Source organism: Polaromonas sp. P1_H6, from assembly GCF_056405195.1.
Genome location: NZ_JBFUCN010000002.1, coordinates 1 through 113,739, shown reverse-complemented (window position 1 = coordinate 113,739; position 113,739 = coordinate 1). Strand labels below are relative to the sequence as shown.

The 113,739-nt window shown below is 65.2% G+C and carries 96 protein-coding genes and 1 tRNA gene (1 of these 97 only partly in view); 53 read left to right on the top strand and 44 right to left on the bottom strand.

Translation table 11 applies throughout. The features are described 5' to 3' along the window. The 5 genes from AC1D1F_RS02850 to AC1D1F_RS02830 all read left to right on the top strand — a co-directional run. On the top strand, positions 1-3,656 hold the 3' portion of the coding sequence (locus tag AC1D1F_RS02850) for a translocation/assembly module TamB domain-containing protein (RefSeq protein ID WP_477695952.1). Its footprint begins 304 nt before the window's first position; only the last 3,656 of its 3,960 coding nucleotides appear in the window; its start codon lies off the left edge, out of view; the stop codon is at positions 3,654-3,656. 67 nt (positions 3,657-3,723) lie between these two features. After that, positions 3,724-3,798 (top strand) — tRNA-Arg (locus tag AC1D1F_RS02845). Between the two features lie 422 nt (positions 3,799-4,220). Then, positions 4,221-6,026, top strand: a complete 1,806-nt coding sequence (locus AC1D1F_RS02840) for a hypothetical protein (RefSeq protein ID WP_477677195.1) — start codon at positions 4,221-4,223, stop codon at positions 6,024-6,026. A 152-nt stretch (positions 6,027-6,178) separates the two neighbouring features. Further along, the gene (locus AC1D1F_RS02835) at positions 6,179-7,015 is read left to right on the top strand and encodes a hypothetical protein (protein ID WP_477677196.1); all 837 of its coding nucleotides are present in this window, start codon (positions 6,179-6,181) and stop codon (positions 7,013-7,015) included. A 257-nt stretch (positions 7,016-7,272) separates the two neighbouring features. Beyond that, a complete protein-coding gene (locus AC1D1F_RS02830; RefSeq protein WP_477677197.1) occupies positions 7,273-7,668 on the top strand; it encodes a hypothetical protein in 396 nt (131 codons plus the stop codon). Between the two features lie 936 nt (positions 7,669-8,604). Here the strand turns inward: AC1D1F_RS02830 and phnD are convergent. The 3 genes from phnD to AC1D1F_RS02815 form a co-directional block, all read right to left on the bottom strand. Further along, positions 8,605-9,642, bottom strand: a complete 1,038-nt coding sequence (gene phnD / locus AC1D1F_RS02825; protein ID WP_477695954.1) for a phosphate/phosphite/phosphonate ABC transporter substrate-binding protein — start codon at positions 9,640-9,642, stop codon at positions 8,605-8,607. 47 nt (positions 9,643-9,689) lie between these two features. Beyond that, complete coding sequence (locus tag AC1D1F_RS02820) at positions 9,690-10,766, bottom strand: HAD family hydrolase (RefSeq protein ID WP_477677199.1); 1,077 nt, start codon at positions 10,764-10,766, stop codon at positions 9,690-9,692. An 83-nt stretch (positions 10,767-10,849) separates the two neighbouring features. After that, positions 10,850-11,821, bottom strand: coding sequence for a choline ABC transporter substrate-binding protein (locus AC1D1F_RS02815; protein ID WP_477677200.1), 972 nt, complete (start codon positions 11,819-11,821; stop codon positions 10,850-10,852). A gap of 254 nt (positions 11,822-12,075) precedes the next feature. Between AC1D1F_RS02815 and AC1D1F_RS02810 the strand changes: the two genes are divergently transcribed. From AC1D1F_RS02810 to betA, 3 genes are all read left to right on the top strand, one after another. Next, the gene (locus tag AC1D1F_RS02810) at positions 12,076-13,110 is read left to right on the top strand and encodes a GlxA family transcriptional regulator (protein ID WP_477677201.1); all 1,035 of its coding nucleotides are present in this window, start codon (positions 12,076-12,078) and stop codon (positions 13,108-13,110) included. Positions 13,111-13,283: 173 nt separating this feature from the next. After that, entirely contained in the window at positions 13,284-14,747 is a 1,464-nt protein-coding gene (betB, locus tag AC1D1F_RS02805; protein ID WP_477695955.1) for a betaine-aldehyde dehydrogenase, read from the top strand. Between the two features lie 171 nt (positions 14,748-14,918). Next, positions 14,919-16,577 (top strand): choline dehydrogenase, encoded by a 1,659-nt coding sequence (gene betA / locus AC1D1F_RS02800; protein ID WP_477678217.1) that lies wholly within the window; start codon positions 14,919-14,921, stop codon positions 16,575-16,577. An 11-nt stretch (positions 16,578-16,588) separates the two neighbouring features. Here betA and AC1D1F_RS02795 read toward each other — a convergent pair whose 3' ends face one another. The 7 genes from AC1D1F_RS02795 to AC1D1F_RS02765 all read right to left on the bottom strand — a co-directional run bounded on the left by AC1D1F_RS02795 (position 16,589) and on the right by AC1D1F_RS02765 (position 22,257). Then, positions 16,589-17,308 (bottom strand): aspartate/glutamate racemase family protein, encoded by a 720-nt coding sequence (locus AC1D1F_RS02795; RefSeq protein WP_477695956.1) that lies wholly within the window; start codon positions 17,306-17,308, stop codon positions 16,589-16,591. Positions 17,309-17,357: 49 nt separating this feature from the next. Beyond that, complete coding sequence (locus AC1D1F_RS02790) at positions 17,358-18,635, bottom strand: NAD(P)/FAD-dependent oxidoreductase (protein WP_477695957.1); 1,278 nt, start codon at positions 18,633-18,635, stop codon at positions 17,358-17,360. A gap of 68 nt (positions 18,636-18,703) precedes the next feature. Next, entirely contained in the window at positions 18,704-19,429 is a 726-nt protein-coding gene (locus AC1D1F_RS02785) for an amino acid ABC transporter ATP-binding protein (protein ID WP_477695958.1), read from the bottom strand. Positions 19,430-19,445: 16 nt separating this feature from the next. Then, positions 19,446-20,096 carry an amino acid ABC transporter permease gene (locus AC1D1F_RS02780; RefSeq protein WP_477678213.1) on the bottom strand — a complete coding sequence of 217 codons (651 nt, stop codon included), beginning with the start codon at positions 20,094-20,096 and terminating at the stop codon, positions 19,446-19,448. A gap of 11 nt (positions 20,097-20,107) precedes the next feature. Continuing rightward, positions 20,108-20,776 (bottom strand): amino acid ABC transporter permease, encoded by a 669-nt coding sequence (locus AC1D1F_RS02775; protein WP_477678212.1) that lies wholly within the window; start codon positions 20,774-20,776, stop codon positions 20,108-20,110. Positions 20,777-20,869: 93 nt separating this feature from the next. Next, positions 20,870-21,670 (bottom strand): ABC transporter substrate-binding protein, encoded by an 801-nt coding sequence (locus AC1D1F_RS02770; RefSeq protein ID WP_477653108.1) that lies wholly within the window; start codon positions 21,668-21,670, stop codon positions 20,870-20,872. Positions 21,671-21,720: 50 nt separating this feature from the next. Beyond that, the gene (locus AC1D1F_RS02765) at positions 21,721-22,257 is read right to left on the bottom strand and encodes an Lrp/AsnC family transcriptional regulator (RefSeq protein ID WP_477678211.1); all 537 of its coding nucleotides are present in this window, start codon (positions 22,255-22,257) and stop codon (positions 21,721-21,723) included. A gap of 273 nt (positions 22,258-22,530) precedes the next feature. On the opposite strand from AC1D1F_RS02765, the gene AC1D1F_RS02760 reads away from it, so the two are divergent. After that, positions 22,531-22,872: a helix-turn-helix domain-containing protein gene (locus AC1D1F_RS02760; RefSeq protein WP_477700651.1), complete on the top strand. Its 342-nt coding sequence runs from the start codon at positions 22,531-22,533 to the stop codon at positions 22,870-22,872. A gap of 76 nt (positions 22,873-22,948) precedes the next feature. Further along, positions 22,949-24,268 carry a type II toxin-antitoxin system HipA family toxin gene (locus AC1D1F_RS02755; RefSeq protein ID WP_477700650.1) on the top strand — a complete coding sequence of 440 codons (1,320 nt, stop codon included), beginning with the start codon at positions 22,949-22,951 and terminating at the stop codon, positions 24,266-24,268. Between the two features lie 58 nt (positions 24,269-24,326). Here the strand turns inward: AC1D1F_RS02755 and AC1D1F_RS02750 are convergent, their stop codons facing one another. Together AC1D1F_RS02750 and AC1D1F_RS02745 are read right to left on the bottom strand one after the other, a co-directional pair. Further along, positions 24,327-28,469, bottom strand: coding sequence for an OmpA family protein (locus tag AC1D1F_RS02750; protein ID WP_477695961.1), 4,143 nt, complete (start codon positions 28,467-28,469; stop codon positions 24,327-24,329). Further along, positions 28,466-36,202 carry a DUF7933 domain-containing protein gene (locus tag AC1D1F_RS02745; RefSeq protein ID WP_477695962.1) on the bottom strand — a complete coding sequence of 2,579 codons (7,737 nt, stop codon included), beginning with the start codon at positions 36,200-36,202 and terminating at the stop codon, positions 28,466-28,468. Before AC1D1F_RS02745 ends, AC1D1F_RS02750 begins: the two co-directional genes overlap by 4 nt. Positions 36,203-36,419: 217 nt before the next feature. On the opposite strand from AC1D1F_RS02745, the gene AC1D1F_RS02740 reads away from it, so the two are divergent. The 3 genes from AC1D1F_RS02740 to AC1D1F_RS02730 all read left to right on the top strand — a co-directional run bounded on the left by AC1D1F_RS02740 (position 36,420) and on the right by AC1D1F_RS02730 (position 40,815). Further along, on the top strand, positions 36,420-37,127 hold the full coding sequence (locus AC1D1F_RS02740; protein ID WP_477695963.1) for a response regulator transcription factor: 708 nt from the start codon (positions 36,420-36,422) through the stop codon (positions 37,125-37,127). Positions 37,128-37,203: 76 nt separating this feature from the next. Continuing rightward, positions 37,204-38,871, top strand: coding sequence for a FecR family protein (locus AC1D1F_RS02735; RefSeq protein WP_477677391.1), 1,668 nt, complete (start codon positions 37,204-37,206; stop codon positions 38,869-38,871). A gap of 6 nt (positions 38,872-38,877) precedes the next feature. Next, entirely contained in the window at positions 38,878-40,815 is a 1,938-nt protein-coding gene (locus tag AC1D1F_RS02730) for a CHASE2 domain-containing protein (protein WP_477695964.1), read from the top strand. Positions 40,816-40,852: 37 nt separating this feature from the next. Here AC1D1F_RS02730 and AC1D1F_RS02725 read toward each other — a convergent pair whose 3' ends face one another. Together AC1D1F_RS02725 and AC1D1F_RS02720 are read right to left on the bottom strand one after the other, a co-directional pair. Next, positions 40,853-42,292, bottom strand: coding sequence for an N-acyl-D-amino-acid deacylase family protein (locus AC1D1F_RS02725; protein ID WP_477677393.1), 1,440 nt, complete (start codon positions 42,290-42,292; stop codon positions 40,853-40,855). Between the two features lie 7 nt (positions 42,293-42,299). Beyond that, complete coding sequence (locus tag AC1D1F_RS02720) at positions 42,300-43,226, bottom strand: Bug family tripartite tricarboxylate transporter substrate binding protein (protein WP_477695965.1); 927 nt, start codon at positions 43,224-43,226, stop codon at positions 42,300-42,302. Between the two features lie 198 nt (positions 43,227-43,424). Here AC1D1F_RS02720 and AC1D1F_RS02715 point away from each other — a divergent pair, with 198 nt between their 5' ends. Continuing rightward, positions 43,425-44,303, top strand: coding sequence for a LysR substrate-binding domain-containing protein (locus AC1D1F_RS02715; protein ID WP_477695966.1), 879 nt, complete (start codon positions 43,425-43,427; stop codon positions 44,301-44,303). 31 nt (positions 44,304-44,334) lie between these two features. Here the strand turns inward: AC1D1F_RS02715 and AC1D1F_RS02710 are convergent, their stop codons facing one another. The 3 genes from AC1D1F_RS02710 to AC1D1F_RS02700 form a co-directional block, all read right to left on the bottom strand. Next, entirely contained in the window at positions 44,335-45,282 is a 948-nt protein-coding gene (locus AC1D1F_RS02710; protein ID WP_477674856.1) for a M14 family metallopeptidase, read from the bottom strand. After that, positions 45,282-46,298: a Bug family tripartite tricarboxylate transporter substrate binding protein gene (locus AC1D1F_RS02705; protein WP_477674855.1), complete on the bottom strand. Its 1,017-nt coding sequence runs from the start codon at positions 46,296-46,298 to the stop codon at positions 45,282-45,284. Before AC1D1F_RS02705 ends, AC1D1F_RS02710 begins: the two co-directional genes overlap by 1 nt. A 91-nt stretch (positions 46,299-46,389) precedes the next feature. Next, positions 46,390-47,283, bottom strand: a complete 894-nt coding sequence (locus tag AC1D1F_RS02700) for a LysR family transcriptional regulator (RefSeq protein ID WP_477674854.1) — start codon at positions 47,281-47,283, stop codon at positions 46,390-46,392. 270 nt (positions 47,284-47,553) lie between these two features. Between AC1D1F_RS02700 and AC1D1F_RS02695 the strand changes: the two genes are divergently transcribed. From AC1D1F_RS02695 to AC1D1F_RS02600, 20 genes are all read left to right on the top strand, one after another. Further along, positions 47,554-48,327 (top strand): beta-ketoacyl synthase chain length factor, encoded by a 774-nt coding sequence (locus AC1D1F_RS02695; RefSeq protein WP_477674853.1) that lies wholly within the window; start codon positions 47,554-47,556, stop codon positions 48,325-48,327. Then, positions 48,320-49,111, top strand: a complete 792-nt coding sequence (locus tag AC1D1F_RS02690) for a lysophospholipid acyltransferase family protein (RefSeq protein ID WP_477674852.1) — start codon at positions 48,320-48,322, stop codon at positions 49,109-49,111. Before AC1D1F_RS02695 ends, AC1D1F_RS02690 begins: the two co-directional genes overlap by 8 nt. Next, positions 49,098-49,358, top strand: coding sequence for a phosphopantetheine-binding protein (locus AC1D1F_RS02685; RefSeq protein ID WP_477674859.1), 261 nt, complete (start codon positions 49,098-49,100; stop codon positions 49,356-49,358). Before AC1D1F_RS02690 ends, AC1D1F_RS02685 begins: the two co-directional genes overlap by 14 nt. Positions 49,359-49,384: 26 nt before the next feature. Continuing rightward, positions 49,385-49,648 carry an acyl carrier protein gene (locus tag AC1D1F_RS02680; protein WP_477674851.1) on the top strand — a complete coding sequence of 88 codons (264 nt, stop codon included), beginning with the start codon at positions 49,385-49,387 and terminating at the stop codon, positions 49,646-49,648. Next, the gene (locus AC1D1F_RS02675; RefSeq protein WP_477674850.1) at positions 49,641-50,213 is read left to right on the top strand and encodes a COG4648 family protein; all 573 of its coding nucleotides are present in this window, start codon (positions 49,641-49,643) and stop codon (positions 50,211-50,213) included. Before AC1D1F_RS02680 ends, AC1D1F_RS02675 begins: the two co-directional genes overlap by 8 nt. 67 nt (positions 50,214-50,280) lie before the next feature. Further along, on the top strand, positions 50,281-52,002 hold the full coding sequence (locus AC1D1F_RS02670; RefSeq protein WP_477700649.1) for an ApeI family dehydratase: 1,722 nt from the start codon (positions 50,281-50,283) through the stop codon (positions 52,000-52,002). Beyond that, a complete protein-coding gene (locus AC1D1F_RS02665) occupies positions 51,995-52,735 on the top strand; it encodes a glycosyltransferase family 2 protein (protein WP_477674848.1) in 741 nt (246 codons plus the stop codon). Before AC1D1F_RS02670 ends, AC1D1F_RS02665 begins: the two co-directional genes overlap by 8 nt. Next, complete coding sequence (locus AC1D1F_RS02660; protein WP_477674847.1) at positions 52,732-53,766, top strand: LpxL/LpxP family acyltransferase; 1,035 nt, start codon at positions 52,732-52,734, stop codon at positions 53,764-53,766. Before AC1D1F_RS02665 ends, AC1D1F_RS02660 begins: the two co-directional genes overlap by 4 nt. Then, on the top strand, positions 53,759-55,315 hold the full coding sequence (locus AC1D1F_RS02655; RefSeq protein ID WP_477695968.1) for an HAL/PAL/TAL family ammonia-lyase: 1,557 nt from the start codon (positions 53,759-53,761) through the stop codon (positions 55,313-55,315). Before AC1D1F_RS02660 ends, AC1D1F_RS02655 begins: the two co-directional genes overlap by 8 nt. Continuing rightward, complete coding sequence (locus tag AC1D1F_RS02650; RefSeq protein ID WP_477674845.1) at positions 55,308-55,778, top strand: acyl-CoA thioesterase; 471 nt, start codon at positions 55,308-55,310, stop codon at positions 55,776-55,778. Before AC1D1F_RS02655 ends, AC1D1F_RS02650 begins: the two co-directional genes overlap by 8 nt. After that, entirely contained in the window at positions 55,775-56,410 is a 636-nt protein-coding gene (locus AC1D1F_RS02645) for a LolA family protein (protein WP_477674844.1), read from the top strand. The genes AC1D1F_RS02650 and AC1D1F_RS02645 overlap by 4 nt, the downstream gene beginning before the upstream one ends. Next, a complete protein-coding gene (locus tag AC1D1F_RS02640; protein ID WP_477674843.1) occupies positions 56,407-58,773 on the top strand; it encodes an MMPL family transporter in 2,367 nt (788 codons plus the stop codon). The genes AC1D1F_RS02645 and AC1D1F_RS02640 overlap by 4 nt, the downstream gene beginning before the upstream one ends. Positions 58,774-58,834: 61 nt before the next feature. After that, positions 58,835-59,413, top strand: coding sequence for a DUF3261 domain-containing protein (locus AC1D1F_RS02635; RefSeq protein ID WP_477674842.1), 579 nt, complete (start codon positions 58,835-58,837; stop codon positions 59,411-59,413). Further along, on the top strand, positions 59,410-60,594 hold the full coding sequence (locus AC1D1F_RS02630; protein WP_477695970.1) for a beta-ketoacyl-ACP synthase: 1,185 nt from the start codon (positions 59,410-59,412) through the stop codon (positions 60,592-60,594). The genes AC1D1F_RS02635 and AC1D1F_RS02630 overlap by 4 nt, the downstream gene beginning before the upstream one ends. A gap of 10 nt (positions 60,595-60,604) precedes the next feature. Then, positions 60,605-61,069, top strand: coding sequence for a hotdog family protein (locus AC1D1F_RS02625; RefSeq protein WP_477674840.1), 465 nt, complete (start codon positions 60,605-60,607; stop codon positions 61,067-61,069). After that, the gene (gene fabG, locus AC1D1F_RS02620; RefSeq protein ID WP_477674839.1) at positions 61,066-61,794 is read left to right on the top strand and encodes a 3-oxoacyl-ACP reductase FabG; all 729 of its coding nucleotides are present in this window, start codon (positions 61,066-61,068) and stop codon (positions 61,792-61,794) included. The genes AC1D1F_RS02625 and fabG overlap by 4 nt, the downstream gene beginning before the upstream one ends. Then, a complete protein-coding gene (locus AC1D1F_RS02615; RefSeq protein WP_477674838.1) occupies positions 61,791-63,020 on the top strand; it encodes a beta-ketoacyl-ACP synthase in 1,230 nt (409 codons plus the stop codon). Before fabG ends, AC1D1F_RS02615 begins: the two co-directional genes overlap by 4 nt. 20 nt (positions 63,021-63,040) lie before the next feature. Further along, complete coding sequence (locus AC1D1F_RS02610) at positions 63,041-63,190, top strand: hypothetical protein (RefSeq protein ID WP_477695971.1); 150 nt, start codon at positions 63,041-63,043, stop codon at positions 63,188-63,190. A gap of 37 nt (positions 63,191-63,227) precedes the next feature. Further along, a complete protein-coding gene (locus AC1D1F_RS02605; protein ID WP_477674836.1) occupies positions 63,228-63,644 on the top strand; it encodes a hypothetical protein in 417 nt (138 codons plus the stop codon). 198 nt (positions 63,645-63,842) lie between these two features. Further along, entirely contained in the window at positions 63,843-64,466 is a 624-nt protein-coding gene (locus tag AC1D1F_RS02600; protein WP_477674835.1) for a 4'-phosphopantetheinyl transferase family protein, read from the top strand. A gap of 7 nt (positions 64,467-64,473) precedes the next feature. Here AC1D1F_RS02600 and AC1D1F_RS02595 read toward each other — a convergent pair whose 3' ends face one another. The 10 genes from AC1D1F_RS02595 to hutC all read right to left on the bottom strand — a co-directional run bounded on the left by AC1D1F_RS02595 (position 64,474) and on the right by hutC (position 73,494). After that, a complete protein-coding gene (locus AC1D1F_RS02595) occupies positions 64,474-65,181 on the bottom strand; it encodes a class I SAM-dependent methyltransferase (RefSeq protein ID WP_477674834.1) in 708 nt (235 codons plus the stop codon). A gap of 373 nt (positions 65,182-65,554) precedes the next feature. Beyond that, positions 65,555-66,943 (bottom strand): formimidoylglutamate deiminase, encoded by a 1,389-nt coding sequence (locus tag AC1D1F_RS02590; RefSeq protein WP_477674858.1) that lies wholly within the window; start codon positions 66,941-66,943, stop codon positions 65,555-65,557. 12 nt (positions 66,944-66,955) lie between these two features. Next, positions 66,956-67,777, bottom strand: a complete 822-nt coding sequence (gene hutG / locus AC1D1F_RS02585; protein ID WP_477674833.1) for an N-formylglutamate deformylase — start codon at positions 67,775-67,777, stop codon at positions 66,956-66,958. A gap of 46 nt (positions 67,778-67,823) precedes the next feature. Beyond that, entirely contained in the window at positions 67,824-68,618 is a 795-nt protein-coding gene (locus AC1D1F_RS02580; RefSeq protein ID WP_477674832.1) for an amino acid ABC transporter ATP-binding protein, read from the bottom strand. Beyond that, positions 68,615-69,283 (bottom strand): amino acid ABC transporter permease, encoded by a 669-nt coding sequence (locus AC1D1F_RS02575; RefSeq protein ID WP_477674831.1) that lies wholly within the window; start codon positions 69,281-69,283, stop codon positions 68,615-68,617. The genes AC1D1F_RS02580 and AC1D1F_RS02575 overlap by 4 nt, the downstream gene beginning before the upstream one ends. A gap of 21 nt (positions 69,284-69,304) precedes the next feature. Further along, positions 69,305-70,063: a transporter substrate-binding domain-containing protein gene (locus AC1D1F_RS02570; protein WP_477674830.1), complete on the bottom strand. Its 759-nt coding sequence runs from the start codon at positions 70,061-70,063 to the stop codon at positions 69,305-69,307. A gap of 27 nt (positions 70,064-70,090) precedes the next feature. Then, entirely contained in the window at positions 70,091-70,825 is a 735-nt protein-coding gene (locus AC1D1F_RS02565) for an IclR family transcriptional regulator (RefSeq protein ID WP_477695973.1), read from the bottom strand. Between the two features lie 190 nt (positions 70,826-71,015). Next, on the bottom strand, positions 71,016-72,230 hold the full coding sequence (hutI, locus tag AC1D1F_RS02560) for an imidazolonepropionase (RefSeq protein WP_477674828.1): 1,215 nt from the start codon (positions 72,228-72,230) through the stop codon (positions 71,016-71,018). Next, positions 72,227-72,787 (bottom strand): HutD/Ves family protein, encoded by a 561-nt coding sequence (locus AC1D1F_RS02555; RefSeq protein WP_477674827.1) that lies wholly within the window; start codon positions 72,785-72,787, stop codon positions 72,227-72,229. Before AC1D1F_RS02555 ends, hutI begins: the two co-directional genes overlap by 4 nt. Then, a complete protein-coding gene (hutC, locus tag AC1D1F_RS02550; RefSeq protein WP_477674826.1) occupies positions 72,784-73,494 on the bottom strand; it encodes a histidine utilization repressor in 711 nt (236 codons plus the stop codon). Before hutC ends, AC1D1F_RS02555 begins: the two co-directional genes overlap by 4 nt. Before the next feature lie 196 nt (positions 73,495-73,690). Here hutC and hutU point away from each other — a divergent pair, with 196 nt between their 5' ends. Genes hutU through AC1D1F_RS02510 form a run of 8 tightly spaced genes read left to right on the top strand, consistent with a single transcriptional unit; the run spans position 73,691 to position 82,392 of the window. Next, complete coding sequence (gene hutU, locus AC1D1F_RS02545; RefSeq protein ID WP_477674825.1) at positions 73,691-75,397, top strand: urocanate hydratase; 1,707 nt, start codon at positions 73,691-73,693, stop codon at positions 75,395-75,397. Between the two features lie 5 nt (positions 75,398-75,402). Continuing rightward, on the top strand, positions 75,403-76,416 hold the full coding sequence (locus AC1D1F_RS02540; RefSeq protein WP_477695975.1) for an ornithine cyclodeaminase family protein: 1,014 nt from the start codon (positions 75,403-75,405) through the stop codon (positions 76,414-76,416). A 21-nt stretch (positions 76,417-76,437) separates the two neighbouring features. Continuing rightward, positions 76,438-77,265, top strand: coding sequence for a phosphate/phosphite/phosphonate ABC transporter substrate-binding protein (locus AC1D1F_RS02535; RefSeq protein ID WP_477674823.1), 828 nt, complete (start codon positions 76,438-76,440; stop codon positions 77,263-77,265). After that, entirely contained in the window at positions 77,265-78,236 is a 972-nt protein-coding gene (locus AC1D1F_RS02530; RefSeq protein ID WP_477674822.1) for a Bug family tripartite tricarboxylate transporter substrate binding protein, read from the top strand. The genes AC1D1F_RS02535 and AC1D1F_RS02530 overlap by 1 nt, the downstream gene beginning before the upstream one ends. 7 nt (positions 78,237-78,243) lie before the next feature. Continuing rightward, positions 78,244-79,788 carry a histidine ammonia-lyase gene (gene hutH / locus AC1D1F_RS02525; RefSeq protein ID WP_477674821.1) on the top strand — a complete coding sequence of 515 codons (1,545 nt, stop codon included), beginning with the start codon at positions 78,244-78,246 and terminating at the stop codon, positions 79,786-79,788. 52 nt (positions 79,789-79,840) lie between these two features. Next, positions 79,841-80,797, top strand: coding sequence for an ABC transporter substrate-binding protein (locus AC1D1F_RS02520; protein WP_477674820.1), 957 nt, complete (start codon positions 79,841-79,843; stop codon positions 80,795-80,797). Positions 80,798-80,809: 12 nt separating this feature from the next. Beyond that, positions 80,810-81,589 carry an ABC transporter permease gene (locus AC1D1F_RS02515; protein WP_477674819.1) on the top strand — a complete coding sequence of 260 codons (780 nt, stop codon included), beginning with the start codon at positions 80,810-80,812 and terminating at the stop codon, positions 81,587-81,589. Continuing rightward, positions 81,586-82,392 carry an ABC transporter ATP-binding protein gene (locus AC1D1F_RS02510; RefSeq protein WP_477674818.1) on the top strand — a complete coding sequence of 269 codons (807 nt, stop codon included), beginning with the start codon at positions 81,586-81,588 and terminating at the stop codon, positions 82,390-82,392. The genes AC1D1F_RS02515 and AC1D1F_RS02510 overlap by 4 nt, the downstream gene beginning before the upstream one ends. Here AC1D1F_RS02510 and AC1D1F_RS02505 read toward each other — a convergent pair. Beyond that, entirely contained in the window at positions 82,389-83,351 is a 963-nt protein-coding gene (locus tag AC1D1F_RS02505) for a YeiH family protein (RefSeq protein WP_477653312.1), read from the bottom strand. The two genes, AC1D1F_RS02510 and AC1D1F_RS02505, sit on opposite strands and share 4 nt — an antisense overlap. A 345-nt stretch (positions 83,352-83,696) precedes the next feature. Here AC1D1F_RS02505 and AC1D1F_RS02500 point away from each other — a divergent pair, with 345 nt between their 5' ends. The 5 genes from AC1D1F_RS02500 to AC1D1F_RS02480 are packed head-to-tail and all read left to right on the top strand — an operon-like array spanning position 83,697 to position 88,374. Next, a complete protein-coding gene (locus tag AC1D1F_RS02500) occupies positions 83,697-84,578 on the top strand; it encodes a glycine betaine ABC transporter substrate-binding protein (protein ID WP_477695976.1) in 882 nt (293 codons plus the stop codon). Positions 84,579-84,628: 50 nt separating this feature from the next. Continuing rightward, positions 84,629-86,149, top strand: a complete 1,521-nt coding sequence (locus tag AC1D1F_RS02495; protein WP_477695977.1) for an HAL/PAL/TAL family ammonia-lyase — start codon at positions 84,629-84,631, stop codon at positions 86,147-86,149. Continuing rightward, positions 86,146-86,769 (top strand): ABC transporter permease, encoded by a 624-nt coding sequence (locus AC1D1F_RS02490; protein WP_477695978.1) that lies wholly within the window; start codon positions 86,146-86,148, stop codon positions 86,767-86,769. Before AC1D1F_RS02495 ends, AC1D1F_RS02490 begins: the two co-directional genes overlap by 4 nt. 16 nt (positions 86,770-86,785) lie before the next feature. Continuing rightward, complete coding sequence (locus AC1D1F_RS02485; protein ID WP_477674815.1) at positions 86,786-87,427, top strand: ABC transporter permease; 642 nt, start codon at positions 86,786-86,788, stop codon at positions 87,425-87,427. Further along, a complete protein-coding gene (locus tag AC1D1F_RS02480; RefSeq protein ID WP_477674814.1) occupies positions 87,424-88,374 on the top strand; it encodes an ABC transporter ATP-binding protein in 951 nt (316 codons plus the stop codon). The genes AC1D1F_RS02485 and AC1D1F_RS02480 overlap by 4 nt, the downstream gene beginning before the upstream one ends. Here AC1D1F_RS02480 and AC1D1F_RS02475 read toward each other — a convergent pair. The 3 genes from AC1D1F_RS02475 to AC1D1F_RS02465 form a co-directional block, all read right to left on the bottom strand. Beyond that, positions 88,371-89,762: an MFS transporter gene (locus tag AC1D1F_RS02475; protein WP_477674813.1), complete on the bottom strand. Its 1,392-nt coding sequence runs from the start codon at positions 89,760-89,762 to the stop codon at positions 88,371-88,373. The two genes, AC1D1F_RS02480 and AC1D1F_RS02475, sit on opposite strands and share 4 nt — an antisense overlap. Before the next feature lie 214 nt (positions 89,763-89,976). Next, the gene (locus tag AC1D1F_RS02470) at positions 89,977-90,549 is read right to left on the bottom strand and encodes a hypothetical protein (RefSeq protein WP_477674812.1); all 573 of its coding nucleotides are present in this window, start codon (positions 90,547-90,549) and stop codon (positions 89,977-89,979) included. A gap of 70 nt (positions 90,550-90,619) precedes the next feature. Then, positions 90,620-90,841, bottom strand: a complete 222-nt coding sequence (locus tag AC1D1F_RS02465; RefSeq protein WP_436156492.1) for a CsbD family protein — start codon at positions 90,839-90,841, stop codon at positions 90,620-90,622. A 209-nt stretch (positions 90,842-91,050) separates the two neighbouring features. Here AC1D1F_RS02465 and AC1D1F_RS02460 point away from each other — a divergent pair, with 209 nt between their 5' ends. Both AC1D1F_RS02460 and AC1D1F_RS02455 read left to right on the top strand, forming a co-directional pair. Then, a complete protein-coding gene (locus AC1D1F_RS02460) occupies positions 91,051-91,467 on the top strand; it encodes a MarR family winged helix-turn-helix transcriptional regulator (RefSeq protein ID WP_477674811.1) in 417 nt (138 codons plus the stop codon). 86 nt (positions 91,468-91,553) lie between these two features. Further along, positions 91,554-91,952 carry a tautomerase family protein gene (locus tag AC1D1F_RS02455; RefSeq protein ID WP_477674810.1) on the top strand — a complete coding sequence of 133 codons (399 nt, stop codon included), beginning with the start codon at positions 91,554-91,556 and terminating at the stop codon, positions 91,950-91,952. Positions 91,953-91,962: 10 nt separating this feature from the next. Here the strand turns inward: AC1D1F_RS02455 and AC1D1F_RS02450 are convergent, their stop codons facing one another. Further along, positions 91,963-93,582 carry an ABC transporter permease gene (locus AC1D1F_RS02450; RefSeq protein ID WP_477674809.1) on the bottom strand — a complete coding sequence of 540 codons (1,620 nt, stop codon included), beginning with the start codon at positions 93,580-93,582 and terminating at the stop codon, positions 91,963-91,965. Between the two features lie 118 nt (positions 93,583-93,700). Between AC1D1F_RS02450 and AC1D1F_RS02445 the strand changes: the two genes are divergently transcribed. Next, positions 93,701-94,774 (top strand): ABC transporter ATP-binding protein, encoded by a 1,074-nt coding sequence (locus AC1D1F_RS02445; protein ID WP_477674808.1) that lies wholly within the window; start codon positions 93,701-93,703, stop codon positions 94,772-94,774. Positions 94,775-94,780: 6 nt separating this feature from the next. Here AC1D1F_RS02445 and AC1D1F_RS02440 read toward each other — a convergent pair whose 3' ends face one another. From AC1D1F_RS02440 to AC1D1F_RS02415, 6 genes are all read right to left on the bottom strand, one after another. Beyond that, entirely contained in the window at positions 94,781-95,521 is a 741-nt protein-coding gene (locus tag AC1D1F_RS02440) for a lysophospholipid acyltransferase family protein (protein ID WP_477674807.1), read from the bottom strand. 15 nt (positions 95,522-95,536) lie between these two features. Then, positions 95,537-96,835, bottom strand: a complete 1,299-nt coding sequence (locus tag AC1D1F_RS02435; protein ID WP_477695979.1) for a dihydroorotase — start codon at positions 96,833-96,835, stop codon at positions 95,537-95,539. Beyond that, positions 96,832-97,794 (bottom strand): aspartate carbamoyltransferase catalytic subunit, encoded by a 963-nt coding sequence (locus tag AC1D1F_RS02430; protein WP_477695980.1) that lies wholly within the window; start codon positions 97,792-97,794, stop codon positions 96,832-96,834. Before AC1D1F_RS02430 ends, AC1D1F_RS02435 begins: the two co-directional genes overlap by 4 nt. Before the next feature lie 67 nt (positions 97,795-97,861). Further along, positions 97,862-98,374: a bifunctional pyr operon transcriptional regulator/uracil phosphoribosyltransferase PyrR gene (gene pyrR / locus AC1D1F_RS02425; protein ID WP_477674804.1), complete on the bottom strand. Its 513-nt coding sequence runs from the start codon at positions 98,372-98,374 to the stop codon at positions 97,862-97,864. Beyond that, positions 98,371-98,793: a Holliday junction resolvase RuvX gene (gene ruvX, locus AC1D1F_RS02420; protein WP_477674803.1), complete on the bottom strand. Its 423-nt coding sequence runs from the start codon at positions 98,791-98,793 to the stop codon at positions 98,371-98,373. The genes pyrR and ruvX overlap by 4 nt, the downstream gene beginning before the upstream one ends. After that, positions 98,790-99,377, bottom strand: a complete 588-nt coding sequence (locus AC1D1F_RS02415) for a YqgE/AlgH family protein (RefSeq protein ID WP_477674802.1) — start codon at positions 99,375-99,377, stop codon at positions 98,790-98,792. The genes ruvX and AC1D1F_RS02415 overlap by 4 nt, the downstream gene beginning before the upstream one ends. Before the next feature lie 66 nt (positions 99,378-99,443). Here AC1D1F_RS02415 and AC1D1F_RS02410 point away from each other — a divergent pair, with 66 nt between their 5' ends. Beyond that, on the top strand, positions 99,444-100,919 hold the full coding sequence (locus AC1D1F_RS02410; RefSeq protein ID WP_477674801.1) for a cryptochrome/photolyase family protein: 1,476 nt from the start codon (positions 99,444-99,446) through the stop codon (positions 100,917-100,919). Between the two features lie 48 nt (positions 100,920-100,967). On the opposite strand, the gene AC1D1F_RS02405 is transcribed toward AC1D1F_RS02410, so the two are convergent. From AC1D1F_RS02405 to AC1D1F_RS02380, 6 genes are all read right to left on the bottom strand, one after another. Beyond that, entirely contained in the window at positions 100,968-107,159 is a 6,192-nt protein-coding gene (locus AC1D1F_RS02405) for a hybrid sensor histidine kinase/response regulator (protein WP_477700648.1), read from the bottom strand. A 72-nt stretch (positions 107,160-107,231) separates the two neighbouring features. Continuing rightward, on the bottom strand, positions 107,232-109,523 hold the full coding sequence (locus AC1D1F_RS02400) for a methyl-accepting chemotaxis protein (RefSeq protein ID WP_477695982.1): 2,292 nt from the start codon (positions 109,521-109,523) through the stop codon (positions 107,232-107,234). 30 nt (positions 109,524-109,553) lie between these two features. Then, complete coding sequence (locus tag AC1D1F_RS02395) at positions 109,554-110,084, bottom strand: chemotaxis protein CheW (protein WP_436156479.1); 531 nt, start codon at positions 110,082-110,084, stop codon at positions 109,554-109,556. Positions 110,085-110,105: 21 nt separating this feature from the next. Continuing rightward, positions 110,106-110,471, bottom strand: coding sequence for a response regulator transcription factor (locus tag AC1D1F_RS02390; protein ID WP_007864987.1), 366 nt, complete (start codon positions 110,469-110,471; stop codon positions 110,106-110,108). Then, entirely contained in the window at positions 110,471-110,869 is a 399-nt protein-coding gene (locus tag AC1D1F_RS02385) for a response regulator (RefSeq protein ID WP_477695983.1), read from the bottom strand. The genes AC1D1F_RS02390 and AC1D1F_RS02385 overlap by 1 nt, the downstream gene beginning before the upstream one ends. Positions 110,870-110,943: 74 nt before the next feature. Beyond that, positions 110,944-111,117 carry a rubredoxin gene (locus AC1D1F_RS02380; protein ID WP_074576308.1) on the bottom strand — a complete coding sequence of 58 codons (174 nt, stop codon included), beginning with the start codon at positions 111,115-111,117 and terminating at the stop codon, positions 110,944-110,946. A gap of 82 nt (positions 111,118-111,199) precedes the next feature. On the opposite strand from AC1D1F_RS02380, the gene thiD reads away from it, so the two are divergent. After that, complete coding sequence (thiD, locus tag AC1D1F_RS02375; RefSeq protein WP_477700647.1) at positions 111,200-112,168, top strand: bifunctional hydroxymethylpyrimidine kinase/phosphomethylpyrimidine kinase; 969 nt, start codon at positions 111,200-111,202, stop codon at positions 112,166-112,168. Further along, positions 112,149-113,495 carry a glutamate-1-semialdehyde 2,1-aminomutase gene (hemL, locus tag AC1D1F_RS02370; protein WP_477695985.1) on the top strand — a complete coding sequence of 449 codons (1,347 nt, stop codon included), beginning with the start codon at positions 112,149-112,151 and terminating at the stop codon, positions 113,493-113,495. The genes thiD and hemL overlap by 20 nt, the downstream gene beginning before the upstream one ends. The last annotated feature ends 244 nt before the right edge of the window (positions 113,496-113,739 follow it).

The window sequence follows — 113,739 nt, the reverse complement described above, 5'->3', positions numbered from 1 at the left end:
ACCTCACCCTGGCCTGGCAACCGTGGTCGCTGCTGCACGGCACGCTCAAGGTCAATCGCCTGGCCGCCGCCAGCGTGCAGGTCGACGACCAGCGCCCGCCCTCTACCACGCCCTCGGTGCCGCCCTCCGCGCTGGGCCTGCCGCTGCCGGTGCTGCTCGAAGGCTTCTCCGTCGGCCGGCTGCAATGGACCGGCGGCGCGGCGTTTTCCGCGTCGAATATCAGCGGCCACTACGCCTTCAACGGCCTGTCGCACCAGCTTGAATTGCTCAGCGCACAGTTCGCGCAAGGCCGTTACAGCGGCAAGGCCTCGCTGTCTTCACGCGGCGCGCTGCAACTCGATGCGAGCCTCAACGGAGCGCTCGATGCGCCCATCCCCGGCGGAAAAACCTCCGTGCCGCTGGCCTTCAAGGCCACGGCCAAGGGCCCGCTCACCGAGCTGCTGCTCAAGGCCGATTTGCAGATGCAAACGCAGGCGCGCAAAGGCCAGCCGCAACCGCAGGCCAGCGCCACGGCCCGCGTCATGCCCTGGGCCCCACAGCCGTTGCCGCAAGCCGACGCGAACTTCCGCGACCTCGACGTCGCCGCCTTCTGGCCCGAAGGCCCGTTCACCCAGTTGACAGGCAGCGCCAGCGTGCGGCCGGCCGACAGCGCGCCGGTGTCATCCGCTTCCGCCTGGGGCTTGCAACTGCAACTCGCCAATGCCCAGCCCGGCCCTTGGGACCAGCACAAGCTCCCGCTGGAACGGCTCGAAGGCCAGGGCGAATGGCGCGGCGGCGCGGCCCTGGTGCGCACGCTCAAGGCCAGGCTGGGCGGCGGCGATCTGCTGGCCAGCGGCGAATGGGCCGATGCGCCCGCCGGGGCCACCACGTCCAAAACCCCCGCCTGGAAACTGCAAGCCACGCTGCAACAGGTCAACCCCGCCCTGCTGCACAGCCAGCTCGCGCCGCTGCCGCTGGACGGCAAGGCCCAGGCCCACAGCCAGGGCGCAGCGATTGCCTTTGAGGCGAATGTCCAGGCGGCGCGCAACGACGCCGCCAACACAAAGAACAATCCCCTGGGCGCGCTGCGCCTGCGCGACGCCAGCGCCACCGGCAGCTGGAACGCCGAACAGGCCGGCGGCACCTTGCTGCTCTCGGCCCTGCGCGTGCGCAGCGACGACGCTGAACTGAGCGGCCAGCTCGAAGCCCAGCCCGCCGCGCAAGGCGGCAAAGGCAAGCTCACGCTGACCGCCCCCGGGCTCGATGCGCAAGTACAGGGTGAGCTGCGCCCCGCCAGCGGCAAAGGCGACTTGAGCCTGCGCGGCCGCGACATGGCCCAAGCCCTGCGCTGGCTGCAAAAGCTGCCCGGCATGCCAGCCTCACTCAAATCCGCTTCGGCCACCGGCAGCGCCGAGCTGCAGGCCGGCTGGCAAGGCGGCTGGCAAGACCCGGCCCTGCAGGCGCGGCTGGAGTTGCCCTCGCTGGACTGGCGCATGGCCGCCGCCGCACCGGCCGCCGCGGGCGCGCCTTCCACGGCGGACGCAGAGCTCATCAAGATCCGCGCCTTCCAGGCCACACTCTCGGGCCGCCTGAGCCAGGCGCAACTCAACACCCAGGGCCGCGTCGAAGCCGGCGCGCGCCGCTACACGCTGCAGCTGGCGGCCGAAGGCGGGCGCGGCGCCGCATCGCGCAACACGCCGCTCGCCGACTCAGCCTGGCAAGGCCTGCTCCAGCAACTGAGCCTCAGCGTGCAGGACCCCGCACTCGGCACAGGCGCCTGGCAGCTCAAAACCCGCAACGCCGTCCCGCTCAAATGGACGCCCTCACGCAACGGCGGCGCATTTGAAAGCGGCGCCGGTGAGGCGCTGCTGGCCGCGCCTGCTTCCGGCGCTTCAGGCACGGCCGCACCTTCGCAAGCCACACTGGCCTGGCAGCCCGTACGCTGGCGGCCAGGCCGCGAGCTGATCACCGCCGGCAAGCTCAGCGGCCTGCCCCTGGCCTGGATAGAACTTTTCGCCGGCCCGCAAATGGCCGGCGCCGGCCTGGGCGGCACACTGCTGCTCGACGGCGACTGGGACGCCACGCTGGGCGACACGCTGCGCCTCAAGGCCAGCCTGGCGCGCAGCAGCGGCGACATCACCGTGCAGGCCGAAACCGCGCAAGGCACCTCGGCGCGCGTGGCGGCCGGCGTCAAGGAAGCGCGGCTCTCGCTGCAAAGCGAAGGCGAGGCCGTCACGGTCGCGCTGCGCTGGGACAGCGAACGCGCCGGCACCGCCGACGGCCAGCTGCGCACACGCCTGGCGCGCGCACCGGCCACGGCCGGCGGCGGCTGGCTCTGGCCCGCCGACGCGCCCCTGGCCGGCCAGTTGCGCGCGCAGCTGCCGCGCATAGGCGTGTGGTCGGTGCTCGCGCCCCCGGGCTGGCGGCTGCGCGGCTCGCTCGGCGCCGACGTCGCCATCAGCGGCACACGCGCCGCGCCGCAACTGGCCGGCGACCTGCAGGCCGACGACCTGGCCCTGCGCTCGGTGGTCGACGGCATCGAGTTCGGCAACGGCAAACTGCGCGCCAAGCTCGACGGCACCCGCATGCGCATCAACGAGTTCACGCTGCAGGGCGCCGGCGACAAAGGCACGGGCGGCATCCTCACGGCCCAGGGCGAGGCCGGCTGGGTCGAAGGCAAACCCCAGGTGCAGCTCAACGCCAAGCTCGAGCGCCTGCGCGCCAGCATACGCACCGACCGCCAGCTCACCGTCTCCGGCGAGGTGCAGGCCGGCCTCAAGGGCCAGCAAAGCGAGCTCACCGGCAAGCTGGTGGTCGACCAGGCCCGCATCATCCTGCCCGACGAAGGCACGCCGCAGCTGGGCGACGACGTGGTGGTGCGCAGCACCCGCGGCGCGGCAGCCGGCCAGAAGGCGCCGGCCCAGGCCGGCAGCGACACCGCCGACCGCGACGCGCGTCCCGTCAAGCTGGCCGTCGAGCTGGACCTGGGCCGCGACTTCCGCATCCAGGGCAAGGGCATAGACACCCGCGTGCGCGGCACATTAGCCTTGAGCGGCGACAGCCTGCGCGACCCCCATCTCAACGGCACCATCAACACCGCCGGCGGCCAGTACCGCGCCTACGGCCAGCGCCTGGACGTCGAGCAAGGCATGCTGCGTTTCACCGGAGCCATCGACAACCCCATGCTGGACATCCTGGCGATACGCCCCAACCTCACGCAGCGCGTCGGCGTGCAGATCACCGGCACCGCCCTGCTGCCCCGCGTGCGCCTCTACGCCCAGCCCGAGCTGCCCGACGCCGAAAAACTCTCCTGGCTGGTGGTGGGACGCTCCTCCGCCTCCGGCGGCGCCGAAGCCGCCCTGCTGCAGCAGGCCGCCCTGGCCCTGCTCGGCAGCAAAGGCGGCGGAGGCATGTCCGGCGGCCTGGCCGCCTCGCTGGGGCTGGACGAGCTGTCCTACCGCGGCGCCTCCAGCAACACCGACGGCAGCACCACCGAAAGCGCCCTGACCCTGGGCAAGCGCTTTTCACGCAACTTCTATGCGGCGTATGAGCGAACGATTTCCGGCGCGCTGGGCACGCTCTATGTGTTCTACGACCTCTCGCAGCGCTTCACGGTGCGCGCCCAGGCCGGCCAGCAAAGCGCGGTGGATTTGATCTTCACCGTGCCTTACGACTGAGGGTGTTTCCGGGTGCGAAAGACGGGCATCCGCCACCGAATACAATCACGGCTTCTCCAAGAGAAGTGCCGCCATAGTTCAATGGATAGAACGAGTGCCTCCTAAGCGCTAGATACAGGTTCGATTCCTGTTGGTGGTACCAGGTCAAAACCCAGCCTCGGGAAAAACCAAGTTCAACCGCCCGCCCTCCTTCGCGGTGCACCTTTTACATCGCCTAACCCTTGCCAACGCCCAAGAGCTTGCGCGGCTCGAACGTGCGGTGGATCGCCCTTTCCCACTTTCCGATTTGAGAAACTGATCACCCTGCGGAATTTCACGTTCGGCCGTCAACGTTATTAATCACATTGCCACCGCAACATAAAACGGTGACGGCGTCCGACGGGGTTGGCTACACTTAAAAATCGCAGGCAGTCAAAAGAGCGGGTATGGAGTGAGGGCTCTGCCGCATCAAACAAAAGTTCCGAACCGGCTTGCAGGGATTTCGGATTTGGAGGGAGGGTCGTCATGCGAAATGCTCTATCAATGCGTGGCACGAGGTTCGCCGCGATCATTGGATCCATCCTTGTGGCCACATCGGCCACCGTGCACGCGCAGTCGTGTGCCGACGGATCGGTCCTGCAGGACTACCGCAAGGCCGCACGCGCGCGGGTTGGTGCGTCCGTCGCGGGAATAATTTCGCCTGCCGGGAACGGCGCAGTCAGCATGGTGCCTGTTTCGCAACCAGCACCATCCGGCAACTCGCCGAAGTTCGCCGCATTCTTCCTACCCGCGACGATGTTTATCAATGCGTCTCAGCTCATCGACCTCGAGGCAAAGGCAGGCGACGCGACACAGGCCTTGCCTGCCGCCTGGGGCATGCTGCTGATGCCCACGGCCGCCAGCGATTGCCGCCTCTTCCTGGTAGCGCCGTCCGATTTCGACCACGTGCTGGCTGCGAACGATGTGCGGCGAAAGCTTATCGACGCCGGATCAGCCTCCTTGTTGCTGGACGCCCTGTATCGCGCACGCTTTCCCGAGCGGCCGGCAATGAAGAACATCGTCGACGAAGGCGCATCCGACCCCTCCGGTCGTGCACTGTTTGCGGAGGTCCTGCGCGAGCCGCTGGTGCTGACCGCGCAGGCCGAAGTACTGGGAGATCCCCTGCCGACGTCAGGACCGCCGATCCTTGCCGACCTCCCACTCCTGTTCGACTGGCAGCGCTCCATGTGGCAGTTCGCGTGGCCTGAGTCGTTGCGTGCCATGAGCCTGAAGACTGGCGTCTACGGTGCGCGCGTCGAGCCGATCCTGCAGCGCGGCCCGAAGACCTGGACGGAGTCCTCCATCCGCCAGGACCTGCAGGCGTTAGAAGACACCTTGCGCGCGCTCAAGCCCATCGGCGAACTGGCGCAGGCCGACTTGGCAAACCTGGTTAAGCTTGGGGCGAGGATGAGCGACCTCCAGGTCCGCGCGCTCTACGGGCAGCAGGTCGCGATGCTGGAGCGCGAATTCGGCAACCAGTACACATTGCTCATTACTCGGATCGAATCGCACCACTCCGCGCTTTACGCCGCCTCGATCGGTGCGACGCCAATGACGCCTGCGCGATCCTTCGATACCGCCGAGCTGATGGCGTACCGTCCAAAGGCGGCGACGAAGGATTGGGACTTTAAGACCCTCGTGGTCCAGGGCGCAACAGCACTTATCCCGTCCGGCGCGCCTGACGGCGAGCTGGGCGCGGGCATAGCCTCGGCAGCGGCGAAAGGCACAGCGTACCTGCTTTTTCGTGATGCGCGTGATCCGACCACTGGTCAGGCGCGCGTCCAGCCAGAGGTCGTGGTCGCGCTGCCGGTCGATGCCTTGCTGTCGCTGGTGAGCAGCGAGCTGGATAAGCGCATGCCCGCGAACAAATGCGAACTTCGGTACAGCCATGGAGACGTGCGTTGGGACGTCCTTGACGGACAACTCGTCGGCAGTGTGGACGTCCAGGCACAGGTTTGGGCCTGCGTGCGGCACAAATGGGTGTGCTTTCGGGGGTGGAAGCCGCACTGGTGTGAAAACGAGGTGAAGACGCGGTTGTTCAAGACGCACGGCGCCGTGTCTGTCACCGCCGCGGGCAGTGTGATTGGCCAAGGCCTCACGATACTGATCACTGCAAACATCCCCTACCAAGCCACAAAAACGGCTGCGATGAACAAGGTCCTGCGCCAACCCGAATCGCGTATGTTTACGATACCACCAGTAGAAATGCAGAGCACATTCTTTGCTCGGCGTAAGGGGGGCACCGATATCTTGTGGGTAGTCACCGGCCGCATGCCCGCGATGGAACCGGGTATTGCGGCTGCCACGGCCGAAGCCCTGAAGGCTTATCTTGCAGAGGAGCAAAAGAAGTGAAAATCCGATTCTTGGCAGCGCTCGTACTACCACTGCTCATAGGAGCGTGTGGTAACGACATCAACATCTGCTATCGCGGCCAGGGTATCTGCAAGTTGCGTACGCACCGAATACCGACGCATCCGCAACCGGAGCCGCCCAAGGTAGCGGTCGTGGAACTGGAAGGGTCCGCCAAGACGTGCCGTTGCGCGCAGGCGCAGCAGTTCGCCCTACGCAATTCGGGCAGCCCCGGCGACATCTCCTGGACCACCTTCAGTCGCGAACCAGCCGACAAGGAACCCCGCAGCGTGACGACCACCCGCCTGATCGGGAAGGATGACATCCCGCTGCCCTGTACGATCGATTTGACGGAGTCCACCCAGCAGTGCCAGCGCAGCACGGTGACGATGTACGAGGGAAAACCTTATGGTGGCGATGTCAATGCCATCCTGCGCGGCATCGTAGCGACTACCGCCAAGGCTGATCTGCAAAGCATGGGCGAGTTGCCCAAGTCTGACGGCAGTTGCCCGCAAAAATGCCGCGGCACCACGGACTGCCTGCAGATGAAGGCGGGCAAGAGTGTTGACGTCGGCCGCAAAATCGCATTGGCGCTCGCACGGCCCCAGCCGGTGATTGCCAATAGCGTCATCGTGGAACTCACGGCGGCAAAGGACAACGTCTGTCAGCGCAGCGACATCGTTTTCGAAGGTGGCAAGGCCTACAACGTCGGCCTGACCGAGGGCTGCGAAATCTCGAGCAACCTGCCTTCGACGATGGGAGACCTGATCATCAACGTGCCGCGCACCGTAAGCTTTCAACACACCCCAATGGTGGGCGACAACTTCGAGCTGCGGTTCGAGCACCGGCAGGCCTCGCCCGAGCTCTCATTCAGTAACGCCGCGCTGCAATCGACCTATGGTGGGCGGGTGCTTGCCGCGACCTACGACGCGGGCAATTTCGTTATCGAAATGGAGTCGCAGCACCGCTGCGTAGCGGTGCGTGTAAATTGAAGGTCTGTGATATCAAGAGGTCACGTCAGCCCGCTCGCACCTGCGCTTGCGGAAAAATTTTGGAAATGCTCCCAGGAACTCGCCGCCTCACCCTCGATATTCCATCAACACATCCAGAGCCTCAGTGGCGCGCAGTTTCACAGCTCTAGCCTGCAACCCATCAAATAGCCGAATGCAAATAATTAACCGTGGTGATGAAGTCAAACACCGGCAATCCTGACCGGCGCCGGCTCACTTCCGAATAAGGCGGCAGGTCTGTGCATTCCAAAGTCCCGGATGCCCGGATGCTTCTGAAGCGCACCAAGCGCCGTACCCAAAACTTCCTGCTCGATGACATTGAGGTCGATCTCGGTATCCGGTTCGGCGAACATCCGGTTCCATTCCGGGCATTGCTCCAGGCCCAGGATGTGCAGGCCGTCCATGCTCACAATGCCGGCATCCCTCAGGTGTCACGCAGCCTATGGACGCGACCGGAAACACACCCGATAGCAAAACCGCCAAAACAACAGCCTTTTGATGGCATCCATTTTTCGACGTTGAATACACCCGATGGGCGGATTGAGTCGATTTCGGCTGAATTCTCCTATCAGGAATGTGCAATAAACATCGACCTCGGATATCCCAGCCCCAAGCATACGGAGTTCGGTAAATGACGAGGTTGAGACCCTTTTGGCACTATTTTCCATCTCAAAACAATGCCCACAACGCATCCCGGAAATGCATCATCAAAAAATGAGTCGCTTCAGTTTCACCCATATGCACTTGCCTTTGTGGCGTGCGCATACGGGTGCACGTGACGCAAAACACTCGACACTACAAAATCGCGCTCACAAATGTTTAGGGGGATAAATGCGATGAAGCAATTACGCAGATTTACGGGAGTCTTGTTCGTTGTAGCTACAACATGTGGGTCATGCAACTCTTGGGCGCAAGTCAATGAACCTGGAAAGTCTTGGCACTATATGGAAAATCCTGTTCTGCCCGCACCGCCTATTCCTACGGAGGAGCAACTCAAGCGCGGAGAAGATCTCTTGAATACATTGCTCAAGATCGCCTCTAACGTCAGGTTGACGGATTCCGCGGCTGTGATGCGAGAGCTAGGAGTGGATGAGCTGAACATACAGCGAAATTCGGATCACCTTTGGATTACACCCAAGCACCCAACCGACGAAGAACTACGGAAGCGAGGCTTTGAAAGTATGAATTTAGTGCAACTGCACGACCCCTATCAGCGGGGGGGACGTTCGAGACTCAGCATCAGTTTGCATTCTCAGATTACATGTGTGACGCCACAGGCGATGGAACGAAAATTAGAGAACATACAGCGAAGTCTTTGGACGCGACCAGAAACACACCCTACGCCTAAGCCCCCAAAAAAACAGCCACTTGACGGTGTCCTTTTTTCCCCACTGGATACGCCTGACGGTCGGATTGGATCAATTTCAGCAGAATTCGCTTACCAGGAATGTGCGGAAAGCATCGACTTCGGGTATCCCAGTCTTAAGTCATGACCAGGGCTGCCCCAATCTGGATGCGGTGGACCAAGCACTGATCACGTTGGCAAGCAAAATGATCTGCTGCAGCACCGGCTACTGACTCTCAATGCGCGTGGAATTGAGCAGTGAGTCCAGCCGGGCGGCGCGCTTGGTCAGTTGCTGGAGCACGACGCTGAAATCGCCGCCATCCTGGGGGCTGCCCATCGCCTTGGTCAGCGCCTGGAACAATGCCAGGTCCGCTACGGGCCGCAGCTGGTAGTTCGACGAAGCCTTGAACGCCGACAGGTCGTACATATTCTTCAGCGTGGCCTTTTCGGCCTCGTCGCGGCCGTAGGCCAGGAAGAATTTTTTGATGCGTTGCTGCGTTGCCGCCGGCAGGTCCTTGCGGTACAGGATCGGGTCGTTGGGAATCAGCGGCGACTCCCAGATCACTTTCACGCGCGCCATCTTGTCCGGGAACTCCGCCTGGTAGCGCTGCATATCCGCGGTGTTGTTGGTCGCCAGGTCCACCTGGCCGCCGGCTACCGCGAGGAAGTTGTCGCGGTGGCTGGTGCGGTTGATCTTCTTGAAGTGCTTCTCAGGATCGATCTTGTTCTTGGCGAACACATAGTAGTTCGGCGCCAGGAAACCCGAGATGGACTCCTTGTTGCCGGCCCCCAGCGTGTAGCTGCCCGGATGGCCGATCACCTCCGCCAGGGTCTGGGGCGCGCCGTCCTTGCGGGCAAGCAACACCGAGCTATAGCCGCGCGTTCCATCCAGCCCGACCATCTGCGCAAACACCAGCGCCTGGTCGGTTTCAACCAGTTCGATCGCCAGCTTGTTGTTGATCCAGGCCACCTGCACTTGCCCATTCTTCAAGGCGCCGGAGACTTCGGCGAAGTCTTTCGAAGCAAGAACGCGCACCGGCCGCTGCATCTCTTTGGCCAGCGCGTCGGTGAAAGGCTTCCAGTTCTCCAGCATCTTCTCCACGGTATCGCCCGTGACAATGAGCCCCAGCGTTAAAGGCGCCGGGTTGTCGGCAGCGTGAACCGGGAACAGTCCCAGCCCAGCCACGAAGGTCGTGCACAAGGCCGCGCACAGGGCGCGCCGGGCCCGGGAGGGAATCCCGTGGCAGAGGCGATCAGGGTTCATTCAACACCTCCTGGCGATGGGCGGGCAAACGGATGAACGAGGCCGGCTTACTTGTTGCCGGCAGGGAGCGGATGAATATCTTCCGGCTTGACCACAATCCAGTTCTTGTCGGCCGTGACGGGCAAGCCCAGCTCCTTCTGGCGCGCCGCGTTTTTGGTCCACATATCGGTGATCTGTGTCATGTATTTGGCTTTGCGGTTGACCCAGACCCGTACGCCGCCGCGATCGATGTCCGTCCCATGGAACAGCATGTAGCCGTCGCTGGTCGGCGTATCGCCCGCCACCAGGATGGGTTTTTTCCACTGGTCGATATAGGTCAGGATCGCCGCATACTTGCCTGCCATCCAGGTGTTCGGTGTCCACAGGTAAGGGTGCATTTGCAGGTCCATATTTTTGGCGGGATCGTATTTGCCTTTCTGGATCTGCAGGCGGGACGAGGTCAGTTCCTGGGTCTTGCGATCTTTCAGCATGGTCGCCACGCCGATCACGTTTTGCGGCTTGACGTTGTAGCCGTACCGGGGGTCGGATGCCACCATGCGCACCAGTTCTTCATGCGCGGCGGTCATGATGTAGACCTCGATGCCGTTCTCCATCAAATGGTTCATCAGTTCGCGCTGGCCTTGATAGATGCGCGGCGGCTGGATGTCGATGGTCTTGACGGTGTCGCCTTCATAGTAGGTCGCCGGAATCGGTTTGCCGTAAGCCATCAATTCATCGACGAGCGCTTTCAACTCCTTGAGCGTGTAGCCCGAAAAAATTTGCGCCACCCAGGGGTAGCAAACCATGTCGTCGATTTCGCACAGCCGGTAGTAATAGCTGTTCAGGCTTTCCTTGTTGCCGTTGACATCCTTGAACGGGATCAGCTTGAGCGAAGGGTCCATGTTCTCGCGCGTCAGCAGGCCTTTCATTTCCATGTAAGGCAACAGGGACTCTTCCAGGTCGAAGTTGTAGCTCGTGTTATCCATATCGAACACGGCGTACTCCCCCTTGTTCGCATGCGTCTTGACCAGCGCATTGAGCTTGGCCGCGGCATCGGCGGGCCAGTGTTTCAATTCGACGGCTGAGCAGCCGAAAGCAACACTCGCCAGCAACAGGCCGGACAACAGTTTTTTAACCCTATTCATACGAATCTCCATCAAGTTTTTCGGATTGCCGAGTGGTGGCTGGCCAAACCCAGCTCCCCGTGAATTTTTCGGTGGCGGCGCGATCAAAGACCCAGGTGCTTGTTGACCGCCGCCAACCCGTCCTTGCCGTCAAAGGTGCTGACCTCGGCCAGCCACTTCTTGAGCACATCCGGGTTCTTCTTCAACCAGTCACGGGCCGCGTCGTTCGGCTTGACCTTGTTGGTGATGGGCGCCATCACCTGGTTCTCCAGGTCGGTATTGAATTGCAGATTGCCGATCAGCCTGGCCGCGTTCGGGCAGCGCGCCTGGTAATCGGTGCTGGTCGCGGTGTACACCTTGGCCTCGCCGAAGTTCGGGCCGAACACGGCGTCGCCGCCCTCCAGGTATTTCATCTTCAGCTGCACGTTCATCGGGTGCGGCTCCCAACCCAGGAAGACGACCCATTTTTTCAGGCGCGACGAGCGTTGTATTTCGGACAGCATGCCGGCTTCGCTCGACTCGACCAGCTTGAAATCCTTCAGGCCGAATTCATTCTTGTCGATCATGCGCTGGATCAGAAGATTGCCGTCGTTGCCGGCTTCGATGCCGTAGATTTTTCCATCGAGCTCTTTGCGAAATTTCGCGATGTCGGCAAAGGTCTTCAAGCCACCTTCAAAAGCGGGGCCGTTGGCGGCCAGCGTGTATTTGGCGCCGACCAGGTTGGGCTGGTCCAGCACCTTGATTTGGCCCGCCTTGACGAAGGGCTCAATCATGGGCGTCATGCTCGGGTTCCAGTAGCCAAGGAAAACATCGATCTGCTTGCTCTTGATGCCCGCGAAGGTAATCGGCACCGAAGCCAGCGTCGTCTTCGGGCTGTAACCCAGGCCCTCCAGGACCACCGATGCCAGCCCTGTGGTGGCGGCGATGTCGCTCCAGCCAACATCGCCAAAACGCACCGTGCGGCAGCTTTCCGCCTCTTTTGCGCCGCCCGGCAATTTGCTTTGTGCGCTTGCGGGGCCGGCGCAAAGCGTGAGGGCAAGAACCGCAGCCGGGCCGAGTATGTGCAGAGACCTCATGTCACGTTTTCCTTGTTGGATAGCGCATTTGCTGGGACTGGAACGGGCCTGCCCACCGCATGCTTTTTTCAGCCACTCCCGGTGCAAGGCGAGTGGTGCATGCCGGGAAGCAGTGCTCTTCCGTTGACGAACTATAGGTTTAGGAAAACGGTCAATATTGACGTATTGCGACTAACATATGTCGTATTCCAACAACCAGATAAGGGCTGCCCGAAATACCTTATAGGCTGTTTGTCAACGCACGGCGGGTCCATATGAGGGAAGAAAACAGGGAGCGCATTTCGCCAAAAGCCGCACCCGCGGCGCGCAAGGTTGGCTTGCTGCTGATCCCGCAGTTTTCCAATCTGGGTCTGGCCCTGGTGATGGAACCGCTGGTACTGGCCAATTGGCTGATGCAGCGCAAGCTGTTCGAATGGACCACCTTGTCGGTCGACGGCGACCCGGTGGTCGGGACGCACGGCATGCATGTGCCGGTCGATGCGGCGTTATCCGACGACATGGAGTTCTCCGCGGTTTTCGTCATCGCCAGCTTCGAGGCCAAGCGGTATGCAAAGAACCGCAAGATCAAAAACTGGCTGAGGCGGCAGGCGGCATTCGGCGCGGAACTCGCGGGCATCGAGACCGGCGCCGAAATCCTGGCCGCTGCCGGTTTGCTGGATGGCTATAGCGCGGCGATCCATTGGGACAACCTGGAGGGCTTCCAGGAGCTGTACCCGAACGTCAACGCGAAGGACCAGTTTTACACCATAGAAAGGCGCCGCCTGACTTGTGCGGGCGCCACGTCAACGCTGGACATGATGCTGCAATGGATAGGCGAGCGCGAAGGCGCCGACCTGGCGCACGAGGTTTCCCAGCACATGCAGTACACGCAGGTTCGCTACCCGACGGACTCCTTGCTGAGCAACGCAAACAAGCGCCCCGGCGAGGCCAGCAGGCATGTCCAGGCCGCGATAAACCTCATGCAGGAAACCGTGGGAGACCCCGTGTCCTGCGACGAGATCGCCACCAGGGTCGGGCTGTCGCGGCGCCAGCTGGAACGCCTGTTCCAGCACTACACATCGCTGGCTCCCCTGAAGTACTACATCAACCTGCGGCTGGCGCGCGCGCACAAGCTGCTGCAGCAAACCGACCTGAGCGTGGCGCAGGTGGCGGTCGGCGCCGGCTATTCGTCGCTTGAACATTTCTCGCGCGTGTACCGGGACAAGTTCGGCTGCCCGCCCAGGGCGGACCGGCTGCAGTCCGTGCAGGCGCCGGTGATGCGGCAGGCTGTTTCACCGGCACGCAAATGACTTGCCCACTGCCGCCCGCCGCTTGGGCGGGGCCCGGAAATTTGCGCCATCTCGCGGTCGTAATACATCAAGAGCACCGGCTACCCTGAACCTATAGTGAGCCGTCAAGGCAATCGACAGCAATCGACCGCGATCGGCGATTGCACGGCAAAACATCGGAACAAGGTGAGCTCGTGACAACCCAGACACTACGCAACTACATAGGCGGCGCTTACCATCCCGGCACCGCTTCGGAAACACTGGAAAACCTGAATCCGGCCACGGGCCAGGTTTTATGCCGCGTCGAATTGGCGCTGGCGCCGGAAGTCGAACGCGCGATCGAGGCGGCACAAGCCGGGCTGGCCACATGGTCGGCGATGACCGGTGCGGAGCGCGGCCGCATCCTGTACCGGGCGGCGCAACTGCTGCGCGCGCGCAACCGCGAACTGGCCGAACTGGAGGTGGCGGATTGCGGCAAGCCGATCCAGGAGGCCGAAGTGGTCGACGTCGCCAGTGGCGCCGATTGCATTGAGTACTTCGCCGGCCTGGCGCCGACGATTCACGGCCACCATTACGGGCTCAAAAACGCTTTTGCGTACACGCGGCGCGAGCCTCTCGGCATCTGCGTCGGAATCGGCGCCTGGAACTATCCCCTGCAGATCGCATGTTGGAAGTCGGCGCCGGCCCTGGCCTGCGGCAATGCCATGATTTTCAAGCCTTCCGAATTGACGCCGCGCAGCGCCGCCAGGCTCGCGGAAATCTACACCGAGGCCGGTGTGCCGGACGGCGTGTTTAACGTGCTGCAGGGCGATGGCCGCACCGGCCGGCTGCTGGTGACGCACCCGGCGGTGGCCAAGGTGTCGCTCACAGGTTCGGTCGGCACCGGCAAGGCCGTCATGGCGGAAGCCGCCAAAACCCTGAAGCGCGCAACCATGGAGCTGGGCGGCAAATCGGCGCTGCTGGTTTTCCCCGATGCCGACCTGAAGCAGGCGGTTTCCGCCGCGATGCTCGGCAATTTTTATACACAGGGCGAGGTCTGCACCAACTGCACACGGGTCTTTGTGCATGAGGACATCCACGATGCGTTTCTGGAACAGCTGCTGGCGCGTACCCGAAAGCTGCGCATCGGCGACCCGATGGATCCGGCGACGCAGGTCGGCGCGCTGATTTCACGCGCGCATATGAAGCGCGTGCTCGACTACATCGAAAAAGGCGTGGCTGAAGGCGCGCGGCTGGTCGCCGGGGGCAAGCAGCTCAAGACCAGCGGACTGGCCGAGGGGAATTTTGTCGAACCAACTATTTTTGCCGATTGCCGCGACGACATGAGCATCGTGCGTGAAGAGATCTTCGGGCCTGTGATGTCGGTGCTTAGCTTCAGTGATGAAGCGCAAGCGGTGGCGCGCGCCAACGACACGCGCTTCGGCCTGGCAGCCGGCGTGTTCACCGCCGACCTGGCGCGCGGGCACCGGGTGGCGGCGCAATTGCAGGCGGGCGTGTGCTGGATCAACAACTACAACATCACGCCCATCGAGATGCCGTTTGGCGGCATCCGGGAATCGGGGATCGGCCATGAAAACAGCATGGTGACGATTGACTATTACACGCAGTTGAAGAGCGTGTACGTCGAACTGGGCGAAGTGGCTTGTCCTTATGAATAGGCATGTCCGGCAGCCAAAGGCCGATTGCCGGCCCTGGCCTCACTAGCCCCTTATGCCATCCCCGCGGGCATAGCACGGTACGCGAATTTCCGGGGCAAGAATAATTCCACGGACACCCAAAGCGTTCACAGCCCGGCCTCACGGCAAGCTGACTCCCGATCAGGAATTCACATGAAACAAGAACAATACGATTACATCATTGTCGGCGCCGGTTCAGCCGGTTGCGTCCTCGCCAACCGCCTGGGCGAGGACGACGGCGCGCGCGTCCTGCTGCTGGAAGCCGGCCCGGCGGACCACAGCATCTTCATCCACATGCCGTCGGCCTTCGCCTATCCGCTGGCCAACGACAAGTACAACTGGTTCTACGACACCGAGCCGGAACCTTTCATGAACATGCGCCGGATGCACTGCCCGCGCGGCCGCGTGCTCGGCGGGTCGTCGTCGATCAACGGCATGGTCTATATCCGCGGACATGCGTTTGACTATGACGCCTGGGCCGGCATGCCTGGACTGGAGCAATGGTCCTACGCGCATTGCCTGCCGTACTTCAAGAAATCCGAAAACCGCCTGAAAGGCGGCGACGCCTATCGCGGCAATGACGGCCCCTTGTATGTCTCCACCGCCGCCTGCAAGAATCCGCTGTATCGCGCTTTCATCGAGGCAGGGCAACAAGCCGGCTACCCTTACACAGACGACATGAACGGCTACCAGCAGGAAGGCCTCGGGCCGATGGACATGACGGTCTATAAGGGCCGTCGCTGGAGCACGGCGCAGGCCTACCTGCGCCCGGCGGCCAGGCGCGGCAACCTGCGCGTGGTGACGCGCGCGCGGGTCACGCGGGTCTTGTTCGAGGGCGCGCGCGCGACCGGCGTCGAATATGCGCAAGGGTCGCGCCTGCACCAGGTCTATGCGGCGCGTGAGGTGATCCTGTCCGGCGGCGCGATCAATTCGCCGCAGCTTCTGATGCTGTCCGGGATCGGCAAGGCGGAGGAACTTCGCGCCTTGGGCATCCAGCCGCGGGTCGATCTTCCAGGGGTCGGCCAGAATCTGCAAGACCATCTCGAGGTCTACGTGCAGTACGCCAGCAAGCAGCCGATTACCCTGTACAGCGCGATGAACCCCCTGGCCAAACTAAAAATCGGCGTGCAATGGCTGTTCGCCGGAAAGGGCCTGGGCGCGACCAATCATTTCGAATCCGGCGGTTTTATCCGCAGTGCGGCGGGGGTGGCGCATCCGGATCTGCAATACCATTTTCTGCCGATGGCGGTCAGCTACGACGGCAGCGCGCCGGCCACACAGCACGGCTTTCAGGCGCACGTCGGGCCGATGCGCGCGACCAGCCGCGGCCACATCACACTGCGCTCGGCCGACCCCAAAGCGCATCCACGCATCTTGTTCAACTACATGCAGACCGAGCAGGACCGCAAGGAAATCCGCTCGGGTGTGCGCCTGACGCGCGAAATATTTTCCCAACCGGCATTCGAGCCTTTCCGCGGTGGCGAAATCTCGCCCGGCGCCAAGGTGCAGACCGACGCCGAAATCGACGCCTTCATCCGCGACAAGGCCGAAAGCGCTTTTCATCCTTCCTGCAGTTGCCGTATGGGGACCGATCCCATGGCGGTGGTGGACGGCGCCGGCCGCGTGCACGGAATCCAGAACCTGCGCGTGGTGGATGCCTCCATCATGCCCAATGTCGTCAGCGGCAACCTGAATGCGCCGACCATCATGATCGCGGAAAAAATCGCGGACCTGGTTCGAGGCAAATCACCGTTGCCGGTGCAGGCGGCGCCGGTTTATGTGGCTTCAAACTACGCGACCCACCAGCGTTGATAACGCCTCCCTCAAATAGCCGAATGCAAAAAATTGACCATGGTGATGAAGTCAAACACCGGCAAGCCTGACCGGCGCCGTATCGCTTCCGAATAAGGCGGCAGGTCGGTGCACTCCAGGACAAAAGCCCGGATGCCGGGATGCTTTTGAAGCGCACCAAGCGCCGTGCCCAAAACCTCCTGTTCAATGACAGCCAGGTCGATCTCGGCATCCGGTTCGGCAAACATCCTGTTCCATTCCGGGCACTGCTCCAGGCCCAGGATATGCAGGCCGTCCATGCTCGCTATGCCGGCGGCCCTCAGGTGGCGCGGGCCCAGGGCGCGCGCATTGGCGGTGATGATGCCAATCTCGCTCTGCGGGCCGTGCAGCAGCCTGACAAAGGGGACTTGCAACAGGCTGGAGGTCAGCACCGGAACGCCGGCCGCCTGGGCCAATTCGCGCTGGAAGATGGCGTTGAAGCCGCAGCTCGTGGTGATGGCCTTGATGCCTTTTTCGGCCACCATGGCCGCGGCGTCGGCCATCATGGTCTCCAGCACTCGTTGATCCGGGTTCTCCAGGATCGTATGGACGTTGGCGCCGCGCACGGGATGGAAGCTCACGGGATAGGCATAGGACGCGGGATTGGTGCTGTTGCCGACCAGGGTTTCAAGTTGCTGCAGCCCTCGGGGCACCTGCCCGGTCTCCCAGCACAGGACGCCGATTTTTGCCGCTTCTTCAGTTACTGCGGGCATGGGATGCTCGCGCGGGTGTGTCTGTTGGTGTTGTTCATGTTTCTTCGATTCAGAACCTGGCGATCCGGTAGGGCGACAGGTCAAAGGGTTCGGGATCACCATTGACCATGCCGGCGACCAGCTGGGCGGTGATCGCCGACAGGGTCAATCCGAGATGGCCGTGGCCAAAGGCGTAAAACACATTGGCGCAGCGCGGTGAGCGCGCGATCACGGGCAGGGAGTCCGGCGTCGAGGGGCGGTAGCCCATCCATTCGCGCTGTATTGGCTGGCCCATGATGGCCGGCAGCACGTTGCGGGCGAAAGGTACCAGGGCGCGTATGCGCCGGAAATCCGGCGGCGCAACAAGGCCCGCCAGCTCATCACCGCTGCTCAGGGAAATGCCGTCATGCATGGGCGAGAGCACGCACTGCTTTTCTGGGAAACACACGGGGCGGCCCAGCAGGGATTCACCGGTCGAGGCAAACGACAGGTGATAACCCCGCTCGGTGTCCAGGCTGACCTTGTCGCCGACCTGTGCGGCGAATTGTTTTGACCATGCGCCCGCCGCGACGACCACCGCGTCAAACTGCCGCGTGGCCTTGTCGGTCCGGATGGACACACCGCCGCCGTCGACGGGCCGCAGTTCCAGCACCGTCTCCTGCAGGTATTGCGCCTGCCGCTGCCGCGCGCACTCGAAGTAAGACTGCGCCAGCGCCCTGGGGTAGTTGACGAAGCCGCTGTCGGGCTGGAACAAACCGCGGGTGTAGGCATTTTTATTGAGCCGGGGTTCCAGCTCGGCAACCTCGGCGGGCTTGAGGACGGAAAAATGAACGCCATGGCGCGTCATCAATTCGCGCTCCAGCGCGCTGGCCGAAAACCCGGCGGCGGAGGTATAGAGTTTCAGCCAGCCGCCTGGCCGTATCAGGTCACGGGCGCCGCTCATGTCGGCCAGGGCCAGGTGGGCTTGCAGGGACTTGGACACGAGCGGGTGCAGGGCCGCCGCGATGCCCGCCACCCGCTTGGGCCGTCCTGCCGCCATAAAGCGGAGAAGCCACGGAAGGCCACGGAAAAAATGCGCCGGCCGCAGAACAGCCGCGCTTTTAGGATCGAGGATGTAAGAGGGAATCGAACGGATCACGCCCGGCGTTGCGGTCGGCGTGACGGCGCCCGTCACGATGGCGCCGGCATTGCCGGAACTGGTCCCGGCGCCGACTTCCCCGCGGTCGATCACGGTGACGGCGTGGCCCCGGGCCGCGAGCGCCAAGGCCGTCGCCGCGCCGACCACGCCGGCCCCCACGATGGCGATGGAGCGCCCGCCCTGTGTTTCATGCCTGCCCGTGTCAGTCATCCAATGTCTTTCTGAAGTGTGTGCCGCCGCGCGCGGCGGCCGTGATGACTGTTGATCACCGGCCCTGGCTAGTGATGAAGAATCTTTCCGAGGAATTCACGCGTGCGTTCACTCCGCGGCGCGGTGAAAAAGGCGTCGGGCTTGGCCACCTCGACCATCACGCCCTTGTCGATAAAGGCCACGCGGTCCGCCACTTTGCGGGCAAAACCCATCTCGTGCGTGACCACAATCATGGTCATGCCGTCTTTGGCCAGCGCCACCATCACGTCCAGCACTTCGTTGATCATTTCGGGATCGAGCGCGGAGGTCGGCTCGTCAAACAGCATGACCTTGGGCTGCATGCACAGGCTGCGGGCGATGGCGACGCGTTGCTGCTGCCCTCCCGACAATTGCTGCGGATAGGCGTCGCACTTGTCCGCCAGGCCGACCTTCTCGAGGAGCTCGCGGCCGCGTTCGACGGCTTCCTTGCTGGAGAGCTTGCGCACGTGAATCGGCGCCAGCGTGACGTTCTCGAGCGCGGTCTTGTGGGGATACAGGTTGAACTGCTGGAAGACAAAACCCAGCTCCATGCGGAGCTTGCGAAGATTGGCCTCGCTGGCGACCGGCATGCCGTCGACCGTCAGCGTGCCAGCCTGGAATTTTTCCAGGCCGTTGACGCAGCGGATCAGCGTGCTTTTACCGGAGCCGCTGGGCCCGCAGACCACCACCACTTCGCCTTTCGCGACATCAAGGTTGATGTTCTGCAGGACGTGGTGCGTGCCATACCATTTGTTGAGTTCGCTGAACTGGATCATCCTGGGTATTCCTTCATCAAGCCTTCTCCAGCCGCCGCGACAGGTAAAGCAGCGGATAGCAGATCAAAAAGTAGCCCACGCCCACCGCGCTAAAAACCAGCAGCCCGTTGGGAACGGACTGCACGATGACCCAGCCGGAGCGCGTCAGGTCAAGCAGCCCGATGGCGGAGACCACCGACGAATCCTTGACCAGCAACACGTATTGCCCGACCAGGGACGGGACGATCATGCGGATGGCCTGCGGCATCACCACCAGCCTCAGTTGCTGGAAGCGGCTCAGCCCCGAGGAGGCGGCCGCCTCCAGTTGCCCCGTGGGCACGGCCTTGATCCCGGCGGCCACGATTTCCGAGATGAAGCAGGCCGCGATGTTGGACAGGGCAATGGCGCCCGCCGTGAAGGAGTCGAGCTCTATGCCCGCCTCGGGCAAAACAAAAAAGACCACAAACACCTGGACCAGCACGGGTGTGCCGCGAAACAGGTCGGTGTAGGCACCGACGGTGAACGACAGCCACTTGCGCGGGCTGGCGCGGCCTATGCCCAGCACAAAGCCGAGCACCGTTCCCGCAAAAATGCCGATGAAGGACAGCGCCAGCGTCACGCCTATGCCTTTCAGCACGACCGGATAGTACTGGGCCATGCCGTACAGCTGCTCGAAGAATAGGGTCATGGTCGTGGCTTTCAGCAGCGCCCGGGCTGCTGCCCGATGCGGACCCACGCCGCGGCCGCGAGCTTGAGACCGAAATAGATGATCAGGTAGCCGACCGCGGTGCTTGCCAGGCCTTCGACCGGCATGAAGCGGTCATTGGCCAATGTCTGCCCCACGCGTGTAAGTTCCAGCACCGAGATCAGCGACAGCAGGGACGAGTCCTTGACCAGCACGATGGCCTGCCCGATCAGCGGCGACACCATGGGCCGCACAGCCTGCGGAAGAATGATGAGGCGCATCTGCTGCCAGTACGTCATTCCCGAACTGGCGCCCGCCTCCAGCTGGCCGCGCGGAATCGAATGGATGCCGGAGCGGATGATCTCGCTGACGTAGGCGCCGCTGTTGATGGACAGGGCAATGATGCCGATCATGATTTCCGGCATGATCACGCCGAAATTCGGCAGCCCGAAATACAAGAAATACAGCTGGGCCAGCAAGGGCGTTGCGCGGATCACATCCACATACACCACTGCCGGCGCCCGGACGATGCGCGAAGACTGGAGGCTCATCACGCAGGCCAGCATGCCGATAACGACGGCGCCCGCGAACGCGGCCAGCGAAATGGACAGGGTGGAGACAAAGCCCCCGAAGAAATCGGGGAGGGTCTCCCCGATCACCCGGAAGTTCAGGTTTAACAGCATGCGCCAGCCCCGGCCTGAAGGGCTTGCGGCACGGGAATCGACACCATGGTCATGAGGCCGGGCTCGCGCTCAGTTCCGAAAATATCCGGGATATCAGTGCTCTTCTTTCCACTTGGGCGTGTTGACCCAGTAGTCGAGGTTCTGCTGAAGGCGGCCGTCCAGTGTGGTCTGGTCGATGAAGAGGTTGATCCAGCTCAGAAGATCCATGGAGTCATAACGGGTCGCATAAGCCAGGGGTTCCTTGGCCAGCAGTTCCGGCATGACCTTGAAGGTGCCCTTGGGGTATCCGGCCGCCTGGCCTGCCACTGCGGAGCTGTCATTGAGCAGGCAGTCGGCCTGGCCGTTTTTCACGGCGTCCAGCAGCAAGGTGCCGCCGCCCTTGTAGCTCTTGATCTCGCCTTTGGGGAACACGGTTTTGGCGAGCTTCTCGCCGGTGCTGCCGAAAAGCACCGCGATCTTGGTGCCGGGCGCCTTGCAGGCATTCGTGGAAGTGAATTTGCTTCCTTCCTTGGACGCCACGACGGGCCCTATATACATAAAGGGCTTGGTGAAGGCGACTTTGGTCGCGCGGGCCAGCGTGGGCGTCATGTCCGCCGCAAGCAGGTCGGCCTTGCCGGAAATCAGGGCCGGCAACAGCCCGTCCCAGTCGAGGTCGAGGAACACCACCTTGACGCCCATTTCCTGGGCCATCAATTTGGCAAGCTCTACCGAGCTGCCGGTGCGCGCGCCGTTTTTGTCGATCATCGAAAACGGAGGGCCTTGTGTCTGCACGGCGATGCGCAGTTCGCCGCGTTTCTGGATGTCTTCAAGGGTGGCGGCATGGGCGGCGGCGCACACACCGAGGAAGCCCGCGCAGGCCAGCAGCCCCGTGGCCAGGGAATTCGAGATCTTCATTGCTTTCTCCTTTGACAATCTCCCCGGAGGAACATCCGCCGGGGACGAGCTCATTTCTCAGCCGCTGCGGGCTGAGGGGACGGCGGCTCAGCGCCACCGTCGGCGCCCTGCTCCCAGCAGCCGCGCGGCAGGTTGACCCATTTGTTGCGCGACTTCATGACCACAAAGGTCTCGCTGCGGCTGATGATCCCGGGCCCGGCGACGCGGGGAAGCAGTTCGCTGGTGAACCGGTAGAGGTCCTGGACATCCCCGGCCACCAGCACTTCGACGATCAGGTCGAAACGGCCGGTCACCACACTCACGGAGGTCACGAAGGGCAGCTCCGCGAGCTTTTGCGTGAGTTCGTCAAGATGTCCCTGCGCGTTGGCGCTGATGCCGACGATGGCGCCAATCAGTTCCGGCCGTTCCGACAGGTTCAGCAGGCCGACGATCTTCAGGGCGTTTTTTTCGATCAAGGCCTTCAGGCGCGTGCGGACCGTGGGCGGGCTCAGCTGCATTTTTTCGGCCAGCTGGTTCACGCCGTCCTGGGCGTCGTCGGACAGCAACCGGGTCAAACGGCGATCAGTGGAATCAAGGAGTTCACGCATAGAGTTATTTGGAAAATTAACGTCGTTTATTTTTCCAAATAGAAAATTAAACACTTGTTAATTACTTTATTAGTTAATTTACTGCGAAGTATTGGCGTTTATACCTACTGAGAGCTTACGGTCAGCCCAACTGACTACGGCATTTATGCTCGTTAAATCAATCAATTATTCCCTAAAGCTTGATTAATCGATCATCAATTGACCGCATAGCTATACCGTGGGAAAATAGTCGTGAAATCGATCTTTATCAACATAATGAATGATTTAACGAATATGAAAGTAGACCAATCCGCAATGCTTAGCCCGCAACTCACGCAGGAGATGGCCAATCTCGGGCATCTTCTCGCGCGCCTGCGCCAGGCGCGCAAGGTCAAGCAGGCCGATGCGGCGCTGCGCGCTGGCTTCTCGCGCAACACCGCCTACCGCCTGGAAAAGGGTGATCCCGGCCTGGCGATTGGGCAGGTGCTTCGCTACCTCGATGCCATCGCGCCAGGCGCCACGCTGGCAGACCTGTTGACGCAGGCCGACCCCGCGCTGGTGGCGCTTCAAGCACGCGAATCGACAAAACGCGTTCGCGACCTGACTGCCGCCGAGCTCGACGAGTTGAACTTCTGAATTCATGCCCGCACCAGCAGTGCCTTTCATCTTCATCTAACGCGGAATTTTTATGGCGGCCAAAGAACTGAAGCTGATGACCTTCGCGTACCTGAACGAAGCCTGGGCGCCCTGCGGGCAGCTCACGATGACCGAGCAGGGTCCCGAACTCCTGGCATCGCGCTTCGCCTACGGCACAAACTACGTGGCTCGCGCTGATGCCCTTGAGGTAGACCCGGTCAGCCTGGCGATTCGTGGGCCGGAGCCCGTCAAGGGCAAGCTGCTGCTGCCGGTCAACAATCTTGTGAGTTTCGGCGGCATCCGCGATGCCGCCCCAGACTCCTGGGGGCGCCGGGTCATTGAGGCCAAGCTCAGGGTGCCCGCAAACAGCTTGGCCGAATCGCAGTACCTGCTGCATGCGGGCAGCGAGAGGGTGGGCGCGCTGGACATCCGTTCCAGCATCTCTGACGGGCCCACGGGGGTCGCCGGCGGCGTTCATGCGCTCGCCTACCTGATGGAAGCGGCGGAGCGCATCGAGGCCGGAGAGGAAGTTCCCGCCAACCTTGAATACATCTTCGAGGGCGGCACGGCGCTGGGCGGCGCCCGGCCCAAAGCCTCTGTGCGCGACGAGAGCGGCGCCCTCTGGCTCGCGAAGTTTCCAAGCAAAAACGACGCCTTCGACATTCCCGCGATCGAATGCGCTTCGCTGGTGCTCGCGCGGGAGGCCGGCTTGAACGTGCCCCCTGTGGCCACGCGCCTTCTGGGCGACCGCCGCATCATGATGATCCGGCGTTTCGACCGCTACTGGCTGGCGCAAGGAGCGCAGCCCATCACGGCGACAGACTTGCTGCTGGCACCCGCCGGCGGCTTGACCGAGCGCCGCATGGGTTTCGTGAGCGGCCTGACCCTGGTCGGATGCGACGAGACGGAGTCACGGACAAAATCCTACGCCGACCTGGCCACCGCCGTGCGCCGGCACTGCCATCCGGATGTGATTCGCGCGGACAACGAAGAACTCTTCAAGCGAATGGTGTTCAACATCCTCGCCAGCAACGACGACGACCACCTGCGCAACCACGGATTCTTATGGGACCCGCGCTTGCCCGGCTGGCGGCTCAGTCCCTTGTACGACGTGCTGCCGCGGCCCAGCCTTGCAACCGAGCGCTTTCTTCACCTGGGAATCGGGCCCCAGGGCCGCCTCGCGACACTCGACAACGCGCTCGACGGGCATGCGGCGTTCTCGTTGAGCCGGGCCCGCGCCGGCGAATTGATCGATGAAGTCTGGCGAGTCGTCCGGGAATGGAAGGTGTCGTTCGAGCACTCGGGCGCCACGGCGGACGACATTGCCAGGATCGCACCCGCGTTCCGGCACCTGGACGACATCAGCACCGCGGGTACGCGCAAGCTCTTGCCTTGATACGCCGTGCCCGAACGCTTCCGGCCGCGGCAAACCCACCGGGCCCGCCGCCCCGCCCTCAATACGCCGCCAGCACATTGAAAAACCAGCCGCGGCTGCGATAAGAAAGATCGGTCAAATCATCCGAGTACTGCGTGAAGTTGTAGCCCACACCCACCTTCACACCTTTGCCGAGGTGGCGGTAGATGCCCAGCAGCGCGCCGGCTTTCGCATCCTGGGCTTCGGTGGCGCGCAGGTTTCGCAGCTCCACCAGTGCATCCCATTCCTTGACCAGGTGCAGGTCGGCGCGCAGGATCAGCAGGTCGGCGCGGCTGGAGAACCATTCGCCGCCGGCCACCGGCGACTTGAGTTCACCGATGCGGAAGGCGTACTTGGCGCCGACCGACAGCCATGGCTTCACGTCGTAAATCGTGTCGACCGAGAAGACCTGGCTGCGCTGCGCGTAGTCGGCTGCCTGGCCCGAAGGCGTGAGCTGGCCGGCGGTGGGCACGTTGTTCAAATTGGTGTACTTGAACAAGGTGTTCCAGCGGTCGTTGTCGACGGGGCGATAGGCGCTGCCGATGACAAACTCGTGGTAGTTGCCGTCGACAAACGCGCCCTGGCTGTTGCTGGAGCGTGAGACGTTGAGCTTGCCGAGCAGGCGCCACGCCGGGTCGACCTGCAGGCCGACGGTGTTGCGCATGAGCCAGGTGGTGCGTTCACCCGAGATATTGCCTTTGTCATGGCGCCACTCGATATTGCCGCCGTACTTGAGGCCGTCTTTTTTGTAGCCGATAGAGCCGCCCAGCGCGCGGCGCTTGAGGTCACCGGCCAAAGGATCGGACACGGTGCCGAACTCGACCTTGGCGCCAAAGTTCCAGCGGTCATTGGGCGACCAGTCGGTGCCGAAGGCCTGCGTCAGGCTTTGCGGGCCAGCGCCATTGACGGAGCGGCCTTCGCCGAAGACGCGCAGCTGGTCGGAGACGCGCGTGCTGGCGCCAGAGACCAGCGTGCCCTGGCGGCCGCGCCAGGCGACGTCGGGGCTTTCGGTTTCCACGGTGTAGGCCAGGTAGGCGTTGCTGCGGTCGGAGATGCGGTAGTCGGCGCCCAGCTTGCCGCCCACGCCCATGCTGCCGCTGGAGGTTTCGCCGCTGAGTTTCACGCGCTCGCTGACTTGCAGCGCGCCGCCCAGGCCGACGCGGTTGTTGGGGTCGCGCGTCTCGTCGCGCTCCAGCGTGCCCTGCACATAACCATAGGCTTCCCAGTCTTCTTTTTCGCCGGGCTTGCCGCCCTGGCGGTCAGGACGGTAGTCGGCGCGCAGCTGCGCATCGGTGCGTGAGCCGGTTTGCGACAGCAAGGGGCTGGCGTTCGGTACGATATTGGAGCGGTCGTCGGCGCGCACGCCGACGGCGACTTCCCATTCGCTGTTCAGCGTCTGGCGCACGGCGAGTTCGGCGTTCTGGCTGTCTTGCAAATCGCCATCGCGCCTGTCGGCCTTGAGCAGGATGCGCGTGCCCGGCATCACCTCCACGTCGGCGGAAGCACCGGCCTGCTTGACGGCCTCGCCGCCAATGCCTATCTGCCCGGGGGCCGAGTAGCCGCGGTCGCGGTTCTGCGCGTAAGCCGTGACCTTGCCCTTCATGCTGTCGGTCACTTCGGCCAGGTCGACCGAGGCTTCGAGGCGTTCGGCGCCGGCCGACTGGATGGCGCCGCTGCTCAGGGTGTTGAAGCCGAAGCCGCCGTCAATCGAAGTCTGCGCGCCGTTGCCCGGGCCCTTGGAGCGGGCCGCCTCGAACTTGAGCCAGGTGCCGGGCTTGTAGCGCAGCGTGCCGTCCACGCCTTTGAGCGTCTGGCTGGAGCCAGTTTCGCCCTGGTGGTAGGTGCTGGCACCCAGCTGGAAGTGGTCATTGATCCACTGGCTGGCGCGCAGGCCGGTCGACAGGTTGCTGACGGCGGTGACGCCGGGCGCGAACTCATAGGTCGTGACCAGGTAGACCGGCTGGCCGCCGACCGCCGAAGTCATGATCAGACCTGCGCCGCCGCCGGTGGCGGACAGCGGCGACTGCAGCAGGATGCGGCCCTGCAGGTAGTTGACCTCGTAGTCCTGCGTGGGCGCGAGCTCGCGGCGCTCTATCACCATGCCCGAATCCTTGTCGCGCACTTCGATCCAGACGCGCTCCGAACCCTGGGTGATGTCCAGGTGGCGCAGGTAATAGATGGAGCCGCCGGTGCCGCGGAACTCCTCGCGCGAGGCCAGGGTGCCCGGGTCGGCCGCGAAAGCGTCGATCTGCGTGCGCTTCTCGCCATAGGCCGTGGCTTCTTCGGATCGGTGGCGCAGCTGAGCGCCGTAGAGGCCGCGCGAATACTGCATCAACTCGGTGCCGCTCCAGGAGGTCTGGAAGTTGCCCCACATGATGTGCGAATCGCCTTTTTGCAGCTTGACGAAAAACTTGCCCTGCGTGGGCGCGTCGTCCACGGTGGTGCTGTCGTCGCCGTAGACCGGGTAGTACAGGTTGGGGTCTATGCTGCGCAGCAGGTACTTGGGGTCCTTGCTCGAGAAGTTGGAGAACAGGTCTTCGATGGGGCCTTCGCGCGTGTCGGCCGAAGCCGTCAGCAGCCACTCGCCCTTGATCTTGCCCTTGAGGTAAAAAGCGGCGCGGCCGTCGACGTAGACCTTGTCTTCGTAGTGGCTCAGGTCGCCGGTCACCAGCTTGGCGGGGCCTGAGACATTGTTCTTGCCGGCCGTCAAATCACCGAGTGCCAGGTAGAACCAGTCATCGGCCGCGATGTTGAGGTTGCGGCGGAAGGTGGTGGCCTTGCCATCCGTTTCCTTAAGTGTCACTTCCACCGATTGCGGGCCGGCCGGCATGATCTGCTTCATCGCAAACTTGCCTTGCGCGTCTATGGGCAGCTCCAGGCCCAGGGCCTCTATGCGCTGGCCGGGCTTCAAGTTTGTGCCGTTGACCGTGACCGTGCCGCCCGCCACCGGGATGTTGCGCAGGGCCAGGCTGTTCTCGCCATAACCGGTGAGGCGCTCGCGTTCCAGCTTGTCCTGGTCTTCGTTCGCCGGCATGGCGCGCGCCAGCAGGTTCAGCGCCTTGAGGCTGGTTTCGTCGAAGCGGCCCTGCGCGTCGTAGACACGCAGCAGGTAGAACACCTGGTCACCCGCGGTGTTGGCCGGCACCGTCCAACGGCTCGCGCCCGACCAGGCGATGGGCACGATTTCAAATGGCCGCTCCTGGGTTTTTTGCCCGGGGCGGAAGAGGCGCAGCTCGGCCTTTTTGATCCACGGAATGTAGTTGGACCAGGCGCGAAATTCCACGGCCTCGCCTTTGACGGCAGTGCCGGGTGTCGCCCAGGCATTCATCAGCGGCACGGCGGCCAGGCTGTCGTAGCGGACCTGGATGTCCGCCCGCTCGAGCGCGACGTCGGCGCAGCGCTGGCCGTCGGCCTCGTTCGGGATCTCGGCCGTGTTGATCGGCTCGCCGTCTATGGTGATGCGGAAGGGCACGGTCGACTGGCCGACCGATTGCGGCGTGCACGGCGGCAGCGCGGCCGCGGGAAGTGCTACGGGCGCCGCCACCGCGGCGGGCTGGAACCACACGCGCAATTCAACACGGCGGTTGCGGGCCATGCCTTCGGGTGTCGCGTTCGAGGCCAGCGGTTTGTTTTCGCCCTCGCCCTGGATCGAATACGTGATCGTGGGGTTGTTCAACAGTTGCTTGAGGTAGGCCGTCACGGCCAGCGCGCGCGCTTCGGAAAGGCCCTGGTTGTCCTTGAAGATGCGCTTGGTATCCGGCGCCAGGCGCTGGTTGTCGGTGTGGCCGACCACGGCAATGCGCATGCCTGCCGAGGCCGCGCCTTTGCCGCGGATTTCAGCGGCCAGCGATTCAATCGCGGCCCTGGCCGAAGGCGTGAGCTCGGCCTTGCCCGAGACAAACAGGCTGAGGCCGCCGGCTTCTTCGAGCGCCTTGTTGACGGAAGCCGGGCTGGGCGGCGTCTGCGCGGCGCGGGCGCGCATGCCGGCCGCTTCTTCGCGCGTCACGCCCGAGGGCATGGGGTAGGCGATGGCCGGCTGCACTTCTGCCGGCGGCGGCACGCTGAACAGGTCTATGCGCCCGTTGTCGATTCGTTTGCCGCTGACTTCAGTGGCGGCCCAGGTCGATGCGCCCGCGCAAAGCAGGCCGGCGGCGACGGCTATCGCATGTGTACGGAAATTCATTTCGCCGTCTCCAGCTCGGTTTCAATCATCAGGGGGTGCAGGGGTTCGCTTTCGGCGGCCTCATTCCCGTCTTTCCTCTTGCGCCTGGCCTCCCACAAGGCCTGTATTCGCTCGCTGACCGCGGCCACGCGTTTTTCGGCGAGGCCGGCCGGCTCGGCGCCGAGGCGGTAGGCGATGCGCAGCACCGACGGCCGGGCCGCGAGTTGCTCGGGAAGCTTTTGCAGGGTGGCGAGGTAGGCGGGCTGCAGCTCGGTGCTGTCGTTTGCGGGGGTGAAGGCGGCGCCCGAAAGCTCAAGCCGGACCACGCGGTGCACGGTGGCGCCGAAATTGAGCTTGACCATCTTGCCGCGCGTCACACGCACGTCACGCGGGTTTTCCGTGGTCAGGCGGTAGCCGGACGGCAGGGTCCGCTCGTCCACCTTCATCACGAAGTTGGAGCCGCGATCCGCGTTCGGGATCGCCGCGCAGGCGACGTGGAAGCGGCCGTCGTGGTCGCTGGTGACCAGCAGGCCGCGCGCCGTGGCGATGCGCACGTTGGCGATGCCGGGCTCGTCCTGGTCCTGGTAGCCGTTGGCGTTCTTGTCGTCGAAGACCTTGCCGATGATGTCGGAGCAGTCGAAGGTCGGATCGGGTACGACACGCACGGCGGCCGTGGCGGTGTTGGATATCTGCGCATTGACCAGGGCGTTTCGCGCCGCGACCTGGTTGGTGTAGGTCCCTTCAGACACGCCGGTGCCGACCACCAGCAGCATGCGCCAGGTCTTGCGTTCACCGCCTGCGAACACCTGGTTGGCCCATGTCAGGTTGCGGCCGCTGATGGTGGGCTCCAGCGCCACGCCATTGAGCGAGGCCGAGCCTGTGCGGTAACGGAAGCCCGCGGGAATCAGGTCGACCACACTGACGTTGCCGAGCACGGCGTTCAGCGTGTTGGTGGCGGTGATGGTGTAAGGCACCAGGTCGCCGCGCACCACGTTGACCAGCGGCGTGCTCTTGGTCATCACGATGGCGCCGCCCAGGATGGGGTCCAGCGGGATGTGGTTGTTCAGCACGTTGGCGGAGCCGGGAATCGCGGCAAAGGTGAACGTGAAGAAGTACTGCGTGGTGGCCGCGCCGCCCGCCAGGGCCAGCGTGTTGTTGGGGCAGGCCGCGGGGTTGTGCTGCGGCACGCCGGTGCCGGGCGCGAAGTTGCTGTTCTGCACCAGCGCCGGGTCCGGGCTGGGCGGCGCCAGGCCGACACCCAGGGTCGCCGTGCAGGCCGGGATCATGGCCGAGGGGCCCGGCAGGTAACCGGCCGGCGAGGTCACGGTGAGTGTGTACAGCGTGCCGCCGACGGGCGCACCGCCCAGCAGCAGGAACTGGTAGGCGCCGTCCGCGCCGGTGGTCTGGGTCAGGCTGCCGCCTATCACGTCGGCCGCGGTGAGGCCGGGTGCGGAGAGCGTCACCACGGCGCCCGGCACAGGCTGCCGCGTCACGGCGTCGTAAACCACGCCGCTCGGGTCCAGCGGCAGGCTTTGCGCCACCGTGGTGGTGCCGGCGGCCAGGGTCAGGCCCCGCAGGGTGCCGTCGGTGTTGTTGGCGCCGGCCGGATTGGCGTTGGGGTTGGGCGTGCCATTGGTATAGGGCAAGCCGGTTTCATTGGGCACCGGGCGGCCGTAGATGCGCCCGCTGGTCGGTTCGCGGAAACGGATCTGGTAGCCCGAGCCGGGCGCCACGCTGGGGAAGGCGTAGGCGCCGCTGGCGTCGGAGGTGGTGGTGCCGACCACCACGCCGCCCAGCGTCAGTTCGACGATCCAGCCGGGGACTAGCGGCTCGCCGGGGTCCTTGATGCGGTCGTGGTTGAGGTCGCGCCACACCGTGCCGCGCACCGCGGCCACGTCGGAGATCACCGTGGGGTCGGTGGCGGTGTTGTTGCCGTTGAAGCCTGCGGGCTCATTGCCGCCGGAGACCACGGCGGTGTTCACCAGCACCTGGCCGGAGAGGCCCGCGGCAACCGCCACGCGCACCGTGAAGACAGGGGCCGTGCCACCCGCGGCGATGACGCTGGCGGTGGTGCAGGTGACCGAGGTGACCGCGCTGCTGCAGGACCAGGTGGCGCCGCCGGCGACGGCGGCCACCGTCATGCCCGCGGGCAGGGTGTCGACCACCGTGATGGTGCCGGAGGTCGCCACCGTGCCGACGTTCGAGACGGTGATGGTGTAGAAGCCGGTGCTCGAGCCCTGCGCGAAACTGACCGGCGAATGGGTCTTGGCTATCGCGAGGTCGGGTGCCGCGCCGGGAATCTCTGCGAAGTTGTTGTCGGCCGACACGGCGTTGGCGGTGGCCAGCGGAATCGCCGAGATGGAAGACACAGGGTTGGCCGGCAGGGTTGCCACGCCGCCGGTGCTGCCTGCAATGGTCTGGCCGTTGCTCGTGCCCGCCGCCTGCGGCAGCGGCTGCGTGACGGTGTAGTTTCCTTGTGCCAGGCCGGTGAAGCTGTAGCGTCCGTCGGCCGTCGTGGTGGTGGTCCTGGAAACGGCCAGGCCGTTGATGTCGGTGCCGGTCAGGTTGAGGGTCTGCCCGCCTATGCCGTGGTCGCTGCCGTTGACCACGCCGTTGTTGTCGTAGTCGAGGAAGACCCGGCCGGAAATCGTTCCGCCGTTGGCCACTTCGGCGAAGTTGTTGCCGGACGAGACCGTGTTGGGCGGCAGCACGAGGGTGCTGATGCGGCTGGGCGTGACGGCTGGCGTGGTGGCCGTGCCGGGCGTGCCGCCGTTGGGGACCGCACCGGCCGTCGTGATGCCGTTGGAGGTTCCGGCGGGCTGCGTGGGTTCCACCACGGTGTAGGAACCGGGCAGCAGGTTGCCGAAGCTGTAGCCGCCCGCGGCGTCGGTGACCGTGGTCGCCAGCAAGGCGTTGGTGCCGGGGTCACGCAGTTCAATCGTCACGCCGGGCAGCGGGTCGTCGGCGCCGTCCTGCACGCCGTTGTTGTTGAGGTCCTTGAAGACCTTGCCGCTGATCGACGAAGGCGCGACTTCCGCGAAGTTGTTGTTGGCCGAGCCCGAGATTTCGCCGCCCGCGCCATTGCCGTTGAGCGTGATGTTGGTGACCTGGCTGCTGGTCGCGGTCGGGTTGGACGCGGTGCCGGCCGTGCCGGTGCTGCCGTTGATGCCGCTGATCGCGCCGGCCGTGGTGATGCCGTTGGTGGTGCCCGCGGGCTGTGCGGGCTGGCACACGGAGTAACTGCCGGCCGCCAGGCCAGCGAACAGGTAATTGCCCAGCGCGTCGGTCGTGCCTGTCGTCAGCAGCGCGCCGCTGCAGTTCGCGCCGCTGCGCAGTTCAATGCTCACGCCGGCGATCGGCGTGTCGGTGCCGTTCTGGAAGGTGCCGTTGGGCGTCGGGTTGTTGTCCTTGAAGACCTTGCCCGAGACATAGCCCAGGGTGCTGATGGTCAGCGGCGCATTGGCGGGCGCCTGGTTGTTGCCCAGGTTGGTCCGCAGCGCGCCGGCCGGAATGTTGTTGGTGTGCGTACCGGCGGTGAGGCCGGTCACATTGACGTCAATCGTGCAGCCGCCCGCGGGAATGGTGCCGCCGCTGTTCAGCCGCACGCTGGTGGCATTGGCCGCGGCGACCACGGTGCCGCCGCAGGTCGTCGCCATGCCGGGCGTGGCGGTCAGCTGGATCTGGCCGGGCGCGGTGGGCAGCACGTCGTCAAAGTCCGCGCTCAAGGTCATCGCGGTGGTGTTGGCATTGCCCAGCACGATGCTCAGGCGCGACGTGCCGCCGGGCGGAATCACGGCCGGCGAGAACTGCTTGCCGACGGTGGGCGGGGTGGAAACAATCAGCTGCGCGCTGGTGGGTTCCTCGTTGCTCACGCCTTCGTTGGTGGTGATGCTGGCGGTGGGAACCGTGTTGGTGTAGACGCCCGAGATGTTGCTCAGCACGTTGACCGTGACGGTGCACGAACCGGCGGCCGCGAGCGTCGCACCGGTCAGGCGCACGCTGGTCGCCGACGCTGCCGCGACAACGCTGCCGCCGGCGCAGGTGGTGGCGGCCGCAGGGGTGGGCGCGACCACCAGGCCCGCGGGCAAGGCGTCGGTCAGGGTCAGGCCGGTCAGGGCGGTGTTGTTCGGGTTGTCAAAGCGCAAGGTCAGCACGGCCGGCGCGCCAGGCGCCTTGCTGTCGGAACCGGTGGTGAAGCCGGCCGGGTTGCCCGCGTCCAGCGTGCGGGCGCTGAAGGCCTTGTGCACCACGACCGGTGATTTGGCGCGCAGCGTGTCGCTGGTGGGCTGGGTGTTGGACAGCGGGTTGCCGCCGGCGCTGGCGGTTAGCGCGTTGACGGGAATGGTGTTGACGTAATCGCCCTGGGCCGCGACGAGCACGTCGATTTCAGCCTGGCAGGTCGCCGGCACGTTGCCGGCCGCGGCGGGGATGGTGCCGCCGGAAACCTGCACGCTGTTGACCGTCGAAGTCACCGTCGCGCCCTGGCAGGTCGTTGTCGGGTTGGCGCCGCTGGGCACGGTCACGCCGGCCGGCAGGGTGTCGGTGACGGCAAGGTTGCTGACGGGCTGCGAGAGCGGGTTGTAGAAGGTGATGCGCAGGCGCGAGCGCGCGCCGGGCTTGACCACATTCGGCGTGAACTGCTTGACCAGGCCGATGTTGGTGCTGATGGCCAGGCTGGTGGTCGCCGGGTTGGCGTTGCTGAGGTTCTGGTCCGTCACGATGGCGCCGGCCGGAATGGTGTTGGTGTTGCCGCCGGTCACGGTAGAGGTCACGTTGACGCTGAGCTGGCAACTGGCGTTGGCCGCGAGTGCGACACCGTCCAGGCTGACCGAGCGTGCGTTGGCCACCGCGGTCACCACACCGCCGGGGCAGGTCGTGGTGGGAGCGGGATTGGGCGTCAGCACCCAGCCGTTGTTGGCCGCCGCCGCCGTGCCGCCTACCGTGAAGTAGTCGGTAAAGCGCAGGTTGGTGACCGCCTGCGTGCCGTTGGCGATGTTGATGGTCAGGCGGCTGGGCTCACCCGGAAAGGTCAGCGAGCTGATGGACGTGGCCTTGCTGATCGCGATGCCGGTGGGCGGGGTGAACAGCAGAGTGCCGCTGACCGGTGCGACGTTGCGCACGCCGCCGTCGGCCAGGATGGAATCGGGCGGGATGGTGTTGACCCAGTTGGCCGCGCCGGTGGCGACCACGTCGAACAGGAAGGCGCAATTGCCGCTGCCCGCGATGCTGGCGCCCGTCAAAGAAATGCTGCCGGCGCCGGCGGCGCCGGTGATGGCCGTGGGGCCGGCACAGGTGGTCTGCCCGTTCGGCGGATTGGCCAGCACCATGCCCGCGGGCAAGGGGTCGGTCACGCTCACGTTGGTCAGGGCCAGCGCGCTGGAGTTCAGCAGTTGCACCGTGACGGTGGACTTGCCGCCCGAGGACACGTTGGCCGGGTTGAAGCTCTTGGCCGCGCTCAGCGCCGAGGTGTAGGTCAGCGTCGCGGTATTGGTGGTCACGGGGACCAGCGCCTGCGTGCTGCCGTTGCCGAAGGTCTGCGTGCCACCCACGGTGGCGGTGTTCGGGTAGACGCCGGCCGGGCCGACGACGTCGACCTGCAGCACGCAGCTGCCGTCGGCGCCGAGGCCGTTGCCGGCGCGCGCGGGCACGGTGCCGCCGTTCAGGCCCACCGAGGTGGAACCGGCGACCGCGGTGATGGTGGGGCTGCCGCAGGTGCTGGCCGCATTCGCCGGGTTGGCGATGCGCAACTGCCCGCCCCCGCTGTTGGCCAGCTGCAGCGTATCGGAGATCGAGACGTTGGTCAGCGGGTTCGCCGACTTGTTCGTCAGCGTGATGGTCATGCGGACGATGGTGCCTTCGGCAAAGGTGCTGACGCCGGGGGAGGACTGCGCGAATGCCTTGCTGGCCGCCAGTACGGCGGCGTTGGTCACGACGCTGGTCGAGTTGGAAGCGCCGCCGTTGCAGGTGGCGCCGGCGTTGTAGCAGACGCCGCCGGGCGCAATGGTGTTGCCCGACGAAGCCACCGCCGTGCTGGAGGCCATGGCCCACATCGTGATGACGCAGGCGCCGGGCACGCTGGGGCTGGCGCGGGCCGGCACGGTGTCCACCGTGAACACCGCCGTGGCGCTGCCGAGGGCGCTCGCGGAATTGACGTTGCCGCAGCCGGCGCTCACGGTCGGCGTGTAGTTGATGCCGCCTATCGTGCCGGTCAGAAAGGTCTGGCCGTTGCTGAAGTTGTCGGTCACCGTCAGGTTGCTGATCGCGCCGGCGCCGTAGTTCTGCACCGTGAGCTGGTACTGGACCGGGTTGCCGGGCGCGACGGGGCTGGCCGGCAGCGCCGACTTGAGCACGCGCAGGTCGTCCGCCACCAGGATGGTGGCCGAGGCGCTCTGGCTCTTGATGGCCGCGTTGCCGACGTCGACCGCGCCTTGCGGGATGTTGTTGGTGTAAGTCACCGGAACGCCCGAGGCCTGGACAAAACCGGTGTAGTTGACGGTGACCGTGCAGCTGCTGTTCGAGGAAGGAATGGTGCCGCCGGTCAGCCTGACGCCCTTGTTGCTGTTGATGGCGGTGACCACGCCGCCGGCGCAAGTGGTGGACGCCGAGGTGACGTTCAGGCCGGTCGCCGGGTTGACGCCGCCCAGCCCGTCGATCGGGCTGTCGTCGAAGGTGGTGACGTTGAGCGGCGTGTTGCCGCTGTTGGTCAAGGTGATGGTGAGGCTGCCGGCGGAACCGCTGGACAGCGAGGTGCCAGAAAACGCCTTGGCCACGCTGAGCGGCGACCGGACGGTGATGTTGGCTTGCGCATTGGCCTGCGCGGGAATACCCAGCGCGTTGCTGAAGTCGCTGCTGCGGTTGATCAGGTTGCTCTGGGCGTTGGTGGTGTACTGGCCGTTGGTCTGCGACGCTTCCACCGCGACCACGAACGTGCAGCTGCCGTTGGCGGGAATGTCGCCCGTGCCCGTCACGCTGGTGGCGCCGGCCGCCGGCGCCGGGTTGAACGCGGGCGCGGGCCCACTGGTGCAGCTGGCGCTGGCGCCGGGCGCAGCCGCGACCTTGATGATGGCGCTGCCGCCGAGCTGCGGAAAGTTGTCGGTGATGCTGAAGCCTTCAATCGCCACCGGGTTCGGGTTGGTCAGCGTGATGGTCAGGTTGGTTGCCGCGCCTCCGAGCACCACGGTGGAACTGCCGAAGCCCTTGGAAATCTGCGGCTGCTGGAGCGCGCGCACGTTGAAGGTCTGCGAGACGTCCCCGCTGTTGCTGCCGGCGCTGCTGGTCACCGCGCCGTTGAGGATCTGGTAGGCATAGGAGGTGGCGTTGCCGGTCGAGGTCCCCGCGGTGACCGGGATGTCGATCACGCATTGCCCGTCGATTCCGCCGGCGGCGGCCGGAATGCTGCCGCCCGTCAAGTCCAGCGCCTGCGTTCCGAATGCCGCCGTGAACGCGCCGCCGCAACCGTTGGTGACCGCGCCGGCCACCTTGAGGCCGTTGGGCAAGAGGCCGGGCAGGCTGTTGCTGAAGGCCACGTTGGTCGCCGCAACCGGGTCGCTGTTCGACAGTGCGATGCGCAATATCGCGGTTTCACCCGGGTAAATACCCTGTGCCGGAATCACGGCCGTGACCGAGGCGGTCAGGGCAAAAGCGGCCGCCGGCAGCAGCCCCAAACCAAGCAAAACGGACCCCGGACGGATCCAGGAGGCCGGGGTCGGCAGCTTGCCCAGGTGTTTCGCGCAGCGTCGGAATAGTTCGAGCATAGTTGTGACAGGAGGTAAAAGGTACTAGCGCGGCGGATGATAGGAGGCCTGTCACAAACAGAGGGTAAATCCTTGTTTACACTTACTAATTACCAACACTCGAGGCGAATAGGGGTGGGCAGACAGTTGTCAGACCACTAAACTCGGTAAGTCCTTAGACCCCAAAATATGTAACTGAAAGTAATGATCCGGCTTAGTCCCCGGCACCTGAATTCGTATGCCTCACACTTCCGCGCCCCGAATCGCCTACCTGGAAGACGAGCCTGAAACCGCCGAAGCAATCTGTGGATGGATCAGGGAAGCAGGCTTGGCGGTGGACCTGTTCAGCCGCGGCGCCGACTGCGCGCGGGCCGTGGAAAGAGGGCAGTACGCGGCCTGCCTGCTGGACTGGCTGGTGCCGGACATGTCAGGGCCCGAGGTGCTGGCAAGGCTGCGCTTGCAACTCAAAGACGCCTGCCCACCGGTGATTTTTCTGACGGCGCGCGACAGCGAGGACGACGTGGTGCAGATGCTGTCGGCCGGCGCGGTCGACTACCTGGTCAAACCGGTTTCCCGGCCCATCCTGCTGGCGCGGCTCAACGTCGTGCTGCATCGCTCCGGCCTGAAACAGGAAACACGGCGCCGCGCCTGGGGGCAACTGGAAGTGGACTTCAGCACCCGGCAATGTTTTCTGGAAGGCCGGCGCGTGGAACTGACCGACCTGGAAACCGATTTCGCCCTGCACCTGCTGCAAAACGTGGGGCGCCTGCTGACGCGCTCCCACCTGCTGCTGACGGTCTGGGGGCACAACACCGACGTGGAGTCGCGCAAGGTCGACGTGCAGGCCAGCGCCCTGCGCAGAAAGCTCAAGCTGTCGCCCGAATCGGGCTGGCGCCTGGTGTCGGTCTACGGCCAGGGCTACCGTCTCGAGTGGCTGCATGACTGAGGTCCACTCGCCCTCCTCCCGCAAGTTCGAGCCAGGCCGCCGCCCTGCCGGGCCGGCATGTTCCGGAAGCCTTCCCATGTACAAAAAAATTGCCGCCGGCGGGCTTCTGTCGCTCGGCATCGCCGCCTTTGCGCCGGCCCAGCCTTTGCCCGCCGCCGGCGTGCCCGACAAGGCCTCCAGCGCGCCGGTCTGGCTTTACAGCGTGCGCCCCGGGGACACGCTGATCAGCCTGGGCCAGCGCCACCTGGTGGACCCGCAGCGCTGGGATGTGGTGCAGCGGCTCAACCGGATCGCCGACCCGCATCGCATTCCGCCCGGCACGGTGCTGCGCATTCCCGCCTCCATGCTGCGCAGCAGCCCCGGCCAGGCCACGTTAAAAACAGTGCACGGCAGCGTGCGCTGGCGCGAGCCCGAGGGGGCGTGGAAAGCCGCGTCCACGGGACAGGTCCTGCCGGTGGGCGCCGAGCTCCAGACCGAGGCCCTGGCCAGCGCCACGCTGGAGCTGGCCAACGGCACGCAGCTGCGCGTGCACCCAGGCTCGACGCTGGTGCTGGACACCCTCAGCCTGTATGCCAACGGCCTGATGGCCGACACGCGGGTCCGCCTGCTGCAAGGCCAGACGGAAATCACCGACAACCCAGGGAGGCGCACGCAGCAGAATTTGCGCGTGCTGACGCCCAGCGCCCAGGCGGTGGTGCGCGGCACGGTGTTCCGCGTCGGCGTGGAAGCCGGCCAGACGCGCGAGGAAACCCTGGAAGGGTCCGTCGGTGTGGACGCCACCGGGAAAACCGTGGTGGTGGGACCCGGCTTCGGCACGCTTGCGCGCCCGGGCGAAGCGCCCTTGCCGCCCCGCGCCCTGCCCCGCGCGCCCGACGTGTCGGCGCTGCCGCCGCGCCTGGAACAACTGCCCCTACGCTTTTCATTGCCTCCCGCGCGCGGCGAACAAGGCGCCGTCTTGTGGGGCCAGGTTTCCCAGGACAGCAGCTTTGACGCCATCCTCGCGGAAAGGACTTCACCCTCCGGCGTCCTGAGTTTTGCCGACCTGCCCAACGGCCGCTATATCCTGCGCGTGCGCGCCCTGGATGCGCTGGGCCTGCAAGGCCTGGAAGCGCGGCACACCTTCACCGTGGCCGCCCGCCCCTTCGCCCCCGCCCTGCAGGCGCCGGGCCGCGCCGCCACCATGCGCTCGCCGCGCCCGGTGCTGCGCTGGACCAGCGCGGTGGACGCCGCGCGCTACCGGGTGCAAGCCTCCAAGTCTGAAGATTTCGCGCAAGCCCTGCTGGACCAGCCCGTGGCACAGACCGAGTGGCTGCCCGCGGACGACCTCCCCGAGGGCAAGCTGCACTGGCGTGTGGCCAGCATCACGGCGCAGGGTGAACAAGGACCGTGGTCTCCCGCGTCGTCCTTCAGCTACAAACCCGCGCCGGGGATGCCCGACCTGGGCCAGGCCGCCCTGCGCTACGAGACCGACGCGCTGCTGCTGGACCTGCCCGCACCGCCGCCGGACCATCACTACCGGGTCTCGGTGTCGGCCACGCCCGGCATGGCGCCCGAAGACCAGCAACAGGACTCCTTCGACGGCACTGTCCGCCTGCCCCGCCCCTCGGGCGGTGCGCATTTCCTCGGCGTCCGCCTGGTCGACAACCAGGACGGCACCGCCGGGCCGCCCATGCTGCAGAAGATAGACGTGCCCTCGCGCCATCCCTATCTATGGATGCTGGGCTTGCCGCTGTTGCTGCTGTAGGCCGGCATGCGAGACACTCCGCCGCCCCGCAGCGCGCACAGCCTGCGCGAACTCCTGGGCATGGGCCTGGTGCTGGCCGCGCTGGCACTGGGGGTCAGCGCCAGCGGCTGGCTGGCGCGCATCGACCATTTTGTCTTTGACCTGTCGCAGCGGCTGGGCGCGCAGCCCGCCCCGACCGGCGTGGTGATCGTGGCGATCGACCAGGCCAGCCTGCAGGAACTGGGCCGCTGGCCCTGGCCGCGCCGTGTGCACGCCGAATTGCTGCAACAGATATGCCGGGCTTCGCCGAAAGCCGTGGCGATGGACATCGCCTTCAACGAGGTCGGCGACGACCCCGCCGGCAACCAGGCCCTGGCCAAGGCCATGCGCGCCTGCGGCAACGTGTCGCTGCCCGTCGTGATGGAAAGCGCCCGCCTGGACGGCCAGTTGCTGGAGTCGCCGCCCATCCCGCTGCTGGCCCGGTCCGCGGCCGGCCTGGGCCGCGTGAGCGTGCGCCTGGACGACGACGGCGTGGCGCGCGGCGTCGACCTGTGGGAAGGCGTGGGCACCGCCGGCTGGCCCCTGCTGGCACAGAGCGCGCTGCAAATCACCGGCTGGCAACCCCCGGACGCCACCCCTTACCTGCCGCCCGGGGACACGGCACGGCTCGTCACCGACCAGGCGCCCACGCTGGTGCGCCGCGAGCCCCGGCTGTTACGGTTTGCCGGCCCGCCGGGCACGATTCCCACCGTCTCGGCGGTGGAACTCATGCGCCCCGGCGCGCCCGCCGAGGCACTGCGCGGCAAGATCGTCTTCGTAGGCGCGACGGCGGCCGGCATGGGCGACATCCTCTCAACGCCGGTCACCACCAACGGCGCCGCCATGCCCGGCGTGGAAGTGCTGGCCAATGTGCTGCTGAATCTGCGCGACGACCGTTTTATCGTGCCGCTGGGAAGGGCCTGGACGCTGGCGCTGGGCGCCGCGCTGGCGCTGGTGCCGCTGCTGTGGGCGCTGCGCTTCATGCCGCTGCCGGGCCTGCTGGTCAACACGGCATGGTTTGCGGCGCTGGTGGCGCTCAGCGTGGCGCTGCCCCTGGTGTCCGGGCGCTGGTTTGCGCCCTCGGGCGCCCTGGTCGGCGCGATCGCGGCCTACCCTTTGTGGAGCTGGCGCCGCCTTGAAACGGCCAGGCGCTACCTGGACTGGCAGCTTCATCAATTGACCGGCGCGGCGGCGGACAGCCCGTTCCACCGGCTCAGGTTCGAGCAGCGCATCGACCACGTCAAGCAGGTGCAGCAGCGCTTTCACGACCTGCACAAGGAGCGCGAGGAGACCCTGGCCTTCCTGTCGCACGACATCCGCGTGCCCCTGGCCGCCGCCGTGCAGCAGCTGGGCGGCGGAACGCTGGACGAGACGCACCAGCACCGGCTTTTCCAGCAACTGCGCCGCGCGCACAAGCTGGCGCAATCCTTTCTGTCGATTGCCCGCGTGCAAAGCCTGGAGCAGAAGGACCTGCGCGAAATCGACCTCGGCAGCGTCGCGCACCAGGCCACCGACGCGGTCTACGAATCGGCCCAGGGCAAATCCGTGCGCCTGCTGCGCCACATCCCCGATGAACCGGTGTGGATACGCGGCGACTTCCACCTGCTCGAGCGCGCGCTCGACAACCTGCTGCACAACGCCCTGCGCTTCTCGCCCGCGGGCGGCAGCGTCACTTTGACGCTGGCCCTGCAAGACGGAAAAGCCGAACTGTCGGTGGCCGACCAGGGGCCCGGCGTCAGCGCGGAAATGCTGCCCCACCTGTTCGAACGCTTCAGCACGCAGAAAGCGGCGCAGCAGACGGCGCACGGCACCGGCCTGGGCCTCTACTTCGTGCACAGCGTGGCCGAGCGGCATGGCGGCCAGTCGGGTTATGAAGCCCTGGCGCCCACGGGTGCGCGTTTATGGATACGGCTTCCGCTGGTGTAGCGCTGCGGCGGTCATCCGGGCTCTCCTCCAGGCAAGCTCATGAAAACGCGCCCCGCCTGCGCAGCACCCGGCCGGCATCCACCCGGACGCTGAGGCCGTCCCGGCAGGCGAGCTGGCCGTTGACAAAAACCGCATCGATTCCCGAGCTGGCTTCGGTGGGCTGCTCGTAGCTGGCATTGGCGGCGACGCGGTGCTCATCAAAGATGACGATGTCCGCGTGGTTTCCGGCCGCCAGGATTCCCCGGCCGGCGAGGCCGAAGCGCCTTGCGCTGAGCCCCGTCATTTTGTAGATGGCGGTCTCGAGCGAAAACAGCTTTCTCTCGCGCACGTAATGCCCCAGCACGCGCGGGAAAGTTCCCCACAAACGCGGATGCGGACGTACGTCATGCGCCAGGCCGTCCGAGCCGACCATGGCCATGGGATGGCTCAGGATGCGGCTGACGTCCTCCTCGCTCATGGCGAAGTAGATGGCCCCTGCCGGCTGCAAGGCCCGCGCCACCTCTTCCTCGGTCTGGTTTCTCTCGCGCGCGAGTTCTTTCAGGGAACGGCCCGCAACGCCGGGCTCGGGCTGGGACCAGGTCACCAGCACGTCGCTCGACTGCTTCACGCGGGACGGCAGCAGCATGGTGGACGACGCGTTGTAGGGATAACAGTCAAAGCAGACCGATTGCCCTCGCGCCGCCTGCTCCAGCATCGCCAGGGTCTGCACCGAGCGGCCGTGGTTGGCCGTGCCGACCAGCTTGTGGTGGGAAATGACGGTGCCCACGCCCAGCTCGCGGCCTATGTGCAGGGCCTCGCGCAGCGCCTCGTCGATGGCATCGCCTTCATCGCGGATGTGCATCGCCACCATGCCGCCGGCGGCTTTGAGTTGCGCGCCCACGGCAATCACCTCTTCGGCCGTGGCCGCTTTCGCGGGCGGATAGTACAAACCCGTTGACAGGCCGATGGCGCCCGCGGCCAGCGCGCCTGCGAGTTCCGCCGCCATGCCCGCCGATTCCGCAAGGGTGGCGGGCCGGTCAAGGTCGACCATGTGCTTGACCCGCAGCGTGGAGTGGCCCACGAGGCAGGCAACGTTGACGGCCAGCGGAGACTCGTCAAGCGCATCCAGGTAGGCGGCGAAGCTCGGGTAAATCCAGCCGTCCGTTCCGAGGATGTCCAGCGGCGGCGGCGGATGGCGTGTCTGCAAGGGGGCCAGGCTGACGCCGCAGTTGCCCGACACCACGGTCGTCACGCCCTGCGACAACTTCGGGTGCGCGCCCGTGGTGGGCAAGAGCAGCAAGCGGTCGTCGTGGGTGTGCACGTCGATAAAACCCGGCGCGACAATCCGACCGTGCGCGCTGACCCGTTCGCGCGCCGGGGCGGCCGACAGGTCGCCGATCGCGAGAATTTTTCCCTGGGACATGCCGAGGTCGGCGCGCACCCGTGGGGCGCCCGTCCCGTCAATGAGTTCGCCGCCTTCAATGATGGAATCGAACATAAGGCGTTCAATCCACCTGGACGCCGGCGCGCTTGACGACCTCCGTCCACATCCGCGTCTCGCGCAGGGCGCGATCAAACAGCCGGTCGGGCGAGCCTATGGTTGTCTCAAAGGAAATGGCGGCATAGCGCTCATTGACCGCGGCGCTGCCCAGCACCTTGTTGATTTCCCCGTTGAGCCGCAGCACCACCTCGCGCGGCGTGCCGGCCGGCGCGACAATGCCGCCCCATGCCGTCGTTTCATAACCCTTGACGAACTCCCCTATGGTCGGCACCTCGGGAAACAGCGGGCTGCGCGCCCGGCCGGAAACACCGAGCGCCTTGATGCGCCCGTTCTTGATGTGCGGCGCGATGGACGACAGGTTGTCGAACATCAGGTCGACCTGGCCGCCCATCAGGTCCTGGATGGCCTGCGGGCTGCCACGGTAAGGCACGTGGGTCATGAAGGTGCCGGTCATGCTCTTGAACAGTTCGCCGCCCAGGTGGCCGGTGGTGCCGTTGCCCGGAGACGCCATGCTGAGTTTGCCGGGCCTGGATTTGGCCAGCGCGATCAGCTCGGCCACGTTCTTGACGCCCAGGTCATTCCTGACGACGAGCGCGTTCTGCACATAGCCGAGCAGCGCCACGGGAACCAGCTGTTTGTCCGGGTCGTAGGGCAGCTTGGAGAACAGCGATTTGTTGATCGCCAGCGTGCCCACATTGCCGTATCCCAGCGTGTACCCGTCCGGCGCAGCGCGCACGATCTCCTGCATGCCGATATTGCCGCTGGCGCCGGGCTTGTTGTCGATCACAAAAGGCTGGCCCAGGGCCTTCACCAACTCGCCGGTCAGGATGCGGCAGATGTTGTCGGGCGAACCGCCCGCGGCGGAGGGAACGATCAGGCGTACGGGCCGGTCGGGCCATGCGGCGCGTGCCAGCAGGGGCGAGGATGCCATCGCGGCGGCCCCCAGTTTGAGGAGTGTTCGCCGCGTTCTCCGGTAGTCGGTCATGGAGGTCACCTTGGGAATTTGGAAGGAGCCGTGAGGAATGAGGAAACCGAATGATGCGTGGACAAACCTTCAGCTACAAACGACAATTTCTGCGTCTTCCATGCTTTTTTCTCATGCACCATGATGCTGCGCGCACCCTCCACCATGTCCCTGGTCTGCCTCGAGGCCAGCGCGCGCCTGCGGTCTTTCACCGCGGCCGCGCAAGAGCTTCACCTGACGCAGGGCGCGGTCAGCCGCCAGATCATGGCGCTTGAAAGCCGCCTTGACGTCAAGCTTTTCGTGCGGCGGCGCGATGCGGTCGTGCTCACGGAAGCCGGCCGTTATTACCTGGACGAAGTCGGCCCCATTCTCCAGCGCCTCGAACGCGCGACGGCCAACGTGATGGCGCTCAAGGGGCGCGGGGGGTCGCTGGCGGTGTCGGTCGGCGCGTCGCTGGGCAGCTATTGGCTGATTCCGCGCCTGCCGGACTTCACGCGCGCGCACAGCGAGATCACCCTGAATTTCGCCACGCGCGTGGGGTCGGTTGATTTCAAGAGCATGGCGGTGGATGCCTCGCTCGAATTCGGCGACGGAAACCGCGCCGGCCTGCACAACGATTTTGTCTTGCCCCTGGCGATGGCGCCTTATGCCGCACCGGCATGGATCGCCAAAAACGGCAAATCGCTGAGCTCCCGCACCCCGATGTCGGCGCTGGTGCACCACACGACCGTGCTGGACGCATGGCGCAAATGGTTCGAGCACGCCGGCATCGAAATAGGCACCGGCCAGGAGGGGCCGCGCTACGAGCTGATGTCGATGGCGCTGAATGCCGCGATAGCGGGCCTGGGGGCGGTGCTGCTGCCCGATTTCATGGCCAGCGATGCACTGGCGACCGGCCGTTTACGCCGGCTGTCGAAGAAACAATGGATTTCCCCTCGCGGCTACTACCTGGTGTATCCCGAGGAATCATCGAAGCTTGAGGCCCTCGCGGTGTTCCGTGCGTGGTTGCTCGCGCAGGCAACGACGGGGCAGGCCGTACGCTGACCGTTCGGCCTCCTCTCGAAGAGGCTGCCGATCAGCCCCGCCGCCCCAGCCGAACCGTCGTCACCCCCGGTCGCAATTGCCGCAATGAGGGCATGACCAGCACGCAGTCGTCATACGGTGTGAGCACTTCGCGCCCCGCATCGATGGCGATCATGGTGCCCGCTTTGGCGATGGTTTCGCCGCCGGTGTAGGGCTCTTTGAAACTGAAATCCATGGACGTCGCCACCACGCGGTCGGTGACCACCACAGGCGCGGGCGGCTCACGGTCGGGCAGCAGCCAGCCGACCGGCACTTCGTTGCGGGCCAGCGCACCGGCCTGTACCAGGAAGCGCATCAAGGTGTCGCGCGCGGCGCTGACGGCGCGTGGCTCCCAGTGCTGGCCGGCTTCCAGCAGCAGCGCGATGCGCTCGCCTTGCGCATCCGAAAATTCGCCGTAGTCGCGCATGCGCACGCCGTCGGCATGGCCGGCGTCGACGACCACTTGCCCCGCGGTGCGCAGGCCCTGGGCAAAAGTGATGTTGCGCGCCAGGGTGCCGGTGACCAGCAAGGGCACGCAGGGTTCGTGCATGGAATGCAGGTCCAGCAGATGCGTGGCGCGGTCCACAAAAGGCCGCAGCCGGCGCGCGCGGTCCAGCTCGGCGCTGCGGCGCGGCCCGGCCAGCACGTCGGCGGCCCAGACGCGGTTGAAGTCTTCGTCGATAAAACGCGAGGCGTCGGGCTGTGCCGCGTCAAAGCGCTCGAAGGCGGCGACGTTGCAGAAGGCCAGTGTGACGCGGCCGCGCGCCGGTTGCCAGCCCGCGGCAAGCAGCTCGGCCAGCGCGATGGCGCCCGAAAATTCGTTGCCGTGCACCAGCGCCGTGACCAGGATCTCGGGGCCGGGCGCGGCGCCGCTTCGCTCGTGCACATGCGGCACGCCGGTGGGTGAATTCGCCCAGCCCGCCAGATTCGGCGGCAGGGTCAGGACCGGGTGGTGTTGCATCAGTTCGCAGCCCCAGTGCTGACGGCCTTGTTGACGACGGCGCGCACGCGCTGGGTTTCGGCGCGCACAAAAGCCGTGAGCGCCTGGGGTGTGCCGCCTTCATTCGAAATGCCGGCCTTCTGGAGTTTTTGCCAGACGGCTTCCTCGCGCAGGATGTCGTTGAGTTCGCGGTTGAGCCGTGCGACCATGGGCGCCGGCAGCTTGGCGGGCCCGAAAAGGCCGAACCAGACGTTCATGTCATACCCCTTGAGCCTGGGGTTCTCGGCCAGCGCGGGGATTTGCGGCGCGGCGCGCGAGCGTGTGGGCGTGGTGACGCCCAGCGGAACCATCCTGCCGGACTCGATGTGCGGCAGCGCGGAGGACAGCACCGACACGCTGAACTCGATGTTGCCGCCCAGCAGGTCCTGCAGCTGCTGGCCCGCGCCGCGGTAGGGCACGTGGCGGAAGCTGGTGCCGGCCATCAGGTTGATGAGTTCGCCCGACACGTGCAGCGGCGTGCCTATGCCGGAAGACGCAAAGCTCAGCTGGTTGCGTTCGCGTTTCGATTTGGCGATGGCTTCTTCGATGGTCTTGACGCCGGTCTGGGTGTTGGTCACAAACACCATGGGCGTGATGCCTATCAGCCCCACCGGCGCCAGGTCGGTTTCGCCGTTGTACTTGACGGCGGCATTAAACAGCTTGGCGATGGACACCTCGCTGCCCGAACCCAGCAGCAGGGTGTAGCCGTCGGGGTTGGCGCTGACGACTTTCTGCGCGCCTATGGTGCCGCCGGCGCCGCCGACGTTTTCAATCACGACCGGCGTGCCCAGGCGTTTGGACAGCGGCTCGGCGATGATGCGCGCGACCAGGTCGACGCTGCCGCCTGCCGGGTAGCCGACCACCAGCGAAATCGGCTTGGCCGCGGGCCAGCTCTGGGCCTGCGCTGTACCGAGGGCCAGCAAAGCCAGCAAGGCGGACGCGGCCCCGCGCAGGGCGCGGGCCAGGTGGGGGCGGGAAATGATGGGATGTGGGGGCATGACGACGGTCTCCTTATTTAGTGGAGCCAGTCTAGGAAGCCCTCCCCTGGGGCCGCATGCGCATCGCGCATGGGCGCATGCGCAAACTCGTTCAGGCCGTCGTGGCCGCCCAGATGCGCTGCACCAGCTCGTTGCGCGGGCTGCGGTTGCGGTACAACCGTATTTCGAAGCGCACGGCAAGCGCCTGCGGGTCGGCAGCGACCAACCGGCCGCTGCGCAGGTCGTCGCCGACCAGGCCGCGCGGCAGCCAGGCCAGGCCCACGCCCTGCAGGGCCTGCTCATGCAGGGACTCGGCGAAGTCGGATTCGGTCACCGTGTACAGGAAGAACTCGCGCGCATCGCGGCTCAGCCCGTCCTGCAGGACCTGGCTGAGCGCCAGCGTGGGCGCGTAACCGAGCACGCGCGCCGGTTCGCGCGCGCTGCCGGGCAGGGCATGCAGCGCCTGCCCGTCGGGGCGCGGCGCGCTCACGGCCACCAGCTCGTCGGTGCCCAGGGTCAGGCCCTCGAAAGCCTGGTCGTCCAGGCGCATGGGCAGGCGCGGGTGCGTGAAGGACAGCAGGAAGTCGGCCGCGCCCTGCTCCAGCGCGGTGGCGCCTTCGTGGATGGAGCCGGTGAGTATGCGCAGGCGGAACTCGCCGGCGCCGCGCTTCACGCGCGCCAGCCAGGCGGGCACGGCGGTGCGCGACAGCGTGCGGCCAGTCGCCAAGGTGACCCAGTCAAGGCCGCCCTGCGCATGGCGTATGCGGGCGCGCACATCGCCCAGGCCGTCCACGGCGCGGCGCGCCACGGGCAGCAGTTCTTCCCCGGCGGCCGTGAGCGCCAGCGGCACGACGGCGCGGTTGACCAGGTCGGCGCCGGCCCAAAGCTCCAGCGCGCGCACGCGGCGCGAGAACTGCGGCTGGGTCACGTGGCGCAGCTCGGCGGCCCGCGAAAAGCTGCGTTCGCGTGCCAGGGCGATGAAGTCTTCCAGCCATTTATGGTCCACGGCAGCACCTTGTTGGGAAAATGAAACGATGGTATCGCCTGAAAACGCGCCCGATTGGGTCGTTTTGCACCGTGTTCCCTCGATTCACCCCCCAATCGGAGGAGGCTGCGGCCCTCGTAACAGAGGGCTGGAACCGCTTTGGGGCATGTAAAATCGCCCAAAACATAAAAGGCCCCGAACAATCGGGGTCACCGGGGGGCCCCGCTGCACGATGAAATGGTTTGTGATCGGCCCGATCAGTCATTGAGGTCATCAACCAACGAGTTAGTTTTGCGATTCGAATTCATCATTCTTGAATGGTCGGCGTATGCCGACGGCCTGACCGGTCACGAAGACTGGCTCAGGTGGGCCCAGGGTTTTCCCGTGCTTCCACAACCGACGGTGCAAACCGTTCCCGCGCTCACGGAAATGCCCGCCATGACGCGCCGTCGGCTGGACCGGCTGGGGCGTATGGCCTGCCAGGTCGCTTACTGGTGCCAATCTTCCGCCAGCGATGCGCCGCTGGTGTTCGCGTCCAGGTACGGCGATACAGCCGGCTCTTTGTCTCTTCTGGATGACCTGGTCGGAGGTCAGCCTCTGTCCCCGGCCGGTTTCGGCCTGTCTGTGCACAATGCCGTGTCGGCGCTTTACTCCATCGCCCAGGGACACACTCACAACACGGTAGTGGTCGCCGCGGGACGCGCCACTGTCGCCGCCGCGCTCACCGAAGCGGCGGCCCTGCTGGCCGACGGGGCCAGCGAAGTGCTGGTGGTGTATTCGGAAGCGCCGCTGCCAACCGACTACACCGTTTTCGCCGATGAACCGGCCTGTGAATACGCGTGGGCCTGGCGAGTGGCGCGGCCCGCGCCGTCGCAACCGGGATTGACGGTAAGCCTCCAGGTCCACGCGGCCGAAGCCCCAGGCCCCGAGACTCCATCCTGGCCCGCGGGCCTGGATGTTTTGCGGCACGTGCTCCGGCATCATCTGAGCCCGGCTGCGGCCGAACCAGCGGTGATTCGCCACGACAGAAAACTGACCCAATGGTCGTGGAGTGTCCATGCGTGACCGGCTTAATTATCTGTGGCGGCTGTTCGCAACCGCTGTCAGCTTCACCTGTTTCGGACTGGGCGGCCTGCTTCTCTGGATCGTGGTGTTTCCGATCCTGTCCCTGTTTGTGCGGGACCGTGGGCGCCTTTCCGTCACCGCCCGCTGGATCATCAACCGGGCGTTTCAGGCATTCGTCGCCTTGATGCACACCTTGGGAATATTTACCTACGAAACCCACGGGCTGGACAAACTCAAGCGGCGCGGACTGCTGATCCTGTCCAACCACCCGTCCCTGATCGACGTGGTGTTCCTGATATCGTTCATCGATCACGCCGATTGCGTGGTCAAGGCGGCGCTGGCGGAAAACCCCTTCACGCGGGGCGCCGTGCTGTCAGCAGGGTTCATCTGCAACGATGCCGGTCCCGGCATGGTCGAGGATTGCATCGCATCGTTGCACGCAGGCAACAACCTGATCATTTTTCCTGAAGGCACTCGCACGCCGGTGGCGGGCTTCCCCGCCAAGCTCCAGCGTGGCGCCTCTCATCTGGCCGTGCGAGGCAAAGTAAATATCACCCCGGTGCTCATACGCTGCAGCCAATCCATGCTGGCCAAAGGGGTACCATGGTGGCGAATTCCGCCCCGTCGGCCTCATTTCCGCATCGATGTGCACGACGATATGCCGGTGGCCGCGCTGGTCGAGAGTTGTGCCAGCGACGCATTGGCCGCCCGCCATCTGACTGAACACCTGATCGACTATTTCTCTGTGGAGACTCGAAGTGACCCCCGACATGCAAGCGCTTGAGCTAGAGATCAAGGATCTGATCATCAGTTCGCTGGCCCTGGAAGATATCGTCGCCGGCGATATCAACCCCACCGAACCGCTGTTCGTCAAAGGCCTTGGCCTGGACTCCATCGACGCCCTAGAACTGGGCTTGGCTCTGCAACGCCGCTATGGAGTGACCGTTTCGGCGGACTCCGAGGAAACCCGCCGCCATTTCAGCTCGGTGCAGGCGCTGGCGGCGTTCGTCGGCGCAGGGCGTTCGCGCTGACTTCAATTTCCGAGAGGCTCCTACCCATGACAAAAAACGAAATACTTCAACGTATTGTGGGCATCCTGGTCAACACCTTCGATATCGAAGCCGAGCGCATCGTGCCGGAGGCCAGACTTCGTGATGACCTTGACATCGACAGCATCGACGCGGTGGACCTGATCGTCCAGCTCAAACCGCTGATGGGCCAGCGTTTGCAGCCCGAGGCTTTCAAAACGGTTCGCACGGTCGGTGACGTGGTCGATGCTCTGTACGCCCTCGTGGCCGGCAGCGAAACGGCTGATGCATAAAGGCCGTCTCGGCGCGGTGGTGCTGGCGGTGGTGACGCTGGCTTACCCGCTGATCGTCTATCTGGGGCTGGGCCATTTTGAGCCGCGCTGGCTGGCGCTGCTCCTGGTGCTGCTGGCGCTGATGCGCCTGGGCACCGGCCGCAGCACGGCGACCTGGGGCATGGCCGGGGCGGCGTGCGTCCTGGCGGCGTTCACCTGGTTTGGCAACGCATTGCTGCCCCTCAAACTCTACCCCGTGGGAGTCAATGCCTTGATGCTGGTGCTTTTTGGCGCCAGTCTGGTGTATCCCCCCAGTGCGGTTGAACGCTTTGCGCGCGTGCGCGAACCGGATCTCTCCCCGCATGCGGTTGCCTATACGCGGCGTGTCACCCAGGTGTGGTGCGTTTTTTTTGTTCTCAACGGCTCAGTGGCGCTGGCAACGGCCTTGTGGGCGAGCGACGCCACCTGGACGCTCTATAACGGCCTCATCGCCTATTGCCTGATCGGCGTGCTGGCGGCGGGAGAATGGCTGGTTCGCCGCCGGGTTCGGGATCGCATCGACGCAGCCAAGCCTGCGGTGGGATGACGAATCCATGGCTGATTGGTGGTCCCTGACCGACTTCGCATGTCGCGCGCCTGATCCATCCCGCATCATGGCGCGGCAGGACGACGGCCGCGAGCTGTCGCATGCCGACTTTTTAATACGACTGGGGCAGTGGCAGGCCGCCTTTTCCGGCCAGGCGCACACCCAGTGGGCCATCTACCTGAAAGATCCCCTTGATTTTGCGGCCGCCGTGCTGGCAGCCTGGCATGCCGGCAAAACGGTTGCCCTGCCGGGCGACGACCTGCCCGGCACGGTGCAGGCCCTGCTCGACTCGGATTGCGCTCTGGCTGGCGATCTGCCCGCCGCGCTTCAAGCGCCTGCCGGCATCCCCGGCGAAACCGGTCACCGCCACCCCATCGACCCGCGTGCTGCCAAATTAAAAGTCTATACCTCCGGATCGCAAGGCCTTCCGGAGGCAATCGACAAGCGGCTCGACCAGCTGCTGTCGGAAATTGAGGCGCTCGAAAGTTCGTTCGGACAGATGCTGGCCGGCGCTGGAGAACCCACGGTGTGGGCCACAGTCTCGCACCAGCATATTTACGGCCTGCTTTTCCTCGTGCTGTGGCCCATGGCTGCGGGACGCCCTTTCTCGCAACGGAGGCTGCTGTATCCGGGCGACCTGGCCGCCAGCCTGGGCTCCGCGCCCTCGGTGCTCATCGCCACGCCGGCGCACCTCAAGCGTCTGGGCGAACACGTTGACTGGCAAGCGGCGCGGCAAGAACTTCGCGCGGTATTTTCGTCGGCCGGGCCGCTCCCCTTTGAGGTGTCACAGGCCGCTGCGCAAGCTTTGGGACGCTCACCCATCGAGGTCTTTGGCAGTTCGGAAACCGGCGGCATCGCCTGGCGCCAGTCCGCCAGCGCGCAAGAGCCGTGGCGACCTTTTATGGACGTGCAATGGCGATTGGATGAGGGTTGCCTGGCGGTGTCCTCGCCAAGGCTGCCCGACGACCGGTGGTGGACGACCAGCGACCGCGCGGAAGCTGCCAGCGCCGGCAGCTTTCGCCTGCTGGGCCGGGCCGACCGTATCGTCAAGATCGAGGAAAAACGCGTGTCGCTCAGCGCGGTCGAACAGCAGGTGCTGAAGACGCCCTGGGTGCAGGAAGCGAAAGCGCTGGTGGTCGACACCGCCGTGGGCGCCCGCGTGGGCGTGGTGGCGGTGCTCACGCCGGCGGGACGCGCGCAGGAGGCCCAGGGCCGGCGCGGCCTGGTCAACTTGCTGCGCGAGGCCTTGTCCAGCGGCGTCGAGGCGCTCGCGATCCCGAGGCGCTGGCGTTTTGTGGAGGCCCTGCCGGTCAATGCGCAGGGCAAGCCGACAGAGGCCTTGCTGGCGGCGCTGTTCGCCGCCCAGCCGCCCGCGGTGCGCCCCGAAATGCCGGCCGTGCAATGGCTGGAGCGCGGCGACACCGATGCGCTGGCCACGCTGGACATCCATGCGGGCCTGACGGTGTTCGACGGCCACTTCGAGGTGGCGCCCATACTGCCGGGCGTCGCGCAACTCGATTGGGCGATATCGCTGGGCCGCGAATGTTTCGCCCTGCCGCAACACTTCGTACGACTGGAAGCGCTCAAATTCGTGCGCCCGGTCTCGCCCGGCACGGCCTTGCGCCTGGCGCTGCAATTCAAGCCCAGGCTGGCCGACCCCCGCTTGTGCAGCCTGAGCTTTCGCCTGTATTCGCAGGAGGGCGCGGACCCTTCCGATCCGTCCAGCCTGAACGAGCACGCCAACGGACGCGCCGTCTGGTCGTATGAAGCGGAAAGCGCCCATGCATAAACCGGTGGCCGTGATCCCCTGCTACAACCACCCGCAAACCATAGGCTTCATGGTCGACGCGGTGCGCGCAAGCGGCCTTGAAGTCATTGTGGTCGACGACGGCAGCGATGCGGCCTGCGCCGGTGTCCTGGCGAGCCTGGCAGCACGGCACGGGCCCGCGATGCGGCTGCTGCGCCTGCCTCGCAACCAGGGAAAAGGCGGCGCGATGATGGCGGGCCTGCGCCAGGCGCTCGCGCTGGGCCACACGCACGCATTGCAAATTGATGCCGACGGCCAGCACGACGTGGCCGACATTCCCAAGTTCCTGGCGCTCTCAAGCCTGTTGCCGCAAGCCGTGGTGTGCGGCGTGCCGATCTACGACGCTTCCGTGCCCAAATCGCGCCTCTATGGCCGGTACGCCACCCATGTCTGGGTGTGGATCAACACCCTGTCGCTGGACATTCGCGATTCCATGTGCGGTTTTCGCGTTTACCCGCTGGCCCCCGTCGTCAAACTGATCGACGAGGTCTACATGGGCCGGCGCATGGACTTCGACTCCGAACTGCTGGTGCGCCTTCACTGGCGCGGCATACCGCTGGCCAACTTGCCGACCAAGGTCAGCTATCCCATGGACGGCATCTCGCATTTCAAACTATGGCGGGACAACGTGCTGATCTCCTGCATGCATGCGCGCATGCTGGCCGGCATGCTGGTGCGCCTGCCGCTGCTGTTATGGCGAAAGGCGGCGCGATGACGAAACCAGCCGCCAGCCTTGGGCCGCAAACTCCGGACCCGGCCGTGCTGCACTGGGCCAGCCTGGGAGAACACACCTTTGTCCTGGGCATCAAGCTGCTGTTCTGGGTTTACCGCGTGCTGGGACGCCTGCCTTTCAGGCTCTGCCTGTACCCCGTGGTGGTTTACTACTGGGCCACGCGCTCGCAAGCCCGCCGCTCTTCACTGGAATACCTGCGACGAATCCAGGCTTCGCGCGGTGCACTGGGGCACGCCCCGGGCTGGCGTGACACCCTGCGGCATTTCCTGGCATTTGCCGACACCATCCTGGACAAGCTGCTAACCCTTAGCGGCGGCCTGGGGCAAAGTGCGCTGCGCGTTGAAGGCGAGGACGAGGAGGGCCTACGGGCCCTGATTGCGCAGAAGCGCGGAGCCATCATCGTGACGGGCCACATCGGCTGCATGGAGTTGTGCCGCGTCAGCGCCGAGCGCCATCGCGGGGTTCGGCTCAACGTCCTGGTGCACACCCGCCATGCCGAGCGCTTCAATCGCCTGATGCAGAGCTTGCAACCCGACAACGAGGTTCGCCTGATCCAGGTCACGGAAGTCAACCCGGCCACGGCCATGCTGCTGGCCGACAAGGTCGCGCAAGGAGAGTTCGTGGCCATCGCCGGAGACCGCGTCCCGGTGCGAACGGATGCAAGCCCGCGGCAACAAGGGTCCACCGCCGAAGCGGTCTTTCTGGGCCGGCCGGCGCAATGGCCCGTGGGGCCTTATGTACTGGCGGCGTTGCTCAAATGCCCGCTGTATGCCGTGGGATGCGTGCGTGAAACGGCCGCGCGAGGCCAGGCCGGCTACGTGCTGCGCGTGCACCGCCTCGCGGAACTGGTAGTGCTGCCCCGGGCCACACGCCAGCAAGCCCTGCAAGCTTGCGCGCAACAGTTTGCCGATTGGCTGGAAGTGCTGCTGGCTCGCGCTCCGATGGCCTGGTTCAATTTTTTCCCGTTCTGGCAGCAGGCAAGCGCTGCCTCCAATTCCAAGCAACATGACTAAACACAAGAGCGATGCCCTGCCGTCCCCGGTGATTTTTGACGGGCAACGCCTGACTGTCGATGACGTCGCCGCCCTGGCCGCGCGCGAGCGCCCGGCTGCGCTCAGCCAGGACCCGGCCTTCCACGATCGAATCGAACGCGGCGCGGCTTTCCTGGACCGCCTGTTACGTGAAGACGGCGTGGTCTATGGTGTCACGACCGGGTACGGCGACTCGTGCACAGTCAACATCCCGCCCGAATTGATCGCCGAGCTGCCGCACCACCTCTACACCTATCACGGCATAGGTGCGGGCCGCTTCCTGACGCCCGAAGAAACCCGTTCCGTACTGGCCGCGCGCCTGTCGTCTCTGTGCCAGGGCGTATCCGGCGTGAGCTGGGCTTTGCTGGTGCAGCTGGAACAACTGCTGGTGCACGACGTGTTGCCCCTGATCCCGGCGGAGGGTTCCGTGGGCGCCAGCGGCGACCTCACGCCTTTGTCCTATGTGGCGGCCGTGCTGTGCGGCGAGCGCGAGGTGTGGTTCGAGGGACGGCGCCAACCCGCGGCCGAGGCACTGCCCCGCATCGGCCTGAAGCCGCTGCGCCTGCGCCCCAAGGAAGCGCTGGCACTGATGAACGGCACGTCCGTCATGACCGGCCTGGCTTGCCTGGCCTGGCAGCGCGCCGACAGCCTGGCCCGCCTGGCCACCCGTTTGACCGCGTGCAACGTCTGGGCGAGCGACGGCAATGCGCACCATTTCGACGAGACCCTGTTCGCGTTGAAACCGCACGCCGGGCCGCAGCTAGTGGCGCAGCGCCTGCGCCAGGACTTGATGTCGGACCGGCCGGCCCGCAACGAGCAACGGCTGCAGGACCGCTATTCCCTGCGCTGCGCGCCGCACGTCATCGGCGTGCTCGAAGACGCATTGCCGTGGCTTCGCCAGCAAATTGAAAACGAACTCAACAGCGCCAATGACAATCCGCTGATCGATCCCGACGAAGAGCGCGTGCTGCACGGCGGGCATTTTTATGGCGGGCACATCGCGCTGGCCATGGACACGCTCAAGAACGTGGTGGCCAACGTGGCCGACCTGATGGACCGCCAGCTCGCCTTGCTGGTCGACGCCCGTTTCAACCACGGCTTGCCGGCCAACCTGTCGGCGGCGACCGGGCCGCGGGCTGCCATCAACCACGGCCTGAAAGCGCTGCAGATCAGTGTCTCGGCCTGGACGGCCGAGGCCTTGAAGCAAACCATGCCGGCCTCGGTGTTTTCACGCTCCACCGAATGCCACAACCAGGACAAGGTCAGCATGGGCACCATCGCCGCGCGCGACGCCTTGCGGGTGCTGGATCTGACCGAGCAGGTCGTGGCGGCCATGCTGATAGCCGCGCGGCAAGCCATGGCACTGCGCCAGCAGGTGAGCCCGCTGCCCCTGCCCGGCCCCTTGACCGATTTTCTGCGGCAACTGTCGCAGGCCATCCCGCTGGTGGTGGAAGACAGGGCCCTGGACGCCGATCTGCAGCGTTTGCTCGCAGGGATGCGCACGCATCAATGGGAAATCTATCTTGACTGAGCCGCTTGACCAGAAGCCAGGCTTGCCGGTTCGGGCAAGCGGCCTGGTGCTGAGCCACGAGATCGAACTCACGCCGGCCTTTCACGACCTGGACCCGATGGACATCGTGTGGCACGGCAACTACGTGAAATACCTTGAACTGGCACGCAACGCGCTCATGGCCAAATTCAACTACGACTACCCGCAGATGCGCGAGTCGGGCTACGCCTGGCCCATCGTCGATTTGCGCCTTAAATACGTGGGATCGGTGCACTACGGCCAGCGCATCCGGATCAGCGCGCGCATCGTTGAATGGGAAAGCCGCCTGAAAATCGACTACCTCATCCTGTGCGCCTCGACAGGTGCCCGGCTGAACAAAGCCAGCACCATCCAGGTCGCGCTGGACATGCGAACACGCGAAATGTGCTGGGTGTGCCCAGCCATTCTGTGGCAACGCCTGGGCGTTGAAAGGCCCGGAGCATGAGCCGCCGCCTCGCCCTCCAGGCCGCGCTCGCGCTGCTGGCCGGTTGGTCCGCGGCAGGCGTGCCGGCGCTCGCGCAACCGGCGAGCGGGCTGCTGGCCGAGGTCGGGAAGCGCCTGGGAAACGCCGCGGTGTTGCGCGGCGAATTTGAACAAACCAAGACGATCAGGGGATTCAAGCGGCCGCTGGTTTCGCGAGGCACATTTGTCATGGCACGCGGGCAAGGGGTGCAATGGATAACCACCCAGCCGTTTGCCTCCACCCTGGTCATCACGCGGGATCGCCTTCTGACGCTGGGCGACAACGGGGTAAGCCGGCAGACCGACGCCCGGGCGGAGTCCGGTTTGCGCGCCGTCAATGAAATGCTGCTGGCCTTGCTGGCCGGAGACGTCCAGGTGCTGGGCGCGCGGTTCCAGTCCGAAGGGGCGCTGCTCGGCACGCAAGGGTGGCGCCTGGTTTTAACGCCGCGCGACAGCGTCCTGGCCGGCTTCATCACCCGCATCGAGCTGCAAGGCGACCAATACGTCAACCTGGCGATACTGCATGAAGCCTCCGGCGATGAAAGCCGCATCCGCTTTTTCAACCACGCCACCTCAGCGCTGAGCCCGTCCGAAGCCGGACGCTTCGGGCCATGACACCACCCTGGCGCTGGAGCACGCCCCAGCGGCTGGCATTGGCCTGGCTGCTGGTGGTGGCCGGCATCGGCTGGCACCAGTGGCAGTTCTGGCACGCGCCCCGGTTTGACACCGACGTGTTCGCCTTGCTGCCGCAAGACGAGCAGGCGCCGGTCGCGCAGCGAGCCATGCGCCAGGTGAGCGAGCAGGGTGAGCGCAGGGTCGTGGTCATGCTTGGCGCGGCCGATTGGGGTGCGGTCCAGAAGGCGGCGCTGCGATTCGACCAGTCGCTGATCGCCGCCAACGCGGGCTTGCGCCGGGTGGCGGATGCGGGCCTGGCGGCCCAGGTGATGGATTTTTATCGGCCATGGCGCGACGCCCTGCTCACCGACGCCCAGCGGCAGGCATTGGGCGGCACAGACACGCAGTTGCTGACCGGGCAGGCGCTGGAGCGGCTTCACGGCCTCGGCGCCATCCAGCCCACCTCCTGGCTGGCAGACCCTTTGGGTTTGTGGCCCGCCTGGTGGTCCCAACGCGCGGGGCTGACGGCAGCCAGGCCGCGCGATGGCCTGCTGAGCGTGCCCGATCCCGACGGCAAGCGCGACTGGGCCGTCTTGCTCTATGAAACCGAAGGCTCGGCCTTTCGCCTGGACGGCGACCGCCGCTGGAGCGACGCGCTGGAGCAAGCCGGGCGCGCCGCACAGGCCGGCCTTGGCGCCGATGCGTCCGTTTCGCCGCTCAGCATCGTCAGCGCGGGCGTCCCCTTGCACGCCGAAGCCGGGGCGGCACAGGGCAACCAGGAGATGAACACCATCGGCTGGGGATCGCTGGCCGCGGTCATCGCGCTGGTCTGGTGGGCCTTTCGCGCGGGCCGCACGGTCGCCCTGATCGCGGCGTCGCTGCTGGTAGGGTGCGCCGCGGGCCTGTCGGCCACCGTCTGGGTGTTCGGCCAGATCCACGTGCTGACCCTGGTGTTCGGCGCCAGCCTGGTGGGCGTGGCGGAAGACTTCGGGATTCATTACTTTGCCTCACGCCTGGCCTCGCCAAATACCCCGCGCTGGCCGTTGATGAGGCATTTGCTGCCCGGCTTGTCGCTAGCCCTGGCCACCAGCGTGCTGGGCTACCTGGTGCTGGCCGTGGTGCCCTTCCCGGGCTTGCGCCAGATGGCCCTGTTTTCGGCGGTCGGCCTGGTCGCGGCGTTTCTTACCGCCGTGTGCTGGTTTCCCGCGCTGGACCGCGGCGCCCTGCCGGGCAGCCGCATGGCCGGCGCCGTGGCCGGCAGCCTGGCCCGCTGGCCACGGCTGAAAGGGCGTTGGCTGTGGACCTCCATGGCGCTCTTTTTTGGCATTTGCGCCTGGGGCATCCACCGCCTGGAGGCCAACGACGACCTGCGCCAGTTGCAGTCATCGCCGGCCGCGCTCGTCAAGGCCCAGGTCGAGGTGGCACGACTGCTGCAAACGCCCAGCCCGGCCCAGTTCTTCCTGGTACAGGGGCCGACAGTGCAAGCCGTGTTGCAGCGTGAAGAAGCGCTGAAAGCCGCCCTGGTGCCCCGCTTCGGCCAGTTCGCGCAGAACGGCGAACAACTGGGCCTGAGCACACTCTCCGACTGGGTGCCCTCCGCCGCGCGCCAGGCGGAGAACCGCCAGATCACTGCCCGCGTTGAACAGCAACTCCTGGCCCGCATCGGCGAATCGCTGGGTGAAGATTTGCGCCGCCCCGAGTTCAAGACCACCGCTCTGGAGTTGCAGCCCTGGCTGGACAGCCCGGCATCCGGCGTCGCGCGCGCGCAGTGGCTGGGCCCGGTAGGCGATGGTTATGCCAGCGTCGTGCTGATTCGCGGGCTGACACAGCGCACGCAGGGCGAAGCCTTGAAGGCGCTGGGCGAACAAGTCGAAGGTGTGCAGTGGGTGGACCGCGCCGGCGACATGTCCCGGCTGCTGGGGCGCTTTCGCGCGGCCATGGGCTGGCTGTTGCTGGCGGGGCATGTGCTCGTGTGGGCCGCCCTGGCCGCGCGCTTTGGCCGCTCCGCCTGGCGCGCCTGGCTGCCGACCGCCCTGGCCTCCCTGGGCTGCCTGGCGGTGCTTGGCGCGCTGGGCGAGCCCCTTCAGTTGTTCAACCTGCTCGCCTTGATGCTTTTGCTGGGCATGGGCGTGGACTACGGTATCTTCCTGCTGGAGCACCAGGGTGAAGAGCAGGGCTACGCATGGCTGGCCGTGCTGCTCGGAGCCGTCAGCACCGGCTTGTCCTTCGGCTTGCTGGCACTGTCCGCCACGCCCGCCCTGCATACCTTTGGGCTTACCCTGCTGGTGGGATTGACCCTGGTGTGCATACTGGCTCCCAGTATGCGCCTCAACCATTTGGAAACCCGCAGAGAAAACGCATGACGCGAATTCTGAAAAACGCCCCGATCATGGGGCAATGCACAATGAACGCCATGGAGCAAGCGTGACCTCACTGATGCGTCGCTTGCTCGCGGGCATGAGCCTGGCCTGGATGCTGGCAGCCAGCGCCGGGCTGACGGGCTGCGCCGTGCCGCTTCAGGGGGGCACCGCACCCATGCTGCGTTTGACACCATCGTCGCTGGGTCGCGAAATCACCGTCGTGCAGCGACTGGACGTGCAGGCCGCGGGCCGGACGCACTCCATGGAGGTGGCGCTTGAAGCCGATGAAACGTCGGTCCGCATGGCCGTCATGCAGCTGGGGCAGACCGTGGCCCGCCTTGAGTGGGACGGCCGGCAACTCAGCCAGAGCCTGGCGCCCGGCTGGCCCGCCGCGGTCAGCGCCGAGCGCGTGCTGAGCGACCTGCAACTGGTCTGGTGGCCGGCGACGGCGGTGAGCGCCGCGCTGCCGCCCGGCTGGCGCCTGGAGGAGACTGCACACGGACGCGTGCTGCGCCATGAAGAACACATCGTCACGGTCGTGCGCGAGGTCACCGCCGGCCAGATTGAACTGACTCAACGCGCCGAAGGCTACACCGTGCAGGTGTACAGCCAGGGCGCCTCACCTGTTTTTGCCACCCCATGAGTACCATTTACCTCCAAGATCTTGGCCTTGTTTGCGCCTTGGGCCATGGAGCCCACAGGGTGCGCCAAGCGCTGTTCGACGCGTCAGGCCCGGGCGGCCTGACCCGGACGGACCGCTATTCGCCCGGCCGCGTGCTGTCGGTCGGCGAAGTACACGCCAAGCTACCCAGCCTCGCGCATGCGGCGCCGGAGTTCCATACCCGTAACAACGCGCTGTCCCTGCTGGCGCTGCAAGAGATGCGGCCGTCGGTCGATGCCGCCATCGCCCGCTTCGGCGGTGCCCGCGTGGCCGTCGTGCTGGGAATCAGCGCCCCGGGCCTGCCGGAGCGCGAGGCCGCCCGCGCGCACTGGAAACGTACCGGGTCCTGGCCCGCGGAATTCCGCTACGCCCAGCAAGAGCCGGGAAATCTCGCCGACTTCATCGCCGCGGAGCTTGGCGTCACCGGCGCCGCGCATGTCATTTCCACCGCTTGTTCATCAGGAGCCAAAGCCCTGGCCAGCGGCGCGCGCCTGCTCAAAGCAGGCATGGCCGACGCCGTCGTGGCCGGTGGCTGCGATGTGCTCGGCAAGTTCACCGTGGCGGGGTTTTCCGCGCTCGAATCGATTTCAGCCACCCGCAGCAACCCGCTTTCCTTGAACCGGCAGGGCATCAACCTCGGTGAAGGCGCGGCGCTGTTCCTGATGACGCGAGACCCCGGCCCGGTCCGGCTCGCCGGATGGGGAGAAAGCTCCGACGCGCACCATATGTCGGCGCCCGATCCCACCGGCCGCGGGGCCGCGACAGCCATGCAACTGGCCTTGCAGCGCGCCGGCGTGCAAGCAGCGGAGGTGGACTACCTCAATCTTCACGGTACCGCGACCCCCCACAATGACGCGATGGAAAGCCTGGCGGTGTCGCAGCTTCTGGGCGCCGACATACCGGTCAGCTCGACCAAGCCCCTGACCGGCCACACCCTGGCCGCCGCCGGGGCCATTGAGGCCGCCTTCGGATGGCTGAGCCTGGTGGACAACCCCCGGGGCTTGCTGCCGCCCCATTGGTGGGACGGCCAGCCGGACCCCGCGCTGCCCCCCCTGCGCGTCGTGACCCCGGGCGAAAGCCTAGGCCGCACGCCGCGCTATGTGCTGAGCAATTCATTCGCTTTCGGCGGCAGCAATGCCTCCATCCTGCTGGGGAGTGCCTGAAATGAGCCCAATGGATGAAGCTCGTCGCGTAGCCGACCTGGTTCCCCATCGCCGCACCATGAGCTGGCTGGACCGCATCGTCAGCGTGGATACCGAACGCGTGGTGGCCGAGGCCGCCATCCGCGAGGACAGCCTGTTCCTGCGCGGCGGGCAACTGGACGCCTGGATAGGCATCGAATACATGGCCCAGGCCGTCGCGGCCTGGGCCGGCCATCGGGCGCACCGCGAGGGGCGCAGCATCACGCTGGGTTTCCTGGTGGGCACCCGCCGCTATGACGCGCATCGCCAGTCGTTCAGGGTGGGCGAGTGCCTGCGCATCGAGGCGGACTGCGAACTGATGGGGAACAACGGCCTGGGCATGTTCACCTGCCGGATACTGGTGGGCGGCGAACTGGCGGCGGCGGCCAGCCTGTCGGTATTTGAGCCCCCCGAAGGCGGGGCATTTCTGGATATCAAAAAGAGAGAGACATCATGAATCGCTGCGTGCTGGTCACGGGATCGAGCAGGGGCATAGGGCGGGCCATCGCCCTGCGCCTGGCCAAAGACGGCTACGACGTGGTTGTGCATTGCCGCCAGCAGCGCGAGCAGGCCGAAGAAGTGGCCAACGCCATCCTGGAGATGGGCCGCGAAGCGCGCGTGCTCTGCTTCGACGTGACGGACCGCGCCCAGGCCGCCGGCATGCTGCTGGCCGACATCGAGGCGCACGGGGCCTATTACGGCGTCGTCTGCAATGCCGGCATCGCGCGTGACAACGCTTTTCCCGCCATGAGCGGCGAAGATTGGGACGCGGTCATCCACACCAACCTCGACGCCTTCTACAACGTGCTCAACCCCGTGGTCATGCCCATGGTGCGCAGGCGCGCGCCCGGGCGCATCGTGACGCTGTCCTCGGTGTCCGGCCTGATGGGCAACCGCGGCCAAACCAATTACAGTGCGGCCAAGGCCGGCATCATTGGCGCCACAAAAGCGCTGGCGGTGGAACTGGCCAAACGAGAAATCACCGTCAACTGCGTAGCCCCGGGCCTGATAGACACCGACATGATTGAACCCCAAGTGCTTGAAGAAGCCCTCCACATGATTCCCGCCCGCCGCATGGGCCGCCCCGAGGAAGTCGCGGCCGCCGTGTCCTTCCTGCTTTCGCCCGACGCCGCCTACATCACGCGGCAGGTCATTTCCGTGAACGGGGGGATGGTCGGATGAAGCGCGTTGTCATCACCGGCGTGGGAGCGCTGAGCCCACTTGGCCACGACTGGCCCACCGTGCGCGCGGCCTTGCGTGAAGAACGCAACGTGGTGAGCTACATCAAGGAGTGGGACGACTACGAAGGCCTCAACACGCGGCTGGGCGTGCGCGCCGCACCGTTTGAGCTACCCGCGCACTACAACCGCAAAGTCACCCGCAGCATGGGCCGCGTCGCCATCATGGCCACCCTGGCCAGCGAGATGGCTTTGGCGGATGCGGGCCTCACCGGTAGCGCGCTGGTCACCGATGGCGGTATGGGCATTTCCTACGGTTCCTCTGTCGGTTCACCGCCGGCGATGGGCGACTTCGGGAACATGGTGGCCCGCAAGAACACTGAAGGCATCAACGCCAACACCTACCTGCGGATGATGTCGCATACAGCGGCCGTCAATATCGGCGTCTTCCTGGGAGTGACGGGGCGCATCATCCCGACTTCCAGCGCCTGCACCGCCGGCAGCCAGGGCGTGGGCTACGCCTTCGAGGCCATCCAGAGCGGGCGGCAGGTCGCCATGCTGGCGGGCGGCGCGGAAGAGCTGGACGCCGTGGACGCCGCTGTTTTCGACACCTTGTTCGCCACCTGCGTCAGCAATGACGCCCCACACCTGAGCCCGCGCCCCTTTGACGTCACCCGGGATGGGCTGGTGCTGGGCGAAGGCGCCTGCACGCTGGTGCTGGAAGAGCTGGAGCACGCGCGGGCACGCGGCGCCCGTATCCTGGCCGAGATCGTCGGTTTTGGCACCAACAGCGACGGCACGCACGTGACCCGACCCAACGCCCGAACCATGGCACAGGCCATGCGACTGGCCCTCGGCAACGCCGGGTTGCCGCCGGAGGCCATCGGGTACATCAATGCGCACGGCACCGCCACCGACCACGGCGACGTGGCCGAAACCCACGGTACCCATGAAATTTTCGGCGCCAAGGTGCCCATCAGTTCACTCAAGAGCTATATGGGCCATACCCTGGGCGCCTGTGGCGCACTGGAAGCCTGGATGAGCGTGGAGATGATGCGCGACGGATGGTTTGCCCCCACGGTCAACCTGCGCGACATCGATCCCCAGTGCGGCCAGCTGGATTACGTGCTTGCGGGCGGACGCGACCTGCAGACAGACTACGTGATGAGCAACAACTTTGCTTTCGGCGGCATCAATACGTCGCTGGTATTCAAGCGCTGGATGGACTGATTTTCAATCGAGGAGACCGAGTGACAAAAAAAGAAGCAAAAGAACCCAAAATTTACCGGCCAGGTGCGCAACACCATGAAAATTGCGATCGCAATGACTGGTCGGTCATCATCACGAAGGCACTTGAGGACCCGTCCTTGCGCCTGAATGAAAAGCTGCAGGCCCAATAAGCCGGCGATCAACATCAAACCCTGAGGGAACTGAACCATGAAATCGAAAATTTTTGCCTATCTTCTTCTCGCACTGGCATTCGCCGCAGGCCCGGCCAGCGCACGCTACCCGCTACCCATCGTCAACCACCCCGACGTTGCCGTTGTCACCAGCAGCGGCACCGCGCCTTCCGGTGAGCGGGTCAAGCAGGCCATCCTGGCCGGCGCCGCCGCAAAAGGCTGGACGATTGCCCAACAGGCGGACGGCAAAATCCAGGCAACCCTCGTGGTCCGCAACAAGCACACCGTCGTGGTGCTGATCTCCTATACGCCCCAAAAGTATTCGCTGACCTACAAGGACAGCATCAACATGAACTATGGTGAACGAAATGGCGAGCCGGTCATTCATCCGTTCTACAACACCTGGGTGCAAGACCTCAAGGACGCGATTCGCACCGACCTTCTCAAGGCCTGATAGCCACCGCAAGCCGCTGAGCAAGGCATGACCGGCACGGCCTGCATAGAACGGCAAAACGCAGACATGACGCTGCCTGGGACTCCGGCTGGCATTCCCACCAGCGTCACCCTTGAAAGCATCGAAGCTGTTCATGCCCGCCTCCCCGCAGGCGGAACAGGCTGGCTGAGCCTTCCCGAACAAGCCAGGCTTTCGGGCATGACGTCTCCAGGGCGCCGCAGGCAGTTCATTGCCGGGCGCTGGCTCGCGCGCCAATGCCTGGCGGCCCATGCAGGCGGCCACTGGCAAGACTACGCCTTGTCCACACCCGATGATGCTGCTCCCGAAATTCTGGCGCCACCGCCCGGCGCCTCTCCCATCGGACTTCATTTTTCGCTGAGCCATAGCGGCGACTGGGTTGCCTGCGCCGTTTCAGCGCGCCCTGTGGGCGTGGACGTGGAGTGCAATGACCGTCCACGTGACTTTCAGGCGCTCAACAACTGGGTTCATGAAGCTGGCGCGCTCCAGGGCTGGGCCGCGAAGACCCCGCAGCAACAGCAGGATTGGTTCTACGCCCAATGGACGCTGAAAGAAGCCTGGCTCAAACAGTTTGCCTCGGCCTCAGGCCGGCCTTCCATGAAGTCAGTGCGATTTGAATCCTGCACCCATGACGGGAATCCAGCGGCCATGACGGGCCGAAACGCCTTGCTGACCCTGGCGATATATCCCACCACGGCCATGAGCCCGCAACTGCGCGGAGAGGCCCTGCGGCAGCTCGAATGGACTTACTGGAGCAAGGTGGAGCCAGGCAGCAGCCTGACCGCCCCCGGCAGCCCCGCGTAGCCGCCCTTCAGGGTTTGATGGCTACCGCATTGATCAGCGTTTCTTCCCTCTGTTTGGGCACGGGCACGCCGATCCACTCCAGGAAGCCGATGTCCCTGCGGCTCCACCACAGGTAGGGAAATGAAATTCGTTCCGGCGGCAAATCAAAGCCGGCCGACTGGATCATCGCGATATATTCGGGCGCCGTGCGCTGCACTTCCATCGGATGCTTGAACAACAGGCGGATCTGCAAGGAGTGGATGTATTCACGCGTCGATTCAGCGAACAGCAGCACGCCTCCCGGTTTGAGCACCCTGAAAAATTCGGCCATAGCCTCTTCTTGCGCGACGATGTGGTGGAAAGTCTGGTGGCAGAAAACCATGTCGAAATGGTTGTCCGGCCAGTCCATGCGCGACGCATTGCCGGCATGCAGCTCCACGGGACTGCCGCAAGCACGAGCTTGGGGACCCGCCCGTTCATGCAGGGACGGGTCGGCATCCATGCCCACAATAAGCTGAGGAGCAAAACAAGCGGAAAGTTCGGCAAAGGAGTGCCCAAAGCCGCAACCCACATCCAGAATGCGGTCGTACCGCCTCTGGGAAGGCAGCAAGGCCTGAAGATCCTTCAGCGCCCGGCGCAGTACCTGCACTTTCCAGGTGACAGAGCGCAGGAACCAGTTGCCAAAGCCTGTTTCCTTCACAAATGCGTCGACAGCCGACGTGGCATTCATGGTCATTCAAACTCCCTTTTGTGTCGATTTTTGGGTGCGGCAGCGACTGCCCGGCAGGATAGTTCAGGGTCATGCTGTATGCCCGGCCAGACGGGCCACCCTGCCCTCCATGTACCGATTGTCCGGCAAGCCGGGCGGGTCCATGACGCATCCGGCTAAAAAAGTACTTTTGAGGGCTATGAGCAGAGACCGGCGGTCAAGCGCCGGCCTGGGCCAAAAGCAAGCCTCCATTGGGAGCCGATCAGTTGCCGCACGGCATTGCCGGGAAATCAAGGCAGCCACCGGCCGAAAATTTTGCAAAAAAAACATTCTGCACGGCCAAGTCACCATCAACAGGACCCGGCTTGGAGTCCCGATGCAGCCAGCCCCGGGGGCGAAATCAGTCCGCCCACAACTCCCGCATGGCTCGAACAAAGGCCTGCGCACGCTCAGGTGAAGGCGCGGCGGTGCGTTCGCCCGCCACAAACATCTCGCCAAACGTAGCGTCCGGACTGGAAAACACCAGCGCGTCCAGCAGGTGGCCGGCCGGCACGCCCAGCAGCGCGGGGGACTCCAGGTCCAGCGTCACAAAATCGGCACGGTGGCCGGGCGCCAGGCCGCCTTGCATCCGGCCGGTGGCAGGGAAGCCGCCGGCCAAAGCGGCCTCGAACAGGCCGGCCGCGCTGCTTTCGTTCCCGAGGACACGCGCGGCGATGTTGCGCTGGCGCAGCGTGAGGCGCTGCGAGTATTCGAGCAGGCGCAGCTCTTCAGCCCAGCTGCGCGTGACGTGGCTGTCGGAGCCAATCGACCAGCGGCCGCCCGCCGCCGCGTAGGCCGGCAGCTCGAACACACCGTCGCCGAGGTTGGCTTCGGTCGCGGGGCAGATCACGATGGCCGCGCCGGTGCCCTGCACACCCAGCAGTTCGGCCGGCGTGGCATGGGTGGCGTGCACCAGGTTCCAGCGGGCGTCGATGTCGGCGTTGTTCAGCAGCCATTCGATCGGGCGCTGGCCTGTGTGTTCCAGGCAGTCCTCAACTTCCTGCGTCTGTTCGGCGATATGGATGTGCATCGGCAGGCCGGCCTCTTTGGCGGCGGTGCCGAGTTCATGCAGGGCGGCCGGGCCAGCGGCGCGCAGCGAGTGCACGGCGACGCCGACGTTGATGCGCGCATCGCCTTGTGTTTGCCGCTGGATTTGCTCGACCACACGCATCACGCTCTCGGGTGTCGAGGCAAAGCGGCGCTGGTCTTCGCGCAGGCCCGCGGCCTTGAAGCCGGAGCGCATGTACAGCGTTGGCAATAACGTGAGGCCGATGCCGGTGCGCTGCGCGGCACGCACCAGGGCCAGCGACATCTCGGCCGGGTCGGCATAGGCCTTGCCGTTCACGTCGTTGTGCAGGTAATGGAAATCGCAGACCTGGGTGTAACCGCCGGCCAGCAGCTCGGCGTAGAGCTGGGTCGCAATCGCCTCGAGCTGCTCCGGTGTGATGCGGTTGGCCGCGCTGTACATGCGGTCGCGCCAGCTCCAGAAATCGTCAGACGCATGCGCGCCGGCGCTGCGGCGCTCCGTGAGGCCCGCCATGGCGCGCTGGAAGGCATGGCTGTGTGCATTGACCAAGCCGGGCAGCACCGGGCCGGGCAAGAGTGTCGCGCCTTGCTGTTGCTGCGCCGTAGCACCGGGCAACACGCTTTGCCAGCTGCCGTTGGCGGCCACCGTCAACAGGACGTCTTTGGCCCACGCGCCCTGCACCCAGGCCTGGGGCGCGAAAAATGTCTTGATGCCGCTGCTCATCATCATGGTGTCTCAGGCGTAAAGGTGGTTGGCGGCCTGCAGCGCGCCGGCCACCATATTCCTCAGCAGGGGCTGCACCTGCCAGGCCAGGGCCTCGTCATAGGCGTAGGGCGCCACTTCCTGCATGTAAAGGCTCTGGCACATCTCGAGCTGCACGGCATGCACGTCTTGCGCGGACTGGCCGTAGTGGCGCGTGATGTAGCCGCCCTTGAAGCGGCCGTTGACGGCGATGCTGATGTGGGGCGCGGCCTCGCAGGCCTGCACCACCGCGGCGGTGATGGATTCATGCGCGCTGGCGCCGCTGGCGGTGCCGATGTTGAGGTCGGGCAGCTTGCCTTCGAACAACCAGGGAATTTGCGAACGTATGCTGTGCGCGTCCCACAGCAGGGCAAAGCCGTGCTGCGCTTTCAGGCGCGCGAGTTCGGCGGCCAGGGCTGAATGGTAGGGCTGCCAGTAGGCTTCGCGCCGCCTCATGCGCTCTTCGGGGCCAGGCTCACGGCCGGCCTGGTACAGCGGCGCGCCGCTGAAAAAACGCGTGGGGCACAGCTCGGTGTTGGAGGCGCCCGGGTACATGGGCGCGTCGTCGGGCGGGCGGTTCAAATCGATCACATAGCGCGAATAGCGCGGCCGCAGCACGCTGGCGCCCAGCAGGGGCAGGAAGTTGTAGAGCCGATGCAAATGCCAGTCGGTGTCTTCGACCTTGAGCGCTTCGGCCGTGTAGCCGCCCTGCAGTTCGGCGGGGATTTCCGTGCCTATGTGCGGCATGCTGACCAGCAAAGGCACGTGCCCCTGATGCAAGCTAAAAACTCCGCTGTCGTCGCTGAAGTCATTCATGGGATGGATTCCTGAAAAAATTGAGCGCCCGGAAGGCGGCCCGCGATCAGTTCCGTGACAGCACGGCCTGGAGGAAATCCCGGGTTCGCGCCTGCGCCGGGTTGGTAAAGATGATATCGGGCGGCCCGGCCTCGATCAACACGCCGCCATCCATCACCACCACCACATCGGCCACTTCGCGCGCGAAGTCCATTTCATGGGTCACGACCATCATGGTCATGCCCTCGCCCGCCAGCAGCTTCATGACCTGCAAGACCTCACCCACCAGCTCGGGGTCCAGCGCCGAGGTGGGCTCGTCAAACAGCATCAGCTGGGGTTGCATGGCCAGCGCGCGGGCAATCGCGACCCGCTGCTTCTGCCCGCCCGACAGGCTGGCCGGCATGGCATGGGCTTTTTGCACCAGGCCCACCTTGTCGAGCAGCGCCAGGGCTTCGGCTTCCGTTTGCTGCCTGGACAAGCCGCGCACCTTGCGCGGGCCGACGGTGATGTTGTCGATCACCGACAGGTGCGGAAACAGGTTGAAGGACTGGAACACCATACCGACGTCTTCACGCAAATGGTTCAGCGCCTGGTCGTCCAGCATGCGGCCGGCATCGGCCAGCACGCGGCCGCAGATTTCAACCCGGCCGCTGTCGGGCGTTTCCAGCCCGTTGCAGCAGCGCAGGAAGGTACTTTTGCCAGAGCCGCTGGGCCCGATGACAACGACCACCTGCGAGGGCTGGACTTCAAAATCAATGCCGTGGAGCACGACGTGCTCGCCAAAAGATTTTCGCAATCCCCGGATGTTGACGATGGGGGCGCCGGCGGCGGGTGTAGGGAAGGTGGGTTGCGGCGTGTTCATTGCACCATGCCTCCGGCGCGCAGCCGCTGCTCGATACGGCGCAGCGCCAGCGTCGTCAGCCCGGTCAGCACAAAATACATGACGGCAATCACGAGGTAGACCTCCAGTGAACGATAGGACACGCTGATGATTTTTTGCCCCTCGTGCATCAGCTCATGGATGGTCAGCAGCGACACCAGCGCGGAGTTCTTGATCAGCGCGATGAATTCGTTGCCCAGCGGCGGGATCATGCGCACCAGCGCCTGCGGCAGGATGATGTTGCGCATGGCCGTTCCGTAGGACATGCCGACCGAACGCGCAGCCTCCATCTGGCCCTTGTCAATCGACTGGATGGCGCCGCGCACGATCTCCGACACGTAGGCGCCGGAATAAATGCCCAGGCCTATCACGCCGCACAAAAACGCCGGCAGCATGATGCCGAACTGCGGCAAACCGAAAAACAGTATGAACAGCTGCACCAGCAGCGGCGTTCCGCGTATGGCCGCCACGTAGCTGGTGCACAGCGCATAGACCACGCGTCTGGCCGGATTGAGGCGCCCGATCCCCACCAGCAAGCCCATGATGCAGCCAAGCACCAGAGCCACCGCCGTGATTTCCACGGTCACCAGCGCACCCGACAGCAGGTTGCGCCACCCCGCGAAAGCGGGGGAGAAATCGAGTTCCATCCGATGCGCTCCCGGGTTTTCTTATTTGGCGGCGGCTGGAGCCGTGGTGTTGCTAAACCACTTCTTCACGATCTGCGCGTAAGTGCCGTCGGCCTTGAGTTTGGCCAGGGCGCCGTTAACGGCCTTGGTCAGCTCGGGCGTGTCCTTGCGCAGCGCCATGCCGTACTCCTCAGTGGTCAATTGCTGCTCGAGCACGCGCTGGCCGCCGCGGGTGCGCACGTACTGGAAGGCCGCCGGCTTGCCGGTTACGGCCGCGTCGGCGCGGCCGATGTCGACCAGGTTGAACATTTCCTGGTTCTTCTCGACTTCCACCAGCTGCACCTGCGGGTAGTTGGCGGCCAGGTAGCTCACGGACTTGGTGCCCACCTGCACGGTCACTTTTTTGCCATTCAGGTCGGCCAGTGTCTTGATGGCGGTATTGCCTTCCTTCACCATGGCCACCAGGCCGCCCGCATAGTAGGAATCGGTGAAGTCCACGACTTTCTTGCGCTCGTCGGTGATGTAGATGGCCGATACCGCCATGTCAAAGCGCTTGGAGACCAGCCCGGGGACCAGGCCCTTGAAGTCGATGTCTATCCACTCGATGCGCTTGTTCAGGGTCTTGGCGATGGCTTCCACCAGCTCGATATCGAAGCCGGTGCGTTTGCCGGCTTCAACATATTCCATGGGCGGAAAGGTGGCGTCGGTCCCGACACGAAGCACGTCCTGCGCATGTGCGCTGAAAGCGGCCAGGCCGAGGACGGCAACACAGGAAGCAAGGAATTGGCGGCGAAAGTTCATGGGGTCTCTCCAGGGGGTTAAATAAATTCAGCGGCTCAAACTTCGGGAAATACGGGCGGCGGTGACCACTGCCATCTGGATCAGGGGCGGGTGTTTGCCCTGAACACGCACGCTGGGCGCCATCAATGTCAGGGCGCCGACGGCTTGTTTTCCCATGGCGAACAGGGGCACGCTGACGCCCCAGACACCGGCATCCACTTCGCTGTCACTGACGGCGAAGCCGGCCTTGCGGATTTCGGCCAGTTCGGCCAGCAACTCGGGGGGCCGGCGATCAGGGGCTGGCGTGGCGCTCAATGCAGCGACCGACATATGGGCCAGCAGGCATTTGGCCGAGGCACCCTTTTCAAGGGGAACACTGCGGCCTTTTTCAAAAGAGCAGCGCAGGGATTGGCAGCTTTCGACCATGTCGATGCAAATGGCCTGGCCGTTGACCGCGACGATCAGGCCGACACTTTCCTGTGATTGTTGCGCCAGCATCAGCATTTCCTGGCGCGCCTGCTGCGCCAGATGGGACGCCACGTCGTAACCCAGGGCCAGCTGCAGGCTCAAAGGCCCGGGCGCATAACGGCCGTCCGTTTCAAGCACAAAACCCCAGCGCTTGAGCGAGAGCAACTGGCGGTAAAGCGTGCTCTGGCTCAAGCCCGTCTTGCCCAGCAGCTCCACGGCCGTCAGGGGGCGCCCATGCTGCGCCAGCGTGGCCAGCACCACCAGCGCGCGATCAACGGCGGAAGCGGTAGAAGGGGCGGGGGCATCGGGCAACATCGCGTCAGTATCCGGTGCTTGCCTGTACGCGCAAAGCACTATTTCTCATTGGCTGGGAATGGCTGTTTCTTTTTTGGCGTCCGGCGGCACGCAGGCTTTGCGCCGTCGGCGGCAACTCAGGCGCGACAGCTCACGCTCAGCTGCATGGCTAGTCCACACGCCGGCGCAGCGCACCGGCGTTGAGCAACATTCATACCAAGCGGCCTTTGAAGACAGTCTTCAGGCGCGGGTTCGCGCCAAGGGCATAACTCAATTCAGCCGGCCGCTGCACGCCCCACAGCACGAAGTCGGCCCGTTTGCCCTCCGCCAGTACACCGCGGTCGCGCAGGCCCAGGGCGGCCGCCGCATGGCGCGTGACGCCGGCCAGCGCTTCTTCGGGCGTCAGGCGAAACAGCGTGCAGGCCATGTTGAGCATCAGCAGAAGCGAGGTGCAGGGCGAACTGCCCGGGTTGCAATCGGTGGAGATCGCCATGGGCACGTGCTGCTCGCGCAGCAGGGCCACGGGCGGCAATCTGGTTTCGCGCAGGAAATAAAACGCGCCGGGCAGCAACACCGCGACGCTGCCGGCCGCCGCCATGGCCTGCGCGCCTTCAGGCGACAGCCATTCGAGGTGGTCGCAGCTGAGCGCGCCATACCGCGCCGCGAGCTGCGCACCGCCGCTGTCGCTGAGCTGCTCGGCATGCAGCTTGACCGGAATACCCAGGGCTTTGGCCGCGGCGAAGACACGTTCAGTCTGCGCGGTGCTGAAGGCGATGCGCTCGCAAAAGGCATCGACCGCGTCGACCAGGCCCTCGGCGTGCAATACCGGCAGCATCTCGAGCACGGCATCGACGTAGGCATCGGTGCGGCCGGCGAATTCGGCCGGTACGGCGTGCGCACCCAGAAAGGTCGTGCGTATGTCCACCGCATGAGCCTGCCCCAGCGCGCGCGCGACCGACAGCGCTTTGCGTTCGTGCTCGAGCGCCAAGCCGTAGCCGGACTTGATCTCGAGCGTGGTCACGCCTTCGGCGATTAATTCTTTGAGCCTGGGTGCGCTTTTCGCCTGCAGCTCCTGCGCGCTCGCGGCGCGGGTGGCCTTGACGGTGGAGGCAATGCCGCCGCCCGCGCGGGCGATGTCTTCGTAGCTTGCGCCGTTTAGGCGCAGTTCGAATTCATGGGCGCGGTCGCCGCCGTAGACCAGGTGGGTGTGGCAATCAATCAAACCAGGCGTGATGAGCGCACCGCCCGCGTCATGCTGCGTGCTGCAGCGCGCCAGCAATTCGGCCGGCAGTTCCGCGCGCCGACCGACCCAGGCGATGGACTCGCCCTCCACCACCAGCGCGGCATCTTCCATCAGTCCGTAGGGCTGGGCGGCATCGGCCTGCAGCGTGGCGATGTTGCAGTGGGTCCAGAGTTGCAGGCTCATGCGGGAATCTCCATCCAGAGGGCTTGCTGCGCGGCGACTCGCACCGCGGCGCTGCCCGTGACCGTGCGCCAGGCCAGACTGGCGGGGGCCAACTGCAGTACCTCCTCGTCCAGCAACACAGTGGCGGCTGAAGCGTGCGCGTACACGGCGATGGTGGTCCCGGCGTGCAGGGTTTCGGCAAAACGGCCTTCGATGCGGAGCATGCGCGAAGGCTGGGCGCCCCTGCGCACCATCAGGTTGAAGTCGCGCGTCTTGCCATCTATCAGTTCGCAATCCGTGGCGGCCGCACCGTCAAAGAACAAGGGCGCGTCGGCGGCCGTCACACGGTGCTGCTCACCCGCCACCTCCAGTTGCACGCCTGCGCCTTCGAGCACCGCGAACCAGCGCTCTATGCCTTCGAATTTCGAGAAAGGGCCGCTTTGGTCGACGTCGGCCACCGACATGCGCCAGGCCCAGTCGCCCGCATCAGGCCACATGGCCAGCTCGCGCGTAACGCCACCGCCATTGCGCCAAGGCGTGGCGGGAATGTCGGCCAGGTTCACGACATTCCAGCTCATGCCTGGAACTTCCCGGCAAAGCTGTAGCGCGAACCCGGGTACACCAGGCGTGCCACGCTGGCGATGTTGCTGCCGCTCACGGTGCGCCGCATCATGGCCAGGCAAGGCTCGCCCAGCTTGATCTCCAGGTGTTTGGCCTCGAGCGCTGAAGGCAGGCAGGCTTCGATCGAATAACTGGCTTCGGTCAAGGGCGCCTCGGCCAGCAGGTGGTGCGTGGGCGTGGTCTCGCTGAAATCGGTTTCCAGGTAGTGCGGCGCCGCCGCCGGGTTGACGTAGCGGTCTTCATACTGGATGGGCACGCCGTTCTCCAGATGGATCAGGATGGTGTGGAACACCCGGCCGCCCGACCGCAAGCCCAGGGTGCGCGCCAGGTCGGCGCTGGCTTTTTCGGATTCGGCCAGCAGCACGCGCGAGGTGTGCACATGGCCGCGTTCCACCACTTCCTCGTGAATGTCACGAATGGTAAGCGTGGACGAAATGCGGTGCAGTTCCGCAACGAAGGTGCCGGAGCCCTGGATGCGGGTGACCAGGCCCTCGCCCATCAGCTCGCGCAGTGCGCGGTTCACCGTCATGCGGCTCACGCCGAACTGCTCCATCAGCACGGATTCGCTGGGCACCGGGTCGCCCGGCTTCCAGGTGCCGGCGCTGATGCGTTTCTTGATGAATGCCTTGACTTGGCCGTAGGCGGGCAGTGGTGTGGTGGCCATGGTTCAGCGGGTGTGTAAGAAAAAAACATTGTCACCGCAAAAGGCCGGGATCGATCCCTTTGCAGCCCTTGCGCGCACAAACCGTAGATTACGCCAGTTGACACAAGTTGTATAGACAACTACGATTTATACCAGTCGCCGCGCATTCTTTTCTTGAATGTCCGAGAAGTTTTTGTTTTTATTTCCGGAGCAGCCCATGTCCGACCTTTCCCAAACCCCTTTCCTTGACAGCAAGGCCCGCCCGGTGCGTGCCCCCCGCGGCAGCACGCTGAGCTGCGCCAACTGGCAGATCGAGGCGGCCTACCGCATGATCCAGAACAACCTGGACCCGGAAGTCGCCGAAAACCCCGATGAGCTCGTGGTTTACGGCGGCATCGGCAAGGCCGCCCGCAACTGGCCAGCCTTCGACGCCATCCTCGACTCCCTGCGCAAGCTCAAGGCCGACGAAACCCTGCTGGTGCAGTCGGGCAAACCGGTGGGCGTGTTCCGCACCCACCCGGGCGCGCCGCGCGTGCTGATCGCCAATTCCAACCTGGTACCCAAGTGGGCGACCTGGGAGCATTTCAACGAGCTGGACCGCGCCGGCCTGATGATGTACGGCCAGATGACGGCCGGCAGCTGGATTTACATCGGCACCCAGGGCATCGTGCAGGGCACCTATGAAACCTTTGTGGAAGCGGGCCGCCAGCATTTCAACGGCGACCTGGCGGGCCGCTGGGTGCTGACCGCCGGCCTGGGCGGCATGGGCGGCGCGCAGCCGCTGGCCGCCACCTTTGCCGGCGCCTGCTCGCTCAACATCGAGTGCCAGCAGTCCAGCATCGATTTCCGCCTGCGCACCCGTTACGTCGACAAGCAGGCCAAGGATCTTGACGAAGCGCTGGAGATGATCAAGCACCACACCTCGCGCAAGGAGGCCGTCTCCATCGCGCTGTGCGGCAATGCGGCCGAGATCGTGCCCGAGCTGGCCAAACGCGCCAAGGCCGGCGGCCTGCGCCCCGACATCGTGACCGACCAGACCTCGGCCCACGACATCATCAACGGCTACCTGCCGATGGGCTGGACAGTTGCGCAATGGAAAGCCGCACAGAAAGACCCGGCCCAGCATGCCGCGTTGACCAAAGCCGCGGGCGAGTCCTGCGTGGTCCACGTCAAGGCCATGCTGGCCTTCCACGAAATGGGCATCCCCACGGTGGACTACGGCAACAACCTGCGCCAGGTTGCGAAAGACTTCGGCGTGGACAACGCTTTCGACTACCCCGGTTTTGTGCCGGCCTATATCCGCCCGCTGTTCTGCCGCGGTGTCGGCCCCTTCCGCTGGGTGGCGCTCTCGGGCGATCCGGAAGACATCAAAAAGACCGACGCGAAAATGAAAGAGCTGTTTCCGGAGAACAAGCACCTGCATCGCTGGCTGGACATGGCCGAGGAGCGCATCGCCTTCCAGGGCCTGCCGGCGCGCATCTGCTGGATAGGCCTGGGCGAGCGCCACCGCGCGGGCCTGGCCTTCAACGAGATGGTGAAAAGCGGCGAACTCAAGGGCCCCATCGTCATCGGCCGCGACCACCTGGACAGCGGCTCCGTCGCTTCGCCGAATCGCGAAACCGAAGCCATGAAGGATGGCAGCGACGCCGTGAGCGACTGGCCGCTGCTCAACGCCCTGCTCAACACCGCGAGCGGCGCGACCTGGGTCAGCCTGCACCACGGCGGCGGCGTGGGCATGGGCTACTCGCAGCACTCGGGCGTCGTCATCGTCTGCGACGGCACGGCCGACGCGTCGGAAAAACTCGCCCGCGTGCTGTTCAACGACCCGGCCACCGGCGTGATGCGCCATGCGGATGCGGGCTATGACATCGCCAAACAAAGCGCCAAAGACAACGGGCTGAACCTGCCCATGATAGGAAGCTGAAACACATGTCCGATAGCACCGCCGAGATCCATCTCACCTACCTGAACCATCCCGACGTCCAGGCCCTGGCCCTGACCGACGCGGAGATCATCGCCGCCGTCGAGCAGGCCCTGCACGCGCAGGGCAACAAGCAGACGACGATCGAACCGCGCATGCACCTGGTGCCGGAAAAAGACTACCCCGGCCACTTCAATGTGCTGCGCGGCTACATACGCCCGCTGGGCCTGGCCGGCGTGAAGGTGGTGGGCGACTTCTACAAGAACTATGAGCAGGGCCTGCCTTCGGAGCTGGCGATTCTCAACCTGTTCGACCCCAAGAACGGCTCGCCCATCGCCATCATCGACGCCTCGGACATCACCGACATGCGCACCGGCGCCATCACCGCGCTGGGCGCCAAGCACCTGGCGCGCAAGAACTCGAAAATCCTGGGCCACATCGGCGCGCGCGGCACCTCCTACTGGAACGTGCGCCTGCTCGACTCGATCTACAACTTCGACGAAATCCGCGTGCACTCGCGCCGGCCCGAAAGCCGCAATGCCTTTGCCGCCAAACTTGAAAAAGACCTGGGCAAAAAGATCACCGTGACCGAGGACTGGGAGTCCTGCGTTCGCGGCGCCGACATCGTGGTCGAGGCTTCGCGCCTGGAAAAACCCACGCCCATGCTGAAGACCGAGTGGATCAAAAAAGGCGCCTGCGTGATTCCCTACGGCACCATGAGTGCGGTGGAGCTCTCGCTGACCGACATCATGGACAAGATGGTGATGGACGACTGGGGCCAGGCCAAGGCCGGACCGCTGGGCGCGCTGCGCGCCCATGTGGACGCCGGCAAGCTGTCGGAAACCACGCTGCACGCCGAACTCGGCCAGATCGTCGCGGGCCTCAAGCCCGGGCGCGAGAGCGATGACGAGACCAACCTGTTCTGGCACCGCGGCCTGTCGCTGTCGGACATCGCGCTGGGCGCCTTCATGCTCGAAAAAGCCAAGCGCATGGGCCTGGGGCAAAAGCTGCGTTTCCGCTGAACGGCCAGCAGGGTGCACGCCGTGAATTCACCACAAGCCGGGGAAGCGCTGGTCGCCAATGCCCGCATGTACTCGGCCACGCCGGCGGCCAAGGCCGACTGGAAGGCCTTGCTGGCCTGGGTGCTGGACCGCGCGGGCCTGCCCTGGGACTTGATGGACTACGACGCGCCCGCGCCGCTGTCGCTGCTGTGGGCGCGCGATGACCTGGGCCTGGCGATGATGTGCGGCCTGCCCTTCGCGCAGCGCGGCGCACAGCCTACGCTGGTGGCCGCACCCATTCCGTCGCCGGCGCGCTACGGCGGCAAACCGGTGTACTTCACCGACATCGTGGTACGCGCCGACGCGCCCTACCGCAGCCTGGAAGACACGTTTGGCGGCGTGATCGGCTACACCCTGGCCGACTCCATGTCGGGTGGCGTGGCCTTGCGCCATCATCTGGCGCCTTATCGCCAAGCGAAAGGCTCGCGCCTGTACCGCAAGGCCGTGGGCGAACTGATCAATGCGCGCGGCGTGATCACCGCCCTGGCCGAAGGCCGCATAGACGCCGGCCCGCTGGACAGCTACTACCACGATCTGCTCAAGGCCTACGACCCGGCCTTCGCCGCGCAGGTGCGCACGCTCACCAGCACGGCAGCGCTGCCGATTCCGCCGCTGGTGGCCACCGCCGCCTTGCCGCCCGAGACCTTGTCAAGCCTGCGCGAGGCGCTGCTGGCAACGGCCACGGCGGCTGAGACTGCACCGCTGATGCGGCGCCTGCTGCTCGCGGGTTTTGCCTTTCCCGACGCGAACGACTACCGGCCCCTGGCCGCCATGGACGGCGGGCCGGCGCCCACACTGGATGACATTTGATGAAGCTGCTGCCCACGCGATCCACGTTCCTGGCCTTGCTGCTCGCCGCTGCCTCCTTCGGCGCCGCGGCCCAGGCTTACCCCTCCAAACCGCTGCACGTCATCGCGCCCTTTCCGCCCGGTGGTCCCGTCGACGTGCTGGGCCGCGTGCTGGCGCAGGGCCTCTCGGAATCCATGGGCCAGCCAGCCGTGGTCGACAACAAGGTGGGCGCGGCCGGCAACATCGGCATTGACCAGGCCGCGAAAGCCGCACCCGACGGCTACACCCTGGCCATCGTCCCTTTGGGCAATATCGCGGTCAACCCGGCCCTCTATCCCAACCTGTCCTACAAGGCCACCGACCTCGCGCCCGTCACCATGCTGGCCACGGTGGAGAACGTGCTGGTGGTCAACAGCGCCGTGCCGGCCCGATCCGTCAAGGAATTGCTGGCGCTGGCCGCGCAGAAGCCGGGCGGTATCAGCTTTGCCTCGCCGGGCGCCGGCAGCCAGGCGCACCTGGCCGGCGAGCTGCTGGCCCTCAACAGCGGCGTGCAGCTGCTGCATGTTCCCTACAAGGGCATAGGCCCGGCGCTCAATGATTTGCTGGGCGGCCAGGTCAGCATGATGTTCGCGCAGATGTCTTCGGTGCTGCCCCACATCAAGAGCGGCAAGCTGCGCGCACTCGGCGTGGCCAGCCTCAAGCGCTCGGCCGTGATGCCCGAAACACCGACGATTGCCGAGCAAGGCCTGCCGCGCTTCGAGGCGGTGTCCTGGTATGCGCTGATGGTGCCGGCCGGCACGCCGCGCGCCGTGGTCGACAAACTCAATGCGGAGACCGTCAAGCTCTTCGCACGGCCAGAGCTCAAGGAAAAGCTGGCCGCGCTGGGCATGGAGGCCGCGGCCGGAAAACCTTCCGACCTGGCGGTCGCCATCCAGGCTGACACCCAGCGCTGGACCGACGTGATCCGGCAAAAAAACATCAAACCCGAATAACACAACCATGACCCTCACTCTCCAACCCGGCCGGCTCACCCTGGCGCAATTGCGCGACATCCACACCAGCAATAAGACGCTGTCCATCGATCCTTCGGCCACAGCGGGCATTCGCGCAAGCGCCGCGCTGGTGCAGAAAGCCGCGCAGGGCGGGGATGCCGTCTACGGCGTGAACACCGGCTTCGGCAAGCTGGCCAACCAGCGCATCGCGCAGGCCGACCTCGAAACCCTGCAGCTCAACCTGCTGCGCTCGCATGCCGTCGGTGTGGGCGAACCCATGCCTGAACGCGTCGTGCGCCTGGTGCTGCTGCTCAAGGCCGCAAGCCTGGCGCGCGGCTACTCGGGCGTGCGGGAAGTGGTCATCGACACATTGATGGCGCTCTACAACAAGGGCCTCACGCCGGTGATCCCTTGCCAGGGGTCGGTGGGCGCTTCGGGCGACCTTGCACCGCTGGCCCATTTATGCCTGCCGCTGATTGGCGAGGGCGAAGTTTTCTACAAGGGCAAGCGGATCGCCGCCGCCGATGCGCTCAAGCAAGCCGCCATCACGCCGGTCAAGTTGTCGGCCAAGGAAGGCCTGGCGCTGATCAACGGCACGCAGGTCTCGACCGCGCTGGCGCTGGACGCATTGCTCGCCACCGACCGCCTGTTCGAAGCCGCCGTGATTTCGGGCGCCGTGACGCTGGATGCCGCGCGCGGCAGCGACGGCCCCTTCGACCCGCGCATCCACGCGGTGCGCGGCCAGCCCGGCCAGATCGCCTGCGCCGCCGCCTACCGCGCCATCATGGTGGGCAGCGAGATCCGCCGCTCCCACCTCGAAGGCGACGACCGCGTACAGGACCCGTATTGCCTGCGCTGCCAGCCGCAAGTGATGGGCGCCTGCCTGGACCAGATGCGCTACGCCACGGAGGTGCTGATGCGCGAAGCCAATGCGGTGACCGACAACCCGCTGGTGTTCGCCGAGGACGAGACGCTGCTGTCCGGCGGTAATTTCCACGCGGAACCGGTTGCGCTGGCCTGCGATGCGCTGGCCGTCGCCATCGCCGAAATCGGCGCCATCACCGAGCGCCGCATCGCCATGCTGGTCGATACCGTGGCTTCGCGCCTGCCGGCCTTCCTGACGCCCGAGCCGGGCCTGAATTCCGGCTTCATGATCGTGCATGTGACGGCCGCTGCGCTGGCCTCCGAAAACAAATCGCTGGCCCACCCGGCCAGCGTGGACAGCCTGCCCACCTCGGCCAACCAGGAGGACCATGTGAGCATGGCGACCTTCGCGGCGCGCCGCCTGCAGCCCATGCTGCGCAATACCGAGTACATCGTCGCCATCGAACTGCTGGCCGCCGCGCAGGGCATTGAATTTTTGCGCCCGCTCAAGAGCTCGGCCGTGCTTGAAGGCGTGCTGCAACTGGTGCGCCAGGCCTCGCCGGCCATGATGCATGACCGCAGCCTGGCGCCCGACATGGAAAGGGTGCACCAATTGGTGGCGGGCGGGCGCATAGGCCTGGCCGGAGAGGCCCAAATCACCGAGTTAACCGCCTTGCGGCTGGCATGAAGCCTGCATACATTAGCGATACCGTTACCTCTACCTACACAGGAGCCTCTTCATGAAACAGCAACTCGTAATCTCCCTGCTGGCCGCAGCATCCGCCCTGGCCGTGGGCGCCGCCCACGCGCAGGAGACCAAGGTCGCCATCGGCATTTCGGGCTGGACGGGTTTTGCCCCGCTGACCCTGGCCAAGGAAGCCGGCATCTTCAAGAAGAACGGACTCGACGTCTCGATCAAAAAGATTCCGCAAAAAGACCGCCACCTCGCGATCGCCTCGGGTGACGTGCAGTGCGCCGCCACCACGGTGGAAACCTGGGTGGTGTGGAACGCCAACGGCGTGGCGACCACGCAGATCTTCCAGCTCGACAAAAGCTACGGCGCCGACGGCATGGTGGTGAAACCCGCGATCACCAAGATCAGCGACCTCAAGGGCAAGACCGTGGCCGCCAGCGCGCCCGGCACCTCGCCCTACTTCGCCCTGGCCTGGATGCTGAAGAAAAACGGCATGAGCACCAAGGACGTGAAGGTCGTCAACCTCGAGCCGCAGGCCGCGGCCAACGCCATGATCGCCGGCACCGACGGCGTCGATGCCGCGATGACCTACGAGCCCTACCTGGGCGCGGTGCGCGCCAAACCCGAAGCCGGCAAGATCCTCGCCACCACGCTGGACTACCCCATGGTGATGGACACCTTCGGCTGCACGCCCAAATTCCTGAGCGAAAACCCCAAGGCCGCCAAGGCCCTGGCCGACAGCTATTTCGATGCCGTCGAGATGATCCAGAAAGAGCCCAAGAAAAGCTTCGAGATCATGGGCGCCGACGTGAAGCAGAGCGGTGAGGCCTTTGAGGCCTCGTCTAAATACCTGCGCTGGCAGGACCGCGCGGCCAACCAGAAATTCTTTGCCGGTGAGCATGCCGCCTTCAGCAAGGAAGCCGCCGAGCTGCTGATGGAAGCGGGCATCATCAAGTCGCTACCCGACATGGGCAAGCTGGCTGATACGCGTTTTCTCAAGTAAGCACGCGAGCGCATGCGGCCACTCCAACCCGTAACGCCCGGCGCGCGCATCGCGCTGGGCATCAGTTTTTTTGTTCTGTTCTTTGCCGTGTGGGCTTTCTTCACGCTGGGCGGATATGTCTCCAAGACCTTCCTGGCCGACCCGATCACCATGGTGAGGTCGGGCTACGACCTGCTGGCCAACCAGGGCTTCATCAAGGACATCGGCATGACGGTCTGGCGGGTGCTGGGCGGCTTCGCCGTGGCGGCCCTGCTGGCGGTGCCGCTGGGCGTGATGATGGGCGCCTACAAACCGGTTGAAGCCTTCTTCGAACCCTTTGTGAGCTTTGCGCGCTACCTGCCGGCGTCAGCCTTCATTCCCCTGCTGATCCTGTGGGCCGGCATTGGCGAGACGCAAAAGCTCTCGGTGATTTTTATCGGCTCCTTCTTCCAGCTGGTGCTGATGATTGCCGTGAGCGTGGGCAACACGCGGCGCGACCTGGTGGAAGCGGCCTACACCCTGGGCGCGGCCGACCGCGGCATCGTGGTGCGCGTGCTGCTGCCCAGCGCCGCACCCGAGATCGCCGAAACCCTGCGCATGGTGCTGGGCTGGGCCTGGACCTATGTGATCGTCGCGGAGCTGATTGGCGCGTCCAGTGGCATAGGCCACATGATCACCGACAGCCAGGCGCTGCTGGCCACCGACCAGATCATCTTCGGCATCATCGTGATCGGCGTGTTTGGCCTGGTCACCGACCTGGCCTTCAAAGCACTGAACCGCAAACTTTTCCCGTGGGCACAGTTAGGCCGATGACTTCTTCCTCCCCCATCCTGACCGTTACCCAGCTGTCGAAAACCTTCGCCGCCAACAAAGGCCCAGGCACGGTGGCGCTACAAGCCACAGACCTGAGCGTCGCCGAAAACGACTTCATCACCATCCTGGGCCCTTCGGGCTGCGGCAAGTCCACTCTGCTGCGCATGGTGGCCGGGCTGGACACGCCGAGCAGCGGCAGTATCGTGCTGGACGGCAAACCCATCGCCGGCCCGGGCGCCGACCGCGGTATGGTGTTCCAGAGCTACACGCTGTTTCCCTGGCTCAGCATCCTGCAAAACGTCTGCTTCGGCCTGCGTGAAAAAGGTTTGGCGCTGGACGCGCAACTCGACATCGCGCACCAGTTCATCAAGAAGGTGGGCCTGCAGGGTTTTGAGAACCATTTCCCCAAGCAGCTGTCGGGCGGCATGCAGCAGCGCACCGCGCTGGCGCGGGCCCTGGCCAACAACCCGCGCATCCTGCTGATGGACGAGCCTTTCGGCGCGCTGGACCACCAGACGCGCGAGCTGATGCAGGAGCTCTTGCAGGGCATCTGGGAGGCCGAGCAGAAAACCGTGCTCTTCGTGACGCACGACATCGACGAGGCCATCTTCATGGGCAACCGCGTGGTGGTGATGAGCGCGCGTCCCGGCCGCATCAAGTGCGACATCGCCGTGCCGCTGGCGCACCCGCGCCACTACTCGGTCAAGACGACGCCGGTGTTCACCGAACTCAAGGCGCGGCTGACCGAGGAGATTCGCGTCGAAGTGCACCGCGCGGCGGGGCTGCAAGCCCCAGCGGCTTAAAGACCCAATCGCAGCACGATCACTGCGCCCAGCACCAGCGCGGCGATCAAAATCGTCTCACCGACCAGCATGGCGACGGGCTGCCAGCCCAGTTTCATGAGGTCTTCAAAACTGGTCTTGATGCCGGCCGCCGCGATGGCCGTCACCAGCAGCCAGCGCGAGGTGTCGCTGGCGGCCTGGGTCATGGCCGGCGTGAAAGCGCCTATGGTGGCCAGCAGCACGAGCACGATGAAGGCCAGCAGGAAGCCGGGCACCAGGGGTACCTCCTCATCCACCGCCTTGGCGTCGGGATGCTTGCGGTAGCTGATGGCGATCAACAGCACGATGGGCATCAGCAGCATCACGCGGAACAGCTTGACCACGGTGGCGGTGTCACCGACCTCGGGGCCCAGCATCATGCCGGCCGCCACCACCTGCGCCACGTCATGGATGGTGCCGCCCAGGAAGATGCCGCCCTGCGCGGGCGCCAGGCCTATCAGCTTCAGGGCAAAGGGATAAAGAATCATGCTCAGGGTGGAGAGCACCGTGACGCCGACCACGGCCAGCAGGGTGAAACGCTCGTTCTCTTTCGTCTGCGGCAGCACCGAAGAAATCGCCAGCGCGGCGGACGCGCCGCAGATGGCAACCGCACCGCCTGAAAGCACACCCTCCTCGCGCGGGCGCTTCAGCCATTTCGCGAGCAGCAGGCCGAACCCGATGGTGAGCGCCACCGCGACGACGATGACCAGCGCGGTCTCGACGCCGAGCTTGGCGACCTGTGTCAGCGTGATGCGCGCGCCCAGCAGGGCGACACCGACACGCAGCAGGGTGCGGCCACAAAAATCAACGCCGGTCTTGACCTTGGGGTTGCTGTTGAGGAAGTGAAAGGCCAGGCCTATCAGCAGCGCATACAGCAGCTGGGGCCCGCCGTAATGCTCGGACAGAAAGGTCGCGGCCAGGGCGATGACCACACACACCATGGCGCCGGGAACGCTGGCTTTCAGGAGGGAGACGGAAGGAAGAAAGGACACTGGAGAGGGGACCGGCGATAAGACCGGGGTAAAACGGAAAAAGGGCGGGAAAAGGGCGAAAAAAGCACCGGCGGCGAGGCTTCCGGCTGTGGTCTGGTTTATGCGGAAAACAGCTATCACCGGGTGATTTTCCGTCTTGCACACGCTATTTCCATATGCTACTATTATTAGGTTGTATATACAAGTTGAGGCGCTGGAAGCACCAGGATGGCGCGGTTTCCAGGCACGGGATGTGCATGCAACGGGCCAGAAGATTCCTTGTTTCAGTTCGCCGCAACCTATTCGGAGATCACCATGAAGATCAGCAAACTTTTGGCCCTGTCCGCTTTCGCGCTGGCCGCCTTCGCGCCGCTCGCCTCGCACGCCCAGCAAGCCGTGCGCGTCGGCTCCAAAAACTTCACCGAGCAGTTCGTGCTGGCCGAAATCTACGCGCAGGCGCTTGAGGCCGCCGGCATCAAGACCGAAAAGAAGCTCAACCTGGGCGGCACGCTGATCGCCCAGAAGGCGATGGAAGAAAAGCAGATCGACTTCTACCCCGAGTACACCGGCACCATGCTGCTGGCCGTGCTCAAGCAGGAGCCCATGACGGACGCCAAGGCGGTGTACGACAAGGTCAAGGACGCCTATGCCAAGATGGGCTTTGTGGTGCTGAACCAGTCCAACCTGAACAACGGCTACGTGATGGTGGTGCGTGCCGACACCGCCCAGAAGCTCAAGCTCGAAACCCTGTCCGACCTGGCCAGGGCGGCCAAGGACCTGAAGGTCGGCGCCGGCCCCGAGTTCCGTGACCGCAAGGACGGCCTGCCCGGCCTCAAGGCCAAGTACGACATGGTCTTCGGCGAAGACCTGCAGATGGCCATCGGCCTGCGCTACCAGGCACTGAAGAACGACCAGATCCAGGTCGTCAACGGTTATTCCACCGACGGCATGATCAGCGCGCTCAAGCTCAAGCGCCTGCGCGACGACAAGAGCCTGTGGCCGCCTTACTTCGTGGTGCCCGTGATCCGCAAGGAAGCACTCGATGCCAACCCCAAGATCGGTGAAGTGCTGAACCGCGTGAGCGCCCTGCTCGACGAAACCTCCATGGCCCAGATGAACTTCCAGGTCGACGGCGAAAAGCTCGAACCCAAGGACGTGGCCCGCGACTTCCTGAAGGCCAAGGGACTGGTCAAGTAATACGCGTCTTCCGGCGCTCCCCGCACGATCACCGTGAAAGCTTGCACGCCATGACACTCGCGGTCGGGGAACAATGGCTGCGCATCCATGACCTGGTGCGCGTGGCGCGCGGCGGTGAGCCGGTTTCACTGGCACCGCAAGCGCGTGAACACGTAGTCGCGGCGCGTGAGCTGGTCATGCGGCTGGCCACTTCGGGCCAGGCCATCTACGGACTCAATTCGGCACTGGGCGCCAACACCGGCGCGGTGCTGGCCGAAGGCGACCTTGAAGACTACCAGCGACGCGCCGTGCGTGCCCGGGCCGTGGCCGTGGGCCCGGCCTATGACAAGGCCTCGGTGCGCGCCATGCAGTTCGCCCGCATCGCCGGCCTGTCGCGCGGCGGCTCGGGCGTCTCGCCCGCGGTGCTGGACGCCTGCATCGCGATGCTGAACGCCCAGGTACATCCGGTGGTGCCGCGCTTCGGCTCCATCGGCGTGGCCGACCTTCCCCAGCTCTCGCACCTGGCCTTGCCGCTGTTCGGCGAAGGCCAGGCCGAGGTCCGCGGTGAAATTTTGAGCGGTGCCGCCGCGCTCGAACGCGCAGGCCTTAAGCCTGTGACCCTGGGCGCCAAAGACGGCCTCGCCTTGATCAGTTCCAACGCGGCCACCACGGCGCGCGCCGCGCTGGTGCTGCATGACGCCCACGTGGCGCTGGACGCCTGGCTGGCCGCCGTGGCGCTCGGTTATGAAGGCTTCAGGGCCAACCTGTCGCCGCTGCACCCTGGTGCGGTGGCAGCCCGGCCGGCGGCCGGCCAGGTCGAAGTGGCACGCCAGTTGCGCGAACTGCTCAAGGGCAGCGCCCTGCTGGAGCCGGGCGCCGCGCGCCGAGTGCAGGACCCGGTGTCCATGCGTGTGGTGCCGCAGGTGCACGGCGCCGCGCGCGACATGGTGGACGCGGCCTGCGCGCAGGTCGAGATTGAACTCAACAGCGCGGCCGACAGCCCGCTGGTGCTGGCCGAAGAGGGCGTGATGCTCTCCAACGGCAACTTCCACGTGCCGGGCCTGGCATTGGCGCTGGACGCCTCGGCGATTGCGCTGGCGCAGGCGGCCAGCATGTCGGTGTCGCGCAGCCAGCGTTTCATGTCGCCGGCGCTCACCGGCCTGCCGCTGCAACTCACGCGCCACGGCCCGGCCCATTCGGGCTTCGCCACAGTGCAGAAAACCCTGACTGCGCTCTGGGCCGAAGTGCGGCTGCGCGCCAACCCGGGATCGCTCGACTACCTGCCGGTCTCCGAAGCGCTGGAAGACCATGCCTGCATGGCGCTGGGTGTGGCGGAAAAACTGGGCGAACTCGTGGAGCGCGTGCGCTACCTGATCGCCATCGAATTGCTGGTGGCCGCCCAGGCGGTGGACCTGCGCGAACTGGATCCTGCGCAGATGGGCGAAGGCGCGCGGCGCACCTTTGCGCAAGTACGCAAGCTGGTTCCTGTGCTGGACGAAGACCGCCCGCTCGGCCCCGACATAGACCGCATCCAGGCCGCCGTCGCCGCGGGCGTGTTCGGCCCTGAAACCGCTCGCCAGGGCGTGGCATGAGCTGGTTTCTGCGCAATTGGCCCGACGTGCTGTATTCACTGTGGGAGCACGTCGCGATTTCGCTGACGGCGCTTGTCATTGCTTTCGCGTTGTCGCTGGTCATCGGCGTCGTGGCCGCGCGCCGTGAAAGACTCTACGGCGCGGTCATGACCATCTCGGGTTTTCTGTACACCATCCCGACGCTGGCCTTCCTGGCCTTTTTGATTCCCGTGGTGGGCCTGGGCCGCACCAACGCCATCATCACCATGGTGGCGTTCTCCCTGATGATCTTGATCCGCAGCGTCGCCACCGGCATACGCGAGGTGCCGGCCGACATCATCGACGCGGCGCGCGGCATGGGCATGAACAAGGCGCAGATCATGCGGCGCATCGAGCTGCCGCTGGCCCTGCCCCTGATCGTGGCGGGCCTGCGCGTCTCGGCCGTCACTGTGATCAGCGTGACGGTGGTGGCCGCCTACGTCAATGCGGGCGGCCTGGGCACGCTGATCTTCAACGGCATCGCGAGCGACCACCCGGCCAAGATCTGGACCGGCGCGCTGACGGTCTGCGCGCTGTCCGTCGTCGTCGACCTGGCGCTCGCCCTGCTCGAGCGGCGCCTGAAAAACCGGCGCGCAGCCTGAAACCCAAGAGGCCCTGATGCTTGCCGACGCCTGGAACTATGTCCTTGCCCACCCCGCGCAGTTTTACCGCGCGCTGGGCGTGCACGTCGCGCTTTCGGCATCGGCGCTGCTCATCGCCGCGCTGATCTGCGTTCCGGCCGGCATTGCCGTCGCGCGCAGAAGTGGCCTTTCACTGGCCGTCGTCAATGTCGCCAATGTCGGGCGCACCCTGCCCTCGCTGGCCGTGCTGGCGCTGGTGATGCCGATTTTGGGCACCGGTTTTACCCCCGCCCTCTTTGCTCTCACGCTGATCGCGCTACCGCCCATCGTGACGCACACCATCGTCGGCATGCGTGGAGTGGATGCCGACGCGGTGGATGCCGCCATCGGCATGGGCATGACGCGCGCCGCGCTGCTGTGGCAGGTGGAATTGCCCATGGCCATGCCGGTCATCTTCGCGGGCCTGCGCACCGCCGCGGTGCAGATCATTTCGGGCGCCGTGCTGGCCGCCTTTATTGGCGGCGGCGGGCTGGGCGACTTCATCACCGCGGGTATCGCGATGATGGCCGTGCCCCAACTGCTGGTGGGCGCCATCCCGGTGGCGCTGCTGGCGCTGGGCACCGACTTTCTTTTTGGCGCGCTGCAGCGCCGCATGACTCCCCAAGGGCTTCGCGCATGATCACACTCGACCGCCTCACCAAGTCCTTCGGCGGCAGTGCCCAGTCGGCCGTCGACGGCTTGTCGCTGACCGTCAACACGGGCGAGATCTGCGTGCTGATCGGCCCCTCGGGTTGCGGCAAGACCACCACCATGCGCATGATCAACCGCATGGTCGAGCCTGATTCGGGGCGCATCGAAGTGGGTGGGCGCGACGTCACCAAGATGGATGCGGTCGAATTGCGCCGCTCCATCGGCTACGTGATCCAGCAGGTGGGCCTGTTTCCGCACATGACCCTGGCCGAGAACGTGGCCACCGTGCCCAAAATGCTGGGCTGGGATTCGGCGCGCATCGCCAAACGTGTGGATGAACTGCTGGCGCTGGTCCACATGGACCCGTCGATCTACCGCAACCGCTTTCCGCGCGAACTCTCGGGCGGGCAGAAGCAGCGCGTGGGCGTGGCGCGCGCGCTGGCGGCGGACCCGCCGGTGATGCTGATGGACGAACCTTTCGGCGCCATAGACCCGATCACACGGGCTCGCCTGCAGGACGAATTCCTGCGCATCCTGCGCGAGCTCGGCAAGACCATTGTGTTCGTCACCCACGACATCGACGAGGCGATTCGTATGGGCTCGCGCATCGCAATCCTGCGCAATGGCAAGGTGGTGCAGTACGACACGCCCGAACGCATACTTGCGCACCCGGCGGATGCCTTCGTCGAAGCCTTTGTGGGTGGCGACCGTTCGCTCAAACGGCTGGCCCTGCTGACGGCAGGGCCCTATGTGGAAAGCGGCACGCCCGCCGCCAATGCGCCGCGCCTGCCGGCTGCGACGCCGCTGCGCGACGCGCTGTCGGCCATGCTGGACGCCGGCGCGAATGAGGCCGCAATTGTGGATGCGGAGGGCAAGCCGCTGGGCCGTGTCACCTTGCAAAGCATTCAGCAAGCCGCGGCTGTCGCCCGCGCCTAGGACTGGCGCATCCGCAGTACGCTGCAGACACCCGCCAGCGCCGCAAAGCCGGCCGCCAGCCACAGCGCGACAAAAGAACCATGCCCGCCCTGCGGGTCGAACATCGCAAAGATCATCGCGAGCAAGACCGCGCCCAGAGTCTGGCCGGTCAGCCGCGCCGTGCCCAGCATGCCGCTGGCGCCGCCGCTGCGGTGCGGTGGCGCCGAGGTGATGATGGTGTGGTTGTTGGGTGACTGGAACAGGCCGTAGCCTATGCCGCACAACGCCATGCGCCAGACGATGTCGAGCTGGGACGGATGCGGCGGCAGCAACGCCAGCAAAGCCAGGCCCAGACAGAGCAGCGCCATGCCGATACCGCCCAGCACACCACCGGAATAACGCCCTATCAGCCGTCCCACCATGGGCGAAGTCACCACAATGGCCAGCGGCCAGGCCGTCAGCAGCAAACCGGCCTGCAGGTGGGTGAAGCCGTAGTTGCCCAGCAGCAGGAAAGGCAGGCTCACATAGGCCAGGGTCTGCGCGCAGAAAGCGCCTATGGACGTACCCATGGACAGCGCGAAGACGGGGATGCGCAGCAAGTCCAGCGGGAACAGCGGCAGCGGCTGGGCCAGCTGGCGCCGCACATACACCACGCCGACGGCGATGCCCGCCGCGAGTTCCGCCAGCGGCAGCCAAAGCGAGCCGGCAGCCTGGCCGCCGGGCACGGTTTCAATGCGCACGCCCAGGCCGTCGACGCCCAGGAACACCAGGCCGAACATCAGCGCGTTAAGCGTCACGTCGATCGCTGACAGCCGGCCCGGGGCCTTGGCGTGGTTGTCGGGCAAGGCCTTCCGGCCCAGCCATACCGACAGCAGGCCGAAAGGCACGTTGAGCGCGAACAGCCAGGGCCAGGAGGCCACGGAGAGGATGGCTGCCGCGATCGACGGCCCGGCCACCGAGGCCGTGGCCACCACCAGCGAGTTGATGGCAATGCCGCGGCCCAGCAGGTGCTTGGGGTAGATGAGGCGCACCAGCGCCGTATTGACGCTCATCAGGCCGGCCGCGCCCAGGCCCTGCAGCACACGGGCCAGCGCCAGCGTGGTCAGCGAATCGGCCATCGCGCAGGTCGCAGAAGCCAGTGTGAAGACCGACAGGCCGACCAGGTAGACGCGGCGGTAGCCGACGATATCGCCCAGCGAGGCCAGCGGCAGCAACAGCGCCAGCGTGGCGACCTGGTAGGCGTTGATGACCCAGATGGACTGCGCGGCGGTGGCATTGAGTTCGCGCGTGATGTCGGGCAGCGCGAGGTTGACGATGGTGCCGTCGAGCACCGCCATGACGATGCCCAGAATGATGACCAGCAACGCACGCGTGCGCTCGCGCGCGGGCAAACCATCCTGAACAAGCATGCGGACCTTTGTTATTAAGCGGGCGGTCAGTACGGCTGCCGCGCAGTGCCTATTTTAGGAGCGCCTCCGGAAGAGCCGCCGGGGCCGGCTGCCTTGCCCCAGTGCCGTCCTTGGGAAAGACGGTGCCGGATGTGAGAAATCCCGGCATGCAGGTGCATGGCCGGGATTTCGAGAGGTCCGTGACCCCGTTGAGTGCCGCTGGCGTGGCCTTACATTACTTCATGCCGTATTTGGCCTTGGCGTCGTTCTGGCAGCCGTCTTTGGCGGCACCGGTCAGCGCATCGCAACGCTCCTTGGCGGCCTTGTAATCGGCTTCACGTTTTTCCGAGCTGGCGTCTTTTTTGGCTTCGGCGACCTTGTCGGTCTTGTCCTTGCTGGTATCGGCGGCGGTCTTGGTGACCTTGGCGTCTTCCTTGGCCTTGACATGGGCGGCCTTGGCCTCCTTCACACAGACATCCTTGGCGTTGCCCTTCTGGTCATCGCACTTTTCCTTGGCGGTGTCGTAGGCAGCGTCGGCTTTGGCAAAAGCCACTTTCTCGGTGTTGCGCGGGCCGGGTTTGTACTGGGCTTCGAGTTCGGCCTTGGCGACTTTTTCAACGCCCTTGGCTTCCGAGACGCAGATGTCCTTGGCGTTGTCCTTCAGGGTGCCGCATTTGTCGCGGCTGGCCTTGTAGTCGGCCGAGATGCGGTCTTCCTGGGTCTTGTACTCTTCCTTGGTCATTGCCATGGCGTTGCCGGCAAAAGCGCAGGACATCACGGCGGTCAGCATCAGCAATTTGGTTTTCATGGATAACTCCTTTGGGATGGTGTGAATTTATTTGTGCTCGTCAGAGTCGTTGCGGTGAAGGGGAGGCGGTTCAATACCGTTCGAAGAAGTCCGTCGGGTTGCGGTCTTTCCACACGGCAACCTGCTTTTCTGCCTCTTCCTTGCTGATGCCGTGGCGCTCCTGGATCTTGCCGAGCAGCTGTTCGCGCTTGCCGGCGATCACGTCAAGGTCGTCGTCGGTGAGCTTGCCCCACTGCTCCTTGACCTTGCCCTTGAACTGGCGCCAATTGCCTTCCATGCGGTCGTGGTTCATGGTGTTCTCCTCAAAAAAAAAGGTAATCCGCCCAGTGGCCGCAAGCAAGATGCTCACGGACAATGGACATGAATTCACCATACGGCGGAAGCCATCCGCGCGCCGTAGGCCCGCGTATTCGATGGGCGTAGGCTCATGCTTACAGCCCGTTGGCAATGAGGTTTTTCCAACTAGTTGCATAGCTAATTAATTTCTGCTACAGTGCATCCATGTTTGACCACTGCCTTTATTTCAATACCACCGCGCTGGCCCGCCTGGTCGACAAGGAGTGGACGCTGGCGTTCAAGCCCTTCGGCGTCACGCCCTCGCAGGGCTTCATGCTGCGGCTGGTGCTCAAGCAGCCCGGCATGCCGCAGCACGAGATCGCCGACGAGCTGACGATCTCGCGCCCCACCGCCACGCGGCTGCTCGACGGCCTGCAAGCACTGGGACTGGTTGAACGCAGGAGCCTGGAATCCGACGGCCGCCACTGGGCCGTGTTTCCCACCGCCGAGGCCGAGGCCCTGCATGCCGGCATCAACAAAGCCAGCGGCGACGTGACACGCCGCATCCAGCAACAGATCGGAAAGGAGAACTTCGATGAAACCGTAGCCCGTGTCAGGAGCGTGTCTTCCGCGCTGAAATGAAGCGCGCGAAACGCTTTTTCATGTCCTTTTTTTTACCCATATAGTTGCATAGCTAACTATTAATTTCAACCCACCGGAGAAATCACATGCCCATCCTCAATGTCAAAGTCAGCCAGCCCGCCAGCCCCCAACTGACGAACGCCATCGCCGAAACCCTGCTGGAGCTGACCACGCGCATCCTGCGCAAAAAACGCGAACTGACCGCCATCGCGATCGACTTCGTGCCGCCCGAACACTGGATCGTGGGCGGCAGCACGCTGGCCAGCCAGGGCAAGAACAGTTTTTATTTCGACATCAAGGTGGTGGACGGCACCAACACCAAGGACGAGAAAGCGCGGTACGTGGCCGAGGCCTTTGCCGCTTTCAGCAAGTTGCTGGGCAATGTGCACGATGAAAGCTACATCTACGTGCACGACGTGCGCGCTGAGGCTTACGGCTTCGGCGGGCTGACGCAGGAATACCGCTACATCAAGGCAAAGGCCTGAGGACTGCGCGTTACCTGGAGCGCAGGGTGCGGCTCAGCAAAGCCACCGGCAGCAGGCCGACCAGCACCAGGGCCAACGCCGGCAGGGCGGCCTCGCCGAGGCGTTCGTCGCGCGCCAGCTGGTAGGTGACGACCGCCAGAGTGTCGCTGTTGAAGGGCCGCAGCACCAGCGTGGCGGGCAGCTCTTTCATGACGTCGACAAACACCAGCAGGCCGGCCGCCGCGACGGATCGCTTGAGCAGCGGCCAGTGCACGCGCGCGAGTATGCCCAGGCCGGGCGTGCCCAGCATGCGCGCACTGTCGTCAAAGCTGGCGGGGATGCGGGAATAGCCGCTTTGCAGGCTTTGCAGGGCCACGGCGCTGAAGCGCACCAGGTAGGCCCAGACAATGCCCAGCACCGTCGCCGTGACCCAGTAACCCGCGCCGGTTTGCGGCGCGGCCGCCTGCAGCCAGCCCACGGGCAGCAGCAGGCCGACCACGATGACTGCGCCCGGCACCGCATAACCCAGGCTGGCCAGCTGCACCGCAGCCCGGGTCAGCAGCCGGGGCTTGCGGCGCACCGCGAAGGCCAGGCCCAGTGCCAGGCCGGTGGCCAGCAGCGCGCTCAGGCCTGCCAGCCAGACGCTGTTCAAGGCCCAGCCGAAGAATTTGTCCCACAGCAGATTGTCCCAGCCCAGCACCAGCGGGCGCAGCATGAACAGCACCGGCAGCACAAAACCCAGCGCGATCGGCACGGCACACACCAGCCAGGCTGACAAAGCGCGCGCGCCGCGCAGCTGCACCGGCGCCGCGTCCTGCGCGCCGGCGCGCGCGCCGCGTCCGGTGGCGAAGCGCATGCGCTTTTGCGCGCCGTGTTCAATCCACAGCAGCAGCGCGACAAAAAACAGCAGCACGGTGGCCAGCTGGGCGGCGGCGATGCGGTTGTCCATGGACAGCCAGGCTTTGTAAATGCCGGCGGTGAAGGTCTGGATGCCGAAGTAGCTGGAGACACCGAAGTCGGCCAGCGTCTCCATCAATGCCAAGGCGACACCGGCGGCCACGGCCGGGCGCGCCAGCGGCAGCGCCACACCGCGTATGCGGCGCGACAGCGGCGCGCCCAGCAGCCGGGCTGCCTCCATCAGGTGAACGGCGCGCTCTGACAAGGCCGTGCGGGCGAGCAAATAAACATAAGGGTAAAGCGCGACGGTGAACACCAGCACCGCGCCGCCCAGGCTGCGCACCTCGGGCAGCAGCCGCCCCTGCAGGCCGAAAGACGAACGCAGCCAGCTCTGCAGCGGGCCGGCGTACTGCAGGAAGTCGGTGTACGCATAGGCCAGGACATAGGCCGGCATGGCCAGCGGCAACAGCAGCGCCCATTCAAATACCCGGCGGCCCGGAAACTCGAACAAGGTCACCGCGCTGGCGGTCGCCATGCCCACCACCGCTACGCCGAAGGCCACGCTGACGCACAGCAGCAGGGAGGTGGCGGTGTAGTCGGGCAGCACCGTCTGCAGCATCTGCAGCAGGATGGACTGCGCCTGGGCGTCGAACTGCAGCCAGGACAGCGCCACGGCGACGACCGGCAAGGTGAGCAGGCCCACCAACAAAAAGAGCACGGCGGAAGGAACTGTGGAAATCAGGCGGCGCAGCATGTAGACCCGGAAAAAGGCCTCTGCAGAAAGAGGCCCTCCCCTCGCTGCGCGTGCCGTGGTGTTGCAGCGGTCACTGCAAATGAGAATTGTAAGCATCCAGGGCCCTACAATCGAGCCCATGTTTCTGGATATCTCCCAGCTGGGCGTGCACTATGCCGGCCGTTCCAAACCCGCGGTCGACGGCGTGTCCTTCAGCCTCCAGGCGGGGGAGATCGGGGTCCTGATCGGGCCTTCGGGCTGCGGCAAGACCACCCTGCTGCGGGCCGTCGCCGGCCTGGAGCGTGCCAATGCCGGCAGCATCACGCTGGCCCGGGAGCTCGTCAGCAGCGCCGCCGTCCATATTCCGGCCGAATCCCGCCGCATCGGCATGGTGTTCCAGGATTACGCGCTGTTTCCCCATCTCGACGCCGCCCACAACGTCGCTTTCGGCCTCACGCACCTGCCCGCCGCCCAGCGGCAGCAACGCGTCGGCGAGGTGCTGGAACTCGTCGGCCTGGGCAACGTGCACAAACGTTTCCCGCATGAGCTCTCGGGCGGCCAGCAGCAGCGCGTGGCGCTGGCGCGGGCGCTCGCGCCGCAGCCGCGCCTGCTGCTGCTGGACGAGCCCTTTTCCAATCTTGACGTGGACCTGCGCGAACGCCTGGCGCACGAGGTGCGCGGCATCCTCAAGGCCGCCGGGGCGACCGCCCTGTTCGTCACGCACGACCAGCTCGAGGCCTTCGCCATCGGCGACCGCATCGGCGTGATGCACCAGGGCCGCCTGCACCAGTGGGACGAGGCTTACGCGCTGTACCACCGACCCGCCACGCGCTTTGTGGCCGACTTCATCGGCCATGGCGTGTTCGCGCAAGCCCATATCGAGCAGCTCGGCGACGAGGTGGTGGTGCACACCGCGCTCGGCGACCTCACGGACATGCTGGAATGCCCCTTGCCGGGCGCCTATGCCGGCGGCCTGTGCGACGTGCTGCTGCGGGCCGATGACATCGTGCATGACGACAACGCCCCGGTCAAAGCGCAGATCCAGCGCAAGGCCTTTCGAGGGTCGGAGTTTTTGTACACGCTCAAACTGCAGACGGGCGAGACGGTGATGGCGCATGTGCCTTCACACCACAACCACGCGCTGGGCGAGTGGATAGGCATACGCGCCGAGGTCGACCACGTCGTGACCTTCCCGCGTGAAGAAAGTATCTGAGAGCCTCTAAGCTTTTTGCCGCAGCGCTTCGATATCTTCGCGCAGCGTCTGCGCCCACACCCGCCGCGTCTGCCCCTGGGGCTGCTGCGGCTCACCGAAAACCACCACCGCCTTGAGCGGCGGCGCCGTGAGCGTGCGCCAGATCGAACCGGCCAGGGTCTCGTCATCGACATAGCTGGGCGCGAAGCTGGTGGCGCCGCTGACCGCGTCAACGAACTTCAGCGCCACCGGCTGCACCGGCACCGATGCCTCGATGGCCGCCTGGATCAGGTTGGCATGGAAATGCTTGAGGGTGATGCCGTCGCCCGTCGTGCCTTCGGGAAACACCGCCAGGATGTCACCGGCCTGCAGGCGCTCGGCCATCTGCGTGACCACCCGGTGCGCGTCGCGCCGCGATTCACGCTCGATGTACAGCGAGCCGGCGCCGTCGGACAGCGTTCGCACGAAAGGCCAGTCCCGCACGTCCGCCTTGGAGACAAAACGGCAGTGGCGCGAGGCGTGCATCACCAGGATGTCCAGCCACGAGATGTGGTTGGCCACCAGCAGCATGGGGCCGCCGGCGGGCGGTGTGCCCTTGACGACCAGCTCGATGCCGACGATGCGCAGCATGGCCCCGGCCCATACCTGCACGCGCGCCTCCTGGTCGGCCTGCTCCAGCTTGGGGAACAGTGTTTTGATCGTCCAGAAACCCTGCACCGCGTGCACGGTGGCGCGCAGCAGCGTCCAGCAGAAACGAAGCCATCTCATGGGTTTGCGTGCGCCTCAGTGCGAAGCTTCATAGGCGAGCTGCCCGCCCACCACGGTCCAGCGCACGCGCACCGGCATCTGGTGGCCCGAAAACGGCGTGTGCTTGCCCTGGCTGCGCAGCGCGGCCGGCTCGACGGTCCATTCGCTCTTCGGGTCGAACACGCAAAGATCCGCCACGCCGCCCTTGACCAGCCGGCCCGAACTGCTTTGCAGCGTGCCCAGTGCATCGCCCAGCACGCGCGCGGGCTCGCTGGTCAGCACCGCCAGCGCGCGGACCAGCCCGGCGCCGCTGTCGCTGCCCCACTTGCAGGCCAGGCCCAGCAGCAGTTCCAGCCCCGTGGCGCCCGGCTCGGCCTCGGCGAAAGGCAAGGTCTTGGCATCCTCGTCGACCGGGGTGTGGTCGGACACCAACGCGTCGATGGTGCCGTCGGCCAGGCCCTGGCGTATGGCGTCGCGGTCGCGCTGCTGGCGCAGCGGCGGGTCCAGGCGCATGCGGCTGTCGAAATAGCCGATGTCCACGTCGGTCAGGTGCAGGCTGTTGATGCTGACGTCGCAGCTCACAGCCAGGCCCTCGGCCTTGGCCCTGGCGACCAGCGCCACGCCCGCGGCGCTGCTGACGCGGCACAGGTGCACGCGCGCGCCGGTGGCACGCACCAGTTCAAAAATCGTGTGCAGCGCGATGGTTTCGGCCGCGACGGAAACGCCGCTCAGGCCCAGGCGCGTGGCCAGCGCACCGCTGGCGGCCACACCCTGGCCCAGGTACAGCTCCTGCGGCCGCAGCCACACGGTGTAGCCGAAGGTCGAGGCATATTGCAGCGCGCGCATCATGACCTGGGTATTGGCCAACGGCACCTCGGCCTGGCTGAAACCGACACAGCCCGCCTCTGTCAGCTCGACCATCTCGGTCAGCGTCTCGCCCTTCAGGGCGCGGGTCAGCGCGCCCAGCGGGAACACGCGCGACTGGTGCAGTTTTTCGGCGCGGAACTTGAGCATCTCCACCAGGCCGGGCTCGTCGAGCACCGGGTCAGTGTCGGGCGGGCAGACCAGGCTGGTCACGCCGCCTGCGACAGCCGCGGCCAGTTCGCTTTCAAGCATGCCTTCGTGTTCATGACCGGGCTCGCGCAACCGGGCCGACAGGTCGATAAGGCCGGGCGCAACGATGCAGCCCGTGGCGTCAATGGTCTTGTTGGGCGCGAAATCGGCGGGTGTGTTTTTGAGCGAGACGATGCGGCCGGCCGCGATGGCAACGTCGCAGGTTTCGTCGAAGTTGGAGCCGGGGTCGATGACGCGGCCGTTTTTGATGAGTATCTTCATGCTTCGTTCCCTGCAACTATGCTCATGACGGCCATGCGGACCGCGATGCCGAAGGTGACCTGCGGAAGGATCACGCTCTGCGTGCCGTCGACCACCGCCGAGTCGATCTCGACGCCGCGGTTGATGGGCCCGGGGTGCATCACGATGGCGTCGGGCTTGGCCAATTGCAGCTTCTCGGTGGTCAGGCCGAAGCTCTTGAAGAACTCCTGGCTGCTGGGCAGCAGCGCACCCGACATGCGCTCGTTCTGCAGGCGCAGCATGATGATCACGTCGGCGTCCTTGATGCCTTCTTCGAGCGTGTTGCAGACGCGCACGCCCATCTGCGCCATGTCGGCCGGCACCAGGGTCTTGGGGCCGACCACGCGCACCTCGGGGCAGCCCAGCGTGGTCAGCGCGTGGATGTCGGAGCGCGCCACGCGCGAATGCAGCACGTCGCCGACGATGGCGACCGTGAGATTGCTGAAGTCCTTTTTGTAGTGCCGTATGGTGTACATGTCCAGCAGGCCCTGCGTGGGATGCGCGTGGCGGCCGTCGCCGGCGTTGATCACGTGCACGTGCGGGGCCACGTGCTGGGCGATCAGGTAGGGCGCGCCCGATTCGCTGTGGCGCACCACAAACAGGTCGGCCGCCATGGCGCTCAGGTTGGCGATGGTGTCCAGCAGCGACTCGCCCTTGGAGGCCGAAGAGCGCGCGATGTCCAGGTTGATGACGTCGGCCGACAGGCGCGTCGCGGCGATCTCGAAGGTGGTGCGGGTGCGCGTGGAGTTTTCAAAGAACAGGTTGAAAACGCTCTTGCCGCGCAGCAGCGGGACTTTTTTGACTTCGCGGTTGTTGACGCTGACGAAGTTGGCGGCGGTGTCGAGGATTTGCGTCAGCGTGGCCTTGGGCAGGCCTTCGATGGACAGCAGGTGGATCAGCTCGCCGTTCTTGTTGAGTTGCGGGTTTCGTCGGTACAGCACGGTGTGGACTCCTCTTGTTCTCTTGTGGGTCTCGTTGTGTTCTTGGGTCTGCTCTTGGGTCTTGGGCTCAGGCCTGGTGGTCCTGCACCTGGAAGCTGAACCGGCCGTCTTCGGCGCGTGCCAGTTCCAGCGACTGCGAGGCCGGCAGCGCCACCCGCGCCACGGCGAGATCGGGCTGCACCGGCAACTCGCGCCCGCCGCGGTCCACCAGCACTACCAGCTTGACGCTGGCGGGCCGACCGTAGTCGAACAGCTCATTGAGCACCGCGCGTATGGTGCGGCCGGTGTAGAGCACGTCGTCGACCACGACCAGGTGGGCGCCGTTGACGTCGAAGGGCAGCAGGGTTTGCCCGCTGGAGGCCAGGCCGCGCTGCGAAAAATCGTCGCGGTGCATGGAGGACGACAAAATGCCGGCCTCACCGGCCAGGCCCAGGTCTTTTTGCAGGCGCTGCGCCAGCCAGGCGCCGCCCGAGGCCACGCCGACCAGCATGGGCGGCTGGGGATAGGACGCCAGCTGCTGGCGCATGCCGCGCAGCAGGTCGCTGTACAGCGCCTCCGCGTCCAATGTCAGGCTGCTCATGGAAGACTCCTTAAAAACTGCTCGAGGATGATGCAAGCCGAGGCGGCGTCGGCGTCGAGCGCGCCGCCGGCCAGGGCCTCGGTGGTGCTGTAGCGCTCATCGACTTCGAAGACCTGCAGGCCGAAGCGGCCGCGAAGCTGGCGGGCGAACTTCTGCGCGCGCAGGGTATTGTCGTGGCTGGCGCCGTCGGGATGAAAAGGGATGCCGACCACCAGCGCATCGGGTTGCCATTCCTTGATGCGTGCTTCGACGGCCTTGAGGCGGGCGTCGCTGCCTTCGGCGGCAATGGTGGCTTGCGGCGAGGCGGTGCGTGTCAGCACATTGCCGGTGGCCACGCCGGTGCGCCTGAGACCGAAGTCGAAAGCCAGAAAGGTTTGGAGGCCGGCGGCCGGGGAAGAAGGCATGGCCGCGAGGCTCATGCGTGGCCGGCCTCGGGAGAGAGCATCCAGCTTTGGAGGCCCAGCAGCATCAGCGCCTTGTCGTAGCGCTGCTCGACCGGCGTGTCGAAGATCACGCCGACGTCGGCGGCAACGGTGAGCCAGCTGTTGTCGGAGATTTCCGATTCGAGCTGGCCTTCGCCCCAGGCGGAGTAGCCGAGCGAGACGAACACCCGGCGCGGGCCGGCGCCCGTAGAGAGGGCTTCCAGCACGTCTTTGGAGGTGGTCATTTCGAGGCCGCCGGGAATCGTCATGGTCGAGGCATAGACCGATTCGTTGCCGGGCATCATGGATTCGTGGAGTACAAAACCGCGCTCGGTCTGCACCGGGCCGCCCTGGAACACCGGGGCTTGCGTCAAGTCATCGCGGCGCAGGGGCAGCTCGACTTTATCGAACAGGTTCTTGAGGCTGATGTCGCTGGGCTTGTTGATGACCAGCCCCAGCGCGCCGCGGTCGCTGTGTTCGCACATATAGACCACGCTTTTGGCGAAAGCTTCGTCGTCCATCCCCGGCATGGCGATGAGGAAGTGATGCGTGAGGTTGATCGATGCGGAATCCGTGGCCATGCCGGGATTTTACGCGCACTGGGAGGTCTGGGTCACGGCATGCGGGCCTTTCGCTACCATCCCACCATGCAAAAGAAATACCGGGCCGGCCTGATGTGGTTCAGGCGCGACCTGCGGGCCCAGGACAACGCCGCGCTGCACCACGCGCTCAAGGCTTGTAAGCAGGTGTTTTGTGTCTTCGTGTTCGACCGGGACATCCTGGACACCCTGCCCCGGGCCGACCGCCGTGTGGAATTCATACACGAATCCGTGCTGAGCCTGGGCGGCCAGCTGCAGCGGCTGGGCGCAGCGAATGGCAAGCCGCATGCGGGCCTCATCATGGTGCATGGCCATGCCGGCGAGGCCGTGCCCCGGATGGCTGCGGAGCTGTCCGTTGACGCGGTGTTCGCCAACCATGACGATGAGCCCCAATCCCTCGCGCGCGACGCCGCCGTGCAGGCCGCGCTGGAAGGCCGGGGTGTGGCCTTCCACAGCTTCAAGGACCACGTGATCTTCGAGCGCCAGGAGGTATTGACGCTGGCGGGCAAGCCCTACACGGTGTTCACGCCTTACAAGAATGCCTGGCTCAAAAAGGTGGACGATTTTTACCTCAAGCCTTACCCGGTAGCGCGTTACGCGGCAGCACTGGCGGCCGTGCCCGATGAAAAGCGCGCCATTCGCTCGCTGGCCGAACTCGGGTTTGAGAAAACCAATCTGTCGGCGCTGAAGATACCCACCGGCAGCGAAGGTGCCGACCGGCTTTTTGAGGAGTTCAAAGGCCGTATGGCGAACTACAAGTCGGCGCGCGACTTCCCCGCCGTCAAGGGGCCCAGCTACCTGGGCGTGCACCTGCGCTTCGGCACGGTGTCGATCCGCCGTCTGGCCGCCGCGGCGCTGAGCCCGGAGCACCGTGACAGCGAAGGCGCCGCGACCTGGCTCAGTGAATTGATCTGGCGGGATTTTTACGCGCAGATCCTGGGCAACTTCCCGCACGCCGCGCACAGCGCGTTCAAGCCTGAGTACGATGCGATCGCCTGGGAAAGCGGCGACAAGGCCAACAGGCTGTTCCAGGCCTGGTGCGAAGGCCGCACAGGCTACCCGCTGGTCGACGCCGCGATGGCGCAGATCAACCAGACCGGCTATATGCACAACCGTCTGCGCATGGTGACGGCGAGCTTCCTGGTGAAAGACCTGGGCATCGACTGGCGCAGGGGCGAACGCTACTTTGCCGAAAATCTCAATGATTTCGACCTGTCAGCCAACAACGGCGGCTGGCAATGGGCGGCAAGCACCGGCTGCGATGCGCAACCCTACTTCCGGATCTTCAATCCGGTCAGCCAGGGCGAAAAGTTCGATGCGGACGGCAGTTTCATCCGCCGGTACGTGCCGGCGCTGGCAAAGCTGCCCGCCACTGCCATCCACAGCCCCTGGCTGGCCAGGCCGCTGGAACTGGCCGCCGCGGGCGTGGTGCTCGGCCAGGACTACCCCTTGCCCATCGTGCAGCACGACGAAGCCCGTGCGCTGACGCTGCAGCGCTATGCGGTGGTGAAAACAAAGGCCTGAGACAGCCGCCCCCGCGCGGGGGGCGGCCTGCGTGAATCCGCCCGAAGCTCAGGCGGAGATCGCGGTCTCGGCGGCGCAGTAGTGCCGCACCAGGCTCATCAGCTCTTCTTCGGAGAACGGCTTGCCCAGGTAGTGGTCAACGCCGAGTTCCTTGGCATGTTCGCGGTGCTTTTCAGCGATGCGCGAGGTAATCATGATGATGGGCAGGTTGTTCAAGCGCACGTCGGCGCGGATATTGCGCGCCAGGTCGAAGCCGTCCATGCGCGGCATTTCGATGTCCGACAGCACCACGGCGGGCCGCTCTTCCTGCAGGCGCTCAAGGGCCTGCAGACCGTCGGCCGCCATGGAGACGCGGTAGCCTTCGCGTTGCAGCAGGCGCTGCGTGACGCGGCGCACCGTGATGGAATCATCGACCACCAGAATCAGCGGGATCTGCGGGGCGGAAGGTATCAAGGCCGGCGCTTTCGCGGCGCCGCCTGCCGCCGTGGCGCCGGCTCCTTCGAGCACATGCGGTTCGGCGCGGTCGGTGCTCCAGGCACGGGCTTGCTGGCCGTACACCGAAGCCAGCGCGACCGGGTTGTAGATCAGTACAACGGCGCCGGATGCCAGCACGGACATGCCGGCGAGGCCCGGCAGGCGCGACAGCTGCGGCCCGAGATTCTTCACCACAACTTCCTGGTTGCCCAGAACTTCATCGACGTGCAGGGCAATGCGCTGCGCGGCGCTTCGGAAAATCACGACAGGCGTGGTCTTGCCCTGGACTTCGCCGCTGTGGTGCGAAGCTTGCAGCAGGGCGCCCGACCAGAAGAAAGGCATGGATTCGCCGGCGATCTCCATCGTGCCGGTGTTGTAGGCCTGCTGCAGTTCCTTGGCGGACGCGCGGCGCACGGTTTCAACCACGTTGGCGGGCACGCCCACCGAGAGGTTGCCGGCGCGGATCATCACCACCTGCGTCACGGCCGTGGTCAGCGGCAGCACCAGCTTGAAGTGGGTGCCTTTGCCTGTCACGGTGGAAGTTTCAATCCGGCCGCCCAGCGAGTTGACCTCGGAGCGGACCACATCCATGCCGATGCCGCGGCCGGCCAGTTCGGTCACCTGGGCGGCGGTGGAGAAACCGGGCATGAAAATCAGGTTGGCGGCGTCGCTGTCTTCCAGGGCCTGGTCCGGCGCGATCATGCCGAGGCTGACGGCTTTTTCGCGGATGCGGCGCAGGTCCAGGCCGGCGCCGTCATCGCTGAAATCGACCGAAACGTCGTTGCCTTCCTGGCGCAGGTGGACGGTGATCAGGCCGACCGGGTCCTTGCCCGCGTTGGTGCGGGTCTCGGTGCTTTCAATGCCGTGGGCTACGCAGTTGCGCAGCAGGTGTTCGAAGGCGGGGGTCATGCGGTCCAGCATGCCGCGGTCCATCTCGATGGTGCCGCCCAGCAGGTCCAGCTTCACCTGTTTGCCGGTTTCCTTGGAAGCCTGGCGCACCACGCGGTACAGGCGTTCGGAAATGCCTTCAAACTCCACCATGCGCGTGCGCAGCAGGTCGCGCTGCAGTTCGCGGGTCTGGCGTGCCTGGGCGATCAAGTCGTCTTCCGTCGCTTCCACCGTGCGCTGCAAGGTGCGCTGCACGGTCGCCACGTCATTCACGGATTCAGCCATCATGCGCGTCAGTTCCTGCACGCGAGTGAAACGGTCGAACTCGAGCGGGTCGAAGCCGGCCTGGGCTTCTTTGGCCTGCGCGAGGCGCGATTGCATCTGGGTTTCGGCCTGCAGTTCGATGTCGCGCAACTGTTGGCGCAAGCGGTTCAAGTTACCGCTCATGTCGTTCAGCGAACCGCGCAGCTGGCTGAGCTCGGCTTCCAGGCGCGAGCGCGTGATCATGACCTCACCGGCCTGGTTGACCATGCGGTCCAGCAACTGGGAACGCACGCGTATCGAGGCATTGGCTGCTTGCCGCAAGGGCTGCATGGCCATGGTCTGCGGTGCCGGCACCGAGAGTTTGCGCGAGCCGGCTGCCGCAGCAGCGGCAGGCGCGGGGCTTTCCACCGCTGTTTCAGTAGCGCCGGGCGTGGCGGCAGCTTCGACAGTCGCGGAGACCGGTTCAGGATCGGCAGCGGCAAGGGGCGCCAGCACCACGGGCGCGGCGGCAGCCGCCGCATCGGCGTTGCGCAGCGCTTCAAACGCCGCTTCCATCGCGTCAAAACGGTTGATCAGCGGTTCGAACTCAGCCGAAGCCGCGGCATCGGAGCCGAGAAACTCAATTTCGGATTCGATCCTGTGCGCCATTTCGCCGAGGCGCAGGGCGCCGGCGAGCCGGGCGCTGCCCTTGAGCGTATGGAGCGCACGCAGCACCTCCATGCGCGCGCCCTGGTTGTCGGGCCGCGAGGACCACTGCCGGAGCGCGCCGCCCAGTTGGGGCATCAGTTCGGCGCCTTCTTCTTCAAAAATCGGGAACAGGTCGGGGTCGATCGCGTCGACCGCATCGATTTCCTCGTCCTCTTCGTCGCCGAAATTCTGCGTGACGGGCGCAGCCGGCGTGACCAGCCGCACCGGCGGCGCGACAGCCATCGGCGGCGCGACAAACGCGGCGGGCGGCGGCACGGGCGCGGCCTGCACAGGTGCGGGGGCGGGTACGGGCACTTCGATGAGGGGGGTTTCCTCGACGGCCTGCATGAGCACCGGGTCAAATTCCGGTTCGGGCTCAGGCAAGGGAGCGGACTCCAGGACCGGCTCTTCGGGCGCGAAATCGTAGTCGGAAAAATCGGTGCCGGGCGGCAGGACCGAGTCGGAGAAATCAAGTTGCCGCAAGCGGTCAAGCACGCCGGCATCCGGCTCCTTGAGGAAGCCCGCGGCGAACTGGTGCAGCAGGCGGCGTATATCTTCCGCCGCATCTACAAAGATCTGGCCGTACTTGGCGGCGCCGTTGCGGTGATGCGCGCGGGATTGCTGCAGTGCCTGCTCGAGTGCGCGGGCCATTTCGGACAGCGCGTCGAAACCGACCGTGGCGGAGCTGCCGGCCAGGGAATGCGCCAGGGCCACGGTGGAGTCGCTGACCGGCTGGTTACGCTCCAGCGACCATTCGCTCACTTCCGTCACCAGCCTGCGCGACCATTCATCGGCCTCGTTCAGGTAGACGTTGTAGAGCGGGATGCCGATGCGCAAAGTACCTATGACCTTGACCTGCTCATCGCCGCTGCCGTCTGCGGACATGGCGCTGTCGGTCGCTTCCACGCGATCCAGTGCATCCAGCTCCTGGACGGGAGCGGGTTCGTCGAAAGCGGGGGCCTGTGCCGCTGCGAGCGGCTGTGCAGGTGCAGGAAAATCGAAATTCAGGTCAGTGTCGACGGCCAGGCCGGTTGTCACCGGTTCGGCCGCTTCGGCATGGAAATGCTTGTCGAAGTCCGCGTCGGACAGCTCGATGGCTTCGGCCGTGTCCAGTTCCAGCGCAGGGCCGGTATCGGCGGCCGCAGGAACACCGGCGTCCGCGGAAATCGCCGACAGGCTGTCGAAGTCGATGCCGGCGATCTCGGCCGCGGGCGCAATCACCGGCTCAGCGGGCTTGGCTGGCGCGGCGGCGTCCAGGTCGTCAAATACCAGGTCAAAGTCCAGGTCGGTCGCGGGCGCCTGCGCTGGGTCGGGTGCTGCGCTCGCGGCTGCGGACGTACCGGCGTCCAGTTCAAATTCGGGCAGCGAGAATGCCTCGGCCGCAGCCGGCTCCGCGGCGGGCGCAGCGTCGGAAACGGCCACGGGGGCAGGAGCGGCGGCGGCTTTGGCGGCCGGGACCAGCGGGCTGTAGCGACCTTCGGTGCGCATCGCATCGGCGCTGGCGCGGAAGGTGGACGCCGCCCAGGCGCCGTCCTGGTTCGCGGCGATGTCCGCGATCCAGTCGGCGAAACCACTCATGGCTTCGGAGGACAAGGCCCTGAATTCGTCGGTAGTGGGCTTCTGGTCGGCCAGCCAGGTGTTGAGCATCTGCTCCAGCGACCAGGCGGCTTCACCAAACTCGTTGAGCCCGACCATGCGCGAGCTGCCTTTGAGGGTGTGAAAAGCGCGCCGCAGGACGGTGAGCTGCGAAATGTCGCCTGGATCCGAGGCCAGCGCGGCCAGGGCTTCCTGGCCGTTGCCGATCACTTCGCGCGCTTCCTCCAGGAAGATGTCGCGCAGGTCGTCTTCTTCAAAGTCGTCGGACGCGGCCGGGCTTGCAGGCGCGGCCGGTGCCGGCGCCACGGTGAACGCCAGCGTCGTCATTGCGGTTGCGGCGGCGTCGGCATCGCTTGCGGACACGGCAACGGCGGCGTCGCGCGCGGTTTGGGCCAAAGCCGGCTGTTCGGCCAGCGCCGCATGGGTCGCCAGGGCATCGAGCTTGATGGTGAGGTTGGCGTCGGTTTCGCCCTGGCCGGCATCCTGCACCACGGAAATGACTTCCTGGGACAGCATGTCGCTGTTGACGGTAACGGCCGAAGCGGCGCTCGCCGCGTTCTGCGCGCGCCCCATCAGCGGCCGGAGCTCGCCTTTTTCGTCGTCGTAGACAAAGAGCTTCTTCGCCAGCGCAGGCTGGTAGTTCAGCATGTCGATCAGGAAGCTCAGGGCACCCAGGTTGTTGCCCAGGTGTTCGAACGTGCCCGCGGCGCGCGCCTGCTGCTCGTCGACTTCGGTGACCAGCATCTGCTCGACGCTGTCGCGCATGCGCAGCACCGCGTGGGAGGCCTGGTCCAACCCCAGCACGGACAGCACGCCGCGCATCTGCGAGAGCTGCCCGGGAACGGCTTGCAGCGTCACCTTGTCCTGCGGATTGCGGAAAAACACATCCAGCGATTTTTCAAGCTCGCCCAGCGAGATGCGCAACTCGCCCACCACGCTGCCCATGGTCTGCTTGTCGCTGACGCGGCGGTACAGCTCTTCCATCCAGCCTTCCAGCGGCTGGGGTTGCCCGCCGGCCCTGACGCCTTCCAGGCGCTCGGCGAGGTTGGCCGTGCGCACCGCCAGTTGCGGGTCGTTAGGGTCCAGGTCGTCAAACGCGGCTTCCAGGTACAACACCGACGTGGCCACTTCCATCGCCAGTTCAATGCCGGGGGCATGACCCGAGCGCACCGTGGTTTCCACGGCCCGGCTCAGGGCCTGCGCCAGCGGCTCGCTGGGCGGATGGAGCTTGAGCAGGGAATCGGTCACCAGGCTGAACTGGTCGCTGACCGTCTTGAATTTGTTGGCGTCCCCAGCGGACAGCGACGACCAGGTTTCCTTGGCCGAGGTGATGCGCTTGCGAGCCTGCGCCAGCAGGGCCGGGTCAAAACGCCCGAACTGGACGAGTTCGTAATCGACGGGCTTGAAGCGGTTCAGGCCGTAGGCCGAGCGCACGGCCGACAGCACCGGCGTGTCACTGGCGCGCGCGGAAACCGCCTGCGAGCAGAAAAACAGCAGGTCCTGCGCCAGGCGGTCCGACACACCCGTGTCGCCTTTGGCCAGCGACGCGTACTGCATCAGGATGCGGGAAGCGGCGCGCTTGACATACAGGTCCGAGCCGAGCAGTTCATTGGCGACCGCTTCAAAGTAGGCCGCGGCTATTTTCCAGAAGATACGGGGCTGGCGATCGGCCTGCCGTGCGGCAAATCCAAGGCTGAGTTCCTTGAGGTTTTTAGCGGCCTGCGGCGCTTTGCCCTTCATGACCTGCAGCACCGACTGGTCCAGCACAGCGCGCGCGCTGTCATCGTAGTTGCGCGGTTCGGCCGTGGCCGGGAGTTCGGGCTCCAGCCAGCGCCATTCGAAAGGCCACAGGTCGGCGGGATGGATGCGGTCGGCGCGCACCAGTTCCTGCACGTCGCGGTACTGGGGAAACAGGGACACGGCCGAAACGCGTTTGTCGGCCAGCACGCCTTCGAGGTATTCGGTCAGGGCAAAGCTGGCCCGTTCAATCTTGCCGGCGGCGTCCTGGTTGCATTGCTCGGGCTGCTGCACAAACTTCTGCACTGCGGCTTCCATCGCGCGCAGCACCAGTGCGGGGCCGGCCAGGCCGACCATTTCGAGCGCGCCCACGGCCTGGTGCAGTTGCTGGCGGGCAATCCGCAGCTGGCTGGCATCGATGGCAGTGAGATCGGAACCACGGGCGGCTTCCGCGTCCCGCACGAAACGCTTGAGCGCCTTGGCAGCGCCGTCCAGCGACTTGCGAAGCTCGTCAAGCACCCATGCGAGGGGGCCTAGATCGTTGACCGCAAGATCGAGCTCGGCAGCGGTTGAGTTCGGGACGTTGGATTGCATAAATGGCGGGCCGGTTCAGGAATCGGTGTCAGAGGCTAAGGCGGCGGTCAGCGCACGACGGGCAAACTGGCATCAGGCGATCTTGAATCGGGACACCGACTGGCGAAGCTCTTCAGCCATGCGGGAAAGATCGCGCACCTGCTGCGCCGTGGAACGGGTACCTTCTCCGGTTTGCTCCGTCACCGCGAAAATGTGCTGGATGTTGCCGGCCACCACGTTGGCCGAAGCGGCTTCGCGTGAGGCGGAGTTGGAAATCTGCTCAATCAGGTCAGCGAGGCGTCGTGACACCTGGTCAATCTCGGTCAGCGCGGTACCCGCGTTATCGGACAGTTTGGCCCCTTCCACCACACCCTGCGTGGAGCGTTCCATAGCGGCCACGGCATCCTGCGTGTCGGTCTGAATGGCTTTCACCAGGGCCGAAATCTGGCGCGTCGCATCGGCGGAACGTTCAGCCAGTCGCTGCACCTCTTCCGCAACCACCGAGAAGCCTCGCCCGGCTTCACCGGCTGACGCCGCCTGGATGGCCGCGTTCAGCGCCAGCACGTTGGTCTGTTCGGTAATGTCCGAGATCAGCTCGGTAATTTCACCAATCTCCTGGGACGATTCGCCCAGCCGCTTGATCCGTTTCGAGGTTTCCTGGATCTGGTCACGGATGGAATTCATACCGCCGATGGCGTTCTGCACGGCCTGAAGGCCGGATTCGGCGGCGGTCAGCGATTGGCGCGCCACCTGGGAAGATTCCTGCGCCTGCGTGGACACCTCATTGATTCGGGACGCCATGTCGAGCACGGACTGGCCGGTTTCGCGAATCTCGCGCAGCTGCTCGGTGGACGCCGCCAGCAGTTCGGTGGAGGTGCTTTCCACCTGGGCCGTCGTTTGCGCAACCCGTGTAGCCGTGTTTTGCACGTTACCCACCAGCTGGCGCAACTCTTCCACCGTGTAGTTCACCGAGTCGGCAATAGCGCCGGTAATGTCCTCGGTCACGGTCGCTTCCTGCGTCAGATCGCCTTCAGCCACTGTCTGCAACTCATTCATCAAACGCAAAATGGCGGCCTGGTTAGCGTCGTTGACGCGCTTGGCGTCCTGTTCCTGGCCCTTCGCTTCCTGGCGCTGGGTTTCCGCAACCGCCTGGCGCTGCTGGCTGTCCAGCACCTGCAGACGGGCCAGGCCACCCGCGCAGAGCAGCGCAAGCGCGGCGGCGCCCGCCAGAATACCCAGCGAAACCACGCTCAGACCGGTTTGCGAGGACAGCTTACCCTGCAAATCTTCCAGGCCGCGGCGAAGCGGTTCGCTGTCGGCAATGATGGAGGATTGCGCTTCACGGGCGGACACCAGGCCCTGCAAGTTGCCCAGAATGGCGCCGGCCTGCACGCGGGTCTGTTCGTAGAGTGCCATCAGCGCCTCCAGGCGCTCACGGGTTTGTGGGTCCTTGGAGCCGGCCAGGCGCAGCTCGGGGCTGCCTTCCTGCAGGCCCTGGGCGATTTCCTTGAAGGAGTTCAAGTCCTTGCCCAGCAGGAACACGGCCTCGGGGCTCACGCCTTCCATGGTCAGGAATTCGTTGGCGGATTTACCGATACGCTGGGTCAACATCACCAGCTGGCCGGAGGCGGAAATTTCCGCCGGCGCCGCATTTTGCTGGAGCTTGAGTGAAGACACGGTTTCGGCGATTTCCAGCAAGTCCGAAGACTGGCGGTTAATCGTGCGCAGCGCGTTACCCACCTGGGTCAGAATGTTCTGCTGTCCCATCACGGTTTTGGCGTTCTTTTCGGCGCGCTCCATGAAAGGGGTCACCTTTTCCACATCGGGCTGCAGTTCCTCGCTCACCGGTGCCAGGCGCAGGCTGTCTTCGCCGGCCTTCAGGCCGCGCACGGTCTTGGCCAGCACGTCGGAGCTTTCGCGCACGTCGGGGAAAGCCTGGGCGCTGCCCACCAGCGCCTGCGACACCGATTTCGCCAGTCGCTGCGATTGCATCAGGGACTGGCCGGTCGCCGCCACCTGTTGAGCGATTTTGTCGGCCTGGCTCAGCGCCAGGAAGGTCACCGTACCCAGAACAATCACGAAAACAGCCAGGAAAAACACCAGAAACCGCTGGTGCTGACCCATGGTCTTGCGGCCCAGCATGGGCAGGTACAGGAGCTCGGGGTTGGCGACGGATACCGATTCTTCTGCCGACGCGATGCGGCTGGACCCGAAGGCATCGTCATTGCTGTCCGCACGCCGCACTGCCGCGGTCTGGAGGGAGGCTTCATCCATGGCGCCGGTTGCCAGCGGATCCGGCGTGCCGACGGAAGCCATGTCCATGCTGTCCTCGGGCTGGACGGACTTGGTTTTAAACAGCTTCTGGATATTTTCAATTACAGACATGGTGAGCCTTCCGGGGGGAAACAGTGTGCGCTATGCGCCTATCGTCAAAAAATGCGCTTGCTGGGCAAGCAACTGAAGGTTGATTTCCTGCCAGGTTGCACCGTTGAGGTCAACATACTGGTTGCCAAAGAAATCCGGCGCGTCGGGCGCTTTTTCGGAGAAATCGCTGAACGCGTCCTGGTTGCGCAGCCCGGAGAGCTTGTCGATCAGCAGCGCGCAGTTGACTTCCAGGGCGCTGTTGAGCGCCACGAGACGGGAGTCGGTCCGCGCGAGTTCATTTTTGGGAGGCGGCGCCTGGCCGCTCACGTAACTGGCGAGATCCACCACGCCAAACAGGCCGCCCCGCAAATTGGCAACCCCGGCGAACCAGTTTTGCGTGTACGGAACAGGCTGTGTGCTAACCCAGGGGAAAATTTCACCGGACTGGCTCAGCGGAAACAGGTACTTTTTCCCGCCCGCTTCCACGGCCAGCCAGGACGCGGCAACGCCTTGCGTACGCGCAATCTGCAACCTGTCGGCCAGCCGGGTTTGTAGTTCTCTAAGGGCTTGTCTATTCGCCATGCTTTGGTTTTACGCCGTAAATCAGCCGAGGGCCTTGATCTTGGCCATCAGCTCATCCGCATCCACCGGTTTGGTGATGTAGTCGCGGGCGCCCTGGCGCATGCCCCAGACCCGGTCAGTTTCCTGGTTCTTGCTGGTGCACATCATGATGGGAATATCGGAATACAGCGGGTCGCGCGTGATGGCACGCGTGAGCTGGAAGCCGTTCTGGCCCGGCATCACCACATCCATGAGGATCAGCTCGGGTTTGTCTTCTGCGAGGCGCCGGAACGCATCTTCCGCATTTTCAGCAGTTTTGACCGTGAAACCATTTTTGACCAGCAGATCGGTCAGAAACATCAATTCGGTTTTGGAGTCGTCAACTACCAGTATTTTCTTGATTGCCATCACGCTACTCCTTGTTTGGCGCTGCCCAGTTCCTGAACGGTCTGCAGCAGCTGATCTTTGGTAAAAGGCTTGGTCAGGTAGTCTTGCGAGCCCACCATGCGACCGCGCGCCTTGTCGAAAACGCCGTCCTTGGAGGACAGCATCACAATGGGAACGTTAGAGAACTTCACATTGCGCTTGATAATGGCACAGGTTTGGTAGCCGTCGAGGCGCGGCATCAAGATGTCGCAAAAAATCAGATGGGGTTCGTAGTCGTTGACCTTGGAAAGGGCGTCGAACCCGTCCTCGGCCAGCAACACTTCATGCCCACCCTGCTTCAGAAATATCTCGGCGCTACGCCGGATGGTATTGCTGTCATCGATGACCAAAACCTTCAGTCCGGAACTGGGAATGCTCACTGCCTATGCTCCTCATGTTGCAGGCGCCGGCGGTTGGCGCCGGTCTGCGATTGTCCAGGCTGGTAGCCGGGCACTTAGATCTGAACCATTTCAAAGTCTTCCTTGCGCGCCCCGCATTCGGGGCAGGTCCAGTTCATGGGCACTTGGGCCCATGGCGTCCCGGGTGCAATGCCATGTTCGGGCGCGCCGGCAGCTTCGTCATAAATCCAGCCACAAATTAAACACATCCACGTCGTTGATTGAGTCACAGCTTAAGTTGCCTTCGAATAGAATGCAACAATTGTATCGAGGCGGCGTTGCTTATTCGCGTACAAGGCAAAATCGCAGCCTATGGCAAACCCCAAAACACCTCAACTGGACAGCCGACAGCTCCAAATCGAGGACACCGACGCATCACCGGCCTGCGTCATGACATTCAATGCCAACGACCCCAGCGGAGCTGGCGGATTGACAGCGGATATCGCCTCCATCACCTCGGCCGGCGCGCATGCGCTGGCGGTTGTAACAGGCGCCTATGTACGCGACACGGCCGAGATTTTCGACCACTTCGCCTTCGATGAAGAGGCTGTAACAGACCAGGCCCGCTCCGCGCTCGAAGACATGCCGGTCTCGGCCATCAAGGTCGGCTTCGTCGGCAGCCCCGAAAACATTTCCACCATCGCCGAAATCGCTTCGGATTATGCCGATGTCCCGCTGATCGCCTACATGCCCAACCTTTCCTGGTGGGAAGAAAGCGAGATCGACAGCTACCTGGACGCCTTTCGCGAATTGATGTTGCCGCAAACCACGGTGTTGGTCGGCAACCACAGCAGCCTGTGGCGCTGGTTGCTTCCCGACTGGCCCGGCGAGCGCAATCCCACCGCCCGCGACATCGCCAAAGCCGCCGCCGACCTGGGCGTGCCCTATACGCTGGTCACCGGCATCCCCATGCCCGAGCAGTTCATCGACAACGTGCTGGCCACGCCGCAGGCGGTGCTCTACAGCGAGCGATTCGAGCGATTCGAGGCGATCTTTGCCGGCGCCGGTGACACCCTGTCCGCCGCCCTCTGCGCCCTGCTCGCCAACGGCCACGACCTGCAGGCGGCCACCGCCGAGGCCCTGACCTTCCTGGACCACAGCCTGGACGCCGGCTTTCACCCCGGCATGGGCAACATCGTGCCGGACCGCCTGTTCTGGGCGCAGGCCGACGTCGACCCCGAGGACGAAGCCGGGGAAGAAGCGGGCGACACCAACGACGACGTCGAGCTGACGTCCAAACCCTCTCTTGACCTGCCCCCCAATGGAACAACCAAACACTAAGCCGCCCGCCGCTTCCCAGACCGCTTCCCAGACCGCCTCCCGCAACGACGCCCTCTTTGAACGCGCCAAAAAACTGATTCCCGGCGGGGTCAATTCCCCGGTCCGGGCCTTCAAGGCCGTGGGCGGCACACCGCGCTTCGTGCAGCGCGCGCAAGGCGCTTACTTCTGGGATGCCGACGGCAAGCGCTACATCGACTACATCGGCTCCTGGGGCCCCATGATCCTGGGCCACGGCCACCCGGCGGTGCTCGAGGCCGTGCAGAAGGCCGCGCTGGAGGGCTTTTCCTACGGCGCGCCCACCGAACGCGAGGTCGAGCTGGCCGAAGAAATCGTGCGGCTGGTGCCCTCGCTCGAAATGGTGCGGCTGGTGAGTTCCGGCACTGAAGCGGCCATGAGCGCCATCCGCCTGGCGCGCGGCGCCACAGGGCGCAGCAAGATCATCAAATTCGAGGGCTGCTACCACGGCCATGCCGACGCCCTGCTGGTCAAGGCCGGCTCCGGCCTGGCCACCTTCGGCAACCCGACCAGCGCCGGCGTGCCGCCCGAAGTGGTGCAGCACACCCTGGTGCTCGAATACAACCACATCGCCCAGCTCGAAGAAGCCTTTGCCCTGCACGGCAAGGATATCGCCTGCCTGATGATCGAGCCCATCGCCGGCAACATGAATTTCGTGCGCGCCAGCCTGCCCTTCATGAAACGTTGCCGCGAACTGTGCACGCAGCACGGCGCGCTGCTGGTATTCGACGAAGTCATGACCGGTTTTCGCGTGGCCCTGGGCGGCGCGCAAAGCGTCTATGCCCGCGGCATTCCCGGCTTCAAGCCCGACATGACGGTCATGGGCAAGGTCATTGGCGGCGGCATGCCGCTGGCGGCCTTTGGCGGCACCCGCGCCGTGATGGAACAACTCGCCCCCCTGGGCCCGGTCTACCAGGCCGGCACGCTCTCCGGCAACCCGGTCGCCACCGCCTGCGGCCTGGCCACCCTGCGCGAGATCTCGAAACCGGGTTTTTACGAAGCCTTGGGCGAACGCACCCGCAGCCTGGTCGCCGGCCTCACGCAGGCGGCAGCCAAGGCCGGTGTGCCGTTTAGCGGCGACAGCGAAGGCGGCATGTTCGGCTTTTTCCTGCTGGGGCAATTGCCGCAGAACTACGCCACGGTGATGACCACCGACGGGGCGTCGTTCAATCGCTTCTTCCATGCGATGCTGGACAGCGGGGTTTATTACGCGCCTGCGTTGTATGAAGCCGGGTTTGTCAGCTCGGCTCATACCGCTGGGGATATTGAGGCTACTGTGGAAGCGGCTGATCGGTTTTTTGCTGCTTCCTAGGTTGTTCTAGCGGTTGGGTTCTCTTCTGAGTCCTGTTGGCCGGGGGTTGCCCGGCGGCAAGTAACTTTCTTTTGCTTCGCCAAAAGAAAGTCACCAAAGAAAAGGCGACCCGCAGTCTGGGTCCCCTGCGCTTCGCTACGGGGCAACCTGCGGTGCTCGAGCCAAGCGGGGTCCGGCTAAACTCGCTTCGCTCAGACAACGCCGGCCCTGATCCGCTTGTCTCTGCGCTCCTCGGCCCAGCCAG

Excerpts from the sequence above, each read along its gene's own strand:
- phnD (WP_477695954.1), bottom strand. The coding sequence starts at position 9,642 with ATGAACCCTGATCGCCTCTGCCACGGGATTCCCTCCCGGGCCCGGCGC.
- AC1D1F_RS02820 (WP_477677199.1), bottom strand. The coding sequence starts at position 10,766 with ATGAATAGGGTTAAAAAACTGTTGTCCGGCCTGTTGCTGGCGAGTGTT.
- AC1D1F_RS02815 (WP_477677200.1), bottom strand. The coding sequence starts at position 11,821 with ATGAGGTCTCTGCACATACTCGGCCCGGCTGCGGTTCTTGCCCTCACG.
- AC1D1F_RS02810 (WP_477677201.1), top strand. The coding sequence starts at position 12,076 with ATGAGGGAAGAAAACAGGGAGCGCATTTCGCCAAAAGCCGCACCCGCG.
- betA (WP_477678217.1), top strand. The coding sequence starts at position 14,919 with ATGAAACAAGAACAATACGATTACATCATTGTCGGCGCCGGTTCAGCC.
- AC1D1F_RS02795 (WP_477695956.1), bottom strand. The coding sequence starts at position 17,308 with ATGCCCGCAGTAACTGAAGAAGCGGCAAAAATCGGCGTCCTGTGCTGG.
- AC1D1F_RS02790 (WP_477695957.1), bottom strand. The coding sequence starts at position 18,635 with ATGACTGACACGGGCAGGCATGAAACACAGGGCGGGCGCTCCATCGCC.
- AC1D1F_RS02785 (WP_477695958.1), bottom strand. The coding sequence starts at position 19,429 with ATGATCCAGTTCAGCGAACTCAACAAATGGTATGGCACGCACCACGTC.
- AC1D1F_RS02780 (WP_477678213.1), bottom strand. The coding sequence starts at position 20,096 with ATGACCCTATTCTTCGAGCAGCTGTACGGCATGGCCCAGTACTATCCG.
- AC1D1F_RS02775 (WP_477678212.1), bottom strand. The coding sequence starts at position 20,776 with ATGCTGTTAAACCTGAACTTCCGGGTGATCGGGGAGACCCTCCCCGAT.
- AC1D1F_RS02770 (WP_477653108.1), bottom strand. The coding sequence starts at position 21,670 with ATGAAGATCTCGAATTCCCTGGCCACGGGGCTGCTGGCCTGCGCGGGC.
- AC1D1F_RS02765 (WP_477678211.1), bottom strand. The coding sequence starts at position 22,257 with ATGCGTGAACTCCTTGATTCCACTGATCGCCGTTTGACCCGGTTGCTG.
- AC1D1F_RS02760 (WP_477700651.1), top strand. The coding sequence starts at position 22,531 with ATGAAAGTAGACCAATCCGCAATGCTTAGCCCGCAACTCACGCAGGAG.
- AC1D1F_RS02755 (WP_477700650.1), top strand. The coding sequence starts at position 22,949 with ATGACCTTCGCGTACCTGAACGAAGCCTGGGCGCCCTGCGGGCAGCTC.
- AC1D1F_RS02750 (WP_477695961.1), bottom strand. The coding sequence starts at position 28,469 with ATGAATTTCCGTACACATGCGATAGCCGTCGCCGCCGGCCTGCTTTGC.
- AC1D1F_RS02745 (WP_477695962.1), bottom strand. The coding sequence starts at position 36,202 with ATGCTCGAACTATTCCGACGCTGCGCGAAACACCTGGGCAAGCTGCCG.
- AC1D1F_RS02740 (WP_477695963.1), top strand. The coding sequence starts at position 36,420 with ATGCCTCACACTTCCGCGCCCCGAATCGCCTACCTGGAAGACGAGCCT.
- AC1D1F_RS02735 (WP_477677391.1), top strand. The coding sequence starts at position 37,204 with ATGTACAAAAAAATTGCCGCCGGCGGGCTTCTGTCGCTCGGCATCGCC.
- AC1D1F_RS02730 (WP_477695964.1), top strand. The coding sequence starts at position 38,878 with ATGCGAGACACTCCGCCGCCCCGCAGCGCGCACAGCCTGCGCGAACTC.
- AC1D1F_RS02725 (WP_477677393.1), bottom strand. The coding sequence starts at position 42,292 with ATGTTCGATTCCATCATTGAAGGCGGCGAACTCATTGACGGGACGGGC.
- AC1D1F_RS02720 (WP_477695965.1), bottom strand. The coding sequence starts at position 43,226 with ATGGCATCCTCGCCCCTGCTGGCACGCGCCGCATGGCCCGACCGGCCC.
- AC1D1F_RS02715 (WP_477695966.1), top strand. The coding sequence starts at position 43,425 with ATGTCCCTGGTCTGCCTCGAGGCCAGCGCGCGCCTGCGGTCTTTCACC.
- AC1D1F_RS02710 (WP_477674856.1), bottom strand. The coding sequence starts at position 45,282 with ATGCAACACCACCCGGTCCTGACCCTGCCGCCGAATCTGGCGGGCTGG.
- AC1D1F_RS02705 (WP_477674855.1), bottom strand. The coding sequence starts at position 46,298 with ATGCCCCCACATCCCATCATTTCCCGCCCCCACCTGGCCCGCGCCCTG.
- AC1D1F_RS02690 (WP_477674852.1), top strand. The coding sequence starts at position 48,320 with ATGCGTGACCGGCTTAATTATCTGTGGCGGCTGTTCGCAACCGCTGTC.
- AC1D1F_RS02685 (WP_477674859.1), top strand. The coding sequence starts at position 49,098 with ATGCAAGCGCTTGAGCTAGAGATCAAGGATCTGATCATCAGTTCGCTG.
- AC1D1F_RS02680 (WP_477674851.1), top strand. The coding sequence starts at position 49,385 with ATGACAAAAAACGAAATACTTCAACGTATTGTGGGCATCCTGGTCAAC.
- AC1D1F_RS02675 (WP_477674850.1), top strand. The coding sequence starts at position 49,641 with ATGCATAAAGGCCGTCTCGGCGCGGTGGTGCTGGCGGTGGTGACGCTG.
- AC1D1F_RS02670 (WP_477700649.1), top strand. The coding sequence starts at position 50,281 with ATGGCGCGGCAGGACGACGGCCGCGAGCTGTCGCATGCCGACTTTTTA.
- AC1D1F_RS02665 (WP_477674848.1), top strand. The coding sequence starts at position 51,995 with ATGCATAAACCGGTGGCCGTGATCCCCTGCTACAACCACCCGCAAACC.
- AC1D1F_RS02660 (WP_477674847.1), top strand. The coding sequence starts at position 52,732 with ATGACGAAACCAGCCGCCAGCCTTGGGCCGCAAACTCCGGACCCGGCC.
- AC1D1F_RS02655 (WP_477695968.1), top strand. The coding sequence starts at position 53,759 with ATGACTAAACACAAGAGCGATGCCCTGCCGTCCCCGGTGATTTTTGAC.
- AC1D1F_RS02645 (WP_477674844.1), top strand. The coding sequence starts at position 55,775 with ATGAGCCGCCGCCTCGCCCTCCAGGCCGCGCTCGCGCTGCTGGCCGGT.
- AC1D1F_RS02640 (WP_477674843.1), top strand. The coding sequence starts at position 56,407 with ATGACACCACCCTGGCGCTGGAGCACGCCCCAGCGGCTGGCATTGGCC.
- AC1D1F_RS02630 (WP_477695970.1), top strand. The coding sequence starts at position 59,410 with ATGAGTACCATTTACCTCCAAGATCTTGGCCTTGTTTGCGCCTTGGGC.
- AC1D1F_RS02625 (WP_477674840.1), top strand. The coding sequence starts at position 60,605 with ATGGATGAAGCTCGTCGCGTAGCCGACCTGGTTCCCCATCGCCGCACC.
- fabG (WP_477674839.1), top strand. The coding sequence starts at position 61,066 with ATGAATCGCTGCGTGCTGGTCACGGGATCGAGCAGGGGCATAGGGCGG.
- AC1D1F_RS02615 (WP_477674838.1), top strand. The coding sequence starts at position 61,791 with ATGAAGCGCGTTGTCATCACCGGCGTGGGAGCGCTGAGCCCACTTGGC.
- AC1D1F_RS02605 (WP_477674836.1), top strand. The coding sequence starts at position 63,228 with ATGAAATCGAAAATTTTTGCCTATCTTCTTCTCGCACTGGCATTCGCC.
- AC1D1F_RS02600 (WP_477674835.1), top strand. The coding sequence starts at position 63,843 with ATGACGTCTCCAGGGCGCCGCAGGCAGTTCATTGCCGGGCGCTGGCTC.
- AC1D1F_RS02595 (WP_477674834.1), bottom strand. The coding sequence starts at position 65,181 with ATGACCATGAATGCCACGTCGGCTGTCGACGCATTTGTGAAGGAAACA.
- AC1D1F_RS02590 (WP_477674858.1), bottom strand. The coding sequence starts at position 66,943 with ATGAGCAGCGGCATCAAGACATTTTTCGCGCCCCAGGCCTGGGTGCAG.
- hutG (WP_477674833.1), bottom strand. The coding sequence starts at position 67,777 with ATGAATGACTTCAGCGACGACAGCGGAGTTTTTAGCTTGCATCAGGGG.
- AC1D1F_RS02580 (WP_477674832.1), bottom strand. The coding sequence starts at position 68,618 with ATGAACACGCCGCAACCCACCTTCCCTACACCCGCCGCCGGCGCCCCC.
- AC1D1F_RS02575 (WP_477674831.1), bottom strand. The coding sequence starts at position 69,283 with ATGGAACTCGATTTCTCCCCCGCTTTCGCGGGGTGGCGCAACCTGCTG.
- AC1D1F_RS02570 (WP_477674830.1), bottom strand. The coding sequence starts at position 70,063 with ATGAACTTTCGCCGCCAATTCCTTGCTTCCTGTGTTGCCGTCCTCGGC.
- AC1D1F_RS02565 (WP_477695973.1), bottom strand. The coding sequence starts at position 70,825 with ATGTTGCCCGATGCCCCCGCCCCTTCTACCGCTTCCGCCGTTGATCGC.
- hutI (WP_477674828.1), bottom strand. The coding sequence starts at position 72,230 with ATGAGCCTGCAACTCTGGACCCACTGCAACATCGCCACGCTGCAGGCC.
- AC1D1F_RS02555 (WP_477674827.1), bottom strand. The coding sequence starts at position 72,787 with ATGAGCTGGAATGTCGTGAACCTGGCCGACATTCCCGCCACGCCTTGG.
- hutC (WP_477674826.1), bottom strand. The coding sequence starts at position 73,494 with ATGGCCACCACACCACTGCCCGCCTACGGCCAAGTCAAGGCATTCATC.
- hutU (WP_477674825.1), top strand. The coding sequence starts at position 73,691 with ATGTCCGACCTTTCCCAAACCCCTTTCCTTGACAGCAAGGCCCGCCCG.
- AC1D1F_RS02540 (WP_477695975.1), top strand. The coding sequence starts at position 75,403 with ATGTCCGATAGCACCGCCGAGATCCATCTCACCTACCTGAACCATCCC.
- AC1D1F_RS02530 (WP_477674822.1), top strand. The coding sequence starts at position 77,265 with ATGAAGCTGCTGCCCACGCGATCCACGTTCCTGGCCTTGCTGCTCGCC.
- hutH (WP_477674821.1), top strand. The coding sequence starts at position 78,244 with ATGACCCTCACTCTCCAACCCGGCCGGCTCACCCTGGCGCAATTGCGC.
- AC1D1F_RS02520 (WP_477674820.1), top strand. The coding sequence starts at position 79,841 with ATGAAACAGCAACTCGTAATCTCCCTGCTGGCCGCAGCATCCGCCCTG.
- AC1D1F_RS02515 (WP_477674819.1), top strand. The coding sequence starts at position 80,810 with ATGCGGCCACTCCAACCCGTAACGCCCGGCGCGCGCATCGCGCTGGGC.
- AC1D1F_RS02510 (WP_477674818.1), top strand. The coding sequence starts at position 81,586 with ATGACTTCTTCCTCCCCCATCCTGACCGTTACCCAGCTGTCGAAAACC.
- AC1D1F_RS02505 (WP_477653312.1), bottom strand. The coding sequence starts at position 83,351 with ATGGTGTGTGTGGTCATCGCCCTGGCCGCGACCTTTCTGTCCGAGCAT.
- AC1D1F_RS02500 (WP_477695976.1), top strand. The coding sequence starts at position 83,697 with ATGAAGATCAGCAAACTTTTGGCCCTGTCCGCTTTCGCGCTGGCCGCC.
- AC1D1F_RS02495 (WP_477695977.1), top strand. The coding sequence starts at position 84,629 with ATGACACTCGCGGTCGGGGAACAATGGCTGCGCATCCATGACCTGGTG.
- AC1D1F_RS02490 (WP_477695978.1), top strand. The coding sequence starts at position 86,146 with ATGAGCTGGTTTCTGCGCAATTGGCCCGACGTGCTGTATTCACTGTGG.
- AC1D1F_RS02485 (WP_477674815.1), top strand. The coding sequence starts at position 86,786 with ATGCTTGCCGACGCCTGGAACTATGTCCTTGCCCACCCCGCGCAGTTT.
- AC1D1F_RS02480 (WP_477674814.1), top strand. The coding sequence starts at position 87,424 with ATGATCACACTCGACCGCCTCACCAAGTCCTTCGGCGGCAGTGCCCAG.
- AC1D1F_RS02475 (WP_477674813.1), bottom strand. The coding sequence starts at position 89,762 with ATGCTTGTTCAGGATGGTTTGCCCGCGCGCGAGCGCACGCGTGCGTTG.
- AC1D1F_RS02470 (WP_477674812.1), bottom strand. The coding sequence starts at position 90,549 with ATGAAAACCAAATTGCTGATGCTGACCGCCGTGATGTCCTGCGCTTTT.
- AC1D1F_RS02465 (WP_436156492.1), bottom strand. The coding sequence starts at position 90,841 with ATGAACCACGACCGCATGGAAGGCAATTGGCGCCAGTTCAAGGGCAAG.
- AC1D1F_RS02460 (WP_477674811.1), top strand. The coding sequence starts at position 91,051 with ATGTTTGACCACTGCCTTTATTTCAATACCACCGCGCTGGCCCGCCTG.
- AC1D1F_RS02455 (WP_477674810.1), top strand. The coding sequence starts at position 91,554 with ATGCCCATCCTCAATGTCAAAGTCAGCCAGCCCGCCAGCCCCCAACTG.
- AC1D1F_RS02450 (WP_477674809.1), bottom strand. The coding sequence starts at position 93,582 with ATGCTGCGCCGCCTGATTTCCACAGTTCCTTCCGCCGTGCTCTTTTTG.
- AC1D1F_RS02445 (WP_477674808.1), top strand. The coding sequence starts at position 93,701 with ATGTTTCTGGATATCTCCCAGCTGGGCGTGCACTATGCCGGCCGTTCC.
- AC1D1F_RS02440 (WP_477674807.1), bottom strand. The coding sequence starts at position 95,521 with ATGAGATGGCTTCGTTTCTGCTGGACGCTGCTGCGCGCCACCGTGCAC.
- AC1D1F_RS02435 (WP_477695979.1), bottom strand. The coding sequence starts at position 96,835 with ATGAAGATACTCATCAAAAACGGCCGCGTCATCGACCCCGGCTCCAAC.
- pyrR (WP_477674804.1), bottom strand. The coding sequence starts at position 98,374 with ATGAGCAGCCTGACATTGGACGCGGAGGCGCTGTACAGCGACCTGCTG.
- ruvX (WP_477674803.1), bottom strand. The coding sequence starts at position 98,793 with ATGAGCCTCGCGGCCATGCCTTCTTCCCCGGCCGCCGGCCTCCAAACC.
- AC1D1F_RS02415 (WP_477674802.1), bottom strand. The coding sequence starts at position 99,377 with ATGGCCACGGATTCCGCATCGATCAACCTCACGCATCACTTCCTCATC.
- AC1D1F_RS02410 (WP_477674801.1), top strand. The coding sequence starts at position 99,444 with ATGCAAAAGAAATACCGGGCCGGCCTGATGTGGTTCAGGCGCGACCTG.
- AC1D1F_RS02405 (WP_477700648.1), bottom strand. The coding sequence starts at position 107,159 with ATGCAATCCAACGTCCCGAACTCAACCGCTGCCGAGCTCGATCTTGCG.
- AC1D1F_RS02400 (WP_477695982.1), bottom strand. The coding sequence starts at position 109,523 with ATGTCTGTAATTGAAAATATCCAGAAGCTGTTTAAAACCAAGTCCGTC.
- AC1D1F_RS02395 (WP_436156479.1), bottom strand. The coding sequence starts at position 110,084 with ATGGCGAATAGACAAGCCCTTAGAGAACTACAAACCCGGCTGGCCGAC.
- AC1D1F_RS02390 (WP_007864987.1), bottom strand. The coding sequence starts at position 110,471 with ATGGCAATCAAGAAAATACTGGTAGTTGACGACTCCAAAACCGAATTG.
- thiD (WP_477700647.1), top strand. The coding sequence starts at position 111,200 with ATGGCAAACCCCAAAACACCTCAACTGGACAGCCGACAGCTCCAAATC.
- hemL (WP_477695985.1), top strand. The coding sequence starts at position 112,149 with ATGGAACAACCAAACACTAAGCCGCCCGCCGCTTCCCAGACCGCTTCC.